General features: G+C 63.5%; 96 protein-coding genes (2 of these 96 cut by a window edge). 37 read left to right on the top strand and 59 right to left on the bottom strand.

The genetic code is table 11. The features are described from left to right. The 11 genes from AAFN55_RS12620 to AAFN55_RS12570 all read left to right on the top strand — a co-directional run. Positions 1-631 carry the 3' portion of a DUF4166 domain-containing protein gene (locus AAFN55_RS12620; protein ID WP_347799182.1) on the top strand. 41 nt of this gene lie to the left of the window's left edge, so 631 of the gene's 672 nt are visible here — the last part of the coding sequence; the start codon falls outside the window, past its left edge; it ends in the stop codon at positions 629-631. Between the two features lie 187 nt (positions 632-818). Then, positions 819-2,015: a hypothetical protein gene (locus AAFN55_RS12615; RefSeq protein WP_347799181.1), complete on the top strand. Its 1,197-nt coding sequence runs from the start codon at positions 819-821 to the stop codon at positions 2,013-2,015. Positions 2,016-2,331: 316 nt separating this feature from the next. Next, positions 2,332-4,122, top strand: coding sequence for an NAD(P)/FAD-dependent oxidoreductase (locus AAFN55_RS12610; RefSeq protein WP_347799180.1), 1,791 nt, complete (start codon positions 2,332-2,334; stop codon positions 4,120-4,122). A gap of 19 nt (positions 4,123-4,141) precedes the next feature. Next, the gene (locus AAFN55_RS12605; protein WP_347799179.1) at positions 4,142-5,236 is read left to right on the top strand and encodes a glycosyltransferase; all 1,095 of its coding nucleotides are present in this window, start codon (positions 4,142-4,144) and stop codon (positions 5,234-5,236) included. Between the two features lie 5 nt (positions 5,237-5,241). Further along, on the top strand, positions 5,242-6,987 hold the full coding sequence (locus tag AAFN55_RS12600) for a glycosyltransferase family 4 protein (protein WP_347799178.1): 1,746 nt from the start codon (positions 5,242-5,244) through the stop codon (positions 6,985-6,987). A gap of 129 nt (positions 6,988-7,116) precedes the next feature. Next, positions 7,117-7,881, top strand: a complete 765-nt coding sequence (locus tag AAFN55_RS12595; RefSeq protein WP_347799177.1) for a LuxR C-terminal-related transcriptional regulator — start codon at positions 7,117-7,119, stop codon at positions 7,879-7,881. A 90-nt stretch (positions 7,882-7,971) separates the two neighbouring features. Next, a complete protein-coding gene (iaaH, locus tag AAFN55_RS12590) occupies positions 7,972-9,396 on the top strand; it encodes an indoleacetamide hydrolase (protein WP_347799176.1) in 1,425 nt (474 codons plus the stop codon). A gap of 19 nt (positions 9,397-9,415) precedes the next feature. Continuing rightward, positions 9,416-10,579, top strand: a complete 1,164-nt coding sequence (locus AAFN55_RS12585) for a substrate-binding domain-containing protein (RefSeq protein WP_347799175.1) — start codon at positions 9,416-9,418, stop codon at positions 10,577-10,579. A gap of 15 nt (positions 10,580-10,594) precedes the next feature. Next, the gene (locus AAFN55_RS12580) at positions 10,595-11,446 is read left to right on the top strand and encodes a branched-chain amino acid ABC transporter permease (protein ID WP_347799174.1); all 852 of its coding nucleotides are present in this window, start codon (positions 10,595-10,597) and stop codon (positions 11,444-11,446) included. After that, positions 11,433-13,178, top strand: a complete 1,746-nt coding sequence (locus AAFN55_RS12575) for an ATP-binding cassette domain-containing protein (protein ID WP_347799173.1) — start codon at positions 11,433-11,435, stop codon at positions 13,176-13,178. Before AAFN55_RS12580 ends, AAFN55_RS12575 begins: the two co-directional genes overlap by 14 nt. Further along, a complete protein-coding gene (locus AAFN55_RS12570) occupies positions 13,175-13,870 on the top strand; it encodes an ATP-binding cassette domain-containing protein (RefSeq protein WP_347799172.1) in 696 nt (231 codons plus the stop codon). Before AAFN55_RS12575 ends, AAFN55_RS12570 begins: the two co-directional genes overlap by 4 nt. 151 nt (positions 13,871-14,021) lie before the next feature. Here AAFN55_RS12570 and AAFN55_RS12565 read toward each other — a convergent pair whose 3' ends face one another. The 9 genes from AAFN55_RS12565 to AAFN55_RS12525 are packed head-to-tail and all read right to left on the bottom strand — an operon-like array spanning position 14,022 to position 22,700. Further along, on the bottom strand, positions 14,022-15,146 hold the full coding sequence (locus AAFN55_RS12565; RefSeq protein WP_347799171.1) for a P1 family peptidase: 1,125 nt from the start codon (positions 15,144-15,146) through the stop codon (positions 14,022-14,024). A gap of 53 nt (positions 15,147-15,199) precedes the next feature. Continuing rightward, complete coding sequence (locus AAFN55_RS12560) at positions 15,200-16,576, bottom strand: amidase (protein ID WP_347799170.1); 1,377 nt, start codon at positions 16,574-16,576, stop codon at positions 15,200-15,202. Positions 16,577-16,585: 9 nt separating this feature from the next. Further along, positions 16,586-17,341, bottom strand: a complete 756-nt coding sequence (locus AAFN55_RS12555) for an SDR family oxidoreductase (protein WP_347799169.1) — start codon at positions 17,339-17,341, stop codon at positions 16,586-16,588. Positions 17,342-17,351: 10 nt separating this feature from the next. Beyond that, on the bottom strand, positions 17,352-18,104 hold the full coding sequence (locus tag AAFN55_RS12550; protein WP_347799168.1) for an SDR family oxidoreductase: 753 nt from the start codon (positions 18,102-18,104) through the stop codon (positions 17,352-17,354). Further along, the gene (locus tag AAFN55_RS12545; protein WP_347799167.1) at positions 18,101-18,922 is read right to left on the bottom strand and encodes a polysaccharide deacetylase; all 822 of its coding nucleotides are present in this window, start codon (positions 18,920-18,922) and stop codon (positions 18,101-18,103) included. The genes AAFN55_RS12550 and AAFN55_RS12545 overlap by 4 nt, the downstream gene beginning before the upstream one ends. A gap of 11 nt (positions 18,923-18,933) precedes the next feature. Further along, positions 18,934-19,722 (bottom strand): ABC transporter permease, encoded by a 789-nt coding sequence (locus tag AAFN55_RS12540; protein ID WP_347799166.1) that lies wholly within the window; start codon positions 19,720-19,722, stop codon positions 18,934-18,936. After that, positions 19,719-20,570, bottom strand: coding sequence for an ABC transporter permease (locus tag AAFN55_RS12535; protein ID WP_347799165.1), 852 nt, complete (start codon positions 20,568-20,570; stop codon positions 19,719-19,721). Before AAFN55_RS12535 ends, AAFN55_RS12540 begins: the two co-directional genes overlap by 4 nt. Further along, complete coding sequence (locus AAFN55_RS12530; protein WP_347799164.1) at positions 20,567-21,634, bottom strand: ABC transporter ATP-binding protein; 1,068 nt, start codon at positions 21,632-21,634, stop codon at positions 20,567-20,569. Before AAFN55_RS12530 ends, AAFN55_RS12535 begins: the two co-directional genes overlap by 4 nt. 37 nt (positions 21,635-21,671) lie before the next feature. After that, complete coding sequence (locus AAFN55_RS12525; protein ID WP_347799163.1) at positions 21,672-22,700, bottom strand: ABC transporter substrate-binding protein; 1,029 nt, start codon at positions 22,698-22,700, stop codon at positions 21,672-21,674. A gap of 205 nt (positions 22,701-22,905) precedes the next feature. Here AAFN55_RS12525 and AAFN55_RS12520 point away from each other — a divergent pair, with 205 nt between their 5' ends. Further along, positions 22,906-23,421: a MarR family transcriptional regulator gene (locus AAFN55_RS12520; RefSeq protein ID WP_347799162.1), complete on the top strand. Its 516-nt coding sequence runs from the start codon at positions 22,906-22,908 to the stop codon at positions 23,419-23,421. Between the two features lie 162 nt (positions 23,422-23,583). Here the strand turns inward: AAFN55_RS12520 and AAFN55_RS12515 are convergent, their stop codons facing one another. Further along, entirely contained in the window at positions 23,584-24,957 is a 1,374-nt protein-coding gene (locus tag AAFN55_RS12515) for an amidohydrolase family protein (protein ID WP_347799161.1), read from the bottom strand. Between the two features lie 22 nt (positions 24,958-24,979). After that, positions 24,980-26,353, bottom strand: a complete 1,374-nt coding sequence (locus AAFN55_RS12510; RefSeq protein ID WP_347799160.1) for an amidohydrolase family protein — start codon at positions 26,351-26,353, stop codon at positions 24,980-24,982. A 308-nt stretch (positions 26,354-26,661) separates the two neighbouring features. Here AAFN55_RS12510 and AAFN55_RS12505 point away from each other — a divergent pair, with 308 nt between their 5' ends. The 9 genes from AAFN55_RS12505 to AAFN55_RS12465 all read left to right on the top strand — a co-directional run bounded on the left by AAFN55_RS12505 (position 26,662) and on the right by AAFN55_RS12465 (position 36,032). Beyond that, entirely contained in the window at positions 26,662-27,537 is an 876-nt protein-coding gene (locus AAFN55_RS12505; RefSeq protein ID WP_347799159.1) for a dioxygenase, read from the top strand. 11 nt (positions 27,538-27,548) lie between these two features. Further along, positions 27,549-28,301 (top strand): SDR family oxidoreductase, encoded by a 753-nt coding sequence (locus AAFN55_RS12500; RefSeq protein ID WP_347799158.1) that lies wholly within the window; start codon positions 27,549-27,551, stop codon positions 28,299-28,301. After that, positions 28,298-29,206, top strand: coding sequence for a 3-keto-5-aminohexanoate cleavage protein (locus AAFN55_RS12495; protein WP_347799157.1), 909 nt, complete (start codon positions 28,298-28,300; stop codon positions 29,204-29,206). Before AAFN55_RS12500 ends, AAFN55_RS12495 begins: the two co-directional genes overlap by 4 nt. A 37-nt stretch (positions 29,207-29,243) precedes the next feature. Beyond that, positions 29,244-30,275 carry a zinc-binding alcohol dehydrogenase family protein gene (locus AAFN55_RS12490; protein ID WP_347799156.1) on the top strand — a complete coding sequence of 344 codons (1,032 nt, stop codon included), beginning with the start codon at positions 29,244-29,246 and terminating at the stop codon, positions 30,273-30,275. Continuing rightward, positions 30,272-30,616, top strand: a complete 345-nt coding sequence (locus tag AAFN55_RS12485; RefSeq protein ID WP_347799155.1) for a cupin domain-containing protein — start codon at positions 30,272-30,274, stop codon at positions 30,614-30,616. Before AAFN55_RS12490 ends, AAFN55_RS12485 begins: the two co-directional genes overlap by 4 nt. Positions 30,617-30,806: 190 nt before the next feature. After that, a complete protein-coding gene (locus tag AAFN55_RS12480) occupies positions 30,807-32,309 on the top strand; it encodes an ABC transporter substrate-binding protein (protein ID WP_347799154.1) in 1,503 nt (500 codons plus the stop codon). A 179-nt stretch (positions 32,310-32,488) separates the two neighbouring features. Then, positions 32,489-33,433, top strand: coding sequence for an ABC transporter permease (locus tag AAFN55_RS12475; protein WP_347799153.1), 945 nt, complete (start codon positions 32,489-32,491; stop codon positions 33,431-33,433). Continuing rightward, positions 33,430-35,220, top strand: a complete 1,791-nt coding sequence (locus AAFN55_RS12470; protein ID WP_347799152.1) for a dipeptide/oligopeptide/nickel ABC transporter permease/ATP-binding protein — start codon at positions 33,430-33,432, stop codon at positions 35,218-35,220. The genes AAFN55_RS12475 and AAFN55_RS12470 overlap by 4 nt, the downstream gene beginning before the upstream one ends. Continuing rightward, positions 35,217-36,032, top strand: coding sequence for an ATP-binding cassette domain-containing protein (locus tag AAFN55_RS12465; protein WP_347799151.1), 816 nt, complete (start codon positions 35,217-35,219; stop codon positions 36,030-36,032). The genes AAFN55_RS12470 and AAFN55_RS12465 overlap by 4 nt, the downstream gene beginning before the upstream one ends. Before the next feature lie 3 nt (positions 36,033-36,035). Here AAFN55_RS12465 and AAFN55_RS12460 read toward each other — a convergent pair whose 3' ends face one another. The 6 genes from AAFN55_RS12460 to AAFN55_RS12435 form a co-directional block, all read right to left on the bottom strand. Continuing rightward, on the bottom strand, positions 36,036-37,058 hold the full coding sequence (locus AAFN55_RS12460) for a LacI family DNA-binding transcriptional regulator (RefSeq protein WP_347799150.1): 1,023 nt from the start codon (positions 37,056-37,058) through the stop codon (positions 36,036-36,038). 137 nt (positions 37,059-37,195) lie between these two features. Continuing rightward, the gene (locus tag AAFN55_RS12455) at positions 37,196-38,743 is read right to left on the bottom strand and encodes an acetolactate synthase large subunit (protein WP_347799149.1); all 1,548 of its coding nucleotides are present in this window, start codon (positions 38,741-38,743) and stop codon (positions 37,196-37,198) included. A gap of 130 nt (positions 38,744-38,873) precedes the next feature. Next, complete coding sequence (locus tag AAFN55_RS12450) at positions 38,874-40,319, bottom strand: NAD-dependent succinate-semialdehyde dehydrogenase (RefSeq protein WP_347799148.1); 1,446 nt, start codon at positions 40,317-40,319, stop codon at positions 38,874-38,876. Between the two features lie 61 nt (positions 40,320-40,380). Next, a complete protein-coding gene (gene gabT / locus AAFN55_RS12445; protein ID WP_347799147.1) occupies positions 40,381-41,670 on the bottom strand; it encodes a 4-aminobutyrate--2-oxoglutarate transaminase in 1,290 nt (429 codons plus the stop codon). A gap of 74 nt (positions 41,671-41,744) precedes the next feature. Next, positions 41,745-42,326 carry a cupin domain-containing protein gene (locus AAFN55_RS12440; protein ID WP_347799146.1) on the bottom strand — a complete coding sequence of 194 codons (582 nt, stop codon included), beginning with the start codon at positions 42,324-42,326 and terminating at the stop codon, positions 41,745-41,747. A 95-nt stretch (positions 42,327-42,421) separates the two neighbouring features. Further along, on the bottom strand, positions 42,422-43,999 hold the full coding sequence (locus AAFN55_RS12435; RefSeq protein WP_347799145.1) for an amidohydrolase: 1,578 nt from the start codon (positions 43,997-43,999) through the stop codon (positions 42,422-42,424). Between the two features lie 243 nt (positions 44,000-44,242). On the opposite strand from AAFN55_RS12435, the gene AAFN55_RS12430 reads away from it, so the two are divergent. The 4 genes from AAFN55_RS12430 to AAFN55_RS12415 all read left to right on the top strand — a co-directional run bounded on the left by AAFN55_RS12430 (position 44,243) and on the right by AAFN55_RS12415 (position 49,758). Continuing rightward, positions 44,243-45,763 (top strand): ABC transporter substrate-binding protein, encoded by a 1,521-nt coding sequence (locus tag AAFN55_RS12430; RefSeq protein WP_347799144.1) that lies wholly within the window; start codon positions 44,243-44,245, stop codon positions 45,761-45,763. Positions 45,764-45,868: 105 nt separating this feature from the next. Further along, positions 45,869-46,813, top strand: coding sequence for an ABC transporter permease (locus tag AAFN55_RS12425; RefSeq protein ID WP_347799143.1), 945 nt, complete (start codon positions 45,869-45,871; stop codon positions 46,811-46,813). Continuing rightward, entirely contained in the window at positions 46,810-48,759 is a 1,950-nt protein-coding gene (locus AAFN55_RS12420) for a dipeptide/oligopeptide/nickel ABC transporter permease/ATP-binding protein (RefSeq protein WP_347799142.1), read from the top strand. Before AAFN55_RS12425 ends, AAFN55_RS12420 begins: the two co-directional genes overlap by 4 nt. 3 nt (positions 48,760-48,762) lie before the next feature. Continuing rightward, positions 48,763-49,758, top strand: coding sequence for an ABC transporter ATP-binding protein (locus AAFN55_RS12415; RefSeq protein ID WP_347799141.1), 996 nt, complete (start codon positions 48,763-48,765; stop codon positions 49,756-49,758). A 115-nt stretch (positions 49,759-49,873) separates the two neighbouring features. On the opposite strand, the gene AAFN55_RS12410 is transcribed toward AAFN55_RS12415, so the two are convergent. From AAFN55_RS12410 to AAFN55_RS12380, 7 genes are all read right to left on the bottom strand, one after another. Further along, positions 49,874-51,004 carry a M20/M25/M40 family metallo-hydrolase gene (locus AAFN55_RS12410; RefSeq protein ID WP_347799140.1) on the bottom strand — a complete coding sequence of 377 codons (1,131 nt, stop codon included), beginning with the start codon at positions 51,002-51,004 and terminating at the stop codon, positions 49,874-49,876. Between the two features lie 28 nt (positions 51,005-51,032). Continuing rightward, a complete protein-coding gene (locus AAFN55_RS12405; protein ID WP_347799139.1) occupies positions 51,033-52,196 on the bottom strand; it encodes a M20 aminoacylase family protein in 1,164 nt (387 codons plus the stop codon). A gap of 22 nt (positions 52,197-52,218) precedes the next feature. Then, on the bottom strand, positions 52,219-53,880 hold the full coding sequence (locus AAFN55_RS12400; protein WP_347799138.1) for an ABC transporter ATP-binding protein: 1,662 nt from the start codon (positions 53,878-53,880) through the stop codon (positions 52,219-52,221). 1 nt (position 53,881) lies between these two features. Further along, a complete protein-coding gene (locus AAFN55_RS12395) occupies positions 53,882-54,736 on the bottom strand; it encodes an ABC transporter permease (RefSeq protein ID WP_347800253.1) in 855 nt (284 codons plus the stop codon). Positions 54,737-54,765: 29 nt separating this feature from the next. Next, positions 54,766-55,707 (bottom strand): ABC transporter permease, encoded by a 942-nt coding sequence (locus AAFN55_RS12390; RefSeq protein WP_347799137.1) that lies wholly within the window; start codon positions 55,705-55,707, stop codon positions 54,766-54,768. Positions 55,708-55,778: 71 nt separating this feature from the next. Beyond that, positions 55,779-57,407: an ABC transporter substrate-binding protein gene (locus tag AAFN55_RS12385; RefSeq protein WP_347799136.1), complete on the bottom strand. Its 1,629-nt coding sequence runs from the start codon at positions 57,405-57,407 to the stop codon at positions 55,779-55,781. Between the two features lie 70 nt (positions 57,408-57,477). Then, positions 57,478-59,004, bottom strand: a complete 1,527-nt coding sequence (locus AAFN55_RS12380) for a M81 family metallopeptidase (protein ID WP_347799135.1) — start codon at positions 59,002-59,004, stop codon at positions 57,478-57,480. Between the two features lie 118 nt (positions 59,005-59,122). On the opposite strand from AAFN55_RS12380, the gene AAFN55_RS12375 reads away from it, so the two are divergent. Next, positions 59,123-59,935: an IclR family transcriptional regulator gene (locus AAFN55_RS12375; protein WP_347799134.1), complete on the top strand. Its 813-nt coding sequence runs from the start codon at positions 59,123-59,125 to the stop codon at positions 59,933-59,935. Positions 59,936-60,204: 269 nt separating this feature from the next. Here AAFN55_RS12375 and AAFN55_RS12370 read toward each other — a convergent pair whose 3' ends face one another. Beyond that, positions 60,205-61,788: a gamma-glutamyltransferase family protein gene (locus tag AAFN55_RS12370; protein ID WP_347799133.1), complete on the bottom strand. Its 1,584-nt coding sequence runs from the start codon at positions 61,786-61,788 to the stop codon at positions 60,205-60,207. Positions 61,789-61,913: 125 nt separating this feature from the next. After that, positions 61,914-62,555, bottom strand: a complete 642-nt coding sequence (locus AAFN55_RS12365; RefSeq protein WP_347799132.1) for a TetR family transcriptional regulator — start codon at positions 62,553-62,555, stop codon at positions 61,914-61,916. A gap of 227 nt (positions 62,556-62,782) precedes the next feature. On the opposite strand from AAFN55_RS12365, the gene AAFN55_RS12360 reads away from it, so the two are divergent. The 7 genes from AAFN55_RS12360 (at position 62,783) to AAFN55_RS12330 (ending at position 70,289) form a co-directional block, all read left to right on the top strand. Further along, on the top strand, positions 62,783-64,294 hold the full coding sequence (locus AAFN55_RS12360) for an ABC transporter substrate-binding protein (RefSeq protein WP_347799131.1): 1,512 nt from the start codon (positions 62,783-62,785) through the stop codon (positions 64,292-64,294). Positions 64,295-64,370: 76 nt separating this feature from the next. Next, positions 64,371-65,375 carry an ABC transporter permease gene (locus tag AAFN55_RS12355; RefSeq protein ID WP_347799130.1) on the top strand — a complete coding sequence of 335 codons (1,005 nt, stop codon included), beginning with the start codon at positions 64,371-64,373 and terminating at the stop codon, positions 65,373-65,375. A gap of 2 nt (positions 65,376-65,377) precedes the next feature. After that, complete coding sequence (locus tag AAFN55_RS12350; RefSeq protein ID WP_347799129.1) at positions 65,378-66,235, top strand: ABC transporter permease; 858 nt, start codon at positions 65,378-65,380, stop codon at positions 66,233-66,235. 11 nt (positions 66,236-66,246) lie between these two features. Then, positions 66,247-66,615 (top strand): RidA family protein, encoded by a 369-nt coding sequence (locus AAFN55_RS12345; protein ID WP_347799128.1) that lies wholly within the window; start codon positions 66,247-66,249, stop codon positions 66,613-66,615. A 3-nt stretch (positions 66,616-66,618) separates the two neighbouring features. Further along, the gene (locus tag AAFN55_RS12340; protein WP_347799127.1) at positions 66,619-66,978 is read left to right on the top strand and encodes a Rid family hydrolase; all 360 of its coding nucleotides are present in this window, start codon (positions 66,619-66,621) and stop codon (positions 66,976-66,978) included. Further along, positions 66,975-68,750, top strand: a complete 1,776-nt coding sequence (locus AAFN55_RS12335; RefSeq protein ID WP_347799126.1) for an ABC transporter ATP-binding protein — start codon at positions 66,975-66,977, stop codon at positions 68,748-68,750. Before AAFN55_RS12340 ends, AAFN55_RS12335 begins: the two co-directional genes overlap by 4 nt. A 36-nt stretch (positions 68,751-68,786) precedes the next feature. Then, positions 68,787-70,289: an ABC transporter substrate-binding protein gene (locus AAFN55_RS12330; RefSeq protein WP_347799125.1), complete on the top strand. Its 1,503-nt coding sequence runs from the start codon at positions 68,787-68,789 to the stop codon at positions 70,287-70,289. A 195-nt stretch (positions 70,290-70,484) separates the two neighbouring features. On the opposite strand, the gene AAFN55_RS12325 is transcribed toward AAFN55_RS12330, so the two are convergent. The 4 genes from AAFN55_RS12325 to AAFN55_RS12310 all read right to left on the bottom strand — a co-directional run bounded on the left by AAFN55_RS12325 (position 70,485) and on the right by AAFN55_RS12310 (position 77,181). Then, positions 70,485-72,770, bottom strand: a complete 2,286-nt coding sequence (locus AAFN55_RS12325) for a dipeptide ABC transporter ATP-binding protein (protein WP_347799124.1) — start codon at positions 72,768-72,770, stop codon at positions 70,485-70,487. Further along, positions 72,767-74,515 carry an ABC transporter permease gene (locus AAFN55_RS12320; RefSeq protein ID WP_347799123.1) on the bottom strand — a complete coding sequence of 583 codons (1,749 nt, stop codon included), beginning with the start codon at positions 74,513-74,515 and terminating at the stop codon, positions 72,767-72,769. The genes AAFN55_RS12325 and AAFN55_RS12320 overlap by 4 nt, the downstream gene beginning before the upstream one ends. Further along, on the bottom strand, positions 74,512-75,489 hold the full coding sequence (locus AAFN55_RS12315) for an ABC transporter permease (RefSeq protein WP_347799122.1): 978 nt from the start codon (positions 75,487-75,489) through the stop codon (positions 74,512-74,514). The genes AAFN55_RS12320 and AAFN55_RS12315 overlap by 4 nt, the downstream gene beginning before the upstream one ends. 81 nt (positions 75,490-75,570) lie before the next feature. Then, complete coding sequence (locus tag AAFN55_RS12310; protein ID WP_347799121.1) at positions 75,571-77,181, bottom strand: ABC transporter substrate-binding protein; 1,611 nt, start codon at positions 77,179-77,181, stop codon at positions 75,571-75,573. Between the two features lie 318 nt (positions 77,182-77,499). Between AAFN55_RS12310 and AAFN55_RS12305 the strand changes: the two genes are divergently transcribed. Then, positions 77,500-78,888, top strand: a complete 1,389-nt coding sequence (locus tag AAFN55_RS12305) for a M20/M25/M40 family metallo-hydrolase (protein ID WP_347799120.1) — start codon at positions 77,500-77,502, stop codon at positions 78,886-78,888. A 150-nt stretch (positions 78,889-79,038) separates the two neighbouring features. Here AAFN55_RS12305 and AAFN55_RS12300 read toward each other — a convergent pair whose 3' ends face one another. The 8 genes from AAFN55_RS12300 to AAFN55_RS12265 are packed head-to-tail and all read right to left on the bottom strand — an operon-like array spanning position 79,039 to position 88,144. After that, entirely contained in the window at positions 79,039-79,791 is a 753-nt protein-coding gene (locus tag AAFN55_RS12300; RefSeq protein WP_347799119.1) for an enoyl-CoA hydratase/isomerase family protein, read from the bottom strand. A 46-nt stretch (positions 79,792-79,837) separates the two neighbouring features. Next, positions 79,838-80,863, bottom strand: coding sequence for an oligopeptide/dipeptide ABC transporter ATP-binding protein (locus AAFN55_RS12295; protein WP_347799118.1), 1,026 nt, complete (start codon positions 80,861-80,863; stop codon positions 79,838-79,840). A gap of 9 nt (positions 80,864-80,872) precedes the next feature. Beyond that, positions 80,873-81,856, bottom strand: a complete 984-nt coding sequence (locus tag AAFN55_RS12290) for an ABC transporter ATP-binding protein (RefSeq protein WP_347799117.1) — start codon at positions 81,854-81,856, stop codon at positions 80,873-80,875. Beyond that, on the bottom strand, positions 81,856-83,382 hold the full coding sequence (locus AAFN55_RS12285; RefSeq protein ID WP_347799116.1) for an ABC transporter substrate-binding protein: 1,527 nt from the start codon (positions 83,380-83,382) through the stop codon (positions 81,856-81,858). The genes AAFN55_RS12290 and AAFN55_RS12285 overlap by 1 nt, the downstream gene beginning before the upstream one ends. A gap of 18 nt (positions 83,383-83,400) precedes the next feature. Further along, the gene (locus AAFN55_RS12280; RefSeq protein WP_347799115.1) at positions 83,401-84,249 is read right to left on the bottom strand and encodes an ABC transporter permease; all 849 of its coding nucleotides are present in this window, start codon (positions 84,247-84,249) and stop codon (positions 83,401-83,403) included. Then, on the bottom strand, positions 84,246-85,163 hold the full coding sequence (locus AAFN55_RS12275) for an ABC transporter permease (RefSeq protein WP_347799114.1): 918 nt from the start codon (positions 85,161-85,163) through the stop codon (positions 84,246-84,248). Before AAFN55_RS12275 ends, AAFN55_RS12280 begins: the two co-directional genes overlap by 4 nt. 38 nt (positions 85,164-85,201) lie before the next feature. Further along, the gene (locus AAFN55_RS12270; RefSeq protein ID WP_347799113.1) at positions 85,202-86,020 is read right to left on the bottom strand and encodes an enoyl-CoA hydratase/isomerase family protein; all 819 of its coding nucleotides are present in this window, start codon (positions 86,018-86,020) and stop codon (positions 85,202-85,204) included. A gap of 3 nt (positions 86,021-86,023) precedes the next feature. After that, positions 86,024-88,144, bottom strand: a complete 2,121-nt coding sequence (locus AAFN55_RS12265) for an acetate--CoA ligase family protein (protein ID WP_347799112.1) — start codon at positions 88,142-88,144, stop codon at positions 86,024-86,026. Between the two features lie 186 nt (positions 88,145-88,330). Here AAFN55_RS12265 and AAFN55_RS12260 point away from each other — a divergent pair, with 186 nt between their 5' ends. Then, positions 88,331-89,215: a LysR family transcriptional regulator gene (locus AAFN55_RS12260; RefSeq protein ID WP_347799111.1), complete on the top strand. Its 885-nt coding sequence runs from the start codon at positions 88,331-88,333 to the stop codon at positions 89,213-89,215. A 5-nt stretch (positions 89,216-89,220) separates the two neighbouring features. On the opposite strand, the gene AAFN55_RS12255 is transcribed toward AAFN55_RS12260, so the two are convergent. Genes AAFN55_RS12255 through AAFN55_RS12230 form a run of 6 tightly spaced genes read right to left on the bottom strand, consistent with a single transcriptional unit; the run spans position 89,221 to position 95,009 of the window. After that, a complete protein-coding gene (locus tag AAFN55_RS12255) occupies positions 89,221-90,282 on the bottom strand; it encodes a phosphotransferase (RefSeq protein WP_347799110.1) in 1,062 nt (353 codons plus the stop codon). 2 nt (positions 90,283-90,284) lie between these two features. Beyond that, positions 90,285-91,040, bottom strand: coding sequence for an SDR family oxidoreductase (locus AAFN55_RS12250; protein WP_347799109.1), 756 nt, complete (start codon positions 91,038-91,040; stop codon positions 90,285-90,287). An 11-nt stretch (positions 91,041-91,051) separates the two neighbouring features. Next, positions 91,052-92,254 carry an acyl-CoA dehydrogenase family protein gene (locus AAFN55_RS12245; RefSeq protein WP_347799108.1) on the bottom strand — a complete coding sequence of 401 codons (1,203 nt, stop codon included), beginning with the start codon at positions 92,252-92,254 and terminating at the stop codon, positions 91,052-91,054. A gap of 16 nt (positions 92,255-92,270) precedes the next feature. Then, complete coding sequence (locus AAFN55_RS12240; protein ID WP_347799107.1) at positions 92,271-92,714, bottom strand: PaaI family thioesterase; 444 nt, start codon at positions 92,712-92,714, stop codon at positions 92,271-92,273. Beyond that, positions 92,711-93,685, bottom strand: a complete 975-nt coding sequence (locus AAFN55_RS12235; RefSeq protein ID WP_347799106.1) for an NADPH:quinone oxidoreductase family protein — start codon at positions 93,683-93,685, stop codon at positions 92,711-92,713. Before AAFN55_RS12235 ends, AAFN55_RS12240 begins: the two co-directional genes overlap by 4 nt. A 37-nt stretch (positions 93,686-93,722) precedes the next feature. Next, a complete protein-coding gene (locus AAFN55_RS12230; protein ID WP_347799105.1) occupies positions 93,723-95,009 on the bottom strand; it encodes a 3-hydroxyacyl-CoA dehydrogenase NAD-binding domain-containing protein in 1,287 nt (428 codons plus the stop codon). 142 nt (positions 95,010-95,151) lie between these two features. Here AAFN55_RS12230 and AAFN55_RS12225 point away from each other — a divergent pair, with 142 nt between their 5' ends. Continuing rightward, entirely contained in the window at positions 95,152-95,958 is an 807-nt protein-coding gene (locus AAFN55_RS12225; RefSeq protein WP_347799104.1) for an IclR family transcriptional regulator, read from the top strand. Between the two features lie 126 nt (positions 95,959-96,084). Here the strand turns inward: AAFN55_RS12225 and AAFN55_RS12220 are convergent, their stop codons facing one another. From AAFN55_RS12220 to AAFN55_RS12190, 7 genes are all read right to left on the bottom strand, one after another. Further along, on the bottom strand, positions 96,085-98,211 hold the full coding sequence (locus AAFN55_RS12220; protein ID WP_347799103.1) for an acetate--CoA ligase family protein: 2,127 nt from the start codon (positions 98,209-98,211) through the stop codon (positions 96,085-96,087). An 83-nt stretch (positions 98,212-98,294) separates the two neighbouring features. Further along, positions 98,295-99,923, bottom strand: coding sequence for an ABC transporter substrate-binding protein (locus AAFN55_RS12215; RefSeq protein WP_347799102.1), 1,629 nt, complete (start codon positions 99,921-99,923; stop codon positions 98,295-98,297). 47 nt (positions 99,924-99,970) lie between these two features. Beyond that, on the bottom strand, positions 99,971-100,996 hold the full coding sequence (locus tag AAFN55_RS12210) for an oligopeptide/dipeptide ABC transporter ATP-binding protein (protein ID WP_347799101.1): 1,026 nt from the start codon (positions 100,994-100,996) through the stop codon (positions 99,971-99,973). Between the two features lie 8 nt (positions 100,997-101,004). After that, complete coding sequence (locus tag AAFN55_RS12205) at positions 101,005-101,820, bottom strand: ABC transporter ATP-binding protein (RefSeq protein WP_347799100.1); 816 nt, start codon at positions 101,818-101,820, stop codon at positions 101,005-101,007. Next, positions 101,817-102,707 (bottom strand): ABC transporter permease, encoded by an 891-nt coding sequence (locus AAFN55_RS12200; protein ID WP_347799099.1) that lies wholly within the window; start codon positions 102,705-102,707, stop codon positions 101,817-101,819. Before AAFN55_RS12200 ends, AAFN55_RS12205 begins: the two co-directional genes overlap by 4 nt. A gap of 7 nt (positions 102,708-102,714) precedes the next feature. Further along, positions 102,715-103,683 carry an ABC transporter permease gene (locus AAFN55_RS12195; RefSeq protein WP_347799098.1) on the bottom strand — a complete coding sequence of 323 codons (969 nt, stop codon included), beginning with the start codon at positions 103,681-103,683 and terminating at the stop codon, positions 102,715-102,717. Between the two features lie 15 nt (positions 103,684-103,698). Next, positions 103,699-104,598 carry an amidohydrolase family protein gene (locus AAFN55_RS12190; protein ID WP_347799097.1) on the bottom strand — a complete coding sequence of 300 codons (900 nt, stop codon included), beginning with the start codon at positions 104,596-104,598 and terminating at the stop codon, positions 103,699-103,701. A gap of 266 nt (positions 104,599-104,864) precedes the next feature. Between AAFN55_RS12190 and AAFN55_RS12185 the strand changes: the two genes are divergently transcribed. Continuing rightward, the gene (locus AAFN55_RS12185; RefSeq protein WP_347799096.1) at positions 104,865-105,641 is read left to right on the top strand and encodes an IclR family transcriptional regulator; all 777 of its coding nucleotides are present in this window, start codon (positions 104,865-104,867) and stop codon (positions 105,639-105,641) included. A gap of 150 nt (positions 105,642-105,791) precedes the next feature. On the opposite strand, the gene AAFN55_RS12180 is transcribed toward AAFN55_RS12185, so the two are convergent. The 8 genes from AAFN55_RS12180 to AAFN55_RS12145 all read right to left on the bottom strand — a co-directional run. Beyond that, positions 105,792-107,072: a TRAP transporter large permease gene (locus AAFN55_RS12180; protein ID WP_347799095.1), complete on the bottom strand. Its 1,281-nt coding sequence runs from the start codon at positions 107,070-107,072 to the stop codon at positions 105,792-105,794. 1 nt (position 107,073) lies between these two features. Continuing rightward, positions 107,074-107,718, bottom strand: a complete 645-nt coding sequence (locus AAFN55_RS12175; protein WP_347799094.1) for a TRAP transporter small permease — start codon at positions 107,716-107,718, stop codon at positions 107,074-107,076. Beyond that, on the bottom strand, positions 107,715-108,749 hold the full coding sequence (locus AAFN55_RS12170) for a TRAP transporter substrate-binding protein (RefSeq protein ID WP_347799093.1): 1,035 nt from the start codon (positions 108,747-108,749) through the stop codon (positions 107,715-107,717). Before AAFN55_RS12170 ends, AAFN55_RS12175 begins: the two co-directional genes overlap by 4 nt. Positions 108,750-108,863: 114 nt before the next feature. Next, a complete protein-coding gene (locus AAFN55_RS12165) occupies positions 108,864-110,939 on the bottom strand; it encodes a hydantoinase/oxoprolinase family protein (RefSeq protein ID WP_347799092.1) in 2,076 nt (691 codons plus the stop codon). A gap of 54 nt (positions 110,940-110,993) precedes the next feature. Continuing rightward, entirely contained in the window at positions 110,994-112,634 is a 1,641-nt protein-coding gene (locus AAFN55_RS12160) for a hydantoinase B/oxoprolinase family protein (RefSeq protein WP_347799091.1), read from the bottom strand. 120 nt (positions 112,635-112,754) lie between these two features. Further along, positions 112,755-113,645, bottom strand: a complete 891-nt coding sequence (locus AAFN55_RS12155; protein ID WP_347799090.1) for a LysR substrate-binding domain-containing protein — start codon at positions 113,643-113,645, stop codon at positions 112,755-112,757. Between the two features lie 375 nt (positions 113,646-114,020). Then, the gene (locus AAFN55_RS12150) at positions 114,021-114,608 is read right to left on the bottom strand and encodes a DJ-1/PfpI family protein (protein WP_347799089.1); all 588 of its coding nucleotides are present in this window, start codon (positions 114,606-114,608) and stop codon (positions 114,021-114,023) included. Positions 114,609-114,676: 68 nt separating this feature from the next. Beyond that, positions 114,677-115,343 carry the 3' portion of a substrate-binding domain-containing protein gene (locus AAFN55_RS12145; RefSeq protein ID WP_347800252.1) on the bottom strand. The gene runs 275 nt beyond the window's last position, so 667 of the gene's 942 nt are visible here — the last part of the coding sequence; its start codon lies off the right edge, out of view; its stop codon occupies positions 114,677-114,679.

Below are 115,343 nucleotides of genomic sequence, written 5' to 3'. Positions count from 1 at the left end.
AGCCGGCGGCTCGACGCCGGTGTTCAAGCAGGTTCTCGGCGAGGATTGGGACAGGCTCGGCGCGATCGTCAGGCGGCATTATTTCCTGCGTTCCTTCAGCGGCGACTACATCTGCGTGAAGGGAACCATGCACGAGGTCCATCACAGCGCATTCGCCAAGCTGCTCATACCGATGGCGCGGATATTCGGCGCTCTCGTGCCCTATCGAGGCATCGATGTGCCGGTCGAGGTGCACTACACCGCCCGCCGCGACGATGCGACGATCCATTGGGACCGCGTCTTTCACTTTGCCGGCCACGCGCCTTTCCATTTCCGGTCCCATATGGAGCAGACCGGCCCCAACCAGGTCATCGAGTTCGTGCGGTTCGGCGTCGGCATGAGGCTTCGTGTGACGGCGGAGAACGGTGCGCTGGTCTTCCGTGACGAGGGCTATATCTGGCGCCTCTTCGGCGTGGATGTGCCGCTTCCCATGGGGTTGCTCATGGGCAGCGCGTATGTCGAGGAGCGACCGGTGGACGAGGACAGTTTCAGCATGCGCATGACGCTCACCCATCCGCTGTTCGGCAAGCTCTTCCGCTACGAGGGCCGCTTCACGCTTGCAGACGACGAAGCCGTTTCCACCGACAGGTGATCGGCCGGCCGCGACCGAACCGGTGGCTCCATATCCACTGCGTGCGGGCCTTTGCCGTGCCATGGGCTGATTGTCCTCGACCCTCCGACAAGCAGGCAATTACCGACCGACTGCACCCTTCGGTTGCACCATCTCGCGGGATGGGTATCCTTGGTCGATTACGGAATAACAGGAAAATCAATTACCGATGTCTTTGCTCTCGCCTCGCCGCCACCTCATCGCCTTGCTGCTCGTCGCTACCCTTCCGGCAATCGCATTTGCCGACGACGCGGCCATCGACAAGGGTTTTGCCATCATGGGCGAAACCGACGACGAGGAGACGTTCTATCGCGCGGCTCAGGATATTGCCGCGCTTGGCCCCGAGATCGTCCCCAACCTTACCCGGCGCCTCATAGAAGCGGAAACCGATGACCAGCGCATCGATCTGACCTATCTGCTCGCCGTCATCCTCGATCAGGCGAAATTCGCCGGCAAAACGGTCGAACTGCCGCCTGAACTGATGCCCGAGATCGCCGCTCTCATGAAGCAGCCCAGCGAGCTTACGGTTCAAGCCAACCTCGCCAATCTGGCACGTCATTTCGTGCCGCAACCGCCGGAGATCACCGAGGGCCTGCTGTCTATTCTTTCGCGCGCCGAGCACGAAGGCCTTCGCGCCACGGCCTCGGCGACAATCGCGATGCAGGGAAGCGAGGACGTGCTGCCGCTCGTCCACGATGCCCTGCGCAGCAGCGACAGCGATCGCTACAGCGGCGACCTTGCCGCCATCCTGCGCGGCACCGAATTGCCGCAGGACATCGTCGGCATCCTCGAATCCCTTCTCACGTCAGACGATGCCGAGGCCCGCCAAACCGCGTCGCGCGTCCTCACCGAGGCGGACGTCCGCAACCCGGCTCAGCTCGATGCCGCGCTCCGCGATCTCGACGCCGCCGACACCGATATGCAACTGCTCAACGCCGCGATGGCCGTGCGCGAGCACACGGACGGCAGCGAGCGTGTCGCGGAAGCGCTCGGGACCGCACTGGGTCAGGCTCGGCGCGGGGAGGAACGCAGGGAGATCATCCGCGCGCTTGCCGCATCCGGCGATGCCGGCCTCGACCGTCTGTACCGGATCATTCAGTCCACCGAGGATCCTGAACTTCTCGCGCAATTCATTCTTGGCATGAACAGCACGGCAGAGGCCAGTGACAACCCGCGTACGCTTGAGGTGCTGATGGCCATGGTCATCGAAAGCGAAGACCCCGATATTGCCGACGCAGCAGCCTTCGGGCTCAATCTTCATGGCGCCGCGGCAGTCGCCGCCATCGATGCCGTGCTTGCCGACGAGCAGACCGACGACACCGTGCGCGCAAGGCTGTCACCGATTCGCGACAGGCTGGCGAAGTAATCGGAGACGCAGCAGGAACGCTCACGATCTCAGCGACGATATAGGCGGCGGCAGCCAGGCGGATTGCGGCTTTTTGCGTCTCACGAGGGCGCTCGCCATGACCGTCCCGCCCGACGTAACGGAAATCATCAATTCTGATGATACCCATCGGCGCGATGTTTGAGAAAATCGACGTCGCAAGAGGGAAGCAAAGAGATGCGGCGTCGCGTCCGTTTCCCGGTCCGAACTATATCGGGCTCCCCAGAGATAATCAAAAAGACGGCCATCCCGGAGAGCTTGCGACACACGGCAGATCAAGCATCGAGGAGGATGTCACTTGGCTATCGTTCCCAATCTGCGGGCGCAGGACGTTCCTCCACCGCCACAGGCATTCGTCGATACGCCGAGCTTCATCTATTCGGATTGGCTGCGGCGGTCCGGTGGCATCGAGAAACCGATCGGCAAACTCAACGGTCAGACGATCGGCATCGTGGGCGGGGGCCCTGCCGGTTGCGCTGCGGCGTTCGAACTGCAGAAATGCGGCGCGAGCGTCACGCTGTTCGATGCCGAGACGGATGCCGAGCGGGCCGACGGCCGTCAACCGGGCGGCCGCCTCTACAGCTCGCAGTTTCGCGATGCCAACGGCCTCGTGACGCCCGACATCGCCGAATTGGGCGCGATGCGTTTTCCGCCCAGCGAAGAGACCCTGTTTTATTATCTGGACGCCTTCGGCATCACCACCGCGGACAATTTTCCTGACCCCGGCAAGACCCCGACATGGGTCTACTACCAGGGCCAGGGCCAGCTCTGGAACAACCCCAATGTCGCGCCGAACGGTTTCGAGCGTGTCTGGAACGGGTGGCACGCCCTGATCAACAACGGCGTCTACCGGGCAAACGGCGCGTCGTTCTGGCCATCGGGCACCTTCAACAATGCGCTTCAGGTCTCCCCTTACAACGGCTCCGCGCTCAACGCGGTAACCGGCGCGTGGCAGAGCTATCTCAACGAATTCGGCAGTGACAGTTTCTATTCGGGGCTGGCGAAGATCTTCGGCCCGCAGCACAAATGGAGCGTGCCGGGCAATGCGGTCTGGTCTGCCGAGGATTTCACGCGTTTCGGGGCGCTCGGCATCGGGTCGGGCGGCTTCGGGCCACTCTACAACGTCGGATTCAACTACATCTACCGCTTGTTGACCAACGCACTGGAAACCGACCAGCGTTTCGTGCCCGGCGGCATCTCGCAGCTCTGCCTCGCCTTGATCAAGCAGTTCATGAATCGCGGCGGAAGCTATCTCGCGAACTCCCGCGTCAGCAACGTGCAGGTGGGCGCCCGTCAAGCCGACAAGGTAACGCTTTATCTCGACAACGCCACTTCGCACGATTTCGATCGCGTCATCGTCGCCACCACCACGAGGGCGATGGAAATGGGGCTCAACCTCTCCGACACAGACCTTTCGTTGCCGCCGGCACGGCGCACGACCAGTCCGCAGGTCGGCGAGGCCATCGATCGCGTTCACGTCGTCTCATCGACGAAGCTTTTCCTGCGGACGACCAAGTTCTGGAACGATCCGCGCTATCCCCGCAACATCCTGTCCGACACGAAATGCCCGCAGGTCTACACGCTCGATTACGGCGACCCCAATAGCGGCGTGGTCCTCGTCACCTACACCTGGGAAGACGATTCGACGAAGACGCAGGCACTCGACGGGGCGGAATTGCTGGACGCGATGAAGGCCGAGATCCGCAAGATTACGCGCGGGCAGCCGTTCTCCGACTATGCCGACAAGCTCGTGCCGGTCACCGGCGACCTCGACAGGGACATGCGCTTCATCGTCTGGCAGGACACGAAGGACTATTTCGGTGCGTTCACCCTCGCCCAGGCAGGTCAGGACCCGTACATCGACACCATCTTCCGCGATTTCGCCAAGGCCGGCACGCCGGAGGACAACAAGGTCTTCCTGGCCGGAGACTGTACCTCGTGGGCGGGCGGCTGGGTCGACAGCGCCCTGCACACCGGTCTCAACGCCGCGGCAGGCGTCATCCGCTCTCTCGACGGCAGCTTCGCCAGCCCGGCCTACAATCCGATGGTGAACGTCGCGCCTGCGCGTTACCAGTATTATCCGTCCTGAACCGGCAGGAGATGCAAGCGTGACGACCCTGTTCGTAGCCGGCATACTCGACAACCGCGAAACGGGCTATGGCGTTCATACGTCCGACCTTCTCGACGCATTGCGCCGCGTTTCGCCGTGGCCCATCGAGGCGATCGACATGGGCAGCCGGCGGACGACCGGCGGATACCCCGGTCCCGACGACGTGGTAGTCTGCGTCGGTACGCCGGAACTGCTGACGCTCTTCAAGCCCACGGGAGCGCGCCTGATCAGCCTCACAATGTGGGAATCGACCGTCATTCCGGACGGCTGGCATCTTCCGTTTTCGCTCGCGGACGAAATCTGGACCGCATCGGACTGGGGCGCCGACGTGCTGCGCCGGAACATTGCGCGACCGCACCGCGTCCATGTCGTTCCGGCGGGCGTCGACGGGGCTGCATTTCGACCGCACGGCCCCACCCTGCCGATGATCGATCGCATCGAGGGGTTCAAATTCCTGCATGTCGGCAAGGCGGAGCCGAGGAAAGGCACCGTCGAACTGTTATATGCCTTCGACCGCGCCTTCGACGACGAGCCCGTCTATCTCGTGCTCGCCTGCCACAATCGCTTCATTCCGGGGTTCGACACCGTTCGCTTCCTCGAGAACATGTGCCTGCGGCGGCGGCGCTTCATCGTGCCGGTCCAACCCCTGCCCGACAGGAGCGCGGTCGGCGCACTCTATCGCAGTTGCGACGCGTTCGTCGCTCCATCTAGGGCCGAGGGCTGGGGGTTGCCGGCGCTGGAGGCGATGGCGAGCGGCCTGCCGACCGCGTTGACCCGCTATGGCGGGCACGCCGCCTTCGCTCATCCGGGCAACAGCGTCGGCATTCCCTACACCATGGCCCCGATCGACCGTGGCGCGCTGCCCGCGCTCGAGCGGGCCGACGGGAATTATGGGGAGTGGGCGGCTCCCGACATCGACGGTCTCGCCGGGACCTTGCGGTCGATGGCTGGTGGCCTGTACGCCGAGCGCCGCATGGCGGCACAGGCCTCCGCAGCCGAGATCGCGGAGCGCTGGAGCTGGGACGCAGCCGCGCAAGAAGCCTGCATGAGGGTCGGATCCATTCTGGGCGGACAATTGCGCAAAGCGGGGTGAGGCTGATGGAATGCGGTCTGTATTTCGTGCCGGAAGCGTTCGGTCTTCGCACGCAGGGCATCGTGGGGCGGCAATCGGCTGGGCGCGAATTCCTCAAGGCCTATGCGGACGCGCAAGGCGAGCGCGGCTATTCCTGCGTGGCCGACACGCCGGATGACTTCCTCACATTTCGCGATCAGATCGCGCAACTTGGCGGCGACCCGGCGCGGGCCTACCATATCGGCTCCAACGATCATGACGCCATCGCGCGGCTCGGCGTCCTTCACTGGCAGGATCCCGCGATCGGCCGCCTGGCATGGATGCGCCGCGCGCTGGGCGACGCAGCATACAGCATCTGCGGCCTCACCCATACGCTGTCGGAAAGCGGCGTCGTTCACGCGATCCAGGACCTGCTTGTCGCACCGGTGCACGAATGGGACGCGGTCATCTGTACGTCCGTGGCAGCCCGCAGAGCCGTCGAATCGATCGTCGATGACTGGTCCGTCCACCTGAAGGAGCGCACCGGCGCCGCGATGCGCCTGCGCGCGCAGTTGCCGGTGATTCCGCTGGGCGTCGACCTCGAACGCTTCGCGTGCACGGATAGCGCGAAGAGAGCCGGCATCAGCTTGCGCAAGCGATTGGGCATTCCGGCAACCGCCGTCGTCGCGCTCTATTTCGGACGCTTCAACTTCCTCACCAAATCGCATCCGACGCCGATGTTCCTCGCGCTCGAGCAGGCCGCGAAAGCCGCGCCGGGCGCCGACATCCGGCTTTTGATGGTGGGGCAGTTCTCCAATCCCCTGGTCGAGCGCGAATTCCGCACGCTCGCCGCCGCCCATTGCAGCAATGTCGTCATCCACTGGATCGACGGAACGGATGAGGCCGCCTCGCAGGCGAGCTGGCATGCCGCCGACTTCTTCATCTCGCTCTCCGACAATATGCAGGAAACGTTCGGCATGACGGTCGTGGAGGCGATGGCCGCGTCACTCCCCCAGATCGTCAGCGACTGGAGCGGCCTGCGTGAGACGGTCCTCGACGGCGAGACGGGTTTTCTGATCCGCACGCGCATGCCGTCGCGCGCCGCGTCCTCCATGTTCCGCGCGCGCGCGTCGTCCGGCGTCGAGCGTTTCGACGATTCCGTCGCGGCCCTGAGCCAGGTGGTGGACGTCGATATCTCCGCTTGCGCCGCGCGGATCGCGCTGCTGGCCACCAATCCGCATCTGCGCGAGCAGCTTGCCGCCCAGTCGCGCGCGCGCGCCGAAACCGTCTATGACTGGAAGCAAATCATGGCGCGTCACCAGGACCTGTGGCGCGAGCTCGCCGCCATCCGGGCCAGCCATGACGGAAAACATGCCCCCCTGGCGACCGCCCGGCCGGGTTATGTCGATCCTTTCGCCGCGTTCGGACATTTCGCCACCGCCACGTTCGCCGGTGATGCCAGGGCCTGGTGCCACGGCGACGACCCGGTCGCCCAGGTGAGAGCCATAGAGAGCAGCCCCGCGCACACGATGCTGTTGCCGATGCTTCTGGCGCTGGCGGACATACGCAAGGTGGTGACCTTCATCAACGAATGCGAGCAAGGCCCGTCGATCGGGGAGATCACGGCCGCGTTTCCGCGGCTGCAGCCGGAGAAGCTGGAACTCACGCTGATGTGGCTGTCCAAATTCGGAATCCTGCACCTCACCGAGGCCAGTGCAATGCCGGCATCCCCTCCCTACAGGCACCGCAGATTGTCCCAGCCGAGGGCCGCAAGAACTCCGTTCCTGACCTAAAGGAACTCGAATTCTCGGCGGATCAACGTTTCGTAAGTCAAATACAGATTGCGGTGATTGACGTAGGGAAAGACGCGTCTATCATGCGTTGCATAAGTTTCTCCGGGGGCGGCACTTCCGATTGGGGCGATGAACCTTTCGCATAAGGAAACTGACATCGTCCTCGAAATCATGAGGACATTGGCAGGCGCTGACAATTCGACGGAGTTACGCGAAACCGTCGGCCTTCTGTTGCTTCGTTTGTTCGATGCACAGTATCTGGCATCTTATGTCTGGGACCATGACGCCAATCGCTTCGTCAATCGCGTCTCGATCAACATGGACGATTCCAATCTCAGTACATATGAGCAGCATTTCCAGTTCTGCGATCCGATAACCCCGGTCCTCCAGCGCCGCCGTGCGGCGACCTGCGTGTCCGAGATCATATCCCGGCCGCGGCTTGAAAAGACCGAGTTCTTCAACGACTTCCTGGCGCGCGACGGCCTTCACTACGGCGTCAACTTCTACGCGTTCTCGGGCGGAAGAAATCTCGGTGACCTGAGGATCTGGCGGTCCCGTCAGAAGGAGGATTTCACCCGCAAGGAGGTCGCGCTCCTGGACGCGATCGGTGCGGCCTTCACCCAGGCGCTCCTGAAGTGCACCCGGGAGGAAAAGCTGTCCGGTGCGAGCGATGCGGATCTCCTGTTCCGCGTCGAGCGGGCGGGCGAGAAAGCGTCGTTGACACCGCGTCAGAAGGAGATCACCGCCGCCATCCTGTTCGGGGGATCGGACCGCACGATTGCCGACGAGCTGTGCATTTCCCTGCCCACCGTGCGCACCCACATCCAGACGATCTACCAGAAATTGCAGGTTTCCAGCCGGACACAACTCGTCCGCAAGCTGACGTTGAACTGAGGGAGGCGAATATCATCATTCATGATGATGGAAAGGTGCCGCGGTGGCACCGATAGTCGATCCTCGACCAAGTGACGGTGGAGGATATCCTTGGAGACGACGACACTTCTCGATTTGCCGCTCGAAGAGGCCGTGGCCGGGATACGCGCCCGGACATTCTCGGCCCTCGATTATTGCGAGGCATTTATCGCCCAGAGCGAGCGGCACGAGAGCCTCAACGCCTTCGTAAGCTGGGATTGGGACCAGTTGCGGATCGCGGCGCGGCGCGTCGATGACGGTCGCAACAGCGGCCCGCTCGCAGGCATCCCGCTCGCCATCAAGGACAACATCAACACAGTCGGCCTGCCGACGACGGCCGGAACCGGCGCGCTGGCCAATTTCCGCCCCGTCACCGACGCCACGACCGCCGAGCGTCTGTTCGTCGGAGGCGCCCTGCTCGGTGCCAAGGCCAACATGCACGAGCTCGCCTTCGGCATCACCACCAACAACGGGGTGACGGGGGCGTCGACCAATCCCTACGACGTCAGCCGCATTCCCGGCGGATCGAGCGGCGGCGTCGCCGTCGCGGTGGCCGCGCGCATGATGCCCGCCGGCATCGGCACCGACACCGGCGCGTCCGTGCGTCTGCCTGCCGCGCTCTGCGGCCTTGTCGGCTTCCGCCCGTCCGTCGGGCGTTATTCGGGCGAAGGCATCGTGCCGATCTCCCATACCCGCGACATCGCCGGCCCGATGACGCGCAGCGTCGCCGACGCCATCCTCATCGATGCCGTCCTCACGGAAAGCAAGGACGGCATCGAGCCCGTGTCGCTCAAGGAGTTGCGCATCGGTTTGCCGAACGCCTACTTCTTCGAGGACCTCGACCCCGAGATCGCAGCCATCGCAGCTCAGTTCATCGAAGCGCTGGAACGTCAGGGCGTCACGTTCGTACGCGCCGACATCGAAAATCTCGAAGCGCTCAACGCCGTGGTCGGCTTTCCCATTGCGCTCTACGAATTCATGCAGGACATCCCCGCCTTCCTGAAGGCGCACGACATCGCGCTGACGATGGACGATCTCCTGCGGGGCATCGGCAGCGCCGACGTGAAGGGTATCGTCGCCTCCCAGATGGGTTCCGACGCCATGCCGGCGGAGGCCTATGCCAAGGCGCTCAACGAGGATCGTCCACGTCTTCAGGCGGCCTATGCGGACTACTTCCGCACGCACGCCGTCGATGCGGTGCTGTTTCCGACAGCGCCTCTTGCCGCCTCCCCCATCGGGGACGACGAGACGGTGGAACTCAACGGGCGGCGCGTGCCGACCTTCCCGACCTTCATCCGCAACACCGACCCGGCGAGCAATGCGGGCATTCCCGGCATCAGCCTGCCGGCCGGCCTGACACGCGGCGGCCTGCCCGTCGGCATGGAACTGGACGGGCCGGCAGGCTCCGATCGGCGGCTCCTCGCCATCGCACGCGCAGTCGAGGAGGCTGCAGGATTCACCTCGGCGCCGAAGATCGCCGGCCTCTCAACCCAATAAGAAAATCAAGGGGAACCACATGGAAAGACGGACCTTCATCAAATCGTCGATGGCCACCGCCCTTTTGGCGCTCGCCCCGGCCCTCGCTTTGCGCGCGGCCAACGCCGCCGACCCGCTCAAGGTCGGCATCCTGATCCCGCTGTCCGGTCCGGCGGGACTGTTCGGCGCATCGGCGCAAAACAGCGCCAAATTGGCCATCACCGAGATCAATGCGGCTGGCGGCATCCTCGGCCGACAGATCGAGCCGATCTTCGCCGATGTCGGCGGTCCGCCCGCGGACGCAGTCCAGGCCGCCCAGCGCATCTGGCGCTCGGAAGGCGCGGAAGCGTTTGTCGGCATGCATGACAGCGCCGTGCGCGGCGCGCTTGTCGGCGTTTTTCGCGGCCAGGTTCCGTATGTCTACACCTCGGTCTACGAGGGCGGCGAATGCGCCACCGGCACCTATGTCCTCGCGGAAACACCGAGCCAGCAGCTCGAGCCGGTCATTCCCTGGCTGGCCGAAAACGAAGGCGCCACCGACTGGTATCTCATCGGCAACGACTACAACTGGCCGCGTGAGACCAATGCGGCGGCCAAGGCCTATATCGAAGCCAGCGGCGGCAAGGTGGTCGGCGAGGAATACCTCCCCTTCACGGCCGACAATTTCGATTCCAATCTCGCGCGCATTCAAAGCAGCGGCGCCAACGCCGTCCTCATCACGCTGGTCGGCGGCGCGTCGGTCACCTTCAATCGCGCATTCGCAAGCTTCGGCCTCGCTGACAAGGCGATCAGGCTCGGGACCCTGATCGAGGAAAACACGCTGATGGGCATCGGCGAACAGAACTCGGCACGCCTCTTTGCCTCCGGCGGCTATTTCAGCGCGATCGACACCGAACCTGCACGCGCCTTCGCGGACGCCTACAGCGCGGAATTCGGAGCCAACGGCGCGGTGCTCAACCTCATGGGTCAATCGGTCTATGAGGGTCTGCTGTTCCTGAAGGCGATCGCCGAAAAAACCGGCTCGCTCGACGTCGCCGCAATGGACGCGGCAGCCGACGGTACCAGCTACGAGGGACCGCGCGGCACCGCCACCATGACCAACAGGCATGTCGCCCGCGACGTCTATCTCGCGCAGGCCGAAGGCGCCGGGTTCCGCATCATCGAAACCTTCGCAAATGTCGATCCAGGCCAGACCTGCACATAAAGCCTGTAGGGCAGCATGGACATTCTGGCCCTTCACGGGCTGAACTTCGTCTACTCGATCGCGACCCTGGGACTGATCGTCCTGGGGTTGGCGGTCGTGTTCGGTCTTCTCGGCGTCATGAACATGGCCCATGGCGAACTGGTGATGATCGGCGCCTATTGCGCCTTCGTCGTCCAGCAGGCCGGCCTGCATCCCGTGCTGGCCGTCCCGCTGGCGCTCTGCGTCTGCGGGCTGGTCGGGCTGGCCATGGAGTGGACCGTCGTCAGGCATCTCTATCGACGCCCTTTCGACACGCTGCTGGCGACCTGGGGCATCGCCATCCTGCTGCGCGAATGCGTCGAAAACCTGTTCGGCCGCGGCTATCAGAGCGTCAACGAGACGGTGGGGGGCACCGTCATGCTCCTGTCGGTACGCTATCCGACCTACAGGTTGATCCTGATCGCGATCGTCATCACCCTCTTCATCGGCCTGTTCGTCTGGTATCAGCGCAGCAGCACCGGCGCGCGCATCAAGGCGATGGTTTCGAACCCCGAGCTTGCCGCCGCCGTCGGCATCAACGGCCCAAGGCTGGCCCGATCCACCTTCGTCTTCGGCACCGCCATGGCCGGTCTTGCCGGCGTGCTGCTTGCGCCGCTCGTGCGGATCGAACCCTTCATGGGCATCGACTACCTGCTCTCCTCCTTCTTCGTCCTCGTCGTCGGCGGGCTGGGCAGCCTCGAAGGCCTGCTGATCGGCTCGACGGTGATCGGCGGGTCGAATGTCGTGGCCTCGGCGGCGTTCGGCAACACGGGCGGCTATCTGACGGTGCTCGCGATCTCCATCCTCTTCCTGTGGCTCAAGCAGGATGGGCTGTATGCGCGCCGGTAGCATCGCCGGCTTGGCCGTCCTCGCGGCGTTTCTCGTCGCCGTGCCCTTCCTGTTCGGAAGCTTCAGCGGCTATCAGCTCGGCCTGCTGCTGCTCTACGGCATCGCTGCCCAGGGAATAGCGCTGTGCTGGGGCAAGGCCGGCTTCCTGCCGCTCGGACAGGCGTTGTTCTTCGGCCTCGGCGCTTACATCGCCGGGTGGGCCCTGAAGACGGCCGATGGGAACTGGCTTCTCCTGATCCCGCTTCTTGTCCTGCCGATCCTCGTCCCGGCCTTGCTGGCGGGGCTGGTCGGCCTGCTCGTCTTCCACCGCAGCGCGACGAGCGGACCGTATTTTTCGCTCATCACGCTGGCGCTCGCGATGCTCGGCTTCCAGCTCGCCAACTCGCTCGACTGGCTGACGGGCGGGTTCAACGGCATGGTGGGAATTCCCGACCTTGCCGGCATCGATTCCTATGGCGGCCTCTATTTCGTCATTCTGGCCCTGCTTGCCGCATCCTCGCTCCTCCTCTGGCACCTGTTCCGCTCGCCCTTCGGGCTTTTGCTGTCCGCCATCCGTCAGAACGAAGACCGGCTTCAGTTCCTCGGATTCCGCACCAGCCGGCTGAAAGCCCTCGCCTTTGCGATCAGCGCCGGCATCGCGGGCGCCGCCGGCGCACTGTTCGCCCCCCACCAGGGCATCGTGACACCGCAGGCTGTGGGCTTCCTGCTCTCGGCCGAACTCGTGATCTGGACGGCGGTCGGTGGCCGATCGTCGATCACCGGTCCCGTTCTCGGTGCCGTCCTTATCGGCTACCTCTCCGCCGAACTGCGCGACAGTTTCAGCTATTGGGAAATCGTGGTCGCGCTGATTTTCATCGTCGTGGTCGTCCGACTGCCACACGGGCTCATGGGCCTCGTCCAGCAAGCGGGACACCGCTTCGGCCTTGGTGGACCCCCGCCATCGCGCGCGCGATCGATCGATCTGCCGCCGCGTGAACGCACCGAGCGTCGCGAACTGGTCCTCGAGGCGGTCGAGTTCGGCGCCGGCGGCATCCGCATCCTGAACGGGCTCGACCTCGCCATCGCGCGACCGGGCATCCACTGCATCATCGGCCCCAACGGCGCCGGCAAGACATCCGCTTTCAACGTGTTGACGGGCCGCTTCGCGCCGACGCGCGGCGATATCTCATGGAACGGACGATCGATCGGCGGATTCAGGCCCTACGAGGTCGCAGCACTCGGCATCGGCCGCAAGTTCCAGGTCCCATCGGTCTTCACCGAGGCAAGCGTCGCCGAGAACATCGACATCGCGCTCTGGGCCTCCCGGTTGCCCATGCACGGCATGTTCTCGATGCATCCCTACCGCTGGCGCAGCCGGATGCTCGCCCGCCTGGAAGAGATCTTTCCCTTCCTGCAACAGGCGGACAGGATCGCCAGCACCTTGTCCCTCGGCCAGCGGCAGATGCTCGAATTCGCGATGGTCAACCTGTCCGAGCCTCGGCTGCTGCTGCTCGACGAGCCTTGCGCCGGTCTTTCCACATCCGAAACCGCGCACATGATCGACGCCATTGCCGCGCTGGATTCCGAGTTCCAGGCAACCGCCCTGATCATCGAGCACGATATGCAAGTGGTGGAGCGGCTGGCGGACCATGTCTTCGTTCTGCACCTGGGCGCCAAGCTCGCCGAGGGCACGATGGCCGAGATCAAGGCCAACGATACGGTCCGTGCCGTCTATGCCGGAGGCAGCAAGTGAGCGGCCCCCTTCTCCACGTGGATGAAATCGGCGGCGGCTATGGCGACATCCGCATCATCGAAGAGATGTCTCTGGGCGTGGACCGGGGCGAGGTGCTGTGCATCGCCGGCCGCAACGGCGTGGGCAAGACCACGCTCCTCAAGCTCATCACCGGCTTTCTGCCGCTGATGACCGGCGCGATTCATCTCGACGGACAACGCATCGACCCGCTGCCCGCGCATGGCCGCAGCCGCGTGGGAATGACATACGCGCCGCAGGAAAATGTGGTGTTCCCGACATTGAGCGTGCGCGACAATCTGAACCTCCATTCGGGGCGCGACGCGCTGGCCCGGTACGGCGAACTCTTCGAGGCGTTTCCCAGAATAGGCGAGCGGCTTGACCAGACCGCCGGCACGCTGTCGGGCGGCGAGCGCAAGATCCTGTCCTTCTGCCGCGCGCTGGGCGAAGGCAACACGCTGACGCTGCTCGACGAGCCGACGGAAGGCGTCCAGCCCGAAAATATCGACCGCATGACACGCATCATCCGCGACCGTGCGGCGGCAGGGGCAGCCTTCATCATTGTGGAGCAGAACCTCGCGCTGATCGAAGCCGCCGCGAACCGCGTCATGGTTCTGGATCAAGGCCGTTGCACCCTCGACACCGGCAATCACCCCGGCATCCGCGACGAAATAGCCAGTTACCTCGAGCTTTGACGCCTCGCTAGATCGCCTTGTCTGAGCATCGGAATAATCCGAAAATCGGATTCCACTTTTCGGTCCGATGCTCTAGCGACCAACGGACATCCTCAACCAGACGCTTCGGACGATCACCGCTGAGTCTCCCGAAGCGCCATGGCCGCTGGTGCTATTCGCTTCCGCAGGCACCGGGGAAACGGACGCAGTAGGTCTCGCCCAGTTCCGGATCGGCGTTCAGCACGGCATGGGTGATCGCGCGCGAATAGACATCCGCCGCGACCGAGAGGATGTCGCGGAATTGCGCCGCCTCGACGAAGTTCTCCTGCGCCACCGTCGACGGGTCCTCGCCCAGCGTCACCGAAAACACAGTGTCGCCGTCGCTGGTCGAATGGGCGGGGCGAATGGCACGTGCCATGCCGTCATTTGAGACGATGGCGAGACGTTCCGTCTGGCCGGCCGTCAGCGGCGCGCTGGTCGCGATCACACCGATCGTGGTGTTTTCGCCGGGACGGATCAGTTCCATGTCCTTGGGCGACGTCGAGCAGCCTTCAGGCGGTATCTTCGCGCCGTTGAATTCGCCGTCGAGCTCCAGCCAGAGCGTGTAGAGTTCGCAATTGGCGTTGACGTTGTAGACGCGGCCGGCCGGGTTGACCACGACCAGCGCACCGACGATCGTGCCGTCCGCCATCACCGCGCTGGCCGTACCGAGGCCGCTTTTCATGCCGGCGGCACGTGCCCCGGTGCCGGCGCCGACGCTGCCCTGTTGTACCGGACCGTCCTTGGCGTTGCTGGCGGCGATGTAACCGTCTTCGCACGGCTTGTCGCCGCGTCCGGGAGGAGCGTCGACATCGCCACGGCCGAGATCGAAGATGATCGCCCCCGGCACGTGGGCGCGGCCGCCGAAGCCAAGGCCCTTCTCGTCGAGGAAACGTACCACGCCGCAGGCTGTATCGAGACCGTAGATGCTGCCGCCGCTCAGCGTCAGCCCGTGCATGACGACACGTTGGGCATCCTGATGCTGTGCTGTCAGCAGGGCGCCCAGACGTGTGCCCGGCGCGCCGCCGCTGGGCGACATGCCCATCAGCGCGCCTTCGGGAAAGATCAGAGCGGTGGTGCCCGTCTGCGCATCCTTGCGGGTGCTGTGCCCGACGAGAATGCCCGGCACGTCGGTGATGGCGTTGTTGGGACCCGTATGCAGATCAACCACCGGGATGGGAGCTTGCGCGTGCGCCAGCCCAGCCAGAAACAGAGCATTGGCGACCAGCGCCGACTTGAAAGCCAATTTGAACGACATCCTTTTCCTCCATGTCGTGGTTTCAACCTGCCCGCCGGAGCATCCGGCCGGCGTCATCTCACGCGTTCTTCGACCTCCCTTGCGATCTGCAGAAGCGCGATATCGCGATACCAGGGGGCGCAGAGATGCAGGCCGACCGGCAGGCCGGCGGCGGTGCTGCCGCACGGGATGGTGATGGCGGGGTGTCCCGACAGATTGTGCGGGAAGGTGAAGGGATACCATGCACCGCGCACCGTGCCGCAATTGACGCCGTCGATCTCGATATCGCCGGTGGGGTCGACATCGATCGAGAGCGGCGGCGCCGTCAGCGTCGGTGACACAAGAATGTCGAAGCGTTCGAACAGCGACTGGAATTCGCGGAAAAGCCGCGTCCGCTCGAAAATCGCGTTGGAGAGATCGACGGCGGAATAGCCGCGCCCGGCTTCGATCGTGTCGATCAGCGTCCGGCCGGCCAACTCCTCGCGTCCCTCGATCAACGGGCCCGTGCGGGCGGCAAGGCCGACGCGCAGGATGGTGAGGAAGACCGGCTCGTAGGACTTGAAGTCGATTTCGGCAGGTTCAACGATCGCGCCCGCCTCCTCGATCGTCTTCACCGCGGCGGCGGTGATCGCGGCGGTCTCGCGCTCGACGCGCGCGCCGCCCTGGGCGATCCAGCCGACGCGCAGGCCGGCAAGCGATGCGCCGCCCTCATGCAAGAGCTTTGCCGCCTGCCCGTAGGTATCCCCGAGATCCGGCCCGCCGATGGCGTCGAACACCAGCGCGACGTCCTCGACCGTGCGCGCCATCGGTCCGACATAGGAGTTCGCGCCGAACAGATCCGGCAACTGCAAATGCGGGATGATGCCGAGCGACGGCTTGAAGCCCACCACGCCGCAGCAGGCTGCGGGAATGCGGCTCGATCCGCCGCCATCCGTGCCGAGCGAGATCGGCCCCATGCCGGTGGCGACCGCGACGGCGGAACCGGAGCTGGAAGCGCCGGGCGTTACCGTGGGGTCGATCGGATTCAGAGTGCGACCGAACAGCGGCGATGTGGCCGCCTGCAGATGCCCGAATTCCGGCGTCGTCGTCTTGCCGACGAGAATGGCACCGGCCGCCTTCGAGCGCGCCACGGAGACAGCATCCGTTGTCGGCACGTTGTTTTCGAACAGGCGCGAGCCCATCGTGGTGCGAACGCCGGCGGTGTTGAGCAGGTCCTTCACCGAATAGGGGATGCCGTGAAGCGGCGGCAGCTTCTCGCCCTTCAGCACCTTGTCTTCGGCCACGCGCGCCGCCGAAAGCGCTTCATCACCGGTGACGGTGATGAAGGCATTGAGGTCGCTGCGATCGACGATCCGCTTCAGCACCGCCTCGGTCAGTTCGACCGGCGAAATCGTCTTCGCGCGGATGGCGGCAGCCATCTGCGTGGCCGTCATGTCTGCAAGATCGGACAAGCCTGTCTCCTATATCATCCAGCGCCCGCCATCGATCAGCAGGCTCTGGCCGGTGATGAACCGCGCCTCGTCGCTGGCCAGGAAGGCCACCGCCGCCGCCACGTCTTCCGGTTCTCCGACGAACCCTGCCGGCGTGTCGGCCTTGATCCGGTCGATGACCTCGCCCGGCATCGTGTCATGCGCGCGGGTGCGGACCGCGCCCGGCGCGACGGCGTTGACGGTAACGCCGAAGGGCGCCAGCTCGCGCGCCAGCGAGCGGGTGAAGCCGATGAGCCCCATTTTGGCCGAGGCGTAGTCCACCAGCCCCGCATCGCCGACGAAGGCGGCGTCGCTCGACATGTTGACGATGCGTCCGCCGCGCTCGCGCATGGCGGGAACCACGAGGCGCGACATGCGCATGGTGCTGAACAGCGATATCTCCAACACGAAGCGCCAGACTTCCTCGCTCGATTCATGGAACTGCGCGCTGCGCGCCCGTCCGCTCTGGCCGACATTGTTGACCAGCACGTCGACGGGGCCGAGTTCGCCGGCGACGCGGGCGTAAAAATCCTCCAGCACGCCAAGATCGGTGCAGTCGCCCTCCACCGCGAGCACACGAGAGGCCTCGCCGGCGGCAAGCTGCGACGTCAGCGGGCCGGCATTGAGGTCGAGCACGGCAGTGCGTGCCCCCTCCCGGATGAGCCGCTGGACGATGCCCGCGCCGATCCCGTCCCCGCCGCCGGTCACGATGGCGACCTTGTCGTTGAAGCGACCTGTTTGCGCCATCTCCATCTCCTCAGTGGAAGGTTCGGCCGCCGTCGATGGCGAGCGCCACGCCAGTGACGTAGGACGCATCCCCACTGGTCAGCCATGCGATGCCGGCGGCGATCTCGTCGGGGTCCGCGATGCGCGCCAGCGCGTAACGGGCGCAGACCGCGTCGAGTTGCGCCTCGCCCTCTGCCCCTTCGCCAATGGAGGAGCGGAACAGCGGCGTCTCGACAGCGCCGGGACACACGACGTTGACGCGGATGCCCGCCTCGGCAAGCTCCATGGCCAGCGCCTTGGAGAACATCTGCAATCCCGCTTTCGACGCCGAATAGGCGCTGCGGAATTTCAGGGGCTGAAGCCCCGCACCGGAAGAGACGTTGACGATGGTGCCGCCGCCCGCCTGCTTCAGAAAGGGTGCGGCGGCGCGGCAGACCTTCATCGGCCCGGTGAGGTTGACCGCCATTAGCCGCTCCCAGGCCGCGTCGGTCATCGCCTCGAGACTGGACTGGAGATCGACGCCTGCCGAGTTGACAACGCCGTCGAGCCCGCCCAGCCGCGCGGCCGCCTCCGCCACGGCGTCATTGGTCGCCAGCGTGTCGGTCACGTCGGCCTTGAGAGCGACGACACCATGCGCGGCCGCCATTTCGGCAAGGGCGGTTTCGTCCGTGTCGAGGCAGGCGACCGTCGCGCCGCCATCGAGAAAGCGCAGCGCCGCCGCCTTGCCGATGCCCTTTGCGCCTCCGGTGAGGAGGATGCGGCGGCCGGCGAACGGGGCCGTCACGCCGCCGCTCCGGTGAGGCGCGGACGCATGTCCTCGACCATCTCGTCGCAGCGGCCCATCCAGACGTCGCCATGGTCGAGCGCGTGCCTGATGAGCCCTTCCAGCACGCCGATGCGCGACGGCTGGCCGATCATCTCGGGATGCATCCCGACCATCATCATGCGCTTTTCGGCGTAAAGCACGTCGAACTCGGCCTTCCACGCCTCCAGCAGCGCCGATGGCGCCTGCATGGTGCGGCCGGGCAGCACGATCGAATACTGGAAGAAAGGCGCGTCATCGAGCACCCAGCGGAACGGCAGTTCCACGATCTTCGTCCGCTTGCCCTCGACGGTGTGGATGTAGGGCGAGTCGTCGTCGAAGAAGTTGGAGGAATAGTCGAAGCCGTATTCCACCAGCATAGGCATGGTGATGTCGCTGATTTCAGCCGCCGGCGAGCGCCAGCCTCGCGGCGCACGGCCCGAAACCCGCTTGATCGACTCGAAGCCCCTTTCCATCTCCTCGCGCTCCTGCTCGGGTGTCAGGCTCAGGATCCAGGCGTGGCTGTAGCTGTGGTGGGCCAACTCATGGCCCGCCTCAAGGATGCGCTCCATCAGTTCGGGGCGTTGATCGATGATCAGGCCGGGTATGAAGAACGTCGTCTTGATACCGTAGCGCGCCAGCAGGTTGAGGACGCGGTCGGTGCCGACTTTCCAGCCATAGGCTCCCTGCGACATCAGGACCGGACGCTTGGCATAGGCCGGATCGCGCGCCGTCCACATCGTCTCGGCGTCGAGGTCGAAGGTGAGGAAGAGGGGAAAGCCCTTGGTCGTCAGATGCATGTCGATTTCCGTCAAACGAAGCGGTGGAAGCCGGTCCAGCGCTCTGCAACGAGCAGCACGATCGCCGTCGCGATGATGAGAAGCGTCGACACCGCGGCCACGCTCGGGTTCACGCCCATCTCGACCGAGGTGAAGATCAGGATAGGAAGCGTCGTGTCCCTGGGTCCGGCGAGGAAGATCGTCACCGGCACGTTCTCCATGGAGGTGACGAAGGCGAACAGCGCACCGGCAACGAGGCCGGGCTTGATGAGCGGCAGCGTGATCAGCCTGAAGGTCGTGAAGCCGTTGGCGCCCAGCACCCGCGCCGCCTCCTCGACGGCAAGGTCGATGCCCGACAGGCTCGCCAGCGCCGAACGCACGATGTACGGCACGGTGATGACGACATGGGCGATGAGCAGGACGAGGAAGCTGCCCCGCATGCCCACCAGCGTGAAATACTGAAGCAGCGCCACGCCGATGACGACCGACGGGATGATGAGCGGCGCCATCAGAAGCGAGGTCAGCGCCTCGGAGCCCGGCAGCATCCGCCGGAAGATGGCGTAGGACGCGGCGACGCCGAGCACCAGCGAGATGGCGGTCGAGCCCACCGCCAGGATCAGACTGTTCCTGATGGCGTCGATATAGGTCCGGTCCGTCACGACCGCGGCGAACCATTTCAACGTCCAGCCCTGCGGCGGGATCGTCAGGTAGGAGGTCTCGCTGAACGAGGCGAGCATCACCACGATAACCGGGATCTGCAGGAACAGGATCACCAGCATCGCGACGGAGGACACGACCAGTCCGGGGCGTTGCTCGATCATGCCAGGCCCGCCCAGCGTCTGGTCATCCGGCTCGACAGCCAGATGATGAAGATGGTGGAGATCGCCAGTGCGAAAGACAGCGCCGAGCCGCTCGGCCAGTCGAGCAACTGCATGTACTCGTCATAGATCAGCGTCGCCATGACCTGGTAGGTCGGGCCGCCCAGCATCCGCGGCGTCACCAGCGCGCTGATGGTTAAGACGAAGACGAGGATCGAGCCGGCGATGATGCCCGGCGCGGTCAGCGGCAACGTCACCGCGCGGAAGACGTGAAAGCGGCTGGAGCCCAGCGTCGAGGCGGCCGCCTCGACGTCGCGAGGTACGTTCTGAAGTGCCGCGACCAGCATCAGCACCATGAAGGGCAAGTAGATGTGCGTCAGGCCGATCATCAGGCCCGTCATGTTGAACATCAGGCGCAGCGGCCGCTCGATCAGGCCGAGGTCGATCAGCAGGTTGTTGACGACGCCGCGATTGGTGAGCAGCACGATCCACCCGAAGGACCGCACCACGAGGTTGAGCATCAGAGGAAAGATGACCAGCAACGTCAGCGGCAGCCGCCAGCGCGGATCGCCGCGCACGATCAGGTAGGCGACGGGATAACCCAGCACGAGGCAGCTTGCGGTAACGGCAGTGCCCAGCCCGATCGTCCGCAGCACCACCTCACGGTAGAACTCGTCCGTGAAAATGCGGGCATAGTTCGCGAACGTCCAGGAATCCGTGGCGATGCCCGCGCCGGGACGGTATTCCTGGAAGCTGGTCGGCACCAACAGCAGCAGCGGCACGACGAAGGCTGCGGCAAGAACCAGAAGCAGCGGAGAGACCAGCAGCACCCCCGTCCGCAGCGACTTCATGATGCGTCCCCCGCGGGCAGGGTGATGATGTCCTGCGGGCGGATGGTCACGAACACGGCGTCGCCCTGCGGGAGATTGGCCGCGTCACCCGAGGAGGGCACCTCGACGACGATCTCGGAGGCGCTGTCGAGGCGCACGACATACTGAACCTGCGCGCCGGAAAACGAGCGCAGCGCGATCGTGCCGCGAACGCTCGAGCCGGCGGCGTCCTCGGCGCCCGACAGCGTCACCGCTTCCTGACGGATGAACACCTCCACCTTCTCGCCCTCCCCGGCCGTGACGGTCGTGGGGCGAAGAACAAGACCGCCGTCGAGCGCGACCGCGCCGTCCCTCACCGTTCCAGTGAGCCGGTTCGGCTTGCCGATGAAGCTGGCGACGAAGGCCGTGGCAGGCCGGTGGTAGATTTCCTCGGGCGAGGCGAATTGCTGGATGATGCCCTCATGCATCACGCAGACGCGGTCCGACAGCGACAGCGCTTCCGCCTGGTCGTGGGTGACGAAGAGAGTCGTGATCTTGAGGTCCCGCTGGAGCCGCTTCAGCTCGATCTGCATCTCGTCGCGCAGCTTGGCGTCGAGATTGGAAAGCGGTTCGTCGAACAGCAGCACGCTGGGCCTTGGTGCGATCGCGCGCGCCATCGCGACACGCTGCTGCTGGCCTCCCGAAAGCTGGCGCGGATAGCGCTCGCCATAGTCGGCCAGGCGCACCAGCGCCAGCGCCTCCCGCACGCGGGCGTCGAGAGCCGCGCCACTTTCACCCTTGCGACGAAGGCCGAAGGCGACGTTCTCGAACACAGTCATGTGCGGGAACAGCGCATAGGACTGGAACACCAGCCCGACATTGCGCTTGTTGGGCGGCAGGCGCGTGATGTTGCGCCCGTCCACCGTGATCGCCCCGTCGCTCGGTTCGATCAGCCCCGCAACCATGCGCAGGATCGTCGTCTTGCCGCACCCGGAGGGTCCAAGCAACGAGACGAACTCGCCTTCGGCGATATCCAGCGACACGTCCTTGACCACGGAGACCGGGCCATAGCGTTTCACCAGATTTCGCAGGGACAGATCGCTCATGCCGCCTCACAGGTTGCAGGACAAGGACCGCACGGTATCAGCGCAGCACCTCGCGCTGCCAACGGCGGGTCCATTCGGGCAGGCGCGCGGCCATGTCGTTCGGATCGAGAAACAGCATCTTTTCGAGCGCCTCCCCTGTCGGCACGATCGCCGAGACCTCATCCGACAGCGTCACGTTCTTGTTGACGGGGCCGATGAACTGGCGTTCCGAGAAGCACTTCTGGTTGTCCGCGTCCAGAATGGTGTCGATGAACTTGTGGGCCAGGTCTTCCTGGCTCGTGCCCTTGGCGATGGCGATGGTGGGGCGGATGCCGACCGCGCCTTCGACCGGATAGGCGGCGGCAAGCGGCAGGCCGTTCTTGGCCGCCACGCCGGCGCGGTCCGGATACCAGACGGCGATGTCGATCTCGCCACGCTCGAACAGCGCGACCACCTGATCCGCCTGCGAGTAAAGCAGGACGGAGGACTGCGCCAGCGGCTTGATCTTCTCGACGCCGGGCGTGATGTCGTCGAGCGTGCCGCCCTCCATCTGGTTGACGGCGGCGAGGAACTGCCAGCCCGTGGTGCCGGAAATGTCACCGATGGTGACGCGGCCCTCATATTTCGGATCGAACAGGTCGTTCCACGAGGTCGGCGGCGTTGTGACGGTGTCCTTGTTGTAGATGATCGTGGTCGCGCCGAGCATGGCGGCGACATAGGCGTCGTTTGTCCCCCACGCGCCATCGATGATCTCGGGCGCATTGCTGAGCTTGGAGCGATCGAGCGGCACGAGCAGGCCCTCGTTCGCCATCTGGACAGCGAAAGCGTCGTCGGCGAAGACCACATCCATGTCCGACTGGCCGGCGGTGGCGCGAACCGAGGCGGCATGCTGCGCCGAGCTCCCCAGCTTGGTGATGACGGTCGCGCCGGTGGCTTCCTGGAACGGCTCGATATAGCACGCGGTGACGTTGTCCGCGAAGGATCCGCCGAAGCTGCCGAGCACCAGTTCCTGGGCGGTTGCGGCATGCGGGGCGGCGATGACGCCGGCAATCGCCGTAGCGGCGGCGAGCAAGGATTGTGATTTCATGTGCGAGCTCCCTTTATCGATGCGCCTCGGGCCCCTTACCCAAGCGTATCGGCCAAAACGCTAGCACCGGCGTTATTATCTTTCAAGAAAGATATTTTGAAGGTAATTTATCTTTGCTCTCTGCTTGTCGCAGCGTCGTTGCGCCGCTAGCAGGGAACCCGCGGCCTGCGATCGTACGCCCTGCCGCATGGAATGGAGCAGATGCGTGAACGAAGCCGAGATTCGATATTGGGAGCTCGACCGCGTCGGACGCGGCATGACGAGCTGGCGTCGGGAAAGGCCGGACATCGACTGTAACGGCAAGGCGGTGGTCGGGCGCATCCTGCATCTGCACGACATCATCCTGCGTGCGGTGGACCGGGCGCTCGCGCCGCACGGGCTGAAATATCCGACCTATGCGGTGCTCGCGACGATCAGGGTGTCGGGCGCACCCTACCGGATGTCGCCGAGCGACCTTCTGTCGGCCTTGCTGCTGTCCTCGGGTGGATTGTCCAACCTGCTGCGACGCATGGAGACGGACGGCCTCATCAGGCGCACCGCCGACAAGCGGGACGGCAGAGGGGTGATCGTCGAACTGACGGAGAAAGGCATCGCCGCTGCCGATGCCAGCATGGCCGACCACGCAGCCGTCGAGCGTGAGCTGTGCGCGTGCCTGCCGCCCGAGCTGCACGAAACAGTCGCGCGCGGGCTCGGCCTGATGATCACGGTCGCGGAACGCTGAGGCGGAGACGACCGGCTTCGGCTCCGAAAGGGCTGTCGCTCATCCGACGTCTCAAGCGGCGGCCAGATACTCCGATGCCCCACCGGCAGCGCGTTCCGCGACTTTCATGGAAGTGTCGAGAGAAGGCTTCCCAGCCTTCCCCCGGTTTCAGTGAGGCGTGCTCTAGTGTGCGGCGGATACGGTGTATCCGGCATCACGCATGATCCGGTCGGACGACTCCATCAGGCGGGTGCGCACCGAACGAACCCTGTCCTCGCCATAGGCCAGCACACCGCCGCGCTTGCGAACCTCGCCGGCAACCAGCACCGTATCGACATTGCCGGCATGGGCGAACTCGACCGCCGAGAACAGCGGATTGCGCACGGGATAAAGGTTGAGATCGTTGGCCCGGAGCAGCACGATGTCGGCCTGCTTGCCCGGCGTGAGCGTGCCTATGCGGTGGCCGAGGCCGAGCGCTTCCGCACCGCCGATGGTTGCCCACCGCAGCGCATCGCGGGTGAAGACGGGTTTGTTTTCGACCGGCGTCTCCGGCTTCACGATATCCTCGCGGACGCGCTCGTTCAGCACATAGGCTAGCGCAAGCTGCATCTCGCGGAACATGTCGCCCGGTATCTTCGGCTCGACGTCGACACCCAGCGACGGAAGGCCGCCATAGTTGATGACGCGGTTGAGCGCGGGAGGCCGGCCGTAGCCACGCACCTCCGTCTGCACTGTCGACGTGACCGTGATGCCGGCCTCCACGATCAGCCGCAGCTCGTCGTCCGGCAGATAATTGCCGTGAACGATGTTGTGCTCCGGTCCAAGGACGCCTTCCCTGACCAGGATCGAATAGCCGTCCGGCATCAGCTCCTGATGCTTCCGCTTGGTGGCGTGGGAGGACGTCCGCAGCCCGAAGTCGCGCGCCATCGCGATGTTGGCGCGGATCGCCTCTTCCTTGGCCCAGTGCGGACCGGGAATCGCAAGCGCCATCGTGACAAGCCGCTCGTCGTTGGAAAGCCTGTCGCGGATCTGCTTGACCCGGTCGCGCGGATGCGTGCGCATGTCGAGCGGCGTGTCTTTCTCCTCCTCCGGTCGAAGCACGCCGGTGCCCAGAACATAGACGCCGCGAATGCCCGAATCCTCGAGGCCGTCCACGGAGCGCTCCGCCTGTTCGGTGGAGCGGATGTTATGACAATAGTCGAGCAATGTCGTCACGCCGACGTCGAGCCGGCTCAACGAGCCGGCAAGCGTCGCGATGTAGTTGTCTTCCGGCGTGAACTGAACGCTCATCCCCTCAAAGATATCGCGCAGATACTCGCTCTCCCGCCAGTCGCAGCCGATCGCTTTCAGCCCGGTTTCCCAGGTGTGGAGATGCGCATCCACCATGCCGGGAATGGCGATCATCTCGCTGGCGTCGATCACCTCGTCTGCCTCGCCGAGATCGTTGCCGATGGCGAGGATCCGGTCGTCTCCGATGAGGATGTCCGCGCCGGTCACGTCGCCGATGGCATCGTCGAGCGAGACGACCCAGCCGCAGCGAATAAGTGTCTTCTTCATGAACGTGTTCCCCGCGTTCGGACTATGCCGCGTTGAGCTTGAAATTCGCCTCGTCCATCGCCCGTAGCGCCGAAGCTCGCATTTCCTGCATGCGTTGCGTCAGGAGCTTGTCGTCGAAGACGAGCTTGCCGTGACGTTTGCGCACCACGCCGTCGACGATGACGGTGTCGACATTCTTTGCGCTGGCCTGCTCCACGATCGTGTAGATCGGGTCGTGCACGGGGAAGATGTTGAGGTCGTTGGCGCGCAGCATGACGATGTCCGCCTTCATGCCGGGTGCAAGCGTCCCGACCCGCTTGTCGATGCCCATGGCCTTCGCATTGCCGATCGTCGCCCATTCGAGCGCCTCGCGGGTGCGCACCGGCATTGTCGTCATCGAGGGCCTGCCCTCGGCGGCGTTGTCGCGGTGCGCGGACCAGCGCGCATGCATAAGTGCCGCGTGCATTTCGCGGAACATCTCGCCGGTGACGATCGGCTCCACGTCGACGCCGATGGACGGCATACCACCCAGCTCGCGAACACGCATCACCAGCGGGTCCGGCGCATGGCCGTGCAACTCGACGAGCACCGTCGCGGTAACCGTCGCACCATTGTCGACGATGGCCTTCAGCTCCTCGTCGTCGATGTAGTTGCCGTGCACGATGTTGTGGTCGGGACCGAGCAGACCGGCCTTGGCAAGCGCGAGATAGCCGCGTGGGGAGATGCATTTGTCATTGGGCTTGGTCGCATGTGACGTCGTGAAGAGCCCGAACTCGCGGCCGAGGCGAATATCGGCTTCCGCGACGTCCTGCGTGCCGTAATGCGGCCCGAGCACCGCCATGGCCAGCGTCACCCGCCGGTCGTCCGAAGCCATTCGTCCCTTGCGCAACGCCTCGATGCGGTCGCGCGGGTGCGGAACATGGGTGAAGGGCGTTTCGCCGGGTGCTGCCGGCGGCTTTGCGGTGCCATGCGCGAACACCGCGCGAATACCGGATTCCTCAAGGCCGTCGATGGCCGCTTCCGCCATCTCCAGTGATTTCAAATTGTGGCAGAAATCGACGACCGTCGTGACGCCGCTGTCGATCTGCGCGAGCGAGCCCACGAGATTGCCGAGGTAATTGTCGCGCGGACCGTAGCGGGTCGCGATGTTGGCGTGAATGTTGGCGTGATAGTCCGGCCCCATCCATTCCGAGCCGATGCCGCGAAGACCGCATTGCCAGACGTGAATGTGGCCATTGATGAGACCCGGCATCACGATCATGTCGGATGCGTCGATCACCTCGTCATGGGCAGCATCGAGCGTCTTGCCCGCGGCCAGGACGCGATCGCCCTCGATGAGAAGTTCCCCGCCGGTCAAATCGCCGATGGACGGGTCCTGCGTGACGAGCCAGCCACATTTGATAAGCGTCTTCTTCAAGTCATCAGCTCCAACGGTTCTTCACGCCGGCGAATATTGAAAGCACGGCGCAGGATTAGATTACGACGGGCCGCCATCTGTCGACCGCTGTACGAAATCGACGTCAAAAGGCAGGTTGGTATCGCAAAATCTAGAAATACCAGCAATCGATTGCAACTTAGATAGTCTGTATCGGCTCGTCAATGCCGGAGAAATCCGGGTTAAATCGGCTATCGAGTGAACCCCCCCCCACTCGAAGGCGACAATTTATACGTTGACATGATGCAATCGTTTGCTGTTAGCCTAGGGACGGTCAGAAGAGGTTCGCAATGCCCATAGAAAGTGAACGCGCGGTGACGCAGGCGGTCCTGCGAGCCGTCGAGCAGTCTGCAGATGCCAGGCATGCCGAATTGGTGGGCGCGCTGGTGCGCCATCTCCACGAATTCATTCGCGAGACCAGGCTTTCCGAGCAGGAGCTCGAATTCGCGTTCGATTTTCTGAACCGTATCGGTCAGGCGACGAATGACAGCCACAACGAGGCGGCGCTTTTTTCGGATGCGCTTGGTGCCTCCACATTGGTGTGCCTGCTCAACAACGGCGATGGCGCGGCGACCGAAACAGCATCCGCCTTGCTCGGGCCTTTCTGGCGTCTGAACGCACCCGAACTCGAAAATGGCGCGAGCCTGCTTCGCTCACCAACGCCGGGTACCCCGCTCCTGATGCGCGGCTCCGTACAGGATGACACTGGAAAGCCGATCGCCGGCGTCCGCGTCGATGTCTGGCAGGCCTCACCCGTGGGGCTCTACGAGAATCAGGATGCCGAGCAGGCGGAGATGAATCTGCGCGGCGTGTTTTCCACCGACGCGGATGGGCGCTTCCACTTCGAAAGCGTTCGGCCGGCCGGCTATCCAGTGCCCATGCACGGCCCGACCGGAGATATGCTGCGCAAGCAGAACCGCCAGAGCTATCGCCCTGCACACCTGCACTTCCTGCTGTTCAGGAACGGATTCAAGACGCTGATCACCCAGGTCTTTCCGGGTGACGACCCGCATCTCGACGACGATCCGGTCTTCGGCGTCACGGCAAACCTCATCGGGAACTACACGACCGAAAATGCGGGAACGGAGCAGGAGCGCTGCGTACTCGACTACCGGTTCACCATGCAGCCGGGCGAAGCGCGGCTGCCGGTCCCTCCAATCAAGTAAGTGGTAGCGCAGTGCAAAGTGTCGCGAACAAAATTGTCCTGATCATTGGCGGAAATGGCGGCGTGGGAGCAGCGACCGCTGCTTCGTTCGCAAAGGCCGGGGCCACTGTGGCCGTCACCTGGCGGCGCGGCGAGCGCGACGAGGCGGAAGCGTCCGCCATGAAAGGCGCGCTTGAGGCCAAGGGCTATGCGGCATTCGAAGCCGATGTTGCAGACACCGCTTCGCTGAAGACCCTGCAGCGGGCCATCGCCGAGCGCTTCGGGCGCATCGATGTGCTCGTTCATGCATCGGGCTTCACGAAAGCCATCCCGCATGCCGATCTCGACGCGCTGGACGATGCCTTCATCGACAGGATGTTCGCGGTCAACTGGCGCGGCCAGTTTGCGACGATGCGCGAGCTCGCACCGCTTCTGAGGGCGAACAACGACGCGCTGGCCGTCTTTATCTCCTCGATCGCCGCCACGAACGGTGCGGGCTCCAACATCGCCTATTGCGCAGCCAAGGCCGGAACCGAGACGCTGGTGAAGTCGCTGGCGCGCGCGCTGGCGCCGTCTATACGCGTGATGGGCGTTTCGCCCGGCGTGGTCGATACGGGCTTCGTGCCCGGCCGCGGACCGGAGTTCAACGAGAAGATCGGCCAGACGATACCGCTGAAGCGCGTTGCGGCGGCGGGCGATGTCGCAGACGCCATTCTCGCATGCGCAACGCATCTTCATTATTCGACGGGCACCACGCTCGTGGTCGATGGCGGGCGCCTGCTGTGAGTCGCGCCCTGCACCACGACGGAACCGTCATCCTGACCTGCGCGATCACCGGCAACCTCACCAGACCGGAGCATACGCCGTATCTGCCGATCACACCGGCGCAGATCGTCGAGTCTTCGCTCGCCGCCGCCGAAGCCGGCGCGTCCATCGTCCATATTCATGTGCGTGATCCGCAAACGGGCCGCCCGTCGATGGAACTGGAGCACTATGCCGAGGTGGTGGACGCGCTGCGCAAGGCACGGCCCGATCTGATCCTGAACCTGACGACGGGACCGGGCGGACGCTTCGTGCCTTCCGAAGACAATCCCAGGATCGCCGGTCCCGGCACGACTCTGATGCCGCCCGAGGCCCGGGTCAGTCATATCGCGGCGCTGAAGCCCGAAATCGCGACGCTCGACCTCAACACGATGAACTCCGGCGGCGAGGTCGTCATCAACACGCCGCGCAACGTGCGCCTGATGGCCAAGGTCATTCGCGAGGCAGGCGCGATACCGGAGATCGAACTGTTCGACAGCGGCGACATCGCGATGATGCACGACCTGCTCGCCGACGGAACGCTGGAAGGCCCGGTTTTGTGTTCCTTCGTGCTGGGCGTGAAATACGGCTTCCAGCCTTCGCCCGAAACGGTGCTCTACGCCCGAAACCTTCTGCCGCAGGATGCGCGCTTTACGGCGATCGGCATCGGCCGCTCGACATTTGCGATGGTTGCCCAGTCGTTCCTTGCCGGCGGGCATGCGCGCGTCGGACTGGAAGACGGCATCTATCTGTCGCGCGGCCAGCTCGCGCAGTCGAACGCAGAGTTGGTGACGAAAGCGCGCCGCATCATCGAAGACCTCGGCGGAACCCTGGCCACCACCGCGCAAGCGCGCGCAAAGCTGGGTTTTCCGCTGAGAGCCAAGCCATGAAACAGACCCTTATTCCAGCCTCTTCGGGAGCCCTGCATTGAACCTAGCAACACCAGCCGGCGCTCCGTTCGAGACGTCGGCGACACGCGCACGCCTTCTCTCGAAAGCCGAGGACATCGTATCGCTTCGCCCGGCAGTAGAGACGGGAGTGATCCGGACGAGCTCGGACGACGAGGCCGTCGTGCAGGTCCGTGCCGCAGCCGTCAATCCATCAGACGTCAAGGCGGCGACGGGGCTGATGCCCTACGCCGTCTTTCCACGGACCCCCGGCCGCGACTTCGCCGGCACGGTCATCGCGGGGCCGGCTGATCTTATCGGCAAGGACGTTTTCGGCTCCTCAGGCGATCTTGGCATTCGCCGCGACGGCAGCCATGGCACGCATGTGATCGTGCCGCGCGACGGTCTCGTTGCAAAGCCGTCCAATATGAGCTTCGCAGAAGCTGCCGGCATCGGCGTGCCGTTCGTCACCGCGATCGAGGGTTTTCGGCGCGCAGGCCTGCCCCAGCCGGGAGAGGTCGTCGTGGTCATGGGCGTCAACGGCAAGGTCGGACAGGCAGCCGCGCAGATCGCGACATGGCGCGGAGCCCGCGTCATCGGTGTGGTGCGTCGGGACGAAGGCTATGAGGGTCACGCTTCGGCCGAGGTCGAGATCGTCAACGCGCAAAGCGACGACGTCGCCGAGCGGGTCAAGGCGCTGACCGGCGGCAAGGGAGCCGACATCGTCTTCAACACGGTCGGCGACCCCTATTTCGCCGCCGCCCACAAAAGCCTCGGCAAGCTCGGCCGGCAGATCCTGATTGCCGCGATCAACCACGTCGTCGACTTCAACATCTTCGAGTTCTATCGCGGCCGCCACAGCTACTACGGCATCGATACGCTCGCGCTGTCATGCGGCGAAACCGGAGCTGTGCTCAAGGAGCTTCTTCCCGGTTTCGAGGATGGCGCATTGAAGCCGTTCGCAGTCGTGGACGAGGCGCAATACGGCCTGGACAGGATCAGCGACGCCTACGCCACCGTCATGACGTCGAGCCGGCAGCGCGTGTTCATCATCCCGGAGACCGGAAAATGAACGTCACGCCTATCGCTGACGCCAGGGAATACCACCCACCGGAGCATTTCGGCATGCGGTGCCTGCGGTTGCAAGGCATGGAGGCTGGGCCATCCGACACGCTCTGGATGGGCCTGTCGGAGATCGCTCCGGGAGGCCACACATCGCTGTCTGCCTCCCCCCTCGAGAAGCTCTATCTGGTGCTGGAAGGCGAGGTCGTGGTGAAAACGCCGGAGCGCGAGACGACACTATGCAAACTCGACAGTTGCAGGATTGCGCCAGGAGAGGCGCGCGCGCTCGAAAACCGGGGGTCGACCACTGCACTGATCGCTCTCTGCATGCCTTTGCCGCCGGCAAAATGAGGACTTTCGCTGTGGGAATTGACGATTTCGCAGCCATCGAACTCAGCCCTTGACACTCTTGCAATCGTTCGCACGATGGAATACGAATTAGCAAAACAACAATACATCTTCATGCATCCCGGGAACAACAAAATGGCCAAACCCTTGAGTCTTTGAGGGATTTGCTGCCGCTCTGAAGGAGACATTGCCAGTGCTTAAAAAAGCAATCGATTGCGCAAAGTACGCGGTAGCGGTGGGCTGCATCGCAGCCGCTGGCTTGAGCGGCCCAGCCTGGGCGGAGCCGTCCGGCACCCTGAAGTGGGGAGCGGCTTTCGAACCCCAGGGCTGGAACCCGCAGGTTCAGCCGAACACGACCTTCACCCAGCTCGTGTATGAGGGCCTGTTGCAGATGGCCCCCGACGGCGTCACGCTGCAGCCCGGCCTCGCGCGGGAATGGACGGTCACGCCGACCGACATCACGTTCAAGCTTCGCGAAGGCGTTACCTTCCACGACGGCACGCCGTTCAACGCGGACGCGGTGATCGCCAACATCAAGAACGTGCAGGCGGCCTCCAACCGCTGGCGCGAGACGATCGCGGGTATCGAGGATGTCGTGAAGGTCGACGACCATACCGTGCGCTTCGACCTCAACACACCAAGCCCGGCCCTGCTCTACACGCTCAGCCAGCGCGGTCTTTCATTCGCCAGCCCCAAGGCGCTCGAGGACGGGACCTGGCAGACCAGCCCGGTCGGCACCGGCCCCTACATATTCAACGAGGCCGATACCGTCAGCGGCTCGAACTACGTGTTCGACTATTTCGACGGCTATTATGCGCCCGAGGACGTCGGCCCCAAGCGCGTCGAAATCTTCTACCTGCCCGACTCCGCCTCGCGCTACAACGCGCTGCTCGCGGGCCAGGTCGACGCCGCCGACGGCGACCCCACCCAGATGGCGACGGCCGAGAGCATGGGCTTCGCCAACCATCTCTGGTCCACCCTGCGCTACCACCTGATCATGTTCGACCGCGCCGGCGCGCTGGGCGACGTACGGGTGCGCAAGGCGGTGTGCATGGCAATGCCGCTGGAGCATATCAATGCGGCGCGCTACGAGGGCCTCCTGAACTTCCCGAGCCAGCGTTTCGACGAGGGCGACCCGGCGCACGTTCCGGGCCTTAAGGCCTACGAATATGACATCGAGGGCGCGAAAGCGCTTCTCGCCGAAGCAGGCAACCCGGACGTCAAGCTCGAGTTTCCGAGCCCCGACTTCATGCGCGTGATCTCGGAACTGGCGAAGGAAAGCTTCGTCAATGCCGGCCTGGAAACCGAGATCGTTATGATGCCGACCCCGGAATATTTCCAGAGCTTCTATTCGGGCCGCTATCCCTTCATCATCAACACGATGACGGCTGAGAACGGCGGCATGTTCAACTACTATCCATTCCGCTTCGCCGCAGATGGCGCGGCCAACACCTTCAAGGTCGAGCCGCCGGCGCGTCTGGAGGAACTCTACCAGCAGGCACTCGTCGCGCCGGAGGCCGAGCAGCCGGCGCTGCTGCAGGAGATGACGCAGATCATTCATGACGAGGCGCTCGACTGCGGCTACTTCGACACTGTCGGCGTGGTTCACTACAACACCGGCACGATCTCGGAAATTGCGACGACGCACTGGGAGCCGTCGGCTCTGCGCTACAAGGATGTGCGTCTGGCGCAATAAGATCGCGAGTGGCGAGAACCGCTCCCCTCGGCGGGAAAGGGCCATCCTTTCCCGCCGTGGCATTCGCAAGCAGCGGCATGTTGCTCTGCACGAATGCAACGCATTCACGGACGTAGAGCAGGAGTTGGTCCGAAGACCGGTTTCCATTATTCCAATCCTCGCTCTAAGAGGCACACCGCATGTGGAAACTGACTTTCGCCCGCACCATTGCCGCAGTTCCCGTGGTTCTGCTGGTGGCGCTTTGCACGTTCATCCTGTTTCGTTTCGTGCCCGTCCAGGCGCCCGCCGCGATCCTCGGCGATTCCGCCACCCCGGCAGCCGTTGCACGCCTGACAGAGGAAATGGGGCTCGACCGGCCCGCGCCCATCATTTTCTTCGAATGGGTAGCCAAGGCGCTCCAGGGTGATTTCGGTCGATCCTACGTAACCGGTCGCGACGTGGCGACCGAGATCGCGCACCGCATCCCGATCACGCTCGCCTTAGCGCTCGGCGGCATCGCCATTGCCGTCCTGCTGGGCGTGCCTGTCGGCGTGCTTTCCGCGCTCTACCGCAATTCCTTTCTGGATCGTGCGTTGACGAGCGTCGTCTCGGTGCTTTTGGCGATGCCCGGATTCTGGCTGGCGCTGCTGCTGGTTCTGCTGTTTGCCGTGCAGTTGCGCTGGCTGCCCGTGGCTGGCTACGTGCCGCCTTCGGCAGGCTTCTGGCCGTGGCTGAGCCGTTTCGTCCTGCCCTGCTTCGCGCTGGGTCTGGGGGCCACCGCGAACATCGCCCGCCACACGCGCTCGTCGATGCTGCAACAGCTCGACTCGCAATATGCGCGCGCACTGACGGCACGTGGCTGCCCGCGCAGCCGCCTCGTCATGCGCTACTGTCTGAAGAACGCGATGATGCCGGTGCTGGCGATTATCGGCATGCTCACCGCACTGATGCTGAGCGGCTCTTTCGTGGTTGAAAAGGTCTTCTCGCTGCCGGGCGTCGGAACGCTGATCCTCGACTCGATCAATCGTGGCGACGTGCCCGTGCTCCAGGCGGTCATCGTGGTGGTCGCCCTCTTCATCATCGCAGTCAACCTGCTGGTCGATATTGGGTATGGCCTGCTCGATCCCAAGGTGCGGCCGGAATGATGGATGAACCAGCCGTGAAAACGCTCCAGGCACCGATCGAAACCGCGCTTGCGGAAACCTCGCCGAAGCGTCCGGGTTTCTTCGCCCGCCTCTTCTCGCAGCCGGCAACGGTGCTCGCGCTCTCGTGGGTCCTGCTGCTGGTGGTCTTCGCCGCCTTCGCACACCATCTGGCGCCCCACGATCCCAATGCCTCCAATGTCCTGAAGCGCCTCCAGGGCCTCTCCGGGGAGCATCTCCTGGGCACGGACGACCTCGGACGCGATCTGCTGTCGCGCGGAATGTGGGGCGCTCGCGTGGCTCTGCTCGCCGTGGCGCAGGCGGTCGGACCGGCATTGCTCGTCGGCGTTCCCGTCGGGCTTTTCGTCGCTTACCGCGGCGGCTGGTGGGACAAGATCGTCATGCGTCTCGTGGAAGTCGAGCAGGCCATTCCGATGCTGCTGCTCGCCTTCACCTTCATCGCTATCTTGGGCCGCGGCCTGACGAACGCGATGCTCGCCGTCAGCGTCGGTTTCGCCATGTCCTATCTGCGCCTGACACGCGCCGTCGTGCTGGCGGAACGTCATAAGGCCTACGTTCAGGCGGCGGAAATCCAGGGCTATTCGACGCCGCGCATCCTGTTCCGGCACATCCTGCCCAACGCCATTGGCCCGATTGCCGTGCAGACATCCATTCTCGCCGGCGTCGCCATTCTGCTGGAGGCGATGCTGAGCTTCCTCGGTCTCGGCGTCGCCACCGGCAGCCCGAGCTGGGGCGCGATGCTCGACGACGCCCGCCGTTTCCAGATACAGCAGCCCCTGCTGTCGCTTGTCCCCGGCATCGCCATTACGCTGACGGTTCTCGCCTTCAACCTGCTTGGCGACGGTTTCCGCGACGCCTTCAACAGCGATCTCGTCATCACGAAACGCAAGAAGTACCTGGCCGGCCGGGCGGTCGCGGCCACACCGGCCCCAGCGCCAGCACCGGAGCACGGGCCCAAAGATGCCGTTCTGACGCTCTCGAATGTGAGCGTCGAATTTCCCGGTCATGACGGTGCCTTCCAGAAGGTCGTCAACGACGTCTCGTTCTCGATCAAACCGGGCGAAATCTATGGGCTGGTGGGCGAATCCGGCTCCGGCAAGTCGATGACCACCGCCGCGATCCTCGGCCAGGTGCCCAGGCCCGGCCGGATGTCGGAAGGCGGTATCCTGCTCGGCGAGCGCCAACTCGCGGGCCTGCCGGAACGCGAGATGCGCAGGATACGCGGCCGGGACATCGGCGTCGTGTTTCAGGACCCCATGATGGCGTTGTCGCCGGTACACAAGATCGGCGACCAGATGATCGAGGGGCTGGTGCGGCATGAAGGCATATCGCGCAGGAAGGCGCTCGTCCGCGCGGCCGAACTGCTCGATCTGGTCGGCGTGGCCGATGCAGGCAACAGGCTGAACGACTACCCGCACCAGTTTTCCGGGGGCATGGCCCAGCGCGCGATGATCGCGGCGGCGCTGATATGCAAGCCGAAGCTGCTGATCGCCGACGAGCCGACGACCGCCCTCGACGCCACGGTGCAAAAGCAGGTCCTGAACCGCCTGCTCGAGCTTCGCGACACGCTTGGCATGTCCGTGCTTTTCATAACGCACGACCTTGCCGTCGTCGCCCAGGTCTGCGACCGCGTGGGCGTGATGAAGCTTGGCGAGATGGTGGAGCAAGGCACGACAGCCGATCTGTTCTCGGCACCGAAGCATCCCTACACCCGCCAGCTCATGCTGGCGCGCGAGATGCTTGGCGGCCCTGTGGAGAAGACGCCATGACCGGCAAGAACGACGACGTCATCCTGCGGGTCGACGATCTGCGCATCCGCTACGAGAAGGGCCGCTCGATCTGGGGCTCCCCCCGCTACAGCCAGGTGGTGCACGGCGTTTCCTTCACGGTGAAGCGCGGCGAGACGTTCGGGCTCGTGGGCGAATCCGGCTCTGGCAAGAGCACCATCGGCAAGGCGATCCTGCGCCAGATCCCCGTCCTCGGCGGCAGCATCACCTTCGAAGGCGAGCGCATCACCGACTGGAAGGAGGGGCAAACGCCGCTGTCGTACCGCCGCGCGGTGCAGGTCGTGTTCCAGAGCCCTCGCCTGTCGCTCAACGCTCGTATGCTCGCGCGCGACACCGTGGCGGAAGCCGTCGCCTTCCATCTCGGGCTGCGAGGTTCGGAGCTCGACAAGCGGGTCGACCGGCTTTTCGACGACGTAGGCCTTCCACGCCATCTGGGCGATCGCTACCCCGACGAACTCTCCGGCGGCCAGCAGCAGCGCGTGGCGATCGCCCGCGCACTTGCGTGCGATCCGCGCATCGTGATCTGCGACGAGGCCGTCAGCGCGCTGGACGTGTCCACACAGGCGCAGGTCATCGCGCTTCTGCGTCGCCTCCAGCAGGAGCGAGGACTGAGCTACGTTTTCATTTCGCACGACCTCGGTGTCGTGCGGAACCTGTGCCACTCGGTCGGCGTGCTCAAGCATGGAGAATTCACGGATATCGGCAACGTCGAAGACGTGTTCGAACGTCCTTCCAGCCAGTATACGCGCGATCTGCTCGACGCGATTCCGCGCTTTCCAGGCAAGGCCGCCTGAAAGTCAGACCTTGCGCGTCGAACTGCGTACCACGAGTTCCGGCGCCAGCACGATGCTGCGGCGCGCGCTGCCATCATGGTTGATTTCGCTCATCAGCAGCCGCGCCGCCTCACGACCGAGTTCGCGATGGCTGATGCGTATGGTCGAGAGCGGAGGGTGCACCATGTCCACAAGCGGCATGTCGTTGTGTCCCACCACCGAAATATCGTCCGGCACTTTCAGTCCGGCCCGCTGAAGTGCGTCATAGGCACCGAGCGCAACGAGATCGTTCGAGGCGACGACCCCCGTCACATCGGGCTTTTGCACCAGAAGGGCATCCATGGCGACGGCGCCTGCCTGTCGCGTATAGGCGCTGCATTCCACCACCGGCGCGTCGGCGGGATCGAGCCCGAGTGCTGCAACGGCTTCGTGAAATCCCTTGCCTCGAAGATAGCCCGTAGACAGATTCTGCGGTCCTGCAAGATGACCGATGCGGCGGTGCCCCAGCGCATGGAGATGGTCGATGGCCAGCCGCATGCCGTATGCGTCGTCGGACGTAACGGACGATACCCGCATCTGGCTCTCGGCGCGGTTGACCAGAACGACCGGCAGTCCCTCGCTCATGCACTGCTGCACGAGGCTGTCGTTGCGGCTGACCGTTGCAAGAATAAGGCCTTCCACGCGGCGGGCCACCAGCTCGAACATCATTTCCGTCTGGCTTCGCGATTCGGTGCCCACATCGGCGACGATGGTGGCGAAACCTGCTTCCGAAGTGACTTCGGCAATGCCACTGAGGATCGGCGAAAAGACGGGGTTGCTGATGTCAGGCAGGAACACGCCGATCAGCTTGGATCGGCCGGTGCGCAGGCTCGCCGCCGCCGCATTGGGGTAGTAGCCCAGCTTCTTGGCGGCCTGCTCGATCCGTTCGGTCGTCGCCTTGCCGATCAGCCGTCGTGTCGACGGGTTGAGCGCGCGCGAAACCGTCGACGGATGGACACCGAGTTCTTCCGCAATCTGCTTGATGGTGGTTGCGCCGACTCGCTGCAAGCCGTTTTCCTCCGTGAATTCCCCTTCTAGAACATTCGTTTGCAAAGAGGAAACCTGAACGGCTTCGCGTTGCGGTTGAAACGCCTTGGGGCCACAGTTTTCGGTGGATTAGGAAATGCAGGAAGGAAACGGCAAGCTCAGATCATCGCTTCGATCAAGAAGGGGCCCTTGTTTGCCAGGGCCGAATCCAGCAGTCGCGAAAACTCCTCGATGGTGGTCGCTCGACCGGCCTCGACGCCCATGCCGCGGGCCATCAGGCACCAGTCGAGATCGGGACGGTCGAGGTCGAGCATGGCGCGGGCATTCTTGCCGAACTGGTTCACGCCGACATTGCGCATCTCGCCCTGAAGGATGGCATAGGAACGGTTCGAATAGACGATGGTGACCACGTCAAGATTTTCGCGGGCCTGCGTCCACAGTCCCTGCACGGTGTACATGCCGCTGCCATCGGCCTGAAGCAGGATGACCTTCTGGTCGGGCCGTGCGAGCGCAGCGCCCACCGAAAGCGGGATACCGATACCGATGGCGCCACCCGTCAGCGACAGATGATCGTGCGGCTGGATGCCCGGCGCAAACTGCCCGAACGCCCGCCCGGATGTGATCGACTCGTCGCAGATGATCGCGTTTTCGGGCATGCGGCGGGCGAGCGCGCGCCCGATCGTGTCCGGCGTGAGGTCACCCGTGGGCTCGTCCACCTCGCCCTGCGTCAGCCTGTTCAGCACGGCCTGTGCGGCGGTTGCCCCAACCTCCGAGCAAAGAAGCTCCAGCGTTTCCAGAAGATTCGTTTCAGCGCCGCCAAGGTCGATCGTTGAGCAATGGGGCGGCAGAACGAGGCTGGGCATTCCCGGATAGGCGAAAAACGCGACGGGAGCGCCTTTGCCGAGGCAGATCGCCACCTCGTACTCCGCAAGCGCGGCGACTGCCATGCCGACTGGATATGGCACCGGCCTGATCGCCACCCGCCCCGCGCCGCGCTCATGCCTGTCGGACTGCTGCGAAAACAGCACGGCACCGGTCGCGGCGGCGATCTTGCCCGCTATCTCCAGCGCCTCGGCGCGAAGCGCCTTTCCGGCCAGGATGATAGCGACGCGCTTTCCGCTCTTCAGCGCCGCGGATGCTTCGCTGATTTTGTCCGGCGACGCAGGTGCCGCCGCAGGCACGGCCACGGGCGCCAGATCTTCGGGCTCCGCATCGCCCCACGCCGCGTTGGCTGGAAGGATCATGGTCGACACGCCGCGTCGGCTGACGGAAGCCACATAGGCTTCTTCCGTCATCCTGCGCACGTCCGCAGGGGTCTCCACGCGGCCGACCCATTGCGACATGGGTCGCGCGAGGCTCTCTATGTCGCTGGTCAGGGGCGCGTCGTATTGCAGGTGATAGGTTGCGTGATCGCCGACAATATTGATGACCGGCGTGTTCGCGCGCCGCGCATTGTGCAGGTTGGCCAGTCCGTTCGCGAGACCGGGCCCCAGATGAAGCAGCGTCGCGGCTGGCTTGTCCGCCATGCGCGCATAGCCATCGGCAGCGCCCGTGACCACGCCCTCGAACAAGCCCAGCACGCAGCGCATATCCGGCTTTCTGTCGAGCGCGGCAACGAAGTGCATCTCCGAGGTGCCCGGATTGGCAAAGCACACATCGACGCCATTGACCAAAAGTACGTCACACAGCTTGTCAGCACCGTTCATCGCATCTCTCCTGGGGTCGTCAGTCTGGTCACCGCGCGCGGAGGCGCCTCAAATCACGTTGTATCAGCATCGGAACGATCCAAAAGCGGATGGTTCCGCCGTTCCGATGCCCGATGTCTGGCCTTTGCAGTTACCCAGCGGTCTGCGTGACGAATTTGGTGACGAGGTAGGCGTTGATCGCCTCCGAGCCGCCCTCGGTTCCATAGCCCGAATCCTTGATGCCGCCGAAGGGCACTTCAGGCAGGGCAAGGCCGTTGTGGTTTATCGTCGTCATGCCGGCCTCGATGCGCACGCCGAGCTGCTGCGCGGTGTCCGCCGAACCGGTGAAGGCGTAGGATGCAAGGCCGAACGGCAGGCGATTGGCCTCGCATATTGCCTCATCCAGCGTCGAGAACGGGCTGAACACGGCGACCGGACCGAAGGGCTCCTCGTTCATGATGCGCGCGTGCGTCGGCACATTGGAGAGAACCGTCGGTTCGAAGAAGTTGCCCTTGTTGCCGATGCGGTGGCCGCCGGTCTTGAGTTCCGCCCCGTGCTCAACGGCGTCGTTGATCAGCGCTTCCAGCGCGGGAATGCGGCGCTCATTGGCAAGCGGGCCCATCTGGACGCCCTCTTCCATGCCGTTGCCGACCTTGATGGCCTTGGCAGCTTCCGTGAACGCACCGACAACCGTGTCGTAGACGCTGTCCTGCACCAGGAAACGGGTCGGCGACACGCAGACCTGGCCGGCATTGCGGAACTTGGATCCCGCCATCACCTTGACCGCCTTGTCGAGGTTGGCATCTGCAAAAATGATCGCCGGCGCGTGGCCGCCGAGTTCCATGGTCGACAGCTTCATGTGCCGGGCGGCGAGGGAAGCAAGGTGCTTGCCGACGGGTGTCGAACCGGTGAAGGAAATCTTGCGGATCACCGGATGCGGGATGAGATATTCGGAAATCTCGGCCGGCACGCCATACACCAGATTGACCACCCCGGCAGGAATGCCCGCATCGACGAAGCAGCGGATCAGTTCGGCAGGCGACGCCGGTGTTTCTTCCGGGGCTTTCACGATGATGGAACAGCCGGCGGCGACGGCAGCCGAAAGCTTGCGCACCACCTGGTTGATCGGGAAATTCCACGGCGTGAAGGCCGCAACGGGGCCAACCGGCAGCTTGATCGCCATCTGCGTCACACCTGGCGCGCGAGTAGGGATGATCTGCCCATAGGTGCGCCGCGCCTCCTCCGCGAACCAGTCGATGATGTCAGCGCCGGCGAGCACTTCGCCCTTGGCTTCCGCAACGGGCTTGCCCTGCTCGAGCGTCATCATTTCGGCAATCACGCCGGCACGCTCGCGCAGGAGCTCGCCGGCCTTGCGCATCAGCTTGGAGCGATCGTAGGCGGAGGTAGCGCTCCACACCCTGAAGCCGCGATCAACGGCGTCCAGCGCGGCATCGAGGTCCGCCCTGGTGGCGTGGGCCACCTTGCCGATTTCCTCGCCTGTGGCCGGATCGAGCACCGCGATCGTCTTTCCCTGGACGCCGCCCCGCCAATTTCCGTCGATGAGTAGCCGAGTGTCAGGATAGTTCTTGTCGGTCATGGTCTCACTTGCATCATTTCTCGCAACGAAGAGGCCGGAGCCCCGCGCATTGCCGTGTCCATCATGCGACCGAAATGGCCGCCTCGATCGAAGCTTCCAGAATATCGAGCCCCTCGGACAACACGTCGTCTTCTATCGTCAAAGGCACGAGAAGGCGGATGACATTCGCGCGCGTTCCGCACGAAAGCAGGATCAGTCCGCGCTTCTCGGCCTCCGCCACGATCGCATTCGTCAAAGCGGGCGCCGCATCCTTCGAGGCGCGGTCGTTGACCAACTCGAAGGCGACCATCGCGCCGAGGCCGCGCACATCGCCAATCTTCTCCATGCCCTGCCGCTGCGAGATCGCGTCCAGGCGATCCTTGATGCGCTGCCCCACCACGGCGGCGCGCTCGCAGAGCCCCTCTTCCTCGATAACGTCGAGAACCGCGTTGGCCGCAGCCACCGCCAGCGGATTGCCGGCATAGGTGCCGCCAAGGCCGCCCGCATGCGCGGCGTTCATGATTTCGGCGCGGCCGGTCAGCGCCGACAGCGGGAACCCGCCGGCAAGACCCTTGGCCATCGTCACCAGATCGGGTTTCACGCCGGCATGCTCGAAGCCGAACATCTTGCCGGTGCGCCCCATCCCGGCCTGTATCTCGTCGGCGATCAGCACGATGCCGTGGCGGTCGGCGACGGCGCGCAGGGCTTGCAGGAACTCTTTCGGCGCGATGTTGAAGCCGCCCTCCCCCTGCACCGGTTCGACGATGATGGCCGCCACCCGCTCCGGGTCGATGTCAGCCTGGAACAGGCGATCGAGCGAGACGAGCGACTCCTCGACGGAAATGCCCAGAAACGCATTCGGAAACGGAGCGTGGTAGATGTCGCTCGGGAACGGCCCGAAGTTCTTCTTGTAGGGTGCGACCTTTCCCGTCAGCGCCATGCCCAGCATGGTGCGGCCATGGAACGAGCCTGTGAACGCAATCACGCCCGGCCGCTTCGTATAGGCCCGCGCGACCTTGATGGCGTTTTCAACGGCTTCAGCGCCGGTCGTCACCAGCATCGTGCGGTTCTCCGCGCCGGTTGGGACGATGGCGTTCAGGCGCTCGGCGAGGCGGATGTAGCTTTCATACGGCGCGACATGGAAACAGGTGTGGGTGAAGCGCTCGGCCTGCTCGCGCACCGCCTGCATGAGCTTGGGATGCCGGTGTCCAGTATTGTTGACGGCAATTCCCGCCGCGAAATCGATGTAGCGCTTGCCCTCCACATCCCAAAGCTCTGCATTCAGCGCCTTTTCGGCATAGATCGAACGGGTTCCGACACCGCCCGCGACGGCAGCGGATTGGCGAGTGGCAAGCTGGGAGGAAACGGTCATGTCAGCACCTTCTGGGAATATGAAAGGATGCTAGCACTGTCTATAATATTGAGCAATCTGATTTGCACGATCCTTCACAGATAAGGGGGCGTGCAGGCGGAAATGACAATCGTCCGGCCACTCGAGACATTGCGGAACCGGTGCGGCGTCCGGCTGTCGAAAAGATAGGATTCGCCGGAGCCCAGCACACGCACATCGTCTCCCACCGTGATTTCCAGCTCCCCCTCCACCACATAACCTCCTTCAGAAGACGCATGCTGAAGCAGCATTTCTCCGGTATCAGCGCCGGGTTCGTAGAATTCGTGCAAAATCTGGAGATTGTGGGCCCGCGCATCACCAACCTGGCGCAGCCGCAATCGACCACCGCCCGCCTTCTTGCCTGCAATGCGCGATGTCAGGTCCACAAGCTCCTCTGCCCCGAAAAACGGACCGGATTGCACACCCCTGCCGGGCTCGAAGAAATCCGCGAGGCTGACATCAAGACCGCTCAATATTTTACGAAGCGTCGAGACGGCCGGGCTGTTTCTGTTGGTCTCGATGTTGGATATCTGCGCATGCGGAACCCCTGCCAATGTCGCCAGTTGGCGCTGTGAGAAATTTGCCGCGATACGCATCGCCTTGAGACGCGCCCCCACATCGAAATCTTCATCCGCCATGATACGGCCGCTCCCGAAAAAAATGCTCTTGGCGGTCAATATACTATACGGCGGCGCGGAAAACGACCCGCCCCTGGACCAAGCGCAGTACGGGGTCACGCCGTCCAGACGCACTCTCCTCCGACCCATGTCGAAAGGACAGGAATGGCCGCGACCTCATCGGCGGCGACCTCCCTCGGGTCCTGCGCAAGGACGACGAAATCCGCCAGAAGGCCCGGCACGATACTGCCTTTCAGATGCTCCTCGCCGCAGACGATGGCGGCGTTGACCGTGTACATCTCCAGCGCTTCCTCAATGGTGATGCACTGCTCGACACCGACCAGCTCGCCCTCATTGTCGCGCCGGGTCAGCGCGGCCTGCATCGCGTAGAGCGGCGGATAGGGACACGCGCCATAGTCCGACGAGCCGGCAACCGTGATGCCCGCATCCAGAAACGACCGGCACGCGACCATGCGCTTCGCGCGTTCGTTTCCGAACAGGCGGCGCAGCTTGTCGCCATGAAAGGGAATGTAGCTCATGATCGGAACGACCATCGCGTCGAGCTTCCTGATGCGCTCGACCAGTTCGTCCGTCACGAGGCTCGCGTGTTCGACGCGATGGCGCAGGCCGGCTTTGGGCGTCAATGCCTGTGCCTTCTCATATGCGTCGAGCAGGATCGAAATCGCCTTGTCGCCGTTGGCATGAACGGCCATGCGGTCGCCATTGGCCTGCACGCGCTGGACCAGCGCGTCGAGTTCCTCCACCGTCATGACGAGCTTTCCGACATTGTCGGTGCCCTCATAGGGCTCCTCAAGCAGCGCGGTCGCAGACGACATCGCGCCATCGAGAACCGCCTTCACCGCCAGCCATTTCAACCGGTCGCTGCCAAACCCGGTATGCATGCCGAGGCTTCGAGCGTGGTCGTAGAAGGTGTGCCAAATCAGAAGCCCCATCCTCAGGGACAATTCCCCACGCCGCTCAGCCTCCTGGAAAAGCTCCAGAATGGACGGGGTGGCGATGGCGTCCGTCACCGAGGTGAGGCCCGCTGCATGGAACTCCTGCTGCAAAGCGCGCAGGCCCTTGAGCTTTTCCTCGATGTCCGGCTCCGGCAGGCGAGGTAGAAGAGACTGAATACCGGAGCCGTACAGTATGCCGTTGAGGCGTCCCGATTCATCGCGACCGTAGGAACCGCCGGAAGGCGGTTCGCTGTTGTCCGCGATGCCGAACATCTCGAGCGCCCTGCTGTTGGCGATCCCAATATGGCCGGTGAAGTGCGTGACCAGAACCGGATGATCGGTCGACACCCTGTCGAGATCGTCACGATCTATCAGCCTGCCCTGCGTTGCACGCACGTCATCGTAGCGGACGCCGCGCACCAGCTTGCCTGCCGGCGTGCGCGCCGCCGCCTTGCGCATCACGTCCATCAACTGGTCCAGGGAGTGGACCGTCTCCGGGTCCAGATGTGCGTGGATATGATATTCGGCAGCGCGCGCGGGATGCATGTGCGGATCATTGAAGCCCGGCAGGATGACGCCGCTGCCGAAATCCGTTTCCTGCGCCCTGGGGAACTGGCTGCGGATATCGTCCAGGCTGCCGACCGCAAGGATCTTGTCTCCGAGCACGGCGACCGCCTCGGCGTCACCCTGTTCGGACATGGTCAGGACGCGACGGGCGCGCAGTAGCTGAACCTTCATTGGCAATCTCCCCACCTGAACTTTTCGAACGTCGTTGGCTAAGACTAGCGGCGTGCACGCTCTTGTCAATCGATTGCACACATGCCATGCTTCTCGAACAGAACAGAGCTCAGCAAGGGCCAGCGGCATCGGAAACGATAGGTTTTTCCGGTGTTTTCAGGGGAATTTTTGAGTAAATACACATCAAAGGCTCGGAAATCGATTGCGTGATTTCCACAAAAAGCCTGCACAGGAGGGCTAGAATTGATCACACCTTCATTCCACACCAGGCGCGGGGCTTTTCTTTCCGGGGCGCTCGCCTGCACCATGCTCGTATCGGTTGCAGGCATCTCCGCCGACGCATTCGCCGAACCGTCCGGCACACTGCGCTTCGGCATCGACTCGCCGCTCAACGACTGGGAAATCCTCAACAAGCCGGGCGAGGCCTATCTCGCGCTTCTATTCGAGGGATTGGTCGATGTCGCTGCCGATGGCGCAACCTTGCTGCCGAAGCTCGCCGAAAGCTGGGAGCAGACCGAGATGGCGCTGACCTTCAAGCTGCGCTCCGATGTCGTCTTCCATGACGGCACGCCGTTCAATGCCGAAGCCGCCCGCATCAACCTCGAGAGAACGCGCGGGTCCAAGAGCCAGTACGCCGCGATGTTCGAGCGCGTGTCGGGTATCAAGGCTCCGTCCGACCACGAACTCGTGCTTGAACTGAGTGGCCCGGCCCCCACGCTGCTTCATAACCTCGCATCACGCGGCGCCTGGTTCATGTCTCCTGCGACATTGGGAGATGAAAAGTTCAAGACCGAGCCCGCAGGCACCGGACCGTGGACGTTCAACACCGCCGAATCCCAGTTCGGCACCAAGATCGTCGTGGACGCCTTCGACGACTACTACGACCGCGACAATGTCGGCCCCGCGCGCGTGGAGATGCTGACGATCAACGACCCCAACACACTCTCCAACGCGCTGATCACCGGGCAGGTGGACGTGGCGCAACTGCCGGGCGACCTCGCAAAGGCCGTGGAATTCCAGCAGTTGGAAGTCGCCAGCGCGCCGTCCATGCTGATGCACGTGCTGATGCTCGACCGCAACGAAACTTTCGCCGACGAGAATGTCCGCAAGGCGATCTGCACCGCGATCGACGTTCAGCCCTGGATCGACGCTGCACTTGCTGGCTACGGCAAGGGCGCAACCCAGCGCCTGTCCGCCGGCATGCCGGGGCACAACCCGGGCCTGACGGGCTACACGCAGAACATCGAGGAAGCGAAATCCTACCTCGCCGCAGCAGGCGATCCGAAGATTTCGTTCACGCTGCCCACATACCCGCGTGGCCAGCAGTTCGCCCAGCTCATGAGGAGCCAGCTCGGCCAGATCGGCATCGAGGTGAACATCGAGCTCCTCTCGGCCGGCCAGTACTTCACTTACTACCAGAGCAACCGCTATCCCATGCAGATCAACACCAGCGCCGCGGAAAGCTACGGAGCCTACGACTATTACAAGTTCCGCTTCGGCCCTGGCGGCGTCGGCAATCCGTTCGGCGTCGCCGTTCCGGAACTCGACGCGCTGGTCGAGGAGACGCTGGCCATCTCCGATGCCGCCAAGCAGGAAAAAGGCTGGCAGAACGTCGTGAAATATATCGAGGACAAGGCGCTCGATTGCGGCTTCTTCGAGCAGAACACCGTCTGGGCCTACAATCCGAAGAAGGTCGAGAACTTCGTCCCGACCGTGATGAAGCCGACGGTCTTCCGCTATGCCGAGGTCAGGATCGTCGAGTAACCTCCCTATGAGGCCGGCCGAAATGCCGGCCTCATCCACATCAAACAACGCAAGCGCCGGCCGGCTCACCGCCTGCGTCGTCTGCGATCCCAGCGAGATAGCCGCTTGCGCAAGCTGATCGTCAACCGCCTGGCCGCTTCCTTCGGGGTGCTGTTCCTCGTCTCGACGCTCCTGTTTTTCATGGCGGAGCTGTCGCCCATCGACCCGGTGACCCTGTCGCTGGGCGATAGCGCCACGCCCGAGCAGGAGACCATGAAGCGTGCGGAACTCGGCCTCGACCGCCCCGCCCTTACCCGCTATGCCGCATGGCTGGGACAGGCGGCAGGGGGCGACCTCGGCCGCTCATACCTTCACGGACATGACGTGGCCAGCGAACTCGTGCGGCGGCTGCCGGTAACCTTGGCCCTGTGCCTCGGCGCGATGGCGATCGCCCTCGTTGTCGGCCTGACGGCCGGGATAGCCGGTGGGCTGCAACCCGGATCGATCGCCGACAGGGTCATCACACTGGTCGTTTCGCTGGGGCTGGCGCTCCCCGGCTTCTGGCTCGGGCTGCTTCTCGCCATGGCATTCGCGGTTCACCTGCGCTGGTTCCCCGTCATCGGCTACACGCCGTTGACGGTCGATCCGCTGGCGTGGATGCGCGGCCTCGTGCTGCCGTGCATCGGCCTTTCCATCCACGCCTTCTCCGTCATCGCGCGGCAGGTAAGAGGCGCCGTCATAGAGGCGTCGGCCTCGCCATACGTTCAGACGATGCGCGCCGCGGGGGCATCGTCGCGGACGATCGCCTTGCGCTTCGTCGTCAAGAACGCGCTTGTGCCGGTGTTGTCGGTAATCGGTCTGCAGATGGCCGTCATCGTTTCGGCTAGCGTCGTCATGGAGCATGTGTTCGCCCTTCCCGGCATAGGCTCGATGCTTCTCGAAGCGATCGTGACAAACGATATGCCATTGCTTCAAGGCGGCGTGCTGCTGGTCGCGTGTTTCGTGCTGGCCATCAATCTCGTCGTCGACGTCTTCCTCGGCGCACTGGACCCCAGAGCGAGACCCGCATGACCTCAAGTCAATCGGCTGCACCGCAAATGACCGATCGGGACGCCGCCCGGACATCGACCTGGTCGGACCAGCTCCTGAGAAGACCTGCGTCGCTGTTTTGTCTGGTGATGCTGGCACTGCTGACCGGGACGGCGATCTTCGCGCCGGTGGTGGCGCCATATCATCCCGAGGCGGTGGACACATTGCGTCGTCTTCAGGGGCCGAGCTTGGATCACTGGCTGGGCACCGACTCGCTTGGCCGCGACGTGCTCTCGCGCGTCATCTACGGGGCGCGCGTGTCCCTCGGCGCGGCTGTCGTCAGCGTCGCGCTCGCCGCGGTCGCGGGAACGTCCATCGGCTTGCTGACAGGTTATCTCGGCGGCTGGTGGGACAGCGTGGCGATGCGCGTGGTCGATGCCCTTCAATCGATCCCGGCGCTTGTGTTCGCCTTTGCAATCATCGCTCTGGTGGGCAAGGGAATCGTGCCGACCACGCTGGCCGTCGCGGTCATCTTCGCCATCGCCTATATCCGCATCGCGCGCGGCGTGATGCTGCGTGAACGCCAGAGACGCTATGTCGATGCGGCCACGGTGGCCGGTCTGCCCACGCCCCGCATCATCTTCGGCGAAATCCTGCCGAACATGATCGGTCCTCTGGTCGTGGAGACCGCGATCCTGCTCGGGTCGGCACAACTGATCATCGCCATGTTGAGCTTTCTTGGCCTCGGCGTCGATGCGGATGCGGCCGATTGGGGCTCGATGCTCAACGACGCGCGAATTTACCAGGGCGTGCATCCGTTCCTGTCGATACCGTCCGGGCTCGCGATCACTTTTTCCGTCCTGCTCTTCAATGTGCTGGGCGACGATTTGCGCGACATTCTGACGGGAACGCGTAGGCCGGTCTCAAGCAAGCGCGCGAGACCGGCTACCGCCGCGCAGCCTGTATCCGTTGCGACCGATGTCCCGTCGGCTGCGGAGAAAAACGATACGGCTGGAACAGCCAGCATCCTCGACGTGTCAGGGCTGACGATCGAATTTCCCATCGGCAATGACGGCGCCCGCGTACTCGACGGCGTGAGCTTTTCTCTTCGAGCCGGCGAAACCTTCGGGCTGGTCGGTGAATCGGGAAGCGGAAAGTCGCAAACTGCCTTGGCCATACTTGGCCTGACACCGAAGCCCGGCGTGGTCACCGGAGGCAGTGTACACTTTGGCGGCCGCGACCTCGCAGCAGCCGGCGAACACGAGTTGCAGCGCGTGCGCGGCGCGGAAATCGCCATGATCTTCCAGGACCCGATGGCGGCGTTTTCGCCCGTCCACACGATCGGCGACCAGATCATCGTACCCTTGCAGGCCCACAAGAAGCTGTCGCGCGCCGCCGCACGAGACCGTGCCGTCGAACTGCTCGATCGCGTGGGCGTACCCAATGCCAGACTGCGGCTGGACGACTATCCGCACCAGTTCTCGGGCGGCATGGCCCAGCGCGCGATGATCGCGATGGCGCTGACATGCGAGCCGAAAGTGCTGCTGGCGGACGAACCCACGACGGCCCTTGACGTCACAATCCAGGCGCAGGTGCTGGACCTCATGCACGAGCTTCAGCAGGAGATGGACATGGCGATCCTTCTCATCACCCACGATCTCGGCGTGGTAGCCGCGACCTGCGACCGCGTCGGCGTAATGTATTCGGGCCAGATCGTCGAGACCGGAAATGTCGCCGATGTCTTCGATGCGCCGCGTCACCCCTATACGCGCGCGCTGATGGAAGCGACGCCGCATTCTTCATCGGCGGCAGGGGGCCGGCTGCCCACGATCGACGGGCGGGTGCCGCCACCGTGGAACCTGCCGCAGGGTTGCCGCTTCCACCCGAGATGCCGCTTCGCCATCGAAGCTTGCACCATCTCTCCGGTGCCGCTGGTGGCAGGCAGCCGATGCCTGCGCGCGGGCGAACTGGCAATGGTAGAGGCCTGAGCGATGCCCACCCTGCTTGAAGTCCAGGACCTGACCATCGAGTATCCGGCCGGCGGCGGCGCGATATGGGGCGGCAAACGCTTTGTCGCGGTTCGCGACGCGTCCTTCTCCATCGAACAAGGCGAGACCTTCGGCCTCGTCGGCGAGTCCGGCTCGGGAAAGACAACCATAGGCCGCGCCATCGTGCGCCTGGAGAAGGCCGCAGCCGGACGCATCGATTTCGATGGGGTAAGCGTCACGGGATTTGGGCGCACGACGCCACTTTCCTATCGCCGCGACGTGCAGATCGTGTTTCAGGACCCGAGTTCGTCGCTCAACCCGCGCCACCGCGTTGGCCAAATACTGGATCAGGTCATCGCCGGTCATGAACCGGGTTCGGCGAAAGACCGCGTCCGGGTGCGCGACGAGCTACTGGAAAGGGTGCAGTTGGCCCCCTACCACGCCGCGCGCTTTCCCGCCGAGCTTTCCGGCGGCCAGAAGCAACGCGTCGCGATCGCCCATGCGCTGGCATCGAAGCCGCGCCTCGTCGTGTGCGACGAAGCCGTCAGTGCGCTCGATGTCTCCACACAGGGCCAGATCCTGAATCTCCTGCTTGAGCTTCAGGACAGTCTGGGCATCAGCTACCTGTTCATTTCGCACGATCTCAGCGTGGTCCGGCACATGAGCCGCCGCATCGCGGTGATGTATCTGGGCAGGATCGTCGAAGTCGGCGAGGCGGACGCGGTCTATGCGGATCCCCGGCATCCCTACACGAAGATGCTTCTGGCGTCGGTGCTTCCGCCCGACCCCCGCGAGCGCGAACGCAAGCGTCAGGAACGCCTGGAACTGCGGGCGCAGGCCAACGCTCCGACCGGCGCACTGTCGGGATCAGGTTGCCCCTTCCGCACGCGATGCCCCAGCGCGCACGCCAGATGTGGCGAACAGATGCCACCCATGGTGCAGGTCGATAGCCGGAGAACCGTCGCCTGTCATCTCTACGACCAGGCTCGCGCCCCATGAATCGGGTTCGAGACGTCAATCATCTACGCGATCCGGAAGGGTCTGGATGGACGGACGCACCCGAAGCATCAGACGGTCCAAAACACCCATGCCTCCAATCTGACGATCTGGTGCGTCAGGTGAGACGGACCAGCAGCCCCGCGACCAGCCGCGCCCGCTCGGCCAGGCTTTCCACCTCGATATGCTCGTTGAGCGTGTGCAGGCCTGCGCCGCGCACGCCGATGGAATCGAGTGTCGGGATGCCCAGCGCGCCGGTGAAATTGCCGTCCGAGCCGCCCCCGGCGCTGCCGTGGGTGAGGTCGAAGCCGATATCGGCGGCGACCTGCCTTCCGACCTCGTAGAGCGCCATCGTGCCCGCATCGGGCTCCCAGACCGGACGGGTAACGCCGCGCGTCACCTCGAAGGTCACGTCGTTCTGTTCCGTCGCCATGGCAAGCATCGCCTCGACGCCACGGTCGAGGTCTTCCTGCCGCTTGGCCATGGACAGCGCTTCCGCCTGGCACAGCGACGAGACGCAGTTGACCCACTGGCCCGCATGGATGACGCCGACGGAGAAGGTGCAGTCTTCGCTCGTCATCGCCTCGACCTCCAGCAGCTTCTGCGCCATCAGCGCGATGGCGGAGCGGCCCTCCTTGAGCGCCCAACCGGCGTGGCTGGGGCGGCCCTCGGTCTTGAGGTTGAAGCGGGCGATCGCATAACGCCCGGTCACGGCGCCGCCGTCGGGGCGCGCCGGCTCCGGCACCAGCACGTATTTGTTCTTGCGCGCCTCCATCTCGATCAGCGCGCGGGTGGAGGGCGTGCCGACCTCCTCGTCGGGCGTGAACAGCACCGTCACCGGCAGCGGCGTCTCGATGCCGGCCAGCGCCAGTTGGCGGATCGCCTCGACGCTGACGTAGTTGCCGCCCTTCATGTCCTGGATGCCCGGCCCGTAGCACTTGTCGCCTTCACGCCGGAACGGCAGCTTTTCCAGCGTACCGACCGGGTGCACCGTATCGAGATGGCCCGAGATCAGGATACCGGGCTTGCCGAAATCCTTGTGCGGAAACCGTGCCCGCACCGAGCCGCCGAAACCCATGCGGCCGGGAATGCGCTCGATCACGGCGCCGGCGGCCGCGAGATCGTAGCTGGCCAGATCCATCATCCGGTCGACGGCGGCCGCGTCGAAGGTCGGGCTTTCGCACTCGATCCACGGTTTGAGGCCGGCCACCATCGCGTCGGTGTCGAAGGGAAGGGCATTGAGATTCATCGGGCGTCTCTTGGCTTTCTGTTGTCGTTCAGGCGAGCGGCAGGCGCTTCTCGACGATCCGCGCCATGACGCTGGCGCCGACCGGCAGGATGGCGTCGTCGAAGATGAAGCCCGGATTGTGCACCGGCACGTCGCCGCCATGGCCGATGGTGCAATAGGCGCCCGGAACGGCCTTGAGCATGTCGGCGAAATCCTCGCTGCCCATCATCAGCTCGTTGGTGGTGGTGATGTTGTCCGTCCCCACGATGTCGGTGGCGGCATCCAGATAGGCCTCGCTGAGGTCGGTATCGTTCATCAGCACGGTGAAGATTGGCCGCAGGTCGGCCTCGACTTCGATGCCGAACAGCTTCGCATAGCCTTCGCACATCTCGTGGATGCGCCGGTGGATCAGCTCCTTCACCTCGTCGTCGAAATAGCGGATGGTGCCGCAGATGACGGCCTTGTCCGGCACGACATTATATGCGGAGCCGGAATGGATCTGCGTCACCGACAGCACCGCAGGGCTTGTCGCGGGCACGTTGCGGCTGACGATCGATTGCAGCGTCTGCACCAGCGACGTCACCGCCACGATCGGGTCCTTCGACTGGTGCGGCATCGCGCCGTGGCTGCCGACGCCCTTGACGTGGATATCGAAGAACGTGGCGCCCGCCATGGCCGGTCCCGGCTTGACGCCGACCTTGTTGGGCGCGGCCTCGGGGTTGTTATGCATCCCGTAGATCTCGTCGCAGGGGAAGCGCTCGAACAGCCCGTCGGCGATCATCGCACGCGCGCCGCCCAGCCCTTCCTCCGCGGGCTGGAAGATGAACACCGCCGTGCCCGCGAAGTCCCGCGTCTCGGCGAGATAACGCGCCGCGCCCAGAAGCATGGTCGTATGGCCGTCATGGCCGCAGCCGTGGAACTTGCCCGCCGTCTTCGAACGCCATGGCAGGTTGGTTTCCTCGTCCATCGGCAGCGCGTCCATGTCCGCGCGCAGGCCGACCGTGCGGCCGCCGCCGCGCTTGCCTTCGAGCACGCCGACGACACCGGTCTTGCCGATGCCGGTGTGCACCTCGATGCCCCAGGAGCGCAGCTTCTCGGCGACGATCCCGGCTGTCCGGGTCTCCTCGAAGCCGATCTCGGGATGCGCGTGCAGGTCGCGCCTGATGGCGGTCAGTTCGTCAGCGTAGTCTTCGATCCGCGGCAAGGTCGGCATTGCGTGCTCCTGTGTGGAAATGTCAGGCCGTTTCGAGTTCCCGGAAATTGGCGAAATCCCATTTCCGGCCGGGCGCCGCCTCGATCAGCGCGCGGGTATAGTCATGCGCAGGACGGGCCAGAACGTTCTGGGCCGTGTCGTGTTCGACGATGCGCCCGTGCTGCATCACCACCACCTCGTCGCATATCTGCGCGGCGACGCGCAGGTCGTGGGTGATGAAGAGGATGGCGATGCCCAGTCTTTCCTGCAATTCGTCCAGCAGCTTCAGCACCTGCGCCTGCACCGACACGTCCAGCGCCGAGACCGCCTCGTCCGCGACCAGTATGTCGGGCCGCATCGCAATGGCGCGGGCGATCGCGATGCGCTGCCGCTGGCCGCCGGAGAACTGGTGCGGATAGCGCTTCAGCGCGTCGCGCGGCAGTCCCACCAGTTCCATCAACTCGCTCGCATGGGCGAGCGCTTCCTTGCGCGATTGCCCGAAATTGAGCGGTCCTTCGATGAGGCTGTCGCCGATGGTCCAGCGCGGATTGAGCGAGCGGAACGGGTCCTGGAAGACGATCTGGATCCGCTTGCGATGCGGCTGGAGCGCGGAACGCCCGAGCCTGGCGATGTCGGCGCCGCCGACGCGGATTTCGCCGTCGGTGGGATTGATGAGCCGCATGACGCACCGCGCCACCGTCGACTTGCCGGAACCGCTCTCGCCGACGATGCCCAGCGTCTGGCCGGGCCTGATGGCGAAGTTCACGTCCTGCGCGGCCTTCGTGGCCGACCCTTTGCGGAAGAAGCCCCCCAGCTCGTAGGTCTTGTTCAGTCCCCTGACGTCGAGCACCGGCTGGTCGCCGCGCAGCGGCCTTGCCTCGCGCGGTATCAGGCTCGGCACGGCCTCGAGCAATTTGCGCGTGTAGTCTTTCTGCGGTGCGCGCAGCAGCGTCTCCACCGGCGCATGTTCGACGATCTCGCCCTGGCGCATCACATAGACCGTGTCGGCGATCTCGGCGACCACGCCCATGTCGTGGGTGATGAAAAGGACGGCGGTGCCGTGCCGCTCCTGCAGTTCCGCGATGAGCTTGAGCACCTGGTTCTGCGTCGTCACGTCAAGCGCCGTCGTCGGCTCGTCGGCGATCAGCAGCTTCGGCTCGAGGATCAGCGCCATGGCGATCATGATACGCTGCCGCTGGCCGCCGGAAAGCTGGTGCGGGTACGATCCGTAGATGCGCGCGACGTCGGGCAGGTGCACCTGTTGCATGATGTCGATGACGCGGCGCTTCTTTTCGCGCGAGGGCAGCCTGGTATGGCTGTCGAGCACCTCCTCGATCTGGTCGCCGACCCTCATCACCGGATTGAGCGCGGTCATCGGCTCCTGAAAGATCATCGAGATGCGCCGGGCGCGCAGTTCACGCATCTGCGACGCGTCGAGATCGAGCAGATTACCGCCGTCCAGCTCGATGCGACCGCCGGTGACTTCCAGAGCGTCCTTGGGCAGGAGGCCCACGATGGCGAGCGACGTGACTGACTTGCCGGACCCGCTTTCGCCGACCAGGCAAACGGTTTCGCCCTCCCGGATCGTCACGTCGATGGCGTCGAGAATGGCGAACGGTTCGTGCGTGCCGGCGGTCGCCACGGACAGCTTCTCGATCTTCAGCGCGACGGCGGATTCGGCGAATTGCCGATTGCGGAACAACATCTTACGCCTCCCGCTTCTTCAGCCGCGGGTCGAGCAGGTCGCGCGCGGTGTCGCCCAGAAGGTTGATCGACAGAATGCACAGCGACAAAAGCAGGCCCGGCCAGAAGATCAGTTCCGGCTTGATCTGGAAGAACACGCGCCCCTCCGCCATGATGTTGCCCCAGGTCGGAATTTCGGTCGAAACGCCCGCGCCCAGGAAGGACAGGATCGCCTCCGTCAGGATCGCCGAGGCGCAGATATAGGTGCCCTGCACGATCAGCGGTGCGAGCGTGTTCGGCATCAGGTGCTTCCACAAAATCTTGGGCATCGACGAGCCGAGCGCGATCGCGGCTTCGACATAGGGCTCCTCGCGCGCCGACAGCACCACCGAGCGGACCAGGCGGACGACGCGGGGGATTTCGGGAATGGTGATCGCGAAGATCACCGACCAGATGCTCGGCCCGTTGAGCGCGACGAGCGCAATGGCGAGCAGGATCGACGGGATCGCCATCAGCGCGTCCATGATGCGCATGATGATCGCGTCGGCCATTCGGAAGAAGCCGGAAACGAGACCGATCGCAAGGCCGATGGCGACCGAGACGATCGCCGCGCCGATGCCGATCAGGAGCGAGACCTGGCCGCCGATCATGACGCGGGAAAAGAGATCGCGTCCGTAAGGATCGGTGCCGAGCCAGTAGGTTTCGCTCGGTCCTTTCAGGCGCTGGAGCGCGTCCATGCGCATCGGATTGTGCGGCACATACAGATAGGCCGTGGCGGTGGCGATGACGATCAGCACCAGTACGATCGCGGCGATGATCGGCCCGAAGCCCAGCCGCCAGCGGCGCGGCAACCGGATCGCGCCGAGCACGACCTGCATGGCTGAGGTCGGTTGAGGATGAGCGGCCATCAGTAGCGGATCCTCGGGTCGAAGAAGGTGTAGGACAGGTCGATCAGGAGATTGATGAAGACGTAGATCGCGCTGGTCAGCAGGATCATCGCCTGGATCACCGGATAGTCGCGGGCGAGGATCGCATCGACGGTCAGCCGCCCGATGCCGGGAATGTTGAAGACGCTTTCGGTCACCACCACGCCCGAGATCAGCAGCGCGAAACCGGTGCCGATGATGGTCATGATCGGCACGGCCGCGTTACGCAGCGCATGGCGAAACAGCACGATGTGCTCCTTGACGCCCTTGGCGCGGGCCGTGCGCACATAGTCCTCGCCCAGCACCTCGAGCAGGCTCGCGCGCGTCATGCGGGCGATCAGCGCGACATAGATCGTCGCCAGCGTCAGGCAGGGCAGGATCGCGCGGGTGAAGAAGGCCTGAAGGTCGCTGGACGGCGCGGTGTAGCCCTGCACCGGCAGCCAGCGCAGGTCGATCGCGAAAATCTTGATGAAGATGTAACCGATGACGAAGACCGGGATCGAGAAGCCGAGCACCGAGAAACTCATGACTGCGTAGTCGACCCATGTCCGGTGTCGCCAGGCGGCGAGCACGCCGAGCGGCACGGCGATCAGCACCGACAGGATGATGGTCAGCGTGCCTATCTGCAATGTCGGCCAGATGCGCTGGCCGATCAGGCGCGTGACCGGCTGGTTCGAGATGATCGATGTGCCCAGGTCGCCCTGCGCGAGCTGCCCGATCCAGGTCACGAACTGGAGGTGCAGAGGGTCCGCGAGACCGAGCGATTCACGGATGCGCTCGATCTGGGCCGGCGTGGCGGAATCGCCGGCGAGGATCGCGGCGGGGTCGCCCGGCGTCAGCCGCAGAAGCAGGAAGACGAAGACCGCGACGATCGCCATCACCGGGATGACGGCGAGGATGCGCCGGATGATGTAGCCCAGCATTGGCTCGATTGTCCCTTGAAAGTCAGGCAGGCCCCCCGGAGCGGAACCCCGGGGGCGGTGCAGTCGACGGACTATTCGCTCTTGTCGATCTGCCAGAACACCGGCACCGGCGCGGGGATCATGTCCACGATGTTGCTGCGCCGGCCCTGGACTTCCTGATACTGGCCAAGCGGCACGTAGGTCACGAAGTCCATGGCATGAGCCTGGATCCGCTCGCTCACTTCGGCCTGGGCCTCGGGCGTGTCGGCAGCCATATATTCGTCACGCAGGGTTTCCATCGCCTCGTCCTCCGGCCAGCCGAACCAGGCATCGTCGCCGCGTCCGTTCACCATCGCGTTGACGAGCGGCGTGTTGATCTCCGGAATCGCCCAGTTGGTGAAGAACATGTTCCAGCCGCCCTCCGAGGGAGCCGACTGGCTCGCACGGCGCGTCACAAGCGTCTGCCAATCCATCGGCTGCAGATCGACCGTGAATCCAGCTTCGCGAAGCTGCTGGGCCGCGACGACCGGCTGCGCGGTGAGCGAAGTCACGTCGGTGGGCTGCATCACGACGACGGGCGTGCCGTCATAGCCGGCTTCTTCCAGAAGCGCGCGTGCGGCTTCTGCGTTGCCGCCGCTCTTGAGCGTGTCGCTGCCGGTCTCGGAGCCGAGCGGCGTGCCGCAGCCGAAGATCGCGCCGCAAAGCGAGTAGTAGTCCGGATTGCCGACCAGCGTCGCCAGCACGTTTTCCTGGCCCATGGCCATCAATGCGGCCTGGCGGATCTGCTGGTTGTCGAAGGGCGGATGCTTGAAGTTCATTCGGCCCATGGTCTGGAAGCCCAGCGGATCGCGAATTTCGACCACCACGTCGGGAGCGGCGGCCTCCAGGATCGGCAGAAGATCGATCTGAACCTGCTCGAGATAGTCGATCTCGCCCGAAACGAGCGCGTTCATCGCGGTCTGCGCATCGGGCATCGTCACCCAGCGCACCGTCTCGACATTGACGACCTTGCCGCCCGACAGCCAGTTGGCGGGTTCGTCGCGCGGGACGTAGTCTTCGAACTTGGAATAGGTGACCGAGACACCCGGCTGGAACTCCTCTTCGACGAAGGAGAAGGGGCCGGAGCCGACATATTCGGTGATCGCCTCGTCCGGCGAGGTCTTGGCGATACGCTCGGGCATGATGAAGGCGGGCACCGCTGCGGGCTTGCCGACCGTCTCGAGAAGCGGTGCGAACGGCTCGCTCAACGTCCAGGTGACGGTCTTGTCATCTGTGGCTTCGAGGCTTGCGGTCACATCGAAGATCATCTGCCCGCCCGAGTCACGCTTGCCCCAGCGTTCCAGGGAGGCGACGACGTCGGCCGCCGTGACCGGTGCGCCGTCATGAAAGAGGAGCCCGTCCCGCAGCGTGAACGTATAGATCAGGCCATCGTCGGAGGCCTCGAAATCGGCCATCTGCGGGTGGACCGCGAAATTCTCGTCCACGGCGATCAGGACGTCGTAGATCATGTAACCGTGGTTGCGGGTGATATGCGCCGTGGTGATGATCGGGTCGAGCACGCGCAGGCCCGAATGCATAACGGCGGTGATCGTCTCGCCGTCCTGTGCAAGTGCCGCGCCCGTCGGAACCAGCGCGGTCGAAGCCGCCAGCACCGCGGCGGCCAGAATGGAGCGCCCCTTCGTCAGGGCGGATTGCGAAAAGTCGCGTGACATGAAGCTCATCGTTACCCTCTTTTGTTTGGTTTGCCGGTTGTTCGGCCGGTCTTGTCGCCGACTTTTTTTGTCCGCCGCATCAGCCTGCGCGGCGATTGATTTCCTTCGGCTGGAAGGCCGGTCCTCGCGGGGACATGCGCGTCCCCGCTCGCAACCGGGTGAATGGAAGATCGGCAGGATCGAGCGCCATCGGTCCCGGCGCCGTCGCAACCAGTATCGTCTCGGCGATCGGCTCGAAATCGGCCCGGAAATGCACCGAGCTCTTGTTGACCAGTACGGCCTTGCGCTCGGGATCGATGCCGACGAAGCGATACATCTCCCGGTCCGCCATCTGCGCCTTGTAGGTCGAGACGACGATATGAACGCCGCCGATCGAGAGGCAGGCGGAGGGACCGAGATTCATGGCCGCACCACCGTAATAGGGGCCGGTCGCGTCAAACCTGCCATCCGACAGTCGTTCCACGCGGTAGTGCGCACGAAGCGGCGCATCGCCGGGAATGCCGGACTTGCCGCCCAGGTCGACCTCGATCTCCGCGCCCTCGCCGGCATCGTGCGCGGCGCGCGCCACGTCGGGGTCGACGATGATGCCGATCGCGGCATTCTCGGCGGCGCCGTCGAGGAGCGCCCTCAGCATTCCCGTGGTGTTGGAATCGCCGCCCGCGCCGGGGTTGTCCTGCGTGTCGGCGATTACCACCGGTCGTGACGCGGTTGCCGCGATCCGCCTTGCTTCCGCGACCGCCTCGGCCGGCGCATAGGCACGGCCCGCGAACAGTCCTTCGCGCTCCAGGAAGGCGCGCTCCAGCCGGCCAGCCGCGGCATCGGCGTCCTGCTGCGTCTCGCCATAGGCAAGCACGCTCGGCAGGCAGTCCTCGAAATCCGCTGCGGGAAAGCCGGTCAGGATCGACGTGCTCGACACCGCGCCGGTCTCGGCTGCGCGCACGTCTTCATAGAGTGAGCCGGCAGGCTCGATCATCGTGCACTGCCATGGGATCGGGATCAGGAAAGGCAGTTGCCTGAAAGCCTTGGCGAAGGGGCGTCCGCGCGCCATCAGCCGGTCGAGCTGCACGGCGGCCCGAACGCCTGTCTCGGCCATGTCGATATGCGGATAGGTGCGGAAGGCGACGAGCACGTCGGCCATCTCGACCATGCGGGCGGTGACGTTGCCGTGCAGGTCGAGGCTTGCGGCGATCGGTACGGACGGGCCGACGATCGCCCGCAGCCGCTGCAGAAGCTCTCCTTCGCCGTCGTCCAGATGCTCGGCCACCATCGCGCCGTGCAGGTCGAGCAACAAACCGTCGATCGGCCCCGCCTCGCGCAGCCTGTCCGCAATCTCGCCAGCGATCCGCTCATAGGCCGAGCGTTCCACATGCGCCGACGGGATGGCCCCGGTCCACAGCAGCGGAACGAGATCCCAGCCAGCCTCCCGCGAATGATCGACGAAGCCGCTGATGCCCAGATTGACGCCGCCGCAGCGGGCGAGGATTTCCTCGCCGCGGCTGATCGGCAGGTAGCCGCCGCCCTGTTCGAAATTCTCGTAGAGAGCCTTTGTCGGCGCAAACGTGTTCGTCTCGTGCAGGAAACCTGCAATGGCAACACGCTTCGTCATTCAGAGGGGTACCACTTTGTCGACTCGGTTTGATGGTGCTTGTATCGCTTAGCGATACGTTTATATCGTCTTACGGTAGAGGCGGTATGACGCGTCGTCAACCGTCAAAGGGGGATCCATGCTGCGCAGCATCACCAGCGGGGAAGACGGTGCCCGCGAGCCAAGCGAGGAGGAGCAGGAAGACCCGCTGTTTCTCCAGTCGGCAGCGCGGGCGCTCCAGGTTATGTCGGCGTTTCATCGCAGCCAGAGCCCACTCAGCCTGAGCGCGATCGCGCAGATGAGCGGCGTCGGCCGCAGCGCCGCCCAGCGCGTCGTTCATACGCTCCAGACGCTCGGCTATATCCAGCGCGACGAGGCCGATCGCGGTTACGTTCCCGGGATCCGTATGCTGGATCACGCCTACGACTATCTTCGCCTGAACCCGCTGGTGGAAAGGGCGACGCCGGTTCTTCTCGACCTGCGCCGCAACGCGCGCGAGCGCATCGATCTCAGCCTGCACGACGACCTGCGCATGGTCTATGCGGCGCGGATGCAGAGCAAGCGCGAGACCTTCTTCGCGACATTGGTGGGGCACAGCGTGCCCACCTTCTGCACCTCCGGCGGCCGTGCGGTGATGGCGCATCTGGGCGATGCCGAGGTCGACGACATCATCGCGCGCTCCGACCGGCGACCCTTCACCGACAAGACGATCACCGACCCGCGCGAGGTCCGCGAAAAGGTCCGCGAAGCCCGCATCGACGGCTATGCGCTTACCGTCGAGGAGGTGCTGGTGGGCGAGGTGGCGCTGGGTGTCGCCATACGTGGTGCCGGCGGCCGCCCGCTCGGCGCGATCCATATAGCCGGCTCCTTGAGCGAATGGACGCCCAGCGCCTTCGCCTCGCGCTTCGCGCCTCTCGCCGCCGAAGCCGCCTATGCGATCAACCGGGTGTGACAGACAGCATCGGTTCAACCCGGCCTGCTAGATCGGGGGCGCCGGAGCCGGCAGATAGACGATAGAGGTTGAATTCATACCTTTGTTGTGGATCGCCCTGCGCGCGAATTGCGCGACTCGGCCGGCGATGTCAGCATGATCGTGCTGACGAGGGGGTCAGCGGGGCTTGAGGCTCGGCTTGCCAAAGTGGCAACCTCCCATGGTCGAGCCTCGCCCTTGGGTCTGAAAGCGGCAACCCTGAGAAGGGAAGCGACCGGCATCAATCCGTTTTAGCGCAACGCCAATGCACAGCCATCGCCGCGCGGATCATGCGCGCCGGAAACTCCGTCATCATCCATGCGGATGACACCGGCCTGACCGCACAGCGGGCTGAGCGGCTCAAGCAGGACGGTTTCGTGGCCCATTGCCGCCAATGTGTCGGCGACACCCGGGCCGACGTTCCGCTCCAGTTTCAAATTGTCGCGGCTGTCGGAAAAGGTTCTTCCCAGAAGAAAGCGAGGCGCGGCAAGGGCCGCCTGGGGCGGCATTGCGTGATCGATCAAACGAACGAGCAATGTGGCGAGCGTCTGGGGCTGCCCATCGGCTCCTTGCGTGCCGTACAGCAGATGCGGGCGTCCGTCCTTCAAAGCAATTCCAGGATTCAGCGTATAAAATGGGCGTGCACCGGGTCGCAAGCCGTTGACGGGTTCACCCGCAGGCGCAAATGCGGCCCCGCGATTTTGCCACAGGATGCCGGTGTCGCCGGCGACCACGCCGCTGCCCCAGTCGAAATAGATGCTTTGCAATACGCTGACCGCGCGCCCGTCGCCATCGCAGGCGGCGAAGAACACGGTATCGCCGGTGGCGAACTCGTCCGCCCACGGCCGCGCCACCTGTCGATCGACTGCCGTCGCCTTCTGCGCAATGGAGGCGGCGGACAGGACCGACAGGTCGAACGCATCATGATCAGGGTCGCCGATCCTGTCGCGCTCCAGGAACGCCTGTTTGATGGCCTCGACAATGAGATGATAAAAATCGGATGTCCCCTCGCCCACGTCGGCTATCCCGAGCTTTTCGAGTGTGGCCATGATCGAAAGCGTGGTGATCCCCTGCGTAGGGGCGGTGGGTGCCAGAAGGGTCAACCCGCGATACTTCACGCTTTCGAGCTTGGCAGTGCGCGTATGCGTACGAACGAGGTCGGCGGCGCTCAAGGGTGCGCCCGCCTCGGCCAGGCCCTTCGCAATCCGATGGGCAAGATCGCCCTCGTAAAAGCTGCGGGCACCCTCTTCGGCGACGTGCGACAGCGTCCGGGCGAGATGCGGTTGCCGGAACAGGGAACCGGCCGGGCTCGCCTCGCCGAAGAGTGACGCAAAACCGGGCCATGCCGGCCAGTCCTCTTTTCGGTAATCGAGCCAGAAATCCTGAGACCTGCTGACGGGAAAACCGCGCTGCGCAAGTTCGATAGCCGGTTCGAGAAGCCGCGACCACGACATCAGCCCTCCCCACCGGCTCTGCGAGAACGCATGCGCCCTGCCCCAGCTATCGACGACGCAGGCCGTCGTCAGTGCCGAAGCGGGGCCGCGCACGGGGACCTCACCTCGAATGTCGGCGCATGCTTCGCCCGCTTGTCCGATGCCGAGAAAGCTCGTCGACCTGCCTTCGCCGTCGGCGACCACCCAGACCGCGTCTCCTCCCAGACCGCAAAAATGCGGATAGACGACGGCGAGCACGGCGCCCATGGCAATCGCAGCTTCGATGGCGTTGCCGCCTGAGGCGAGAACCTTTCTCCCTGCCTCACTCGCTGCCACATGCGGACTGGCGACCATGCCGTTTCCGCGCGCATGGACCGAGCCATGCGATTCATCATGAGACATCAAAATTCCCTCGATCAGGATTGGAGATCGGACCGAAAGTGGAAACCGGTTTTCGGGTTGTTCCGATGCTCAAACAAAGAGATCGATCGCCACTCGTGCGCCCGTCAGGATGCACGAGTGGCGATCTAGTGGCCGCGCAGATGCGCCAGAACGATATCGACCGCCTGCTCCCTGCGCCGCTCCAGAAAATCGGGGGAACGCGCGTCGAAGCCGAACGTGGCCATCAGCGTGTGCAGATTGGAGATGTGGATGAAGGACAGCGCCAGAATCGTCAGATAGATGTCGAGCGCATTTTGGCGGCGCTTGAACTCACCGGTTTCCAAGCCGCGATCGACCAGCAGTTCGATGTGTTCCAGCAGCGGGCGCGAGCTTGAATTGACGCTGGATATATCCCGAACGAAACGCCCCTCATTGAGGTTTTCGTTGATCATCATGCGCGGGAACTGCGGGTTGTTCCACATATATTCGAAGGTGAAGCGGGTCAGTTTCGCGATGCCTTCAGAAGGCGAAGCGTCCCAGAAGTGAAGCTCTTCCTCGCTGGCGCGCAACTGCGCATATACGCGCTCCAGACACGCCCGGTAGAGTCCGTCCTTGTTGTCGTAATAGTGGTAGATCATGCGCACGTTGCAGGACGCGGCAGCGACGATGCGCGCTATGTTGGCGCCCGCATATCCGTGATTGCAAAATTCAGCCAAAGCAGCCTGAAGAATTCGCTCCTTCGTGTCGGCCGACGAAACCCGACTTTCCTGTCCTGCCGCCTTCGACACGCCATCCTCCATCTTGTCCTTGGGCCGGCTGCGCCATCCTCGCTGCCGCGCCTGCCATTGATCGACGCATAGCACAAAAACTCAAGTAAGTAAGTATTTACTTATCATGTGGCCTGTGCAATCGTCCGCTCGCTTCCGGCTTCGGCCGAAGTGACGGGAACACCTGATCCGGCCGCGCGACAGACCTCTGAAGGGGCAGCGCGCCGTCTCGATATGGAGATAGTCTAATGGGCATTAAGCGACTTCTGACCGGTGCCTGCATCGCCACCATGCTGATGGGTATGGGCGCGCAGGCCGAGGAAATGACGCGCGAGCGAATCGCCGTCGGCATCACGGAGACGATCCAGGGTTACAACCCTTACGGCGACGCCGTGGTGCTGATCGGCAGCTTGTGGTGCAAGGTCTATGGCTGCATCACGCGTTTCGACTTCGAACAGGGCCGAATGGTTCCCTACCTCGCCGAGAGCGTGGAACCGGTCGGCGAGCGGGTATGGGAAATCAGGCTGCGGTCCGACTGGCAGCGCCATAACGGCGACCCGATCCTTGCCGAGGATGTCGTGCATTCGATCGAGCGCACGCGCAACGATCCCAATTCGATGCGCCAGTTCGTCGTCGCCTCGATCGAGAGCACCGAGATCGTCGACGATCGCACCGTGCGCATCACCACGAAAGAGCCCGATGCCACGCTGCCGGACAATCTCAGCCTGCTGCCCGTGACGTCGAAGAAGCTCTACGACGCATATGGTCAGGATGCCGACCGCAACCACGCCTATGGTGCCGGGCCTTATCGCCTCGTCGAAATCTCCATCGGCAACCATATGGTCCTGGAGCGTGTCGACGACCACCCGATGGTCTCGCCGACCAACCCTTACCAGATCATGTACCGCATCATGGCCGAGCCGGAGCAGCGTGTGACGGCTCTGTCCAACGGCGAAATCCAGATCGCGCAGGGCGTTCCGCCCCAACTCGTCGCCCGTGTCGACGAGTTGCCGAACGCGCATGCCACCTTCGCCAATTCGGTGGAGATGATGTTCCTGGCGATGAATCCGAGCACGCATCCGTGGGATGTCAAGGAAGCGCGGCAGGCCGTGGCCCATGCGATCAATCGCGAGGCGATCGTCGCCGCTCTTCTGGATGGTCGTGCGACCCTGCTTGACGGCCCCGTCGGCGAAGGCCAGTTCGGATACGACCCTGATTTCAGGACGCCCTACGATTTCGCGCCCGAGAAAAGCCGTGCGCTGCTCGAAGAAGCCGGGCTGTCCGGCGTCGAAATCGATTTCTATACACCTGTCGGCCGCTACACCACCGATCGGCAGATCGCAGAAGCGATGGTTCCCATGCTGGAGGATGCCGGGTTCAAGGTGAACCTTCGCACGCCGGAATGGGCGACCTTGTGGGCCAACGTGCAGGCCGGAGGCGTACCCTTCTACTATATGGGCCGCGGTCAGATGCTCGATCCATCAAGGGCGCTGCGCCAGTACTTCGAAACTGACGGCTCGCCGCGCCTGGACTACTCCAACTCCGAAGTCGATCGCCTGCTTCAGGCGGAACGGCGCACCTTCGACGTCGATCAACGCGTCGCGACCGTGCGCAAAGCGATGGAACTGATCACCGAGGACGCGCCGGCACATTTCCTGTGGCTGCATCAAATGGCCTGGGGCGTCGCGGATGGCGTCGACTTCACGCCCCGCCCCGCCGACCGCGTCGATGGATGGGAAATCCACATCCGGCAGGACTGACGGCCAGCCGTCGCCCGTTTCTCCCGGCCTTGACCGATCGGGAGAAACCCACCCAGGAATTCGATAGGACGCAGCAATGGCCAGCTATCTCGTCAGGCGCCTGATCGGGGTCATCCCCGTTCTGTTGATGGTGTCGCTTATGGTCTTTGCGCTGACGCAGCTCGCGCCGGGCGATCCGGTCAGCATGCTCGTCAGCGACGAAACGTCTGCGGAAGACCGCCAGCGGATCGTCGAAGCCTGGGGCCTCGACCGGCCGGCCCCGGTCCAGTATCTGAGCTTCCTGCAAAACGCCGTCACCGGCGATTTCGGTTCCTCCTTCCGCTACCGCGAGCCGGTCCTCGATCTGGTTCTGGCGCGGCTGCCCGCCAGCATCGAACTGGCGATCTACGCCACGCTTCTCGCCGTTCTCATCGGCATTCCGCTCGGTGTCCTGTCGGCAGCGCGTCCGAACTCCCTTCTCGACAATGCCGGCTCGCTCGTCGGCTTCTTCGGCGTGTCGATGCCCAATTTCTGGCTCGGCATCCTGCTCATTCTCGTCTTCGCCGGCACGTTCAACGTGCTGCCGTCCGGCGGACGTGAACCGTGGGGCATGGACCTGCCCTCCATAACCGGCTTCCTGACCATAGACGCGCTCATCCAGGGACGGTTCGATGCGTTCTGGACGGCGCTGCGTCATCTCGCCCTGCCGGCCATCGTTCTGGGCACGTCGATGACCGGCATCATCATGCAGCTCACCCGCGCCACCGTGGCCGAGAGCCTGCGCGAAGACTATGTCATGACGGCGCGCGCCAAGGGGCTTTCCGAGCGCGTCGTCCTGTGGCGCCACGCCTTCCGCAACGCGCTCGTTGCCGTGGTCACCATTATCGGTCTCGAATTCGGCGCGCTGATCTCGGGCGCGATCATCGTGGAGACGGTATTTTCCTGGCCGGGCATCGGAATGCTGCTCATCCAGAGCATCACCTATCGCGACTATCCGCTGATCGTCGGGCTGGTCCTCGTCTACACGACACTGTTCGTGCTGGTGAACGTCCTCATCGACATTCTCTACACGACCATCGATCCGCGCATCCGGATGAAGTGACCATGACCGCTGCCACCCTCTCCTTCCATCACCGCTATAGCTATCTCATGGCACCCAAGGTGCTGTTCGGCATCACCGTCATCGCGCTTCTTGTCGTTGCAGCGATATTTGCCCCGCTCATCGCGCCCTACGATCCCACGCGGCAGGATTTGATGCGCGCAATGACCGCGCCGCAATGGGGCGGGCCGCACTGGCTCGGGACCGATCACGTCGGCCGCGATCTTCTCAGCCGCATCATCTACGGCTCGCGCATCTCACTCGTCATCGGCCTTGCCGTGGTGATCGTCTCGGGCGCGGTCGGCGTCTTTCTTGGCGTCGTCTCGGGTTATTTCGGCGGACGGACGGACTCACTCATCCAGAAGGGGCTCGAGGTCTTCTGGGCGTTCCCGCCGCTGCTTCTGGCCATCGCCATCGTCGCCTTTCTCGGCCAGGGCCTCGGCATCATCGTCATCGCGCTCGCATCGCAACGCTGGATTCCCTATTGCCGCCTGGCGCGCGCCGAAACCATGGCGCTGCGCGAGCGCGAATTCGTCGTCGCCGCGCGCTCGCTCGGCGCATCCCCGGCGCGCATTCTCTCGCGCCACATCCTGCCGAACATCGTGCCATCCATGGTCGTCGTCGCGACCTTCGCCATGGCGACCGCCATCATCTCCGAAGCCGCGTTGAGCTTCCTCGGTCTCGGCGTGCCGCCCACCATCCCCACTTGGGGTTCGATGCTGGCCGATTCCCGCGCCTACATCAGCACATCGTGGTGGATGGCGCTTTTTCCCGGCCTTGCGATCTTCCTGACCGTCCTGTCGATCAACCTCGTCGGCGACGCGCTCAGAAGCCATTTCGATCCAAAACTCAAGAACATCTAGGAGCCGAATTCATGATCGAACGCAGACATATCGACACGCTCGACGGCGCACGGCGCGCTCAGATCGCAGCACAGGGCAACTGGATCTTCTTTTCCGGCATCCATCCCGAAACACTCGATGGCGACATCAAGGAACAGACGCGCTCGGCCCTGCGCCGCCTCGACACGCTTCTTGCCGAGATGGGCGAGGACCAGGGCTCGATCTTCGTCGTCCATGTCTGGTTGAAGGACATGCGGTATTTCAGCGCCATGAACGCGGCCTGGAACGAATGGGCCGACGCCGAGAACCCACCCGCGCGCACCTGCATTTCCGGCGACCTCTATCGCGAGGACCTGCTCGTCGAACTCGTCGTCACCGCCTGCCGCACCAAGGGAGAGTGAGGCATGGAGATCGTCAAGCTTGGACGGGTAACGCGGCCCGGGGGGCCCAACATCGCCTTGGGCGCGGGAACGGATGAACTCGTCTCGGTCTGCCTGACGGCACCGGACAAATCCGGCACGCTCGCAGAACAGACCGTCGAGATTCTCGACATCATTGAAAAGCATTTCAAAACGGTCGGCACCTCGCGGGCAAAGCTGCTCATGGTCCAGATCTGGCTGGCCGAGATGTCGCAATTCGCCGAGTTCCGCGAGGCGTGGAACACCTGGATCGAGGGCCATGAACCGCCAGCCCTTTCCGTCGTGACCGGCACCACGGCCCGGCGCGACTGCCTCGTCGAAATCAGGGCCTACGCAGCGCCATGAACGAAACCTCCCCGAACCTGCTCGTCAGCCTGCGCGATCTCCAGGTCACGTTCGGCCGCATATCCGAACCTGCCGTGAAGTCGTTCGATCTCGACATCGCACGTGGCGAGGTCGTCGCATTGGTCGGCGAATCGGGTTCGGGGAAATCCGTCACGGCGAAATCGTTGATGCGGCTGATCGAGTTTTCCGGCGCCACGATTGCGAAGGGAGAAGCGTGGCTTCATGACGACAAGGGCGGGCGCACCGATCTCTTCCGCCTCCGCCAGAACGAGATGCAGACGATCCGTGGATCGCGCATCTCGATGATCTTCCAGGACCCGATGACGTCGCTCAACCCGGTCCTGACGATCGGTTTCCAGCTCCGCGAAGCCGTCCTGCGACACAGGAAGATGCCGACCGTTGAAGCTGACAGGATCTGCCTCGAGGCGCTGAAACAAGTTCGCATGTCGGCACCAGAGCAAAGGCTGAAGCAATATCCGCACGAGTTGTCCGGCGGCATGCGCCAGCGGGTGATGATCGCCATGGCGCTGGCATTGAAGCCCGATCTTCTGATCGCCGACGAACCGACGACGGCGCTCGACGTCACCGTCCAGGCTGAAATTCTCGATCTGCTCAAGACCATCCAGCGCGAAACCGGCATGTCCATCCTGTTCATCACGCACGACATGGGCGTAGTGGCGGAGATAGCCGACCGGGTTGTGGTCATGTTGAAGGGAGAGCGGGTCGAGACGGGGGAGGTGAGATCCGTCTTCGAGGCACCCTCCCACGACTACACGCGCACGCTTCTCGCCGCCGCGCCCAAGCTGGGCGCCAATCCCGACGCCATGCCGCCCTTCCAGCCGACCGCGGACGCGACCCCCGTCCTCGAGGTCGACGGGCTCGTGGTGCGCTACCCTGTCCACAAGGGGCTGCTCAAGCGCATCGTCGCCAACGTCCACGCCGTTGAGAATGTCTCCTTCAAGGTCCATCGCGGCGAAACGCTCGCCATCGTTGGCGAAAGCGGCTGCGGCAAGTCCACGACCGCCAAGGCTCTCATGAACCTCATCGAGCCAACCTCCGGCACGATCCACCTGCTGGGGAAGAACATCGCATCCCTGTCGCCATTGCAGATGATGTCGGCCCGGGCCGACATACAGATGATCTTCCAGGACCCTTATGCGTCGCTCAACCCACGTTTGACCGTCGAGCAGATCATCGCCGAACCCCTCGACATCCACAGGCGCGGAGACACGGCCTCGCGCCGAAAGGAAGTCGCTGCCCTTATCGAGCGTGTCGGGCTGCCTGCCGCCGCTGCAAAGCGCTATCCTCATAATTTCTCCGGGGGCCAGCGCCAGCGCATCTGTATCGCACGCGCGCTTGCCTTGCGGCCGAGCGTCATCATCGCGGACGAGCCCGTCTCCGCGCTGGACGTCTCGATCCAGGCGCAAATCCTCGGGTTGATCGAGGAAATCCAGAACGAGTTCGACGTCGGGATACTCTTCATCTCACACGACATGGCGGTGGTGGAGAAGGTCAGCGACCGGATTGCGGTCATGCATCTGGGCGAGATCGTCGAGATCGGCCCGCGCGACGCCGTGCTGCGCAATCCGCGTCACGCCTATACCAAACGGCTTCTGGATGCTGTGCCCGTCGCCCACCCTGCCCTGCGGAAGATACGCCAACTGGAAGCCCGCACCATCATGAGCCCGACACGACCCGTCGGCGCCGAGGTGTCGGCCACGCAACTCAGCCCGATCGGCGATGACCATTTCGTTCGCATCGAAGCGGCCTGAATCGCTCTTGTTAAATCCATGCCAGGAGACATTGACTTGAAAGCAACCGGATTCGCCAGCGCACTTCTCGCATCGACAATGCTCGTGGGAGCCGCGAACGCAAACGCCTCGGACATTTCGATCGCGATCACCGAGGGCATCACCGGCTACAACCCCTACGCCAACTCGGCCGTGCTCGTCGGCATGACATGGTGCCAGGTGTATGGCTGTCTGACGCGCTGGGACTTCGAGGAAGGCCGCTTCGTGCCATTCCTTGCCGAGGACATCCGGCCAGATGGCGAAAAGAGCTGGCTCGTGCGCCTGCGCGACGACTGGCTGCGCCACAATGGTGATCCCCTCAGGTCGGAAGACATCGTGCATTCCATCGATCGCACGCGCTCCGACCCGGACAGCGTCTCGCAGGCATCGGTGCATTACATCGACCGCGTAGAGATCGTGGATGACCGCACCTTGCGGATCCACACCACCGAGCCGATCGCTACCTTGCCGAACTATCTGGCAACGATCCAGATTACCTCGAAGGCGATCCATGACGAGCACGGCGCGCGCGACGCTGATCGGCTGCATCCCTACGGTGCCGGACCCTACAGGTTGGTCGACCTTCAAGCGGACAGCCACATGGTCCTGGAGCGTGTGGACGACCACCCACTCATCGGCACGGAAAATCCGCGTCGCATGATCTTCCGTGTCATGATCGAGCCCGAGCAGCGGGTCACGGCTCTGGCCAATGGCGAGATTCAGCTAGCGCAGAATATCCCGCCGCAATTGCGCGACCGCGTCGACAGCCTCGGCAATGCCTCGGCCAAGACGGTCGCGTCGGCCGAGATGATGTTCCTCGCCATGCAGCCGACGTCGGCGCCCTTCGACGACGCGCGCATGCGCAAGGCCGTCTGCCATGCGATCAACCGGGACGCCATCGTTTCGGCGCTTCTGGGCGACAACGCGACGAAGCTCAACGGCGCGGTTGCCGATGGCCAACTGGGATATCGGGAAAGCGCCGAGGAGATGCAGCCTTTCGATCCCGATCGAACACGACGCCTGCTCGAAGAGGTTGGTTATGACGGCTCGCCGCTCGTTCTTCAGACGCCTGTCGGCCGATACACGTCGGACAGGCAAATCTCCGAGGCGATCGTCGCGATGCTGCAGGATGCCGGCATCAACGCCCAACTGCAGACGCCTGAATGGCCGGTTCTGTGGAGCGGCGTGCAGGCGGGCAATGTCGAGTTCTATTATATGGGCCGCGGTAACATGCTCGATCCCTCCCCGGCCCTCGCGCAGTATTTCGAGACGGGAGGGTCGCCGCGTCTCAAATACTCCAATCCCCAGGTCGACGAGCTTCTCAAGCGCGAACGCGTCGAGTTTGATCTTGACCTGCGACGGGACTTGCTCGCCGACGCAATGGAGGCGATCGTGCGCGATGATGCGGCTTGTTTCCTGTGGAACCACCACATCATCTGGGGTGTCGCGGACAGCATCGCCTACGAACCCAGCAAGGGTGATCGGGTGAACGGTTGGGAGATTCAGTTGAAGGGACAGTGACGGGAGGGTCACCGCCGCCCTTGTCTTGGCAGGGCGGCAGCGATGGCGGTATCCGCATCCTGACGCGACGCACGCGCGCCGGCCCCGATCACTTCGGCCGCGTTGGACGGGGTTGATGTCGTCCGCGGCCTCAGCGCCGTCCCAGCCGGATCGATGAGCTGGGGTCCGAGCACCGGCCCCCAACCGACGCTTCCGTCAAGCGTAGAGAACGCAGGCCACGCTGTGGCCGTCTTCGAGCTTGCGCATTTTCGGCGGTGACTTCGCGTCGAAGGCGACATGCAGCTTGCCGTCAAGCTTCGACACGCGGGCAATTTGTGCCAGCGCCGGGCTGCGGCCCGACATGATCGCGGCCAGTTCCTCGCTCGCCGCATCCGCATCGCCGGTCGTGTCGATGACGATGTCCAGCCCGTCCACGCTCGCCTTGCCGAGATGTGCCGGCGCCACGCCCTCGATGACGCGTGCGTCGATGGCGGCCTTCACGTCCCGGCCTTCCCAGCCGCATTCCGGCGTCGCCAGCGGGCAGCGTGTGTGGAAACGACACCCGTTCGGCGGCTCGATGGCGCTCGGGATTTCGCCCGCGGCCTCCAGCGGCGGCTTGACGATTTCCGGATCGGGCTCCGGGCTCGCGTCGAGCAGAAGCTGCGTATACGGGTGCTTGCGCTTCGAGATCACCGCCTCGGTCGGCCCCATCTCGACGATCTCGCCGAGATACATGATCGCCGTGCGGTCCGCGACGTAGCGGATCGTCGGCAGATCGTGGCTGACATAGACGAACGAAATGCCAAGCTCGTCGCGGAAGCGCCGCATCAGGTTCAGCACGCCGGCGCGGATCGACACGTCCAGCATCGACACCGGTTCGTCGGCAACGATGAAGCTCGGTTCGAGCACGATGGCGCGCGCAATCGCGACACGCTGGCGCTGCCCGCCCGAAAGCTCGTGCGGGTAGCGCTCGAGATAGGTCTCGGCCGGCTTCAGCCCGGCACGTTCAAGCGCCTGGTTCACCTTCTGCTTGAGCGCGTCACCCTTCGCCAGCCCGTGAATCTTCAGCGGCTCGCCGACGATATCGGCGATGGTGAAGCGCGGGTTGAGCGTCTGATACGGGTCCTGGAACACCATCTGCGCCGAGCGCCGGAACGCCTTGAGGCCCTTGCCTTTCAGTTGCGCGACATCGGTGCCGGCAAAGCGGATTTCGCCCTCGGTGGCTTCCTGCAGCTTGACCAGCATCTCGGCGGTGGTCGTCTTGCCGGAACCGGATTCGCCCGCAAGCCCGAGGATTTCGCCCGACCGCAGCTCGAAGTCGATGCCGTCGACCGCGTGCACCTTGCGCTCTTCCTTGCCGGAGAAAGACGACATGAAGCCGCCCGCAACAGGGAAGTGCCGCTTCAGCCCCTTCACCTCGAACACGTTCGTTTCACTGTCCGATCGCGTGCGTGGTGCCGCTGCCGTGACTTCCTCGCCGAGCCGCTGCCCGACCTTCGCCCACGTATCGTTGCGTGCGGCGATGTGGCGGAACTCTTCCGCCTTTTCGGGGAAGTGGCAGGCCGTCGCGTGCTCTGCATCGACCTTGTGGAACACAGGAGCTTCGGCGATGCAGCGCTCTTCGGCAAACGGGCAGCGCGCGGCAAAGCGGCAGCCTGTCGGCGGGTCGAGCAGGTTCGGCGGCGTGCCGGGGATCGAGATCAGCTCGCGCTGCGCCCCTTCCAGCGTCGGAAACGCGTTGGTCAGGCCCATCGTGTAGGGATGCGCCGGGTTGCGGAACACCGAGCGAACCGGCCCGGTCTCGACGATCTTGCCGCCATACATCACCGCCACGCGGTCGCATGTCTGCACCACCACGGAGATGTCGTGCGTGATGAACAGCAACGACATGCCGCGCTCGCGCCGCAGCCGGCCGAGCCGAGCGAGGATCTGCGCCTGCGTCACCACATCGAGCGCGGTCGTCGGCTCGTCGGCGATCACCAATGCGGGGCCCAGCGCCATCGCCATCGCGATGATGGCGCGCTGCTTCATGCCGCCCGACATCTCGTGCGGGTAGGCATGCAGGCGCGACGGGTCGATGCCGACGGCGCGAAACAGCGTCTCGCCATGCGCCCACGCGTCTTTCTTGTCGATCGTGATGTGGGCCTGCATGGCCTCCACGATCTGGTCGCCGACCCGGTAGACCGGGTCGAGCGCGTTCATCGCCGCCTGGCTGATCCAGGCGATGTCCTTCCAGCGCACGCGGCGCATGGATTCCTCGTCCAGCGGCACGAGATCGCGCCCGCCGAATTCAATCCGCCCGCTGGGAATTTCCCCGTTCGGCGGCAAAAGGCGCAGCATGCCCTTGGCGGCAGTGGTCTTGCCGCAGCCGGATTCGCCCACCAGCCCGAGCGATTCACCGGGCTTGATGTCGAAGTCGATGCCATCGACCGCCCGGACCGGGCCAGCACCCGTCCGGTAGTGAATGGCAAGGTCGGTGACCTTGAGAAGCGTTTCGGTCATTGGCGTGCCCTCAGTCGCGGATTGGCGATGAGTTCAAGCGAACGCGAGATGAAGAACACCGAAAGCACCGTAGTCATGATGAAGAATCCGGGCGGCAGGTTCCACCACCAGGCCGTGCGCCATGCGCCGGAAAGCCGGGCGTTGTGGAGGATTCCGCCCCACGAGATTGACTGGGGCGGCCCAAGGCCCAGGAACGACAATGTCGCTTCGGCAATGATCGACACGCCGACGATGATCGCCAGTTCGAGGAACACCAGCGGCATCACGTTCGGGAAGATGTGCAGGTACATGATCCGCAGATCGGATGCGCCGGCCACGCGCGCGGCCTTCACGAAAGGCCGTTCGCGCAGCGACAGCACTTGGCTGCGGATAAGCCGCGCCACGGTCCGCCACGTCAGCAGCGAAACGGCGAGGATCACGATGGTCAGGCTCGGTTCGAACAGGAGCACGAGGATCAGCGCGAACGGCTCGAACGGAATGCCGTACATCACGTCCACGGTGCGCATCAGGACCGTTTCCGTGCGGCCGCGATAGTAGCCCGCGACGAGACCGACATTGGTGCCGATCAGCACCACCAGCAGCGCGCCGAGGAAGCCGACGAGCAGCGCGATGCGCGAGCCGTGCACATTCTGGCTGAACAGGTCGCGGCCAAGATGGTCGGTGCCGAACCAGTGCGTGCCGCTGGGTGCTGCCAGACGATTGACGAACCGGTCCGATCCGAGCGCGAAAACCGTGTCGCCGGCAACCATCACGGCGCGGAAATGCCGCTCGCTTTCGGCAGTCGAGCGCGTCCAGTCTGCGCTGCCTGCTTCCCGCTCCACGATCATGCCGTTGCGGCCCACGGCCACGGCGCGGCCGTCGTTGCCGATCCAGCCGGCGCGCATGGCGCGCATTTCACCGACCGTGTCTTCGCTCCAGCGCGCGTCGGCGCCCATGCGGCTCATGGCGGTGCCGCGCTCGCCGACTGCGAGTGCGTGGCCGTTTTCCGAGATATGCAGGCCGTTCAACTGGCGCGAGGTGCCAAGCCGTTCCATCGTCGCTGCACCGCTTGCAGGGTCGTAGCGGATCGCAAGCCCGCGGTCGCCGACCGCCAGCACCGTTCCGTCATGATCGCGTGCCACCGCAAAAAGCGGGAAGCCGCGACCGACCGGGCTCTTGATCTCGGTAATTTGTGGCGTCGGCGTCAGGTCGAGCCGCCAGATTTCCTCGCCGGCCCCAACCATCAGGGCGGAGTTCGCGTCGATCCATGTGACGGCGTTGAGTGATGCGGAGGCAGGAGCGTCGATCGTCTGCGACGATGCGCCGTCGAGCAGCAGGATCGTTCCGTTGGTTCCGACCGCGATGGCACGGCCGTCGTCGCCGAGCGCCACGCCGTTCAGGTCGGTCGCCACAGCGGTGTCGATGGGCGTCCAGCCTTGGCCTGCCGCAAAACGGAAGGCGCTGCCTTCGCGGCCTACGGCAATGCCGTTGCCCAGGCTGTCGTCGTCGGCGGCCTGAATGGCGAGCGGGCCGAGCGAGTCTTCCAGCCGCCAGACGATCCCGGCGTCGCCATCCTGCGTGCGCACCAGCACCGAACCGTCCTCGATTTCGTTGACGGCACGCGGATCGAAGGGCGAAAGCAGCGGGGCGGCGAAGGCCATCGCGATGATGACCGACAGCACGGCAAGGCCGATGACCGCCAGCCTGTCGGCCAGCACGAGGCGCAGCGGCTTGGCGGCGCTCCGGATAAACGATGGAACGATCATTTGAAGCTCACCCGTGGATCAAGCGTCGAATAGAGGATGTCCACCAGCAGGTTCAGCGTGATGACGAAAGCGGCCATGACGAGGAAGCTGGCTTGGGCAAGCGGAAAATCGGAGGTGCGCACGGCGTTGAGAATTTCACGTCCCAGTCCGGGCCACGAGAACACCACTTCCACCACCACCTGTCCGCCCGCTGCCAGGCCGATCGTGACGGCAAGCTGCGTGACGACCGGCAGCAGCGCGTTGCGCGCTGCGTGGTTGTAGAGGATGCGCCGTTCGGGCAGGCCCTTGGCGCGCGCCATCTCGATGAAGTCCTCGCCATACACTTCCAGCATCGTGTTGCGCATGATCAGCAGCGGCGAGCCGAGGTAATAGAGCGCCACGACGAGCGCCGGCAATGTCAGATGCCAGAGAAAGTCGAGCGTCGTGATCTTGTCGAGGAACCCTGTCGACTCATACGGCAGCGTTCGCATGCCGCTGGTCGGCAGCATTCCCAGCATCACGCCGAAGACGAGGATCCCGATCATGCCGGTCCAGAACATCGGCGCGGAGCGGAACATCAGACCGGCGAAAATGCCGACCGTGTCGGCACGCGTGCCGCGACGCCAGGACAGCCATGCGCCCAGCGGAACGCCGATGACGTAGGCGACGACGATGGCGGTAACCATCAGCACCATCGTGTTGCCGAGCCGCTCCCAGATGATGTCTGCGACGGGGGCGCGATAGTGGAACGAGAAGCCGAAATCGCCCTGCACCGCATTTTGCAGGAACAGCACATATTGGCGCCACAACGGCTGGTCGAGGCCGAAACTCTGGCGCACGGCCTCGCGCTGTTCGGGGCTCAGCCCCTCGGCAAGAAGCGCCGTGGTCGGGTCGGGCAGTCCCATCCTGAACAGGAAGAACAGCAGCGTCGCGATAATGAAAAGCGATGCCAGCGCCTGCAGGGCGCGGCGGATCAGGTAGTTTCGGCGGTTCATGGCTTTTGGCTTCCGCGAAAAGAGAGAGGCTCCTCCCCATGGCGCGCGGCCACGGGGAGGAGCTCGGTCGTTGCGGACTTGCTACTTTACGAGCCTGCCTTCGGCATCCCAGGAGTAGCCGGCCTCTTCAAGCTTGGCACGGGCGACGTCCATGTCGAAATCGAAGGTCTCGACGAACGGGTTGTGCCAGAAGGCGTTGATCGGTGCGATCACGCTGGTGCCGACTTCGCCGCGGCCGTCGAGCAGCACGTTGACCATCCGTTCGCGGTCCATCGCATGCGTCAGCGCACGGCGCACTGCCGCATCGCCGAACGGCTCGCGCTTGGTGTTGTAGGTCAGGTGGTAGTAGCCGAAGTCGGGAACCGAGATAACGTTGAGGTGGTCGGCCTGCTCTGCGAGCGGAATCTGGCCGGCTTCCATGCGCCATGCGGTCATGTCGATCGCGCCGGTCTGGAGGCCGGTGAACACGCCTTCCATGTCGGCATAGATGATGAACTCGACGCCATCCACGGCGACATCGTCGGCGCGGAAATGGTTCTCGTTCTTCTCCAGCGACATGATCTCGCCGCGGTTGTAGGTCGCGAACTTGAACGGGCCCGACCCCACGGTCGGCAGTTGCTCGGGCGTCAGGTCGCCCGGATTCTCGATGCCTTCCCAGATGTGCTTGGGCAGGATCGGGATCTGCGACAGGGCGATGTTGGCGAATGATGCCGACGGCGTCTTCAGCTTGAACTGCACGGTCAGGTCGCCGGTCGCCTCGACCGTTTCGACCGGCGCCAGATAGGCGTTGAAGTAGGAGTAGTCCTGCGTCTGGTAATAGCCGAAGGTGAACGCGACGTCCGCCGCCGTCACCGGTTCGCCGTCATGGAACGTCAGGCCTTCGCGCAGCGTCACGTTGATGGTGGTGTCGTCGATGGCTTCGACGGATTCGGCCATCCAGTTGATCGGCTCGACGTCCGGCGACAGGCGCACCAGACGGTCGTAGTACAGGCGCATCCACTTCCAACCCCAGACCGAGGTGGAGGCGAGCGGGTTGATGTTGTCGGGCTCCTGCGGGCCGCCGATGCGCAGCGTCTTGCGGTCGCCCAGCGGCTGCGCCTGCATCGGCGTCCACTCGCTGTAGAGGCCTTCGCCGGCCATGGCGTTCATTTCGCCGAACGTGGTGTTGTTATAGGCCACGACCTCGTCGCGGTAGAACAGCACGATCACCGGAGCGTCCGGCACGTAGGCTTCCTGCGCCTGATGCACGAGTTCCTGACGCTTCGTGATGTCGAACTCTTTGCCCTGCGCGTCGAACAGCGCGTCATATTCGGGGTTGCTGTAGCCGCCGGGGTTGTTGCCGCCCGGATTGCTCTGGCGCGAATCAAGCGTGCCGAGGAAGAACTGCGGGTCGAGGCGGTCGACACGGCCGGACCAGCCGATAATCGTCGCGTCGAAGTCCTGCTGGTCGTAGAAACGGCCGAGCAGCGTCGAGAATTCCGTCGGCTGGACATTCACTTCGAGACCGAGCTCACGCCACTTTTCGGCGATGATGAAGGCTGCTTCGTACCGGATGGGATCGTAGGCTTCCGTGGTGGTGCCGAGCGTGATCGCTGGTACTCTTTCCTGCGCGGACGCGGCGCTGAACGCGCCTACAGTCAACGCGGTGGACACAAGCAGGCCATAGCCCAGTCGTCGGGTGAATACCGTCATCATAGAACCTCTCATTGATAAAACTTGATACGCCCGCCAGGTTTTGCGACCTGATTTTCTTGAGCTTATCCCCTACGAGCGAAGCTAGAAGAAGCCGGTTGGATTGACAACCGAATGGTATGTATTTCAACATTTCAGGCCTAAAATGTCGCAGTGCCTCAGATATTTTCTGGCTGGGGGTCACGTGATTTAAGGGACACCACACGCCTCAAAAAAGCCTTGCAACTGTACCGATTCCGCCTTTTTCCGGCAGTTTCGGCGTCTAAGCCGACTGATCCGGCAATGAAATTCCAAGAATCCACAGGGACGCATCATTTCATGAAAAATCATTCCGCCAGCGACCACCTGTCGCAGGTTTTCGACCACATCGCCGCCAACCACGACGCCTTCATCGATCGCCTGATGGACTATGTCAGGCACCCCTCGATCAGCGCGCACAATATCGGGATCGAGAAGGTCGCCGGCATGCTGGTCGAGATGCTGGGTGAACTCGGAATGGATGCTGAAGCCGTCGCGACGTCGGGTCATCCCATGGTGCTCGGCCGGCGCGGCAATCGCCCGGACGTGCCGACGGTCATGTTCTACGGCCATTACGACGTCCAGCCGCCGGAGCCGCTGGAGCTCTGGGACAGCCCGCCCTTCGAGCCGACCATCCGCGACGGCCGCATTTATGCGCGCGGCGTCGGCGACAACAAGGGCCAGCATTTCGCGCAGTTGCTCGCGATCGAGTCCTGGCTCGCCGTTCATGGCGACCTGCCCTGCAACCTCATCGTTCTTCTCGAAGGCGAAGAGGAAATCGGCAGCCCGCATATCGCCGAATTTGCCGAGCGTCACCGCGATCGGCTGAATGCGGATCTGGTCATCACCGCCGATGGCCCGCTTCACATTTCAGGCTTGCCGATCATCACGTTCGGAGTTCGTGGCATCCTCAGCTTCGACCTCAAGGCCAAGACCGCCAGCCGCGATGCCCATTCGGGAAATTATGGCGGCCTCATGCCGAACGCGATCTGGAAGCTGGTTCACCTGCTGGGCACGATGAAGAACGCGGAGGGTGAGATCACCATCGACGGGCTTCTCGACAACGTCATCCCGCCAAGCAATGCGGACAGGGTCAACGCGGCGAAGCTGCCGCTGGATTTGCCCGAGTTCATGGCGGATCTCGGGCTGAGCGAGCTCGACGCGCCGAAGGACCGGCCCTTCTACGACCGGCTGATGTTCCATCCCACGCTGACCATCAACGGCCTGCACGGCGGCTATGACGGACCGGCGTCCAAAACCGTTCTGCCCTGCGAAGCGATCGCCAAATGCGACATGCGTCTCGTGGATGGAATGACACCCGACGACATCTACGAAAAAGTCGCCGACCATGTCCGCCGCCACGCGCCGGACGTCGAACTGATCAGACGCGGCGGCATGCTGCCGTCGAAGACGGCGATCGATACGCCCTACGCGGACGCCATCCGCCAGGGCATCGCAATGGCGCACGGCGTCGAGCCCCTGCTCTACCCGGCTCTCGGCGCCAGCGGGCCGGACTACGTCCATACCAAGATACTGGGCATCCCGGCCTTCTTCGTGCCCTACGCCAATGCCGACGAGGCCAACCACGCGCCGAACGAAAACCTCACCATCGACTGCTTCATCAAGGGCATCCGCACCGGCGCCGCGATGCTTTCGACCTTGGGCGCGCTGAAGCGGTCATCCCTGTAACCAAGCACGCCGAGGCTATGGAACCTTGGTCTCGACAGAACTCTCAGCCGAGAGGTAACAATCCGCATCTTCGATCGACGGGCGTTGCTCAGCGATCGAAGTTACAGCCCGGCATCGACTATCTCGGCTTCGCCCCCGCGGTCATCGGAGCTACCGGAACGTCGGCGCGCGCTTCTCCATGAAAGCCTTCGACCCTTCGATGCGATCCGAACTGTCCATCAGGCCGCGCATCGTTTCGGCTTCATAGTGGTTGAACGCATCGCGTCCGTCCTTTTCGTACAGCTTGAGACCGGCCTTTATCGCCTGAACCGCATTGGGAGAATTGTCCGCAATTGCTTCGGCGAGTTCCATCGCAACCGCGAGGGCCTCGCCCTTTTTGACCAGCTTGCTCACCAGCCCCCATTCGAATGCATCGGCACCGGACATATGCCGGGCGGTGAGCAGCATCTCCAGCGCCCGGACCCGTGGCATCGCCTGCGGCAACCGCCAGATCTGGCCGCCCATCGGCAACTGACCCAAGCGGGCGCCGGGTTGTCCGAACACGGCGTTCTCGCTTGCAATGCGCAAATCGCAGCAAAGCGCCATCATCAGGCCCGCCGCGTGGCAATGTCCGTTGACCGCCGCGATGACCGGCTTGCGCATGAGATCGGGATATCCCATCGGGTCGGGCTTCATGAATTTGACGCCGGGACGGCCTACTTCCGAGAGGTCGTGGCCGCTGCAAAAAGCGATGTCGCCGGCGCCTGTAATAACCACGGCCCGGATCCCATCGTCGTTTTCCGCTGCCACAAGCGCGTCGTGAAACGGCTTCTCCATGGAAACGTCGAGCGCGTTGCGCTTTCGCTCATTCGCAATCGTTACGACCAGGACTTTTCCGCGTTGATCGACCAGGATCTCGCCCATCTCAATTCCTTTCATTCTCGATACAGCTTCGCCATGCCTTGCCCGTTCAAGGGCGCACATTGGCCTCGTAGTTGTGACATGCGACACGGGTGTCGGCGTGATGCGTGGGGACGAGCGCCGGCGAAACGCTCGCGCATTTGGCCAGCGCGATGCCGCAGCGCGGCAGAAACGGGCAGCCCTGCTCCGGCCGCTCGAGATCATGAGCTGCCTCGCCGTCCGCCGCACGAACACGCTGTTTTTCGATCAGCGGGTCTGGAACGAATGCGCTGTCGAGCAGGAGGCTGGTATAGGGATGGGCAGGCTTCGACAGGACCGTCTGCGCCGCCCCTTCCTCCACCACCTTGCCCATGTACATGACGGCGATCTCGTCGGCGATCGCAGCGATGACGCTGAGGTCATGAGAAATGAAGATATAGGCGACCTGCGTCTGTTCCTGGATTTCGAGGAGGAGATTGATGATCTGGGCCTGAACCGAAACATCCAGAGCCGAAACGGCTTCATCGCAAATCACGACCTTGGGGCTCGTGATCAGGGCTCTCGCGATACCGACGCGCTGCTGCTGCCCGCCTGAGAGTTCATGCGGATAGCGCGTCAGATGGGCGACATCCAGGCCGACACGCTGGAGCATCTCCTCGACAAGGCGCCGCTTGTCCTGACGGCTCAGATCGGGCCGATGGATATCGAGGGGCTCCGCGATGATCTTGTCTATGCGCATTCGCGGATCGAGCGAGCCGGCGGGGGACTGGAACACCATCTGGATGTCGCTCAGACGTTCCTGCTGCTCGCGCCGACTGCCGGCGGACACGTCTTTTCCATCGATCCGCACGCGCCCTGACGTAGGTGGGGTAATGCCGACAAGAATGCGTGAGAGCGTGGACTTCCCGCAGCCGGACTCGCCGACGATCCCCAGCGTGCGCCCCGGTGCCAGGCTCAAATTCACGTCACTCACGGCTTTCAGCATCGTGGTGCGCTGCAGGAATCCCGCTTTTCCGTAGACTTTGCTTATGCCTTCGGCGCTGAGCACGGGCATCGTGCGGGTGTCTGCTGGCACTTCGCTTTCAACTACGCTCATGCCGATTTCCTATAGTGGGACATTGCATCGGACGGTCCGGCCGCCGGTCTCGACGTGGTCGACATGCGAAGCGCACAGTTCGATGGCCCGGCCGCATCGCGGCTCGAACGCGCATCCGTGCGCTGGAAACGGCGGGGAAGGCGGAGCGCCCGGGATGTTGCGCAGCCGTTGCTTCCATACGCTCACGCTGGGAACCGCCTGGATGAGGGCGGCGGTATAGGGATGGCGGGGGTTGGCGAAGAGGTCTTCGACGGCTCCGCTTTCCACGGCGCGACCGGCATACATGACGATCATGTTGTCGGCCATTGCGGCGACGATTCCCATGTCATGCGTGACCAGCAGAACGGAGAGGCCAAGGTCGCGCCGGAGGCCCTCGATGAGTTTGACGACCTGCAGCTTCACCGTGGCATCGAGCGCTGTGGTCGGCTCGTCGGCAAGCAGGAGCTTTGGACGCAGGCAGATGGCCATCGCGATCAGGGCGCGCTGACGCATTCCGCCGGAAAATTCATGCGGATAGAGACGGGCGCGCTTTTCCGCGTCGGGAATTCCCGTTCGCGCCAGAAGCTCCACTGCTTGCGCCATCGCGTCCGCCTTGGAGCGCCCTTCATGCACCATCAGCATTTCAGCGATCTGATAACCGACGGGCGTCGATGGATTGAGGGAGTTAAGCGCATCCTGGCTGATGAGGGAGACGAGGCTGCCATTCAGCTTCCGCCGCGCCGCGCCCTTTAAGCTGTCGAGGCGAACGCCGGCCAGGTCGATCGAACCCTCCAGCCGGGCATTCGCCGGCAGAAGACCCATGATGCTTTTGACGAGCGTCGATTTTCCGGAGCCGGATTCGCCGACCACCGCAGTGACCTGACCTGGCATGACAGCCAGGTCAACGTCCTGCAGGATCGAAATATCTCCGCTACGGCCGCCATATCGTACGTTCAGGTCTTTGACCTGAAGCACCGGTTGGCTATGGCGGCCGTCCATCGTGTCGGAGATCATCAGGGTTCGATCTTTATGTCCGACAGGGAAATGTTGTCGCCGAAATTGGCTTCCCATTTGATCTCGTTCCGAGCGCCGAAGATCGATGCGGCCTGCCAGGTTCCGGCGATCATGTAGGACTCGTTCATCGCGCGCTGCGCCTCACGCCACAAAGCAGTGCGTTTCTCGTCGTCGAGTTCCGTCATCGCCTTGTTCGCGGCCTCGTCGTAGCCCGGCACCTTGCAGAGCGCCGTCGGGCGGGAAGAATTGCCGAAGGCATGCATCTTGCTGGCGTCGTTTTCGCTGTAGTCCCAGCCGACGATGTAGAGCGGGCCCGCCGTGCCATTGATGATCATGTTGATCAGCCGCCCCCACTCCATCACGCGTGGGGTAATCTGGAAGCCGACGGCTCCGGCCTGTGCGTTGATGGCCTGATAGATTTCGCGGTCCGCGATGTACCGGCCATCGGACGTGTTGGTGCTGAAGGGTGCCAACCCTTTCTCCTGGACGACCGCAAACGCAGCTTCCGGATCGTATTTGCGGGGCTCGAGCGTCTCGTCATACTGCACCACCTGCGGCGGGAGAGGTCCCGAGAGGACACGTCCGTATTCGCCGAGAAGACTTTCGACGATGCCCTCGAGATCGAGGCTTTCCGAGAACGCCTTGCGGACTTCGATGTCATCGAAAGGCGCTGAGCGACAATCCAGATTGATGTTGTGAACCAGCCCGTTCGGCGTCCAGATGACGTGGAGGCTGTCGCTGCCCTCGACGCGCTCGATGTCGGCGATCGGCAGCCGCTGGATGAGGTCGACTTCCTTTTGCAGAAGTGCGTTCACCCGGGTCGAGTTTTCGGGGATGAAGGTGAAGGTCGCCAGTTTGACATCGGAATGATCGCCCCAGTAGTCGGCGTTCTCCGACAGGACGATCTTCTGGCCCTTGCTCCATTCGTCCAGTTTGTAGGGTCCGCTGCCCATCGGCTTGTCGGATACCGTCTCGGGCGTGTTGGACTCGACGTAATTCTTCGAAACGATGAAAACCCGGCCGGTTCCGCCATAGGCCTGCATGCGTCTCGGCAATTGCGGGTCGGGACCTCTGGTCACCAGGTCGATGGTGTAATCGTCGACGGCAACGACGTTCTCGATCGTGCTGAGCTGGCTCGCATGGGTCGATGCCATGCTCTTGTCGAGGATGCGCTCGATCGAAAACTTGACGTCGGCCGCAGTGAGCTTGCTTCCGTCCTGGAATTTCACGTCGTCGCGCAGATGGAAACGCCATGTGTTTTCGCCCGTCGCTTCATAGGATTTGGCGACGGCCGGCTGCAACGTGCCGTCCGGATCCATGCGCAGAAGCGTGTCATAGATCTGCCCGAGAATGACGAGGTCGGTGCCGTTGGACGTCAATGCAGGGTCGAGCCGATCAAGTCCGCCGCTGAGCGCAACGGTGATCGCGCCGTCTTTCGCCTGAGCGGCGCTCGGGACGGTCGCGATCGCATTCATTGCCACGCCCAGGCAAAGGGCCATCGTCATGCCAGTCAAGATCGTTCGCATTTCTTTTCTCCCATTTTTCTAGTTTGAACGCGGATCGAGGGTCGTCCGAAGCTGTTCCCCGATGATGTTGATGGCCAGGACCAGCAGAAAGACGGCGAGGCCGGGAAAGACGGTGAGCCACCATGACGTCGCCGCATAATCGCGGCCTTCGCTCAGCATGCGGCCCCAGGTCGGAGAGAAGGTGGGCATCCCCAGCCCGAGAAAACTCAGGGCCGCTTCCGCGATGATCGCGTTCGCCAGGGCGAAGGTCGCCACGATGATGACGTTGGGCAGCACGTTGGGAATGAGGTGCCTGACGACGATCCTGAAATAGGACCCGCGCATGACCCTCACGGCATCGATGAAATCGAGCTGCACGAGCTCCCGCGCGCTGTTGTAGCTGATGCGCGCGAAAGGCACCCACAGGCCGACAGCGATCACGCCGATCACCAGCGTGCTCGACGGCGCCACCATACCGATGATGGCCACCGCGATCAGAAAGAACGGGAAGGACAGTTGAACGTTCGTGAGCAGGATCAGGCTCGATGCGATGCGGCCGCCGGCGAGGCCCGCCCAGGTCCCGCAGAAGGTGCCGAAAGCCGCTGCCAGTCCGACGGAGAAGAGCGAAACCTGGAGTGCGGGGCGGCTGCCGAGGATCACGAGCGAGAGAATGTCCCGCCCGAGCGCATCCGTGCCCAGCCAGTGGATGCCGTGCGCCCCTTCCGTGCCCGGAGGCAGCAGCCGGCCGCGCAGGTTCATGAACGCGGTGTTGTACGGCGTGAGGTACGGGCCAAAGAGCGCTGCAATGACAGCGGCAAGCAGGACTGTGCCGGCAACGATCTCGATGACGCTTCGGCCGCGGATGAGCCTCATGGTCGCGGCGGTCATGCGTCACCTCGCAGGCGGGGGCTGGCCAGCCTGATCAGCAACTCGTTCACGATCGTGATCACCACGAAGATGATCGAGACGTAGATGACCACGCCCTGCACGATCGGAAAATCGCGACGTTGCAGGGAAACGACGGTCAGGTGCCCGATGCCCGGCCATGAAAATACCGTCTCGGTGACCACGGCGCCGCCGAGCAGGGAACCGATCTCCAGCGTAAGCAGGGTGATGATGGGGACCAGCGCGTTTCGTAGGACGACGCGCAGGACCACACGCCGCTCCGGCATGCCCTTGGCGCGCGACGCCTGCACGTAGTTCAGCGGCAGGACCTCCAGCAAGGACGAGCGCGTCAGGCGTGCGAGGCTGGGAATGCTGATCAGGGTGAGCGTCGCCGCCGGCAGCACCAGGTGCCGCCATGTGCCCGTTCCGTATGTCGGCAACCAGTTCATGTAGAGCGCGAAGAACTGGACCAGAAGCAAGGCGAGCCAGAATGCCGGTATCGATGAAAACACGACCGCCGTCACCTGCAGCAGCCTGTCGCCGAACGATCCGGGATAGACCGCCGCGTAGATGCCGGTCGGGATGGCAATCAGGGCTGAGGCGATGAAGGCCACGCCGGCCAGCAGCAGCGTGTTGCCGAGATGCCGGCCGATGATCTCGCTGACCGATGACCCTTCAAAATAGGATTGCCCCATGTCCCCGGTCAAAGCGGAGGACAGGAAATCGACGTATTGAACGTAAATGGGTCGATCCAGGCCAAGCTTTGCCTGGAGCAGATCGATGGCTTCCTGCGGCGGATTTTCGGGGAGCAGGATGGCCACCGGATCGCCGCTCAGACGAACCAGCACGAAAGTCGCGGACAGCACGATCCAGATGACCAGCAGGCCTTGCAAGAGCTGACGATAGATGACGCGCATGATGCCTTGCCTCTCTGGTCCCCGGATGTGTCAGTCCGTCAATTGCCGGCGCCCTTGCTGTAGTGATCGCTGCGCCATTTGATGCCCGCGCTCGCACCCTCTTCCTGCACTTTGCGGCTGAAGGATTCCCGCGTCGGGTCGGGGATTTGACCGAGGATGGCGACCGTCTCGGCCCAACTGTTGATGTGTGCGATCATGCCGGAGGTTTCGAAAGCCCGGTTCACCCCCTGCTTGTTGAACCACACGGCCCCACGCGGCATGCGCAGAAGCTGATCGACGCATTTCTGTGTTTCGGACGCAAGATCGGTGTCCGGCACGACCTTCGTCACCAGGCCGGCATCATAGGCATCGGCGGCGCTGAACTGCTCTCCGAGGAGCAGGATCGACTTCGCCTTCTTGTGGTTCATCAGCCAGGGGAACATGTTGAAGGCCGGTCCCGCGCCAAACAGGATCTCCGGCACAGCGAAGCGGCAGCTTTCCGTCGATATGGTCAGGTCGGTCGGCAGGACAAGTTCGAGTGCGCCACCCACGCAATAGCCGTGAACGGCGGCGATGACGGGCTTGCGGCAGTTCCATATCGCCCAGCGCGCGCGATTGGCGGTCAGTTGGAGGCTGTTGATCTTTTGCTCAACCGTGCGATTCCCCGTCTGAAGCTTGAGATCGAAACCTGAGGAGAACGCCCGTCCGTTGCCCTTGAGCACGATGACCTTGATATCTTCGTCCGTGCTGGCTGCCGAGACATGGTCGGCGATGTGAGCGTAGATATCGCTCGTGATGGCGTTCAGCCGCTCAGGCCGATTGAACGTGAACGTCAGGACGCCGTCGGCAATTTCGGTGATCGGCAGATCGGTCGACATGATTCAGCCCTCCAAATATTCGATGACGGCATCCACCGCCAGAAGATCTTGGCCGACGGCCATGACCGGATTGCATTCGATCGCGGTGCATCCATCCTGCGCGTCGAGGGCGCTGGCGAGTTGGTTGAGCACTTCGGCAATTTTGGTGCGGTCCAAAGCGGGAGCACCCCGGAAGTCGCCCCACATCCGATTGCTGCGAAGCTTGCTCAGGCATAGCTCCACGGACTGTGGCGACGCCGGCAGGAGGCAGACATTGGTGTCGGCGAACGCTTCGGCATACACACCGCCGACGCCGAGAACGCCGATGCTGCCGAAGGCATGATCCTTGCGCACGCCGACAAACAACTCACGCTGGCGTCCAAGGTCCTGCGCAACGAGGTAGCCCGACAATCTGCCGGAGCCGAGCTTCGACGAAACGCTTTGCTCGATGTCCCGCGCGGCTGAGGCAACGGCGGCCGCATCGCCGAGACCGGTTTTCACCGCACCGACATCCGTCTTGTGGAGCACGCCGGGCAACACCGCCTTCAGCACGACCGGGAAGCCGATGTCCTGCGCCGCCGCGACTGCCTCTTCAGCCGTACCGACTTCCGCCGTCTTCGGGAATTTCACCCCGTGTCCGGCCAGCAGTTGTGCCGTGTCCGCCTCGGTGCCGGGCTTGGACGTCTGCTTGACGCCGCCATTCAATCGTATGACGGCCTCTGCAGCCGGCTTGCTGGCGAGGAAAACGCCGCGTTTTCTCAATGCTCCCAGCCCCAGCGCGACCAGGTTCAAATCGGCGAAGCATGGAATGCCGGCGTCGCGCAACGCGGTGAAGGACGAGTGCTGCTGATACGCATAGGGCGTATAGAAGATGATCGGCAGTCCGGTCTCGTCCTGGATCCGGCCGAGGAACGGGGCAGCACTTTCGTAGGTATGAACGTGGCCTTCGTCGAGTTTCCCGCCGCGGTAGAGCCCGTACAGTCCGTAATTGACGAAACCGTCGAACGATCCGTCGAGATCGATGACCATCTGCGTGAATTGGGAGAACAGCGTCGGATCTTTGGTGAAGCCGCCGGTCATGTCGATCGGATTGCGCTTCGGCGCATAGGCCGGCAGTCGTTCGCCAACCTTTTCCTGAAGCGTCGCATTGAATTCGGGAACCTGGAGGCCGACCAGTTCGACCTCGTCGGTGCCGACGGTCGAGTGTCCGCCGCCCGATCCCACGATGGCGATCCGATCACCCTTCAGCGGCGGGCAACGATACAGCACCTCGGCGATCGGCAGGAGATGCTCGAGATGGCCGACTTCGATGATGCCGCATTCGTCGAACAGCGCGGAGTAAACCTGCGCATCCGATGACAGCGATGCGGTGTGTGATTGTGCCGCCCGTCTGCCCCCGTTGGTACGTCCGCCCTTGAGAGCGACGATGGGCTTCTTGCGGCTCACCCTCTGGCAGACCTCCTTGAAAGCCTTGCCCTGCCCCTCCGGCAGACCCTCGATGTAGAGGGCGATGACCTTGGTATTCTCGTCGTCGCCGAGATAGGCGATGTGATCGTGCAACGGGATGTCGGACTGGTTGCCGACGCCGATGAAGCCGGTCCAGCCGATATCCAGCATGCGGGACTGATCCCACAAGGTGATGCCGACATTGCCGCTCTGGGAAATCAGGGCGACAGGCCCTTTCGGCAGACCTTGCTGGGCGGTCAGGTTCACGCCGTTCGGCAGATAGAAATAGCCGGGGCAGTTCGGGCCGACCAGGCGCATGCCGTTTGCGCGGCAGGCCGCCACCATCTTCGACTGGGCATCCGCCGCATCACCGCCCTGCTCGGCGAAGCCAGAGGTAAACACGACGGCGACCGGCACACCGCGTGCGGCAATCCTTGGGAGGATGTCAGCCGTGACTTCGGCTGGATACATATTGAAAACCATGTCGATACCGGACGGTAGGTTATCGACATCGTCGTAAATCTGGTGGCCATCAAAGACGCCGGCGCGCCGTCCGAGAAGCGAAATCGTGCCGGAAAATCCCTGTTCTTTCAAACCCTCGAGAAAACGAGGGGCCGCCTTCTTCTGATCTGGTGAGAACCCTGCAATCAGAATATGATCAGGATTATACAATGCTTCCAAATAGTTGTCTTTGGACATGCCATACCTTTTCAATCTCCGGTCTGCTCGAAGAATGCTGTTACCTGGATATTGTTTTGGGGCGGAAACCGTTAGTCGCCTGAATGAAAGCTACTGAGGTCATCCGCCGTTGACAAAGACATATTATTCATCAACAGATAACTGCCGGTTATATTAGGGATTTCGGAAACGATGGACATTCGCCAGATGAAAGTCATCACGGCCGTCATCTCGACCGGTTCCACCAGCGCGGCGGCTCAGTTGCTGAATGTCTCCCAGCCGGCGATCAGCAAAACGATCAAATTGATCGAAAGCGAAATACAGATGCCCCTGTTCGAACGGACAGGCAGGAAGCTGCGTCCGACGCCACAGGCCTTCACCATTCTTCCCGATCTGGACCGCATGATCTCGAGCCACGAGTCGATCAATCAGAGGATCGAGGAGGTAAGGCTGGGCCGTCGCGGTGTCATCAAGGTAGCGGCCGCCGCCATGGCATCGTCGGGCCTCGTGCCGAACGCCATTCTTCGTTATCGCCGCGAGCATCCGAACGTGGACTTCGCGGTGACCACATCGACAACGAAGGAAGTGTCGCGGCTGGTCTACGAGAACAAGGTCGATGTCGGCGTATGCCAGCGCAGCATCGGCTACAGCTCGATTTGCTCGCAAGCGATATCGAGCGCGCTGATCGTGTGCGCGATGCCCGATTCTCATCCTCTGGCAAATCTGGACGTGGTGACGCCGGAAGATTTGATGCCCTATCACCTGATCGTCTCGAACTTCAACGAACCCGTTCTGGGTGCCCGCATCGCCGAGACCTTCACGCGCCGGGGGCTTCATCCCCTCAGAACCTTGGAGTGCAACATCTCGCTGACATCCTTCGCGCTCGTCAGCGCCGGACTGGGCGTCGCACTCGTCGACTCCTACACCGTGCCGATCGTGGGCGTGACGACACGGCCGTACCGCCCCAAGATCGCCCTCCAGGTCCACACGATCTTCTCAGGCGACCAACCCCTGTCTCCGCTGGTCAGCGCCTTCTGCGACTGCGTCGCGCAAGCCGCGGCGGAGCGGCACCGGAGCACGATGCCCGGATAGAACCGCTACCCTTCATCCCTGGCGATCTTCTGGCCGATCTCGGCCAGAACGCCGCTGCGTTTGGCGACCTGCAGGGCATCGCTGTTGCTCGCATTGCCCTGAAGAGCGCGCGCCATCACGCCATGCAGGATCGCCGACAGCCGGAAGAATGACAGCGCCATGAACACCCGCCATTCGCCCATGCCCGAGCGGCCGGTTGCCTCGCAATAATGCTGCACGACGGCTTCCTCGCTCGGAATTCCAAGCTCGCCCAGATTCAAGCCCGACACGCCGCGACTTTGCGGAACGCCTGACTGGATATGATAGGGCATGCACAGATAGGCCAGATCGCTCAGGGGATGCCCGAGCGTCGAGAGCTCCCAGTCGAGGATCGCGGCTACCTTCTCATCTCGATGGTGGAAAAAGAGGTTGCCGTGGCGATAGTCGCCGTGAACGATGGTGGTCTCGTCGGGAACGTCCTGGCGTTCGCGCAGCCAGTCTGCCAGCCACGTCAGCGCGGGCAATTCGCCCGCTGCCAGCGACGATCGATACTGCTTGCTCCAGCGCTCGACCTGACGCGCCACATAGCCGGTGCGAGGACCAAAATCGGCGAGACCGACGGCATCGATATCCACCCGATGCAGGCGGGCCAGCGCATCGACCGCGGACAGGTGAAGATGGCTCCGCACGTCCGGGGTGACGTCCGGCATCACCGGATGGTCGAACAAGCGCCCCTGCATGAACTCCATCACGTAGAAGGGCGTGCCGATGACATCGGCGTCCTCGCACAACGCCATGACACGCGGAACAGGAACATCCGTGCCGCCCAAGGCAGCCAGCACCTGATATTCGCGTTCGACGTTGTGGGCCTTGGGCAGGAGTTTGCCGGGAGGCTTCTTGCGAAGAACGAGCTGTCGAGCGCCTGTCTCAAGCAGGAACGTCGGATTCGATTGCCCGCCCTGGAATTGCCGGACCGTCATCGGACCTGCGAAATCGGGAACAGATTCCGACAACCACAAGCGCAGCGCTTCTTCATCAAACCGATGTGCGGCGATGGTCGGTACGAGCGTGGGTGCAGTAGCGGTCATGGTCAGCCGATCGTCTCTCCGCCATCCGCGACGATCATCTGGCCGGTGATGTAAGCCGAGGCAGGGCTGGCAAGAAAATGAACGATGCCGGCAATGTCTTCCGGCTCTCCGAAACGACGGAGCGGCGTGCGGCTTTCCATCTGCGCCCGCCGCACCGGATCATTGACGAGCTCGCGCGCGAAATCGGTGTCGACGACACCGGGCGCAATCGAATTGACGCGGATTTTGCGCGGCCCCCACTCGACGGCAAGGTTTCTGGTCAGCGCGGCTTCGGCTGCTTTCGACATGCCATAGGCACCGATCGTCGCCGTTCCGCGCACCGAGGCAATCGACGACATCATGATGACCGAGCCGCCGCCCCGTTCCGCCATGCGCGGCAGGACCAGATTGCAGAGCCAGATCGTGCTCTGCACGTTGACCGTCATGATCTTTGCGAACGCTTCATCGGAAAGGGTCGAGATCGAACCATAGACAGGATTGGTGGCTGCGTTGCAGACGAGAATGTCGATCCCGCCCCACCTGCCTTCGACGGCGGCGACCATCTCCTTCAGGCCGCCGTGATCTCCCACATGGCACGCGATGGCAACCGCGTCGCCGCCAGCGCCCCGGATATCCTCGACCACCGCATCGCAGGCGTCCTGCTTGCGGCTCGACACGACGACCTTCGCTCCATTGGCGGCGAGCTGCTTTGCGGTCGCGCGCCCTATGCCGCGCGACGCGCCGGTTATCAATGCGACCTTGCCCTTGACGTCAAACATCGCTCACTCCCTTAGCGATAGGCCTTCAATTCCATCTTGGCGATCGCTTCGCGATGCACTTCGTCCGGGCCGTCGACGATGCGCAGCGTGCGCGACTTGGCATAGGCGAAGGCAAGAAACGTATCCTGCGAAAGACCGGCAGCGCCATGAGCCTGGATCGCGCGATCGATGACGGTGCACACCATTTCAGGCGCAACGGCCTTGATCATCGCGATCTCGCGCCGGGCAGCCTTGTTGCCAACCGTGTCCATCATGTGCGCGGCCTTGAGCGTCAGCAGCCGCGTCGTTTCGATCTCGCATCGCGAGCGGGCGATCAACTGGCGCAGATGGCCCTGGTCGGCGAGAGGCTTGCCGAACGCGACGCGGGTGGTGACACGATTGCACATCGTTTCGAGCGCGCGCTCCGCGACGCCGATCGCTCGCATGCAATGGTGAATCCGGCCTGGCCCCAGCCGGCCCTGGGCGATTTCGAATCCACGGCCTTCGCCGAGCAAGATGTTCGTGACGGGCACCCGAACATTGTCGAAGCTGATCTCGGCATGGCCGTGCGGTGCATCGTCGTAGCCGAAAACCGTCAACGCCCGTTCCACCGTCACACCCGGCGTGTCGAGCGGCACCAGCACCATCGATTGCTGTTGATGCTTCGGCGCATTGCTATCGGTGCGCCCCATCACGATGGCTATCTTGCAGCGCTCGTCATTCGCACCCGTACTCCACCATTTGCGTCCGTTGATAACATAGTGGTCGCCGTCGCGGCGAAACTCGGTCTGGATGTTGGTTGCATCGGACGAGGCGACAGCCGGTTCGGTCATCGAAAAACACGAGCGGATCGTGCCGTCCAGAAGCGGCTCGAGCCACTGCTTCTTCTGCTCGTCGCTGCCGTACAGGATCAACGTTTCCATGTTGCCCGTGTCGGGCGCGGAGCAGTTCAGCACCTCGGGCGCGATTGATGAGCGTCCCATCTGTTCGCAGAAATGCGCGTAGTCGAGATTGCTGAGACGGCCGCCATGCCCATGCTGCGGCATGAACAGGTTCCAGAGCCCGCGAGCTTTCGCCTTTGCCTTCAACTCGGTCATGATCGCAGGTTCCGACCAGAGATCGGGCTGACTGCGTAGCTGCTGTTCGTAGAGCGCTTCGTTCGGACGGACTTCCTCCGCCATGAACGTCTTCAGTTCCTGCATCAGCGGCTGCAAGTCTTCTCGCAGGTCAAACATCGGTTTTATCCGTTCTCTAATTCTTGCTGTCGACGAGGGGCTGCGAGGCAGGAGCGCTGTCGGGCCGCCATTGAAACGTCCCGATGCCATGAGCGACGAGGTCGCCGGCATCGTCATAGATGTGGGCTTGCGCGGTGTAGGATTTGCGGGCGGCCGAAACCATCCTGCCGTCCACCCGCAAAACGCCCTTGTCGACGGCCTTGGTGAAGTGCGTCGTCAGGGAGAGGGTCACGCCGAAACGCGGCGGCTGTCCGGCAGGAGCATGGAGCCCCGCCGCACATGCCGCGAAATCGATCATGCTGCACAGCACGCCGCCGTGCACAAACCCCGCACGGTTCTTGTGCTTGGCGTCGATCTCGATCTGCCCGCTGACACGCCCGTCTTCCGAATGCGTCATCTCGAGCCCGAGCAACGCGAACAGGCCAACATCCCGGTAACTGGAAGGCGTGTCGTCGCTCATGTGGTCAGCACGATCTTTCCGATAGCGCCGCGGCTTGTCAGCACGTCGAACGCCTCGACCACCTTCTCCAGTTCCATCGTCTGGCTGATGAGCGGCTTGAGCTTTCCCTGCTCGAACCAGGCAAACATCTCGGCAAAATTCGCGCGGTTCTTTTCCGGATCGCGATCGCGGAAGGTGCCGAAGAAAACTCCGACAAGCGAAGAGCCCTTCAGAAGCATCAGATTGGCGGGAACGCGCGGTATCGTTCCTGACGCAAAGCCGACGACCAGCACGCGGCCTTCCCAGGCCGTGGCGCGAACAGCTTCTTCCAGCAGATCGCCACCGACAGGATCGTAGACGACGTCGACCCCCTTGCCGCTGGTCAGTTCCTTGACGCTGTCCTTCAGCGAAGCCGTCGAATAATTGATGAGATGATCGGCGCCTGCACGCCTGGCGACCTCAAGTTTTTCAGCGCTGCTGGCTGCCGCAATGACGGTTGCCCCCATCGCCTTGCCGAGTTCGACCGCCGCCAGCCCGACACCGCCGCTGGCGCCGAGCACCAGCAACGTCTCACCCGGCTGCAACCGCGCGCGCTGCTTCAACGCATGCATGCTCGTGCCGTAGGTCATCGAAAAGCCTGCGGCCGTCACGGCGTCCATCGTGGCCGGGCGCGGCATCAGCCTGGCCGTGCGAACATTTGCGACGTCGGCAAATGCGCCCAGTCCCACCATGCCGATGACCGGCATTCCGGGAACGATGTCCGTTACGCCTTCGCCAACGGCTTCCACGATGCCGGCCAGTTCGGCACCCGGCACGAACGGCAGGTCAGGTTTAACCTGATACTTGCCCTGAACCATCAACGTGTCGGGAAAGTTCACGCCTGCCGCTTCGACGCGCACACGGGCATGGCCTTTGGCCGGCGGCGGCAGATCGAACGCCTCGATCACCAACGATGTCGCTGGCCCGAATTCCTTGCAGATTACCGCTCTCATTTTTTGGTGATCCCTCGAATTTGAAATGGATGATGCATCACGAAAAGGAACCGCCCTCGGCCGCGAGCCTGTCGAGCAGCGGCGCCGGTTGCATCGAGGCGTCCCCGGTCAACTGCACAAGTTCCCTCAGGCGCGACGCTACGTCTGCAAGGCCACGGGTCTGCGCATAAAACATGGGGCCGCCGCGCCAGCGCGGAAATCCGTAACCGTGAAGCCAGATCAGATCGATATCGCTCGACCGAGCCACAATCCCTTCGTCCACGATACGGGCGCCCTCGTTGACCATCGGCAAAATGAGGCGGTCGATGATCTCGTCCTGGTCGATAGAGCGACGTTCGATGCCGTGGCTGGCAGAAACGCTTTCGATCAGCGCGGTGACGGCCGGGTCTTCTCGCGGTGTGCGGCCGTCCTCGTCGTAGAGATAATAGCCGCTGCGTGTTTTCTGCCCCAGCCGCCCGGCCGCCACGAGCGCATCGGCAACCGGCGCGGTCCGCCCGGTGGCTCGACGCATACGCCAACTGATGTCGAGGCCCGCGAGATCTCCCATGGCGCAGGGCCCAAGCTTCGACCCGAATGTCGTGAGCGCCTTGTCCACCTCCCCGGGCAGAGCACCTTCAAGCAAGAGGCGGTCCACCTGTTCGCTGCGCCGCGCCAGGATGCGGTTGCCGACAAAGCCGTGACAATTGCCGACGACCACCGGGATTTTGCCGAGCACGCGGGCAACCTTGACCACGGTGGCGATCACTTCGGGGCCGGTGCGCGCGCCGCGCACGACTTCCACCAGCTTCATGATGTTCGCCGGGCTGAAGAAATGCATGCCGAGCACGCGCCCGGGCACACCGCTCGCCGCCGCTATGGCGTCGACGTCGAGATAGGACGTGTTGGTCGCGAGGATGGCCGCCGGCTTGGTGGCCGCGACAAGTTTTGCAAAAATCTCCCGCTTGATCTCCATCTCCTCGAACGCCGCCTCGATAACGAGATCGACATCGGCCAAGGCGGCATAATCGTCAGACGGCGTGATGCGGGAAAGGTTTTCGGCCGCAACCGCTTCCGAGATCGACCCACGTTTCGCGGAACGGGCGTAGTTGGCAGCGACGCGCTCGACCGCCCGATTGGCGGCGGGCATGTCGGTTTCGATCAACACGACCGGGATGCCGTTGCTGGCAAACGCCATGGCGATGCCGCCGCCCATCGTGCCGCCGCCGATGACGCCGACTTTGGCAACGTCACGCGGCTGTGCGCCCGTGCCGTCGAAAGCAAAGCGGTCCGCCTCACCCTCCGCAAGCAACGCATGGCGCAACGATCTGGAGCGATCATCTTCCATCTGCAATTGTCATCCTGTTGACGGCATCTTCCGTGCCTGTTAGCAATTCCGTAGAGTGGAATATAATTCCGTTATTGATGACTATTGCCTTGGATGTTTTCTGGGTCAAGGGTGCATTTCCCATTTCACGAGGGATCAACCTATGCGCAAACGCGAAGGTCAGCTCGTTGCGTCGACTGAAGCGGATGCGGACGACGATCCGCGCTTCGTGGCCGCACTTGCGCGCGGGTTGAGCGTCCTGCGAGCGTTCAGGCGTGGAGATGCGGGGCTTGGCAATCAGGATCTGGCAACGCGCACCGGCCTTGCCAAATCCACCATATCGAGGCTGACCTACACGCTTAGCCGACTGGGATATCTCGAATACTCGGCAAGCACCGGCCGGTATTCTCTTTCCGTAGCGGCGCTCGCCCTTGGCTTCAGCGCGCTGGGGGGCCTTGCCGTGCGCGACGTCGCCCGCCCTATGATGCAGGCTTTGGCAGACAACGTCGGCTGCTCGGTCGCTCTTGGCGCCCCGGACCGGCGGACGATGGTCTACATCGAACACTGCCGAGGATCGAGCCCGCTTCACATAGGAATGGAGATAGGCGCCCATGTTCGCATGGCGACATCGGCGATGGGACGCGCATACCTTGCAAGCCTTGACGCGTCGGCAAGAGACCGTCTGCTCGATGAGATTTGTCCTCCCGACGATATGGGGGCGTTCATGCGAGACGGCGTCAGACGCTCGGTAGACCAGTTGCGCCTGAATGGGTTCGTGACGTCGATCGGCGAATGGCAATCCGAGATAAACTCGGTCGGTGTTCCGCTCCTTCTTCACGGCAGCCAGCCCTACGCCCTCAATTGCGGCGGTTCCGCCCATGTTTTGACCGCAGCCCGTCTCGACGACATAGGCCGCGACCTTGTCGCGCTTGCCAGGCAGGTACAAATGGCTTTTGGTCGCCAGGACTGACATCCTTGCCCGGTCTTGGAAGATAGCGTCAGTTGCCGCTCGGTCGCCGTGCATCCTGACCGACGCGCGAGTGGCGATCTATCTCCTTGTTTGAGCATCTAAGCGCATCGTATCCGTGCCAGCCGTCTAAGCGGGCGCGGCGACGATGCACAGGGCATCGACGATGCGCGCTTCGCCGCTGCCGTGTCGCAGAACGACGGGATTGAGGTCGCAAGCAACCATCACTCCCTCCAGATCGCTGGCCATTTGCGACAGCTTCACCGCCACATCCGCAAGCGGCGAAATATCGGTTTCCGGAACGAGATTTCGGTAGCCGCCAAGAACCTTTGCAAGCTTGGTCCGCGAGAGCATCGAGACCGCCGCTTCCGTGTCGAACGGAGCAAGCTTCACCGCCCGATCGGCCATCACCTCGACCAGCGTCCCGCCGCTGCCGACAACGACCAGTTGCCCGAAGGGCGGAGCGGACGTGAACCCCGCCATTGCCTCGACACCACCGACGACTTGTTCCTGAAGTTCGTAGCCGTCGATGACGGCATCGGGCAGCGCCTTGCCGACATTTGTAGCGATACGCGCAATGGCCGCGCGCAAACCCACTTCATCGGTGACATCCAGCACGACGCCGCCTGCGTCCGAACGATGCTGGATGTCGCGCGAGGCGACTTTCACGACCATCGGAAACCCGATTTCCGATGCACGGGCAACGGCGTCTTCGACACCTCCCACGACAATGGCCCGTACCAGCGGCAATCCATAGTCTCGAAGGATGCGGAAGCTGGTTTCCGGGCTGAGAGTACCCGTCGTTTCCAGAAGCTCCTCGCGGAGCCGAGGCGCGTTGGGATTGTGGAAAGGGCGGTCGCTTCGGCGTGCGTTGCCCCATGCCCCTGCGATGCCGGGCTTGCCGAGGCGAAGATTGCCGGCAGCGCGCAAACCTGCTGTTAGACCGCGAATGAGGGGTACGTCATGCTTCCCCAGAAACGCGCGCACACCGGGATCGACATTCTCGGAGGTCGGCGAAATTACCACCAGCGGCTTTGACGCCGCCTGTCCCGCCTCCGCATAAACGGTGAGAATGCCCATATAGTTCTCGAGCGTCGCGGGATTCAGGCTTTCCTGCGTGTCCTGCAGAGCAACTACCGCTCCGACCGCGGCATCCTCGAAAACGGCAGCGATCGCCTCCGGTGAATTGCGATCGTCGACATTGACGGTGGCGCCGAAGTCGATCGGGTTGCTGCCCGAAGTCCCCGGAAGGGCCTTCATGACGCGCTGCCTGGTGGTCTCGCTGAACGCTGCGACTCCAATGCCGCCGGTCTCCGCAATGTCGCAGGCCAGCGCCGTTTGACCACCCGAAATGCCGACAATGGCGATGTCGCTGCCGCCGACCATTTTTCGGGCAACAGCCGAGCATTCGAGGGACGCGATGAGTTCGTCATAGTCGGCAGCCGTGGCGATGTTTGTCGCGGCGAAGAAGTCGTCATAGGCATCGCTGTCGCTCACCAGCGCCCCGGTGTGAGCTTGCGTCGCCGCAAGTCCGGTCGCCGTGCGACCGACTTTGAGAACCACGAGCGACTTGCCCGCGGCATGCACCGCCTCTGCCGCGAGCGCGAATGCGACCGGGTCCTTGATGGATTCTGCAACCACGCCGATCGTGGTCGTGGCGTCGTCTCCGGCCAGCCAGCGGATGTAGTCCGCCGCGCCGACGTGAAACTCGCTGCCCATCGTCACCACCTTCGAAAATCCGACGACCGTCGAATTCATCACGGAGATGGCGGCCGAGCCCGACTGGGCGACGATCGCCACCTTGCCGGCGCGCAGACGCTCTGAAGGCCGGGACGGATAGAGCGGAATGGAATCGGTAAAATTCACGAGGCCCATGCAGTTGGGGCCGTGGACGATCAACCGGCTGGAACGGCTCATCTCCCGGATGGCGCGTTCTTCGTCGCTGGAGAATCCGTTGGTGAACACGATCGCCGAGCGAACGGGACTGTCTTCCAGCTCATTCAGAATGGCCGGCACCTGCGCGGCCGGGATGGCGACGATCGCCAGATCCGTTTCGGCGGGAAGCGCGGCAACCGTGTTGCAGGCGGCAAGTCCGTCGATTTCCCTGGCTTGCGGGTGCACGGGAAGAACGGCTCCCTGATAGCCCCATTCCTTGAGATTGCTGATAACCACATTGCCCTGCGTAACCCGCTTTGCGGAGGCGCCGACAATGGCGACCGAGCGTGGCCGCACCATGGATGTAACATCGATATGCAAGAGGATGTCCTTTTGGCCGCAAGAAGGCTGCCACGCAGCCGGAAGGTGGCTGCGTGGCTGGTCCAGTCTGGGAGTTGATCGGGTTACTGTTCGTCGGCCGGAAGCCAGGCTTCCGCCCAATTGGGATGTGTGTTGAACGAGAAGTTGAACTGGGCATCCAGCCCCTTCAGGTTCGTCGAGACGGCCTCGTAGACTTCAGTGTTTGTCAACTGGAGCTGGTTCAGGTCACGAGCGACGATCTGGGCATATTTGTCGTAGTGCTCGCGCTGCCGGCCTTGCAGCGCCGACGCCGCCGCCAATGCCACTGCATCAAACTCGGGGTTGCAGTAGCCCGTCGGATTTGCGAACGGCACGCTTCCTTCGTTGCACACGAAGCTTCGATCGACGCCCAGCACCGGATTGGTCCTGCCCGTCAGCGAAATGACCGACGCGTCGAAGTCACGCTCGGTGTAGACCTTGTTGACCCATAGCTGCTGGTCGAGGGCGTTCAGTTTGACATCGATGCCGATAGCCGACCACTGGGACTGAACAACCTGCGCCACGGTCTGGTAGGGTGGAACGGAGATGACCGAGAGTTCGAGAGAGAACCGCTTTCCATCCTTCAGCGGATAACCCGCTTCGTCGAGCAGCGCGCCTGCCTTCTCCGGGTCGTAGGCATAGAGCTGGTCGTAGTCGATCGTCGTGCCATGCAGGTCCTTGAACTGCACCGGGATCGCATTCTTCACCGTGGCGGCGAGGCCCTGATAAACGTCTTGCGCGATGCGCTGACGGTCGATCGCATGGAAGAGTGCCTGTCGCACCTGAACGTTTTTCAGCGGCTCACGTGTCAGATTGAAATCGATGACAGCCGTTTCCGGGGCATTGTTGACGATCCGTACAACCTTGAACGTACCCGCTTTGGCCGCTTCCTGCGTGGCTCTGACCTGTGCGGCTTCCGGCCGGAACCAGTTCACTTCACCGTTGCTCAGCGCGTTCAGCCGCTGCTGGGGATTGGGTATCAGCGCGAAGATGACGGAGTCGAGATAAGGCTTCCCCTCCTCCCAGTAGTGCTCGTTGCGCACGAAGGTGATCGACTGGCCGCTCTGCCAGCTCTCGAACTTGAACGGCCCAAGCCCGACCGGCGCGAGGTTGGCCGGATGGGTCGCGACGTCCTGTCCGTCATAGATGTGTTTCGCCATCAGCGGGAAGACCTCCTTGTCGAAGAGGTCGAGCGTGGCCGTCAAAGGCTGCTTCAGCTTCAGGACGAAGGTGGTGGCGTCCGGGGCGGATGCCTCCTCGATCAGTGGCATCAGCTTGGTGAGGTAGGTGTTGAATTTCCCGAATGTGTTCAGCGTGAACACGACATCGTCGGCGGTGAAGGGCTCCCCATCGGACCATTTCACGCCGTCGCGCAGCTTGAACGTATAGGTCTTGCCGTCCTCCGACGTCTGCCATTCCGTCGCGAGACGCGGCAGGCGCTTGCCTTCACGGTCGTATGTCATCAGGCCGTCCGCCCACACATCCGCGGCGAAGAGCGCAGGCACGGACGACGTCAACTGCGTGTTCAGCGTGGGGATCGTCGTCGAGTTCAATGCCGCAATGACGGTTCCACCCATCTCCGGTGTTCCTTCCTGGGCGGATGCAGCAAACGCAAACGCGCTGATGCCCGCCGCCAGAAGCGCTGCCGTCGGCCGCATCGCGAAGGCGAACGGTCTGTTTCGATAGAATTTCATGCTCTCTCTCCCTGGGTTAGCTTCCGTTTCGCACATCGCCCATTTCCTCATGGGGTGACGTGTTCGCTAGGCGCACCGCTCATCATCGCGACGAGTTCTTCGGCGCGATGGCATGCGGCCTGCGTCGTCCCGCTGCCGATCGTGCGAAGGGCGGGTTCGGATTCGGCGCAGATCTGGATTGCGTAGGGACAGCGGTCCCTGAAGCGGCATCCGCCCTCTCCTGCCGATACGGTTCGTATCGGGACAGGCTGTTTGCTCGCCGGCGTTCGGATACGCCCTTTGCGCGGGTCCGAGCCGAGACGGGCGTCGAGCAGAAGCTTCGTGTATGGATGCGCCGGCCGGTCGTACACGCCGGCGCCGATCTCCACGATGCGCCCCCGGTACATCACCGCCGTCCTGTCGGCGATCGACTGCATCGCTCCAAGATCATGGCTGATCACGACGAAGCCGACATTGGTTCGCGTGCGAAGGTCCAGCATCAGTTGCAGCACCTGAGCCTGGATCGAGACATCGAGGCTCGACAGCGGCTCATCGGCGATGATCACCTTGGGCTCCAGCATCATGGCCCGGCCGATGGCGATGCGCTGCTGCTGGCCGCCGGAAAGCTGGTGCGGATAGCGCGTCAGATACTGCTCGGCGGGTTCAAGTCCGACGGATGCGAGTTGCCGCACGATGAACCCGCGCTGCTCGCTCTCGCTCACGAGATCATGCCGGCGAATGACGTATCCCAGCGTCTGCTCGACCGTCATTCTCGGGTTCAGCGACGAAGCTGGGTCTTGGAAGACAGCCTGAACCTCTCGCCGGTATTCGCTGCGCCTGCGCTTGTCGAGGCTCGACAGGGAAACGCCCCGAAACTCGACGTCGCCGCTCGAGGGTGGCTGGAGCATCAGCAGCAGTTTCGCCAGCGTGCTCTTTCCGGAGCCGGACTCCCCGACGATCGCCAGCGTTTCGCCCTCGTATATTTCGAGGTTGACCCCGATGGCGGCATCGACGGTCGTCGAGCCCCACCCGCTTGCATTGCGGCTCTTGTAGCTGCGCCCGACGCTGCGGAGACTGAGAATTGGTTGCGTCATCGTTGCACTCACGAAGCTTCGAGACGACGCGCGCTGAGGTGCACCAGCCGCGCCGAATAGGGATGCTGAGGCCGCTCGAACAGATCGACGGTCGATGCCGTTTCGAGGATCTTGCCCGTCTGCATCACGCAGACGCGATCACACATTTCGGCGACGACACCGAGGTCATGCGTGATGATCGCGACCGCCATGTTGCGCTCCTTGTGCAGCTTGTAGAGCGTCTGAAGGACCTGTAGCTGCACCGTCGCATCGAGCGCGGTGGTCGGCTCATCGGCAAAAAGCAGCTTCGGGTCGCTGGCCAGCGCAATCGCGATCATCACACGCTGGCGCATGCCACCGGACAGCTCGTGGGGATAGCGACGCGCGATCACGCCGGGGTCGCTGAACCCGACCTCGTCGAGAAGCTCATGAACGCGGTCGCGGTCCGAGCGCCCGCGACCGCCGGGCGACAGACCTTCCGCGATCTGCCTGCCGACGCGCTGCGTCGGATTCAGATGGCCGAGCGGATCCTGGAAGATCATCGAGAACCCGCGGGAGCGGCGCAATTCCCGAAGTTCGCGGTCGGGCATCGCGAGCACGTCGCGTCCCTCGAACCTGACGTCTCCCGAGAGTTGGTCGATGCGCAGGTTTGGCATCAGGCGTGAAACCGCCCGGATGAGTGTGCTCTTGCCGGACCCGGACTCGCCCACAATGCCGACGCACTCCGCGGCATTCACCGTGAAGTCCACCCCGTCGACGGCGCGGACAAGCCGCTCGGCGACGCGGAAATGCACGTTGAGATCGCGAACCTCGAGAAGTGGCGTCGATGATACGAGGCCGGTCATTGCAATCCCCCCACGCCGCGCGTGCTGCGAGGATCGACGACCTCGTTGAAACCATCGGCGAAGAGGTTGAGGCCGATGACCGTCAGGCAGATTGCCGCGCCGGGAAACACGCTCATCCACCAGGCACTGGCCATGTAGTCCTGTGCCACGAACAGAAGCTGGCCCCAGCTCACCCTCGATGGATCCGAAAGCCCCAGGAAGCCAAGCCCGGCCTCGATGAGGATCGCGATGCTTGCATCCAGCGCCACCTGAACGATCACGGGTTGCGCGGCATTCGGCAGAATTTCACGGAAGATGATGTGCCATGTCGACAGATCGGCAACCCGTGCGGCGGCCACGAACTCCCGCTCCCGCAGCTTGATATACTGACCGTAGACGAGCCGGGCTTCCATCGGCCAGATCGCGAGCGCCACGGCTGTGATCAGAAGCCAGAAACTCGACCCGAACAGAGCGACGGCGCAGAGCACGAGCATGATGACCGGCAATGTCTGGAACAGTTCGATGACGCGCATCAGCACGATCTCGACGGGGCCACGGAAGTAACCGGCAAGGATTCCGATCGTACCGCCCACGAGAAGAGCGGCGAGTGCGGCACCGACACCCACCATGAGGGAGGACTGCGCGCCGTACAGGATCAGCGAGAAGAGATCCCGGCCGAGATTGTCCGTTCCGAACAGGAACTCGGAAGACGGTGCCGCAAGACTTTGCGGGGTCTGTTGCAGCGGCGTGTACGGCGCAACGAAGGGCGCGAGAATCGCGGTGACGCAAAGCAGGAGGAGAATGATCGTCCCGATCGCCCCGTGGCGGGTGCCCATCAAATTGGCGATGCTCGCGCGCCAGCGGGCGACGGGGCCGGTGGGTTTGGCGGTTTGCGAGGATATGCTCATGATAGCCTCACACTGAAGTCCTGATGCGCGGATCGAGCAGCGCATAGAGAATGTCGACCACGAGGTTCATCAGGATCACCGCAATGGCGGAGAAGATAACGACGCCCACGACAGTGAGATTGTCCCGGAGACGAATTGAGTCGACCAACAGAAGACCCAGACCGGGCCAGGTGAAGACCGTTTCCAAAAGAACGGCGCCGCTGAGGGCCGAGCCGAACGCGTAGCCGGCGATGGTCACCAGCGGCAGGCTCGAATTGCGCAGCACGTGACGCCGCACGATCTGGCCGCGGCTCAGCCCCTTCGCCCGGGCGGTGACGATGTATCCCTGCGCCAGCGTATCGATCACACTCGCACGCATGATCCGGGCGAAGCGCATTCCCTCGTGGATCGCAAAGGCCAGCACCGGAAGCGTCAGGTAGCGGGCTCGCTCCAGAACCCAGTCGAACCCATGCGCCCGGGAAACCAGCGGCCCGATTCCCTGCGTCGGAAACCATCCCAGCCGCAATGCGAAGAACATCACCAGCAATTGTCCCAGCCAGAATGTGGGGATCGCGTAGGCGACGAGAGCCGTCGTCGTCCAGAACTTGTCGACGCTCGGGTTGCGGGTCGTTCCGCCGAGCACGCCAACGAGCATGCCGAGTGGAATCGCAACCGCAAACCCGACGGAGGCAAGCAGGATGGTTCGTGGCGCTCGCTCGAGCACCAGATCCAGCACGGCGCGTTGATGTTGGTAGGAGAAGCCGAAATCTCCCTGCACCACGGAGGCCAGGTAATTGCCCACCTGCACGATGAACGGGTCGTTGAGGCGATATTTCTCCTCGATGACTTCGCGATATGCAGGCGGGACCGGATAGTCGCCCACCAGCGCCTGCACAGGATCGCCGGGGATCAGGTGCAGCAACGTGAACATCACCACGATGACCGCGAAGATGAGAGGCACGGCGTAGAGCGCGCGCTGGAGAACGAAGCGAAGCATGTCCGCGCCTTCAGCTCAAAGCCGGTGGAACGCGGCGGCGTTGCCGTACAGCCACTTCTCGATCACCTTGTCCTTGAGCGGCAGGTTCTTGTAATCCTCGATGAGGGTCTCGAAGGGCGTGCCGAAGAGATAGCGGGACAGGCCGACCATGACCTTGTCCTGCAGGAGCGTGTTGCCGTACTGCAGGAACTGCTCCCATCCGGAACCCGGCTGCGCAAAGTAACGCGGATGATGCGCGGCGGTGTCGACATAAAGGTTGGGATGGCGGCGCAGCAGGCCGACCATCTCGTTCACCCACGGCCAGCCGGCCAGACCGGCAACGACGCGCAGTTCCGGGAAGTCGATGCAGACATCATCGAGATAGCGCGGATGACCGAGATCGTAGGGGCGGTCGTTGGCGTAGTTCATCGCGGTGTAGATGCGGACCGGGACATCGAGCTCGGCTGCCTTCGCATAGAGCGGGTAGTAGCGCCGGTCGTTGGCGGGAAGACCATTGTACAATGCGGCGAGCCTCAGCCCATTGGCCCCCTCTTCCTTGACCAGTCGCTCGAACTCGCGAACCGCGCGCATGCCGTCCGTCGGATCGAACGTCACGAAGGTGAAGAACCGGCCGGGGTACTGCGCATGGATTTTGCCGGTCGCGCTGTTTTCCGCGCCGACGAGGAGCCCGCGCTCGATATTGGCACGGTCCATGTCTGCAACGAGCTGCTTCAGCCCGCCATCGTCCTTCTTGGCTTCCGGCGTGGCTTTCTCCTTCGAACGGAAAACGCGCCCGTAGTTTGAAAACCCGTAACCCTCGGGACGTGGAAGCGGCTGCGGAAACGGGGTTCCAGGTCGCCCATGCGCCAGGCGCTCGAGCTCGGGGTTCGCTTCCGAATGCGGAAGCCCGATTTCCATATCGATTACACGCGTCATCCGAATTTCCTCTTGCGGCTGCAGTTCGGCTGGATATCTCCGCCAACTTGGCCAATTGACTGCCACATCGCCCGCTCTGTCAATATGGTGGCCCATAATTAATTTATGTGTCCGATATGTTGACATTTGTGCGCATGCAGCATTAAATATTGTGCAACGCATCGGAAGCGGCCGCCATCTGGTTGAAATCCAGACAGTTCCATGCTTGGAGCAGTGCAATATTAGTGTCCCCAACCGAAGTTGTTGGTGCCGTCATGGAAGACGATGTGACTGAAATCGAACGCGATGCAGGATTTGCGACGACCCTGGCCAAGGGTCTGGAAGTCCTGCGCGCGTTTCGGCCGGACCGGCCTTCGATGAGCAACGTCGAGATTGCCGCCCAGACGGGGATCAACAGGGCCACCGTCGCGCGATTGTCCTATACGCTGGTCAAGCTCGGATACCTCAAGCAGGAGAAGTCGAAATTCCGCCTGAGCTGGGGCGCGCTCATGCTGGTCAACCCATTGCTCGTCAACGCAAAAATCCTGCAGATCGCGCGACCCTCGATGCAGAAGCTCGCGCAGGATCTTGGCGGCACGGTCTCGATCGGCGTTATCGACCACGTGAACTTCGTCTATCTCGAAACCTCTCGCGTGAACGAGAATGTCTGGACCTCGCATGATCTCGGCACCATCGGGCCATTGCTGCCGGCCGCGATCGGACAGGCGCTCTGCGCCCAGCTCCCCGAAGACGAATTTGCGCAAAAGCTCGCCGAGATGAAGCGATTCACACCGGAGTTCTGGCCGAAATACATCGATGAATTCATGGCGGGCGTCGAATCGGTCAAAAGCCGAGGCTTTTCAGTCATGCGCGGGACATGGATTCCGGGCACGGAATCAACCGCCGTCCCGCTCCTGCGCGACAAGAACGGCGAATGCTTCGCGATGAGTTGCCGCGTCCCGATATTCCGCCTCAGCGGCAACCAGATCGAGGAGGAGGTAGCGCCCCGTCTGAAATCCCTAGCTGCGAATGTCCGCAGCCAGTTGGCGTTCGTCATGCCGTAGCGCTTCGTCGCCGACCGAAATGCGGCAGGCATTCCGTGGCGGCCGCCGCATTCCAAGCAAACCCGATCTGCACGGCCGGCTCGACAAAACGGGTCATCCAAAGCGTGAAACACAATCGCGCTCAAGGGGAACCCCAAATCCCCACAGGCCCTAAAACAGGCCCGGCAGGAACATGGCGATCTGCGGGAAGACCATCAGCAATCCGATCAGCACGAACATGCAGATCACGAACGGCAATGCGCCCACCATGACGTCGGACATACTCCCCCCGCCGCGGATCGCCTGCACCACGTACAGATTGATGCCGACCGGCGGCGTGATGAGCGCGACCTCCAGCAGGATGATCGTGATCACGCCGAACCAGATCGGATCATAACCCAATCCCACCACGATCGGAGCGATCAACGGCGTCATCGTGACGAGCATCGACAGCGATTCGAGGAAGCACCCCAGAATCACGAAGAAAGCGACGATCAGGAGCATGGTCGAGACCGGAGACAGGCCCAGTTCCGCGATGAACGTCGTCAGTTGCTGCGGGATGCCCAGGATCGACAGCACGAAGTTCAGGAAGTACGACGCCAGCACGATCAGCATGATCATCGCATTGGTGCGCATTGCCCCGATGAAGGCCTCGTGGAGCATCGTCACGCTCAGCTTGCGATAGAATGCAGCCAGAATGAGCGCGAACACCAGCCCAAGGGATGCTGCTTCCGTCGGTGTCGCGAAGCCGGTGTAGATAGAGCCGACCACGACCACGAAAAGGAGAAGGATGGGCACGATGCTCGTGAGGCTCGAGAACCGCTGGCTCCATGTCGCCTGAATGCGCTCTCCGCCGAGATCGGGCCGGATGAGGCAGGCAAGCAGCACCAGAACGGAAAAGAGCCCTGCCAGGATTAGCCCCGGCATGGTGGCCGCGAGATAGAGTTGCGGGATCGACGTCCCCGTCATCATTCCATAGAGGATGAGATGGATCGACGGCGGGATCAGGATGCCAAGCGTGCCGCCGGCAGCGAGGCTGCCCAGAAACAAGCGCTCATTGTAGCCGCGCTTGCGGACCTCGGGCAGTGCGACGGTTCCGATCGTCGCCGCCGTGGCCACAGACGACCCGGACGTCGCCGAGAACAGTGTCGAAGCCGCGATATTGGCATGGAGAAGGCCACCGGGAAGCCGGTTGAGCCAGAGCGCGACCGCCGCGTACATGCGCTCCGCCACCCCTGCCCGCAGGAGGATTTCACCCAACAGGATGAAGAGCGGCACGCTGGTCAGCGTAAACTCGTTGGAGACCTTCCAGAAGATTTCCGAGCCTGCGACGTGCAGCGGCATGGGCGAGTGGAAGAACGCCATGCCCAGCGCGATGGAGATCAGGACGGCTGCGATCGGCAGCGAAAGACCGATCAGGATGATCAGCGATAGTGAGGCTTGAGCGAGCATGTCAGGTCCTGCCGAGCGATTGTTGGACGGCTTCTTCCGCCTCTTCGTCAGGTGTCATGACGCCATAGTCGCGGACCACGGCGAGACGCTGCCCGCTTGCGAAAGCCAGGCCGGCCTTGAGTGTCGCGATCGTGAGCGACAGGGCGAAGGCGACCATGCCGCACATCCACGCGGCCTGAGGGATGAACAGCGGAACCTGAAGCGACGATGCCGAATGGGACGAGCGCTGCCACGACGTCTCCAGAACCAGCCAGCTGCTGTAGACGAGAAAGAGCGCCACGAAGAGAAGCGAGACGATCGCCAGAAGATCGAGCAGCGCGCGCGGAACAAGCGCAAAGCGCTGGTAGAGGGCGTCGATGCGGATGTGGCTTCTGGCGTAGAATCCTGCGGCAAGCGACCAGGAGATGCCGACGGCGAAGAGATAGCCGGCGATCTCGTCCACGCCGCCGAGGTTGCGGCCGCTGACCTTGCGCATCATGACATCGATCGAGACGAGCACGCCGAGCAGCAGAATGCCCCAGCCGCTTGCGATGATCATGCCGTGGGACAAGCCGCGGCAAACGCTATCGGCGCGGTCGACGAGGGCGGCAAAGCCGCCCCCGCGCGAGCTCGTTGCCGAAGGCTCGGCATCGTGCCGGGATGTCATTTGGCTGCCGTCAGGCCGAGGACCTGTCCGATGGTGGCGTTCCAGTCATCGACGCATTCCTGCGTGCAGCGCGCCGCCCACTTCTTCAGGACGACATCTTCCAGGATGCGTTCGCGTTCTGCGTCGTCCTCGGCGGACGGCGCGACGTAGGTCATGCTGGCCGACGTCCCGTATGGGCACTCCGCAAGGCCGCTGTTGCAGTCGATACCAGCCTGGTCATCGGTCGCCGTGAGGTCCCACAACTCGGTTTCAAGCTGCGATACGGCAGAGACGAGGCTCGCGCGCTCGTCTTCGCTCAGCGCAGCGAAGCTGTTGCTGTTCGCCGCGATCAGCGTCAGGCCCCAGCCGAAGCGCATGCCGAACAGGTTGGACGTGACCTCTGGCCATTTGAAGGAGTAGCCGGTCAGGGTTCCGGTGATGCCGCAATCGACCACGCCGCGCTGAAGCGCAGGCACGACCTCGGCGAGCGGAACGCTGACGCCCGTGCCGCCTGCGGCTTCGATGAACTCGTTCATGCTCGCGCCGTAGAAGCGGACCTTCTTGTTGGCGAAATCCGCGATCGAATTGACCGGCTCGCGGCAGTAGAGAACCTGGCTCGGATTGGGATAGACGCCGAGGAGAACGAGGTTCTTGGCCTCGAGGCTCTTCGCCATCACCGGGCGGTAGGCGTCGAGCGCCTTGCGGCCGGTCTCGATATCCTGGATCAGGCCGGCCAGTTCGAGGCCTTCGATGACCGGATCGTCCGACACGGAGTATCCGACCACGATATGCGCCACGTCGAACACGCCCATCGTGGCGAGGCGCAGGAGTTCGGCGCCGGCGAGGCCCAGCTCGGAGTAGTTCGAGAGCTTCGCGGAAAGCTTGTCGTCCGTGAGCTGCGGGAGCTTCTCGGCCCAGAACGGCTTTTCCACCGCCTCATAGGCGTTGAGGTTCGACCAGGGTGCCACGACGTTGAGCTGTGTCTGTGCGTGCACCGGGCTCATGAAACCGAGTGCGGCGGCGAACAGCGTGCTGCCCAGTAATGTCTTCATGCGAGATTCCCCTTATTGCGATTGATTGCGTCTCACGTGGTTCACCCGGGGGGCAGCGCTCGGCACAGCCCCCCGGGCTGTTTCGAAAGTTCGTGGCCCCGAGCTTTCGAAAGGTTAGTGCATCGTCTCCCGCTGTCGGACGGAGATGTCGAGCCAGCCCAGCGGCGTCACCGAAGCCTTGTCGCCGTCGTGCAGAATGACGGTCGTGGTTTCCGCTTCGATGATCGCCGGTCCTTCGATCAGATGACCGGGTGCGAGCGCCTGCAATCCATAGACCGGCGCGTCGCGCCACTCTCCGGCGGAGTAGATCGCCTTGCTGCGGATCGCGACCGCCGGCCCCGTCGCGGGTGCGAGTTCACTGACACCGAAGCCGCGCGGCACTTCGCCGATGACGGCCACGCGCGCATTGACGAGATCGACCTCCTGGCCGGGCGACGCGTAGGTGTAGAGCTCTTCGTGGCGGCGATGGAAGCGATCCACGACCGCGTCCGCGAGATTGTCCATGGTCAGGTCCAGTCCGTCGAGGCTCACATCCACCTCGAATATCTGCTCGCCATAGCGCAACTCGGCGGATCGTTCGATGCGCATGCTTGTCGCAATGCTCGGCGGCAGACGCTGGCGCGCTTCGGCTTCGAGCTCGCCATAGAGCGTGCGCAGCGCCTCGTCGTTGAGGATCGCCGTGTCGCCCACATGGCTGCGGCTGACTTCGTAGCGCAGGTCGCTGGCGAGCATCCCCCATGCCGAGAGAACCGAGGCGACGGTGGGCACGAGAACACGCGAGATTTCCATCTCGCGCGCGACCTCTGCCGCGTGGAGGCCGGCCGCGCCACCGAAGCTCACCAGCGTGAACCGGCGCGGATCGACACCGCGCCGCAGCGTCATCAGCCTGATACCGTCCGCCATCTTGACGTTGATCAGGCGATGGATGCCGGCCGCGGTCTGGATGCGATCGAGACCGAGACGCTCGGCGAACGCATCCGTCACGCGCTCCGAAGCCGTGATGTCGAGCTGGCTGCGTCCGCCGAGGAAGTTGTCTGCGTCGAGATAGCCGAGCAGCAGATTTGCATCGGTGACCGTCGGTTCGCTGCCGCCATTGCCATAGCAAGCCGGGCCCGGAAACGCGCCGGCCGATTGCGGGCCGACCACGAAGGTGTTGGTCGCATCGAGCCGGGCGAGCGATCCGCCGCCCGCGCCGATCGACAGGATATCGAAACTGCGCAGCGCGATCCGCTCCCCAGCCAAACCCCGCTGCGATGTCAGCGCAACGTCATTGTCGGAGATCAACGAGATTTCGGTGCTGGTCCCGCCCATGTCGAACGGAATGACGTCGCCCGCGCCGAACAGTTCGGCACACGCCTTGGCGCCGGCGATGCCGCCGGCAGGACCCGACAGGCAGGTTCCGGCCGCAAGCCGCGCCGCCTCTTCGACAAGCGCGATTCCGCCGTGCGACAGGATGACGAACAGGATGTCCTTCGACAGCCCGACATCCGCAAGACGCTGCCGCAGCTTGCCGAGATAGTTCTTCACGGCCAGTCCGACATAGGAATTCACCACCGTCGTGGAGACGCGCTCGAACTCCTTGATCTGCGGCAGGACATCGCTCGACAGCGAGACGTAGGCGTCCGGCAGGTGCTCGGCGACCAGTTCCGCCGTGCGACGCTCATGCGCGTCGTTGCGATAGGAATGGAGGTAGCAGATAGCGATCGACGAAACGCCCTCGGCCTTCAGGAATTCGAGTTCCCGGATGACGGATGCCTCGTCCAGCGGCGTGACGATCGAGCCGTCGAAGGCGATGCGTTCCGTCACGCCGCGACGCAGATCGCGCGGAACGAGGGGGTCGGGCGGGGCGATGACCAGATTGTAGCGATCCGGCTTCAGGCCTTCCCGCATTTCCAGCACGTCCCGGTGGCCGGCGGTCGTCAGCAGGCCCACCTTCGCGCCCTTGCGCTCGAGCAGCGCATTGGTGGCGACCGTCGTGCCATGGACGATGCGTTGCGTCCGGTCCAGCAGGACGTCGAGCGAGAGGCCCAAGCGCTGTGCCAGATCATGCAGGCCGTCGACGACGCCGATCGACTGGTCCTGCGGCGTCGACGCGGATTTGGTGAAGGTGGTTGCGCCATCGCTGTCGATGGCGACGAGATCGGTGAAAGTACCCCCGACATCGATCCCGATTTGGTACGAAAGGCTCATGCAGTAATCCGCCCCGGACGGTTCTTATTGTTGAATGATGTGAGGTGAGGCGGTTCAGGCGGTCACGAATTCACGCGTCAGGTCGCGGGCGCGATCCTCCGGGGTCCGCGCCGCCGGATCGCCCCAGCCGCCTCCCCCGCCGGACCGGATCTGAAGCAGGCTGCCATCTGCGATGCGGATGCCGAACTCCTTGGTCTTGAGCGCCACGGTCCCGCTTTCGCCGACCAGATGGTAGCTGTGCGGGAGGCCATCGTCGCCGCCCGCGATGCCGGCCGCGCCGTGCCGGATGCCCTCGCCGGCCGTATGGGCGAAGGCCGGAACCTCGACCCGCAGATCCATCGAGGAGCCGAGCCCGCCGCGATACTGGCCGTCGCCACCGGAGCCCGGCCGGAACTCATGGGTTTCGAAGAACAGCGGAAACCGCGCTTCGGTCACTTCGACGCTGCCGAACTTGATGCCGCCGACGGAGTGCCATTCGCCGGCCGCCGACCAGCCATCTCCGTTCGGCGATGCGCCGCCGCCGGGACGCGCGTGGAACATATGCCAGATGAAGCGACGGCCGTTGCGCGGATTGTCGCCGGTGACGGAGATGCGGAACCGCCGTCCCCAGCCGCCCATGGCGCGGTCCGGGCACGCCGGCGCAAGCGCCCTGATGATCGCCTCGACGATCTCGTTCGCCGGGTGGCTCGTCGCCAGTGTCACCGGCGCATTGTTGTCGGCGCAGACGACCGTGCCGGGCTTGAGCTTGACCGACAGCGGGCGAAACGCACCGTCGTTCTTCGGGATATCCGCATCGATCAGATAGGCGAAGGCCATCGCAACGGCAGCCTGCGTGTTGGCGTGCGACGAGTTGGCGAAGCTGTCGGACTGCGGATCGGACTCCGACAGATCGACCTCGATGTCGCTGCCGCGCTTCGTGACCCTGGCGCGCACGGCGATGTCCTCGCGCCCGCGTCCATTGTCATCGAGGAACGCCTCGCCAAGATAGACGCCATCGGCCCAGCCCGCGACGATGCCGCGTGTCCGCTCCTCGGCACTGTCGAGAATGCTCTCGACCGCCTCGAGCACCGTTTGCGCACCCAGTTCGGCAAACAGTTTCACGACGCTGCGCTCGCCGAGATGCGCCGCACCGACCATGGCGGCGAGATCGCCGCGAAAGTCACGCCGGAAGCGCACGTTCATCAGGATCATGTCGAGCAGGTCTTCGCGCATCCGCCCGGCTTCGCTGAGCTTGATGGGCGGGATCCGCAGCCCTTCCTGCCAGATCTCGGTCGCCTGCGGATTGTATGCGCCGTGCGTCGCGCCGCCGATGTCGCCCATATGCGCCCGGACCACCGCCCAGAACAGCCGCTCTTCGCCGGCAAAGATCGGCACGAAGGCCGTGACGTCAGGGAGGTGGCTGCCGCCCGCATAGGGATCGTTGAGAAGGATCACGTCGCCCTTGGCGATGTCGTTGCCGAAGCGGTCCTCGACCGCCCGGACCGCCCAGGTCAATGCACCGACATGGATCGGGATATGGTCGGCCTGCGCGATCAGGCGACATTTGTTGTCGAGCATTCCGATCGAGAAATCGCGGCTCGCATTGAGAATCTGGGAGTAGGACGTCCGCAGCATCGCCTCCCCCATTTCCTCGACGATCGCGCTCAGACGATGCTGGATCACCGAGCGGGTAATGGGGTCGATCGATTGCGCCACGCGTCTTTCCCTCGTCCAAGAACTGTGGCGGGAAAGTTAGGGAGAAGTGCGAATGCGCGTCCAATACTGTCTGCGTATCATACATCGCGAAAAAATGAATAATAACGCAGGGATAACGACTTAGCCGGCGATCTTCACCGAATCTTTAATGCACGAAATGAGGTCATCCACCAGATATGCCTCCATATTGTGCAGCCAAGCGGCGTAAAGCTCGATTGGCGGGCTGTCGTCGATGAGCGGTTTGAAGACGACGCCTTCCAGCGCGAGACGAGTCGTCGACCGCGGAACCAGCGCCATTCCGAACCCACTGCCCACGAGGCACAGCATGGTCGACATCTGCGGCGCGTCCTGAATTGCGGTCGGTATGTAGCCTGCCGACCGGCACACATGCAGGATCAGGTCGCGGAAGCCGGGCGCCTCTGCGCGATCGAAAATGACGAGCGGCGTCCCGTTCAGATCGGAGAGCCGTACGGCGAGCGCATCGGCCTTCGGATGGGTCGACGGCAGCGCGACCAGGAACGGCTCCTGATGCACCAGGGTGATGCTGAAGCGATCGTCGGTGACGGGCGGCCGGACAAACCCGATATGGATTTCGCCCTTCTCCAGCGCTTCGAGTTGTGCGGGCGAAGACATCTCCCGCAGGGAAATGCTGACGTTCGGCCGGCGCTTGCTGAAGGCGGAAAGCACAGGCACGGCGAATTCGAGGACGGCCGTGCCGGTTATGCCGATCGACAGACGGCCACCCTCGCCCTTGGCCGCGAGCTTTGTCATCGCCTCGGCCCTCTCCGTCTGCGCGAGGATCAGACGCGCCTCGCGCAGCAGGGTATGGCCAGCCAGCGTCAGTTGGATCGGCCGATGGCTTCGATCGAAAAGCGTGACGCCCAGGTCGCTCTCAAGAGCCTTGATCTGCTGCGACAGCGGCGGCTGGGCGATATGCAGACTGTCCGCGGCTCGCCCGAAATGACCCTCTTCGGCAAGGGCCACGAAGTATCGCAATTGACGCAGATCCATTTTCACGCCTTCGGCCACGGAAAGTTCTTGGGCCCGCAGCCCTCGCGTGATGACAGCGGCGGCTTCTTTTAACCGACGGGATCAAGACGCACCAGTTCGGCGATCACGCTCGTCAGGCGACGATCGACACTGTAAACGGACGGCACAGGAAGGCGAAGCATTTGGCCGGCAGGACCGGTTAGATCAAGCCTGGCACACGGCACCTCTCGTTTCGGCGTGAAAGAAGCGTGGCTTGCCGCCTCGGCGACGCAGGAGCAAGTCAAGTCGCCCGCATGGGCAAACATGCGCCCGGCAGAGGGATCACGGAAACGCGAACAATGTCCTGGATCGGCAGAGCCGAGACGTGAAGGCTCGGCGCCGCCGATATCGATCCGATCAGGTATGGGTGATCTTTGTGCCCAGAACTTTCAGGCATTCACGCATGAACGCGGCAAGCCCTGTCCAGCCTTTGGCGGAAACCATGTTGCCGTCGACATAGGCTTCCGTCGGCTTGACGTCGATAAAGATGCCGCCCACCGCCGTCACCTCGGGCTCGCAGGCACCCAATCCCGCGACCTTTTTCCCCTTGAGCACGCCCGGCACCGCCATCAGAATCTGCACGCCATGGCAGATCGTGAAGATGGGCTTTCCGGCGTCGTGAAAATGACGAACCATGTCCTGCACGCGCTTGTCGGTGCGGATATATTCAGGACCGCGACCGCCGGCCGCATACACGGCATGGTATTCGTCCAGCTTCACCTCGGAAAAGGTCTTGTTGATGTCGGCGTAGTGGCCGAGCTTTTCCGTATAGGTCTGATCACCCTCGAAATCATGCAGCGAGGTCTTGATCCTGTCGCCCGCCTTCTTGTCCGGACACACGACATGGACCGTATGGCCGACTGCTTCCATGCCTTGCTGGAAAACAAAGATTTCATATTCCTCGGTGAACTCGCCCGTGAGCATGAGGATTTTCTTGCCGCTCATCGCAGGTCTCCTGTTTGCAGGTATGTTGGGAACGGCGCCCGGCGTTGAGCCGGGCGCCAGAGATGGTATCAGAACGGCGATTCAGGGAAGTAGAACTGATCCGCGTTTTCCGGGGTGATCAGCGGAGCATCCAGCAGGAACGATCCGCGCATCGGCGCCTGTCCTGCGAACTGGCCAGCCGTCATGTAGATCGCCGACTTGATCATTGATGGCGGGTACGGCGTCGAAATTGGCGTGCGCGCGTTGCCTTCCTTGACCATCTCGATCACCTGCTTCATGCCGTTGCCGCCCAGCGCATACTTGATGTCCTGGCGGCCGGCCTGGTCCACGGCTTCGATCACGCCGAGAAGCATGTCGTCGTCATTTGCCCATACCGCATCGATCTTCGGATATTTGGCGAGATAGTCCTGCATCAGGGTGAAGGCCTCGTCCTGGTTCCAGTTTGCGTACTGAATGTCGAGGATCTTGATGTTGGTTTCGGCCATCACGTCCGAAAAGCCCTTGATGCGCTCGTCGTCGATGACGGTCGGAATGCCGCGGAGCACCACGATTTCGCCCTCACCGCCCAGCTTGTCGCTCAGCCAATGCGCGGTGTTCGCCCCCACTGCGATGTTGTCGCCAGCAACGTAGAGGTCCTGAATCGACGGGTCGTTCAGACCGCGATCCACGACCGCGATGAAGGTGCCCTTCGACTTGACCTGCTCAACGGGGCCGGTGAGTTCCTCGGACGTGAAC

It is taken from the genome of Mesorhizobium sp. CAU 1732, from assembly GCF_039888675.1.
Lineage (GTDB): Bacteria > Pseudomonadota > Alphaproteobacteria > Rhizobiales > Rhizobiaceae > Aerobium.
This window is presented reverse-complemented; position numbering and strand designations above follow the sequence as displayed.

Coding starts and splice junctions, on each gene's coding strand:
- AAFN55_RS12155 (WP_347799090.1), bottom strand. CDS start 113,645: ATGGATCTGCGTCAATTGCGATACTTCGTGGCCCTTGCCGAAGAGGGT.
- AAFN55_RS12265 (WP_347799112.1), bottom strand. CDS start 88,144: ATGTCCAAAGACAACTATTTGGAAGCATTGTATAATCCTGATCATATT.
- AAFN55_RS12320 (WP_347799123.1), bottom strand. CDS start 74,515: ATGATCGTTCCATCGTTTATCCGGAGCGCCGCCAAGCCGCTGCGCCTC.
- AAFN55_RS12235 (WP_347799106.1), bottom strand. CDS start 93,685: ATGAGAGCGGTAATCTGCAAGGAATTCGGGCCAGCGACATCGTTGGTG.
- AAFN55_RS12295 (WP_347799118.1), bottom strand. CDS start 80,863: ATGAGCGTAGTTGAAAGCGAAGTGCCAGCAGACACCCGCACGATGCCC.
- AAFN55_RS12210 (WP_347799101.1), bottom strand. CDS start 100,996: ATGACGCAACCAATTCTCAGTCTCCGCAGCGTCGGGCGCAGCTACAAG.
- AAFN55_RS12315 (WP_347799122.1), bottom strand. CDS start 75,489: ATGAACCGCCGAAACTACCTGATCCGCCGCGCCCTGCAGGCGCTGGCA.
- AAFN55_RS12545 (WP_347799167.1), bottom strand. CDS start 18,922: ATGCATCTGACGACCAAGGGCTTTCCCCTCTTCCTCACCTTCGACCTC.
- AAFN55_RS12390 (WP_347799137.1), bottom strand. CDS start 55,707: ATGCTGGGCTACATCATCCGGCGCATCCTCGCCGTCATCCCGGTGATG.
- AAFN55_RS12530 (WP_347799164.1), bottom strand. CDS start 21,634: ATGAGCGATCTGTCCCTGCGAAATCTGGTGAAACGCTATGGCCCGGTC.
- AAFN55_RS12465 (WP_347799151.1), top strand. CDS start 35,217: ATGACCGGCAAGAACGACGACGTCATCCTGCGGGTCGACGATCTGCGC.
- AAFN55_RS12555 (WP_347799169.1), bottom strand. CDS start 17,341: ATGGCGCAAACAGGTCGCTTCAACGACAAGGTCGCCATCGTGACCGGC.
- AAFN55_RS12275 (WP_347799114.1), bottom strand. CDS start 85,163: ATGCGCGTCATCTATCGTCAGCTCTTGCAAGGCCTGCTGGTCATCTGG.
- AAFN55_RS12385 (WP_347799136.1), bottom strand. CDS start 57,407: ATGAGCTTCATGTCACGCGACTTTTCGCAATCCGCCCTGACGAAGGGG.
- AAFN55_RS12190 (WP_347799097.1), bottom strand. CDS start 104,598: ATGACGCGTGTAATCGATATGGAAATCGGGCTTCCGCATTCGGAAGCG.
- AAFN55_RS12310 (WP_347799121.1), bottom strand. CDS start 77,181: ATGACGGTATTCACCCGACGACTGGGCTATGGCCTGCTTGTGTCCACC.
- AAFN55_RS12580 (WP_347799174.1), top strand. CDS start 10,595: ATGGACATTCTGGCCCTTCACGGGCTGAACTTCGTCTACTCGATCGCG.
- AAFN55_RS12405 (WP_347799139.1), bottom strand. CDS start 52,196: ATGCCGACCTTGCCGCGGATCGAAGACTACGCTGACGAACTGACCGCC.
- AAFN55_RS12345 (WP_347799128.1), top strand. CDS start 66,247: ATGATCGAACGCAGACATATCGACACGCTCGACGGCGCACGGCGCGCT.
- AAFN55_RS12360 (WP_347799131.1), top strand. CDS start 62,783: ATGGGCATTAAGCGACTTCTGACCGGTGCCTGCATCGCCACCATGCTG.
- AAFN55_RS12195 (WP_347799098.1), bottom strand. CDS start 103,683: ATGCTTCGCTTCGTTCTCCAGCGCGCGCTCTACGCCGTGCCTCTCATC.
- AAFN55_RS12375 (WP_347799134.1), top strand. CDS start 59,123: ATGCTGCGCAGCATCACCAGCGGGGAAGACGGTGCCCGCGAGCCAAGC.
- AAFN55_RS12615 (WP_347799181.1), top strand. CDS start 819: ATGTCTTTGCTCTCGCCTCGCCGCCACCTCATCGCCTTGCTGCTCGTC.
- AAFN55_RS12470 (WP_347799152.1), top strand. CDS start 33,430: ATGATGGATGAACCAGCCGTGAAAACGCTCCAGGCACCGATCGAAACC.
- AAFN55_RS12260 (WP_347799111.1), top strand. CDS start 88,331: ATGAAAGTCATCACGGCCGTCATCTCGACCGGTTCCACCAGCGCGGCG.
- AAFN55_RS12150 (WP_347799089.1), bottom strand. CDS start 114,608: ATGAGCGGCAAGAAAATCCTCATGCTCACGGGCGAGTTCACCGAGGAA.
- AAFN55_RS12335 (WP_347799126.1), top strand. CDS start 66,975: ATGAACGAAACCTCCCCGAACCTGCTCGTCAGCCTGCGCGATCTCCAG.
- AAFN55_RS12225 (WP_347799104.1), top strand. CDS start 95,152: ATGCGCAAACGCGAAGGTCAGCTCGTTGCGTCGACTGAAGCGGATGCG.
- AAFN55_RS12595 (WP_347799177.1), top strand. CDS start 7,117: ATGAACCTTTCGCATAAGGAAACTGACATCGTCCTCGAAATCATGAGG.
- AAFN55_RS12505 (WP_347799159.1), top strand. CDS start 26,662: ATGCCCATAGAAAGTGAACGCGCGGTGACGCAGGCGGTCCTGCGAGCC.
- AAFN55_RS12420 (WP_347799142.1), top strand. CDS start 46,810: ATGACCTCAAGTCAATCGGCTGCACCGCAAATGACCGATCGGGACGCC.
- AAFN55_RS12280 (WP_347799115.1), bottom strand. CDS start 84,249: ATGACCGCCGCGACCATGAGGCTCATCCGCGGCCGAAGCGTCATCGAG.
- AAFN55_RS12240 (WP_347799107.1), bottom strand. CDS start 92,714: ATGAGCGACGACACGCCTTCCAGTTACCGGGATGTTGGCCTGTTCGCG.
- AAFN55_RS12525 (WP_347799163.1), bottom strand. CDS start 22,700: ATGAAATCACAATCCTTGCTCGCCGCCGCTACGGCGATTGCCGGCGTC.
- AAFN55_RS12270 (WP_347799113.1), bottom strand. CDS start 86,020: ATGTCGACCGATCTGCCGATCACCGAAATTGCCGACGGCGTCCTGACG.
- AAFN55_RS12485 (WP_347799155.1), top strand. CDS start 30,272: ATGAACGTCACGCCTATCGCTGACGCCAGGGAATACCACCCACCGGAG.
- AAFN55_RS12440 (WP_347799146.1), bottom strand. CDS start 42,326: ATGGCGGATGAAGATTTCGATGTGGGGGCGCGTCTCAAGGCGATGCGT.
- AAFN55_RS12380 (WP_347799135.1), bottom strand. CDS start 59,004: ATGACGAAGCGTGTTGCCATTGCAGGTTTCCTGCACGAGACGAACACG.
- AAFN55_RS12305 (WP_347799120.1), top strand. CDS start 77,500: ATGAAAAATCATTCCGCCAGCGACCACCTGTCGCAGGTTTTCGACCAC.
- AAFN55_RS12400 (WP_347799138.1), bottom strand. CDS start 53,880: ATGTTGTTCCGCAATCGGCAATTCGCCGAATCCGCCGTCGCGCTGAAG.
- AAFN55_RS12540 (WP_347799166.1), bottom strand. CDS start 19,722: ATGATCGAGCAACGCCCCGGACTGGTCGTGTCCTCCGTCGCGATGCTG.
- AAFN55_RS12170 (WP_347799093.1), bottom strand. CDS start 108,749: ATGAAGACATTACTGGGCAGCACGCTGTTCGCCGCCGCACTCGGTTTC.
- AAFN55_RS12455 (WP_347799149.1), bottom strand. CDS start 38,743: ATGAACGGTGCTGACAAGCTGTGTGACGTACTTTTGGTCAATGGCGTC.
- AAFN55_RS12435 (WP_347799145.1), bottom strand. CDS start 43,999: ATGAAGGTTCAGCTACTGCGCGCCCGTCGCGTCCTGACCATGTCCGAA.
- AAFN55_RS12200 (WP_347799099.1), bottom strand. CDS start 102,707: ATGAGCATATCCTCGCAAACCGCCAAACCCACCGGCCCCGTCGCCCGC.
- AAFN55_RS12285 (WP_347799116.1), bottom strand. CDS start 83,382: ATGCGAACGATCTTGACTGGCATGACGATGGCCCTTTGCCTGGGCGTG.
- AAFN55_RS12205 (WP_347799100.1), bottom strand. CDS start 101,820: ATGACCGGCCTCGTATCATCGACGCCACTTCTCGAGGTTCGCGATCTC.
- AAFN55_RS12255 (WP_347799110.1), bottom strand. CDS start 90,282: ATGACCGCTACTGCACCCACGCTCGTACCGACCATCGCCGCACATCGG.
- AAFN55_RS12165 (WP_347799092.1), bottom strand. CDS start 110,939: ATGAGCCTTTCGTACCAAATCGGGATCGATGTCGGGGGTACTTTCACC.
- gabT (WP_347799147.1), bottom strand. CDS start 41,670: ATGACCGTTTCCTCCCAGCTTGCCACTCGCCAATCCGCTGCCGTCGCG.
- AAFN55_RS12350 (WP_347799129.1), top strand. CDS start 65,378: ATGACCGCTGCCACCCTCTCCTTCCATCACCGCTATAGCTATCTCATG.
- AAFN55_RS12515 (WP_347799161.1), bottom strand. CDS start 24,957: ATGAAGAAGACACTTATTCGCTGCGGCTGGGTCGTCTCGCTCGACGAT.
- AAFN55_RS12290 (WP_347799117.1), bottom strand. CDS start 81,856: ATGATCTCCGACACGATGGACGGCCGCCATAGCCAACCGGTGCTTCAG.
- AAFN55_RS12585 (WP_347799175.1), top strand. CDS start 9,416: ATGGAAAGACGGACCTTCATCAAATCGTCGATGGCCACCGCCCTTTTG.
- AAFN55_RS12180 (WP_347799095.1), bottom strand. CDS start 107,072: ATGCTCGCTCAAGCCTCACTATCGCTGATCATCCTGATCGGTCTTTCG.
- AAFN55_RS12600 (WP_347799178.1), top strand. CDS start 5,242: ATGGAATGCGGTCTGTATTTCGTGCCGGAAGCGTTCGGTCTTCGCACG.
- AAFN55_RS12575 (WP_347799173.1), top strand. CDS start 11,433: ATGCGCGCCGGTAGCATCGCCGGCTTGGCCGTCCTCGCGGCGTTTCTC.
- AAFN55_RS12565 (WP_347799171.1), bottom strand. CDS start 15,146: ATGTCGTTCAAATTGGCTTTCAAGTCGGCGCTGGTCGCCAATGCTCTG.
- AAFN55_RS12175 (WP_347799094.1), bottom strand. CDS start 107,718: ATGACATCCCGGCACGATGCCGAGCCTTCGGCAACGAGCTCGCGCGGG.
- AAFN55_RS12355 (WP_347799130.1), top strand. CDS start 64,371: ATGGCCAGCTATCTCGTCAGGCGCCTGATCGGGGTCATCCCCGTTCTG.
- AAFN55_RS12325 (WP_347799124.1), bottom strand. CDS start 72,770: ATGACCGAAACGCTTCTCAAGGTCACCGACCTTGCCATTCACTACCGG.
- AAFN55_RS12370 (WP_347799133.1), bottom strand. CDS start 61,788: ATGTCTCATGATGAATCGCATGGCTCGGTCCATGCGCGCGGAAACGGC.
- AAFN55_RS12230 (WP_347799105.1), bottom strand. CDS start 95,009: ATGGAAGATGATCGCTCCAGATCGTTGCGCCATGCGTTGCTTGCGGAG.
- AAFN55_RS12395 (WP_347800253.1), bottom strand. CDS start 54,736: ATGCAGGTCGTGCTCGGCGCGATCCGGTTGCCGCGCCGCTGGCGGCTG.
- AAFN55_RS12340 (WP_347799127.1), top strand. CDS start 66,619: ATGGAGATCGTCAAGCTTGGACGGGTAACGCGGCCCGGGGGGCCCAAC.
- AAFN55_RS12415 (WP_347799141.1), top strand. CDS start 48,763: ATGCCCACCCTGCTTGAAGTCCAGGACCTGACCATCGAGTATCCGGCC.
- AAFN55_RS12535 (WP_347799165.1), bottom strand. CDS start 20,570: ATGAAGTCGCTGCGGACGGGGGTGCTGCTGGTCTCTCCGCTGCTTCTG.
- AAFN55_RS12410 (WP_347799140.1), bottom strand. CDS start 51,004: ATGAATCTCAATGCCCTTCCCTTCGACACCGACGCGATGGTGGCCGGC.
- AAFN55_RS12215 (WP_347799102.1), bottom strand. CDS start 99,923: ATGAAATTCTATCGAAACAGACCGTTCGCCTTCGCGATGCGGCCGACG.
- AAFN55_RS12450 (WP_347799148.1), bottom strand. CDS start 40,319: ATGACCGACAAGAACTATCCTGACACTCGGCTACTCATCGACGGAAAT.
- AAFN55_RS12250 (WP_347799109.1), bottom strand. CDS start 91,040: ATGTTTGACGTCAAGGGCAAGGTCGCATTGATAACCGGCGCGTCGCGC.
- AAFN55_RS12475 (WP_347799153.1), top strand. CDS start 32,489: ATGTGGAAACTGACTTTCGCCCGCACCATTGCCGCAGTTCCCGTGGTT.
- AAFN55_RS12245 (WP_347799108.1), bottom strand. CDS start 92,254: ATGTTTGACCTGCGAGAAGACTTGCAGCCGCTGATGCAGGAACTGAAG.
- AAFN55_RS12300 (WP_347799119.1), bottom strand. CDS start 79,791: ATGGGCGAGATCCTGGTCGATCAACGCGGAAAAGTCCTGGTCGTAACG.